This window comes from Photorhabdus sp. RM323S, from assembly GCF_042879375.1.
In the GTDB taxonomy this organism is placed as follows: domain Bacteria; phylum Pseudomonadota; class Gammaproteobacteria; order Enterobacterales; family Enterobacteriaceae; genus Photorhabdus; species Photorhabdus tasmaniensis.
The window spans coordinates 57672-161382 of record NZ_JBHFKZ010000005.1 but is presented as its reverse complement, the minus strand read 5'-3'; the positions used below and the strand labels follow the sequence as shown (position 1 = coordinate 161382).

The following is a 103711-nucleotide window of genomic DNA, read 5'->3' as shown; positions in this document are numbered from 1 at the left end:
AGGCGATGTCCCCAAAAGGTGCTCAATAGCTACTCAACTGAAAATTTCTGAAAATCTCACCAATCTGCCACGGATTATGACGAAAATCGTGAATGTCCAATTTCGACAAATTGCAAACATGCTCCAATCCCTTTAATAAATGACTACCACCGCGCACAATCGGCAGTTGAGTGATCAGCAGTACGGGCCGTTTCAGGGCCGAGGCCCAACCAAGTTCAATATGTGTGCCATCAGTACGCAATAATTCCTCACCACAATGAACCGGAAGAATGGGCATGAAAAAATCACACTGTTGCATCCATTGGAAATCCCGTTTTGATACCATCTCCGGCGTATAATTGGGGGTATCAATGCCAAATTTCTCGGTCAAATGTGCCGATAATACATTGCCATTCAGTGCCTTTACTGTCTTAACCGCTAACTGGATAGTCATTCTCAACTCTTCATGAAAACCACCATCATAAATCGCGGATTGAATAGGCCCACCAATGAAAACACTTTTGTTTGCCAATGGCATAACACTCCCCTTAATTTTCGTTACCCAACAAACTATGAACAGTCGTTTCAGAGCATTGAACTCAGCACGGCCAGAGAATAGGATGCTTCACAATTCGATAATTTATCGCTCACAACAATCCCGTTTGATCTAGCTATACCGTGGAAGAAGGTTATTTTGCTCAAGTTCATCCAGGCTATCCACAAACGCCAAATAAACTTTTTCCAGATGAGTGTTATCGTGTGCATCAGAGATAAACCAGCATCGCCACTCCCAGATGTAAACACCTCTCATCAGCAGGTTGTAGTAAAGCAAATCCATGTTGTCACGATGAATTAATCTAAAAAATGAGGAAAATGATCTTGCCTCAATGGGAACCCGGCGACTCAAGAACAGGCGATTCAAACGTAAAACAAACGATTCAGTACATTGCGTCAGTGCCTTGGTAAAAGATTCCCCTCTTCTTTTGATCTCCAGCAAAGTGGCTTTCGCGGCAGCCATAGACAGTGGATGTTGAAAATATGTTCCACCAAAGAATGTCGGTTCCGCTGCCGGGAAGCTGTCATCGTTGAAATTCCAGTTTCCACCGTCAATCGAATCAAGCATATTTCCCCTGCCGGTAATCACTCCCAACGGCATTCCTCCACCGATCGTTTTGCCATAGGTCACAATATCAGCCTCAATTCCAAATAACCCTTGGATACCTGCCGGGTGAGATCTGAAACCCGTCACGATTTCATCCAATATCAACAAAATACCCAAATCCTTGGTCATTTGACGCAGACGTCTTAAGTAATCTGGATTACAAAGACCAGGGTCACGCGTTGGTACAGGTTCTACGAGCACCGCCGCAATTCTGGTGCGATTGACTTTGAAAAACTCAATAGCTTCATTGGAACCAAATTCAAATACCGAAACATCAGCCACCATATTCTCGGGGATGCCCACCGAAACGGGTTTAGTGACACTGACTTCATCATATTCACTGGCTTTAGCCAGTACGGCATCCCAATGCCCGTGGTAACTACTGGAGAAAAGCACGATATGATTTCGACGAGTGAGCGCCCGTGCAGCCCGAACCGCATTCATTACCGCTTCGGTTCCACTATTCACAAAAGCAACACGATCCATGCCGGTAATTTCTTTTATCAGTTCAGCCACCTCCAAACCTATCGCATGCCGGGTTCCCAAACCAAAACTGTTGCTTATTTGCTGAGTGAGCTCTTTAATAACGAAAGATGGACTATGCCCAAACAAATGTGCACCGAAGCCCATCGTCATATCAATGTAATCATTACCATCGATATCCTGGATGATAGCCCCTTCAAACTTGGCGCATACAATCGGGTAAAGCAATTCTTTGATGGAGGGTTTAAATCCAATACCAGAACGGCTATCTGCAATACTGTTACGTACCGCTACCGAATGAGTTTTTGATTGAATTGTTCGCTCGTTATACCGGGAGATGAATGAAGCCAGATATTTTCTTCTCTCCTCAGATTCAATGGGTGACGCACTTCTCGACATCCATTGAAAAAAGCGTTCTTTCTTAACATGTGGAATATCTATCGCGTCTGGCTGATCAGAAATGCTCTCTTGCTCAGTCAAACCGGGTTGAGGGTGAATTGCCGAATCATTATCTTCCCCGGCCTTGCTTTTATCTGCCATCAACACATATTCACTGAGTTGACGAACCGTTTGTAATTCTGCAAAAAACTGCCGCACTGAAAGTTTTATACCAAATCGTTTCTGGATGGGATCCAACACTTCGAATAACAAGAGTGATTCCGCACCTAATTCAACCAACGGTATTTCCAGTTTTATCTCTTCTCTCGGTAAACCAAATGTTTCTGCAAAAATAGTGGTTATCTCTCTCTGAATAATTTCAATATTACTATTACTCATATCAACCTCACTTTCCTTAAATGAAGACGATCTCTACCATGTTTACAGCTCAGATTGCCGTTCTTTCAAATGGATAAGTTGGAAGCGCGAGCCGTTTACGATGCTCGTTCTGGTAAAAAATATCCCAACTGATATTTTCCCCGGCCTGCCAGGCAGAGGCAGACGAAATATAAATGTCTGGCAGTTCGCTAGATTCGTGAGCTACCACTCTGGCCTTATTTAATAAGCCCAATGTCAGTTCACGAATATCACGTGCGACAATCACCTTTCGTATTGATAAATGTCGTCGGCCCCGTTGCAAGGTAAATGCAATATCAGCGATATTCACCTCTGAATACTGCTCAAGATATTTCGCCAGATCCAAGATTTTGTGTGTTAATGCCGCCTCAGTACGTGCACTCAGCGGTATCAGATGTGCGGCTTCCAGGGAAGGCATATCAGGTTCTCTCGCTGGCGGCTCGGCAACCACAATATGAACATTTGTGCCACCTATCCCGAACGAACTAACACCTGCAATTCTAGAGGAATAACGGTTATCCCAAGCACTGGGTTCGGTTGGGACATAAAACGGAGATGCAGGATCCCGAAGTTCAGCGCATGGAGATTCACAATTAATTGAAGGAGGAATAATGCCTAAATTGACGGCATAGATAGTTTTTATCAGCCCGGCGATACCCGATGCACAATCAGCATGACCAAGATTGGATTTAATTGAGCCTAAAGCACAAGCTCTGGCAGAGACGCGTTCAAACACCCGCCCCAACGCACGTAACTCAATCCCATCACCGACTGGCGTTCCAGTACCGTGCGCTTCGATCAAACCAATCTGATCGGCCCGTACATCAGCAGCAGCAAGCGCACGACGGATCACCTGTTCCTGCCCTGAAACACCCGGAGCACTATAACCCGCCTTGACAGCCCCATCGTTGTTTATTGCCGTTCCTTTAATCACGGCCAAAATAGGTTCACCATTGAGCAGAGCATCCTCCAGACGGCGCAACGCCACGAATGCCGTCGCATCAGAGAAAATCGTACCGTCGGCTCTCTCATCAAACGCACAAACGCGTCCCGTCGGAGATAATATGCCGCCTTCATGGTAAACATAGCCAACATGAGCGGGATACCTAACGCAAACACCGCCAGCCAGAGCCATATCACTTTCACCTAACAGCAGGCTGTTACAAGCCATATGTACAGCGACAAGCGAGCCTGAACAAAACGTTCCTATGCTCACAGCCGGTCCTAAGCAGTTGAACTTGTACGCGATACGAGTTGCCAAGGCATCGATAGAACTTCCCCCAAACAGCAGCATCGCGTCAGCCGGAGAATTGTTCATCGCCGGCACATTTGCGTGCCAGGTACTTTGACGAGAACCCACAAAAACTGAACAGAGTCCCGCGTCTGCACCGTTTGAATAGCCGCTCAGTTCAAGCGCCTCATGGCAAACCTCCAGACAAATCCGTTGTTGGGGATCCATTTTCGACACTTCCCTTGGCATCAGTTGAAAATAGCCGTAATCAAACTTTTCCGGATCCTGTAGGTACGCACCACGCGGAACGTAATGCAATCCTCTTGCATCCGCATTAACGCCCCTATCATGAAGCTCTGCATTGGTATAACCAGAAATCAGTTCCCGTTTCCCTAAGATTGCTTGCCAAAGCTCTTGACTCGAATCCGCATTAGGAAAACGCCCAGCGATGCTGGTAATCGCGATATCTGTTGAATAGCGCATTTGTATTTTTGACTTCATTCTAATTCCCTTCCCCCGAACAAGTTGTTCTTGCCGACTCAAGCTACCGCACACCACCTTCAATTCGCTTTTTCTTTACCTGCATCGTAAGAGACACCACCGTGCTGGATTCGAAAAGATCAACCATAGATACAACAACATTAAAATGAGTATTAACCTGTCGCACCAATTCAGCACCCACTAATGAATCGCCCCCTAAATCGAAAAAGTTCGATTCATGATCAACAGGACAACGCAGTACATCACGCCAAATAGCCGTCATATCATCCATTATGGCTTCGTCTGATGCAGGAGGCGGTGCCACTATGGGCCTCTCTGCATCCCCTTGAAGTGGTGTCTGCACAATATCGTGCAACCGTTCATTTAAAGGTACGGTGGAAACCGCAAAACGAGGCTCTGCATGGCATGTGGCAAAAATAATATTCAATGCATTAACGATATCGGCATAACGTAAGGGACGAACACGATTTACGCTGTATTTGAAGCTATTTGACTCATCCCAGCCTTCCCATCCATCCCAATCAATTGAGAAATAGGGTTTATCCACATTGTGCATTGAAGAAAATGCTGCGCAGGCTTCGTTTGAAGCGGCATAAGGAGCAAGACCCAAACCTCCAGCGAAAACCGACAAAGACGAGATAAAACAACCAAATCTCAAAGAGCGATCAGCAAATATTTCATGCAAAACAGCCGCCCCTTTTCGTTTTGGCTGCATTAGCTTTTCCCAATCCTGCTGATCCGAATTTTGCAACCATTGGATCGTTGCCTGACCAGAAAGTCCGGCAGCATGGACAAAGCAATTCGCTTCACCCAAGATGGATTCCGCCCGGGAAAGTTCTGCAAGCACACAAGTTTTGTCTGTCACATCGGCGGTAATAACTTCAACGTCAGCGTTAATATTTCGCAACTCCGCTAATCGCTGACTCTGCAACGTATCAGACCTGGCGGAATCTATGGGTGTCTGAACGAGCAGGATGAGTTTCGCGTTAAACTTCGTGGCAAGATATTGTGCAATACCAAAACCAACCGTACCCAATCCCCCGGTCACCAAACAGATCATGCCGGGTGAAACTTCGCGGCTGACTGATGGGCTAACCACCTCAAAATAGCGTTCCCACCGCCAGCCTTGACGCACCCCAATCACTGGCTGGTCGTCGGTAGTGAAAAGTTCAGTCACGATATGTTGAGCATGATTAAAACGGCAAATTTCTTCGGCGGGTATGTCTATCACTTTCATCATCATGCCAGGCAATTCCTGGCTGATCGCAGAGATGGATGCCAGCATAGTGGCCCGTTCTATAATCGGTGGCTCACTGCCAGTGACGTCGATAAAGCCTTGTCCTATCAAGGTCAATGAAATGGCTTTATTGCCAACCTGGGAAAGCGCTTTTACCCTATTAAATAACGTAAATGGGAAACGATCTTCCCCTGCCAGCATGTCAAAATCGGGCAGGATATCACCAAAAATGAAGAGGATATGGTCAGGTGTATCTGCTTGCTGTTTCTTCAACATAAGCATCAAACGTTGAACACTTGCGGTATCGTCAAAGTTGACTATGAGCTCTGTTTCATGGAAAGACGTGACACGGTTCTCATGCACCTCAAACACTTTCTGCCCCAGATCACGCAGAATATCCGCGATCGGACAAACTTCTTGACAGCTTTTATCATAGACAATCAGCCAGTTACGCTTATCTGCTGATGATACAGGCAATAAACGCCGCGTTCGTTTCCAGCGTTCAACATAAACACCGACGGGGCCGTCAACAATTTCAGGGCTTGCCACAGGCTGATCAACATAAAGTTGTTGCTGGTGCTCTGTCTCTGCTGAACCTGTATACCAGCACCGCCGACGTTGCAAAGGTTGAACCGGAAGCGGAATACGTGAAACAACTTCCCCGCCTCTCAATACCGACCAATCGATAACCAAACCACGTTGCCATAACTTTCCAACCAGCGTGACTAACGCCTTGTCATCCTCTTCATAAAAGGCATCCAAACGAATAATATTTTCCGCGTTTGAAACTATTTCAGAGAAACGGTCAGACGAATGGCTAAAATCTAATATCACATCATTGGCTGATATAACCTCACTCTCTTGCCGTAAGCTCGGAATGGCTCCATCAATCAAGATGGCTTTCGCATTGTTACCATCAACCACTCCATGATGCTTGGACCAAAAACGGCCGGGCAAAGCGATACGATCCCTAGCTAAATCCTGTGGCACCTTTCCCTGTAACTTATCAACGACTTCCGGCAATGTCAGCATACCCAACGAGCAGGCAACGGCAAGGTCGTAACGATTATCGGATATGATGAGTACCGGCGTGGAGATCATTTTCCGCCAACAATTCATCGCGGCGATCATAGCCACGACATTGGCAATTCGCTCCCGATTTCCATTACGTTCTGTTATTTCAGTGATGTCAATTCTATTGATGTTATGGGAAAGATCCGCCGGTAATTCAGCGAGTAATCTATCCACTTCTTGCCAATAGCCAGGCATCTTCATAGATAAAGCGGAGCGAATACCCGGCCCAAGCGTAATCACCAGACGTTGCGGTTCAGAAATGTGTGCGGTGACGGTGAAATCCGTGCTTCTGATGCTCTCGATCAACATTTTCACATCTTTAGCATACACACAGGCTCGGTATGGTTGCGCTGCACGTCCTTCCGCATAGGTAAAAGCCACTTCATCAATATGCGTATCTGGTTTAGCCTCCAGCATTTCCGCCAAACTTGTCCTCAACGTGTCCAAAGCATTGACACTACGTCCCCCCAACGGAATAGCTCGCCAACCAAGTTTACTTTTACCTGACATTCGTACCGGTGCTTGCTGCAAAATCATATGAACATTGCTGCCACCCGCACCAAAAGAGCTGATTCCCGCCCGTCGTAGTCCTTTCACCGGCCAATTGATAGGCGTGGTGTTGATAATGAAAGGACTTTGCTCAAGGTTCATAGCAGAACTGGCTCTGCTGAAAGTCGGATGTGGCGTAATTATGCCTGTTTTCAGTGCCATAATCGTCTTTGCCAACCCCGCGAATCCTGCGGCAGCCGCCAAATGACCCATGTTAGCTTTGATCGATCCTAACGCACAAAATCCCTCACGATCAGTACCCTGACGGAAAGCCTGACAAAGCGCAGCATATTCGACCGAATCCCCAAGTGGCGTCGCGGTACCATGTGCCTCGATCATCCCTAATTCATCCGGCTCAACCCCTGCAATTGCCTGGGCATCCAAAATGAGTTTTCGTTGCCCATCAACACCCGGCGCGGCAAAGCCTGCCCGGGCAGAACCATCATTATTCGCCGCTGAACCAAGGATCACGGCATGAATGGTATCCCCATTTCTCATGGCCTCATCTAATGGCCGAAGAGCCACAAGTCCAGCACCATCACCAAAGAAAGTGCCCGATGCCTTCTCATCGAATGGTCTACAATATCCATCCTCTGAGAAGATCATATCGCGCTGATAAAAATAGCCCGGCCGGGGATGAGCATGTACGGAAACACCACCAGCGAAAGCAATCTCACATTCTCCAAGCAAGAGGCTTTGTATTGCGGTATGAACCGCCGTCAATGAGGTCGAACAGCCCGTCAGAACCGTCATACTCGGCCCGTCAAAACCGAGCTTGTATGAAATTCGTGCTGACAGATAATCCTTATCATTCGTCAGCATTAGCTCTGTTCCCATTAGCGAAGCCAGATCACATTCAGATCTAATGACATTAGGCAAATAGGTATTCATCGAACTTCCGGTAAAAACACCGATCCGGGGACGTCGGAAAGGATTACCATAACCGGTCACTTCTGCCAGTTCCCATGCGCACTCCAGAAGAATCCGGTGTTGAGGATCGAGTAATTCAGCCTCTCGCTGGCTTATTGAAAAAAAATCGGGATCGAACAGATCGATATCCGGCAAACATGAATCAACAGGAACATAATTTTTTGCAGTGACGATATGCCGGGCGACGCCAAAACGGGCAAGCTCTTCCTGGCTATATCTTTTTGCCAAGATTCGGCCCGCAACAAGATTTTCCCATAGTACATCCAAGCTATTAGCCAGAGGTAACCGACAAGTGGCTCCAATGATTGCGATCGCATTCTCAGACATCTTGTTCCCCCTTCAATGATCTTCTTGAACTCAGCGTTTTCTGACGCCGCGTTTGGGAGGGTTTATCTGCAACTTCTGCCAGCGTCATCAGTTGCAGAGGACGTAAAAGGTAATTAGCCAACATACGGATCGTCGGAAAGCGGAATAAATCGGAAGGGAGCAATGCACTGCATCCCGGTAATTGCACAATATGTGCATGGATCTGCATCAGTGCCAATGAATTACCACCAATATCAAAAAATGCGTCATCCAATCCGACTGCTGCTCTCCCCAACACCTCACACCAAATCTTCGAAATCTCGGCGAAAACTGAGTCAACAGGTAACTCAGGGACAGGTCCCAACGAACTGATATCCGTCAACCTCCCCGCTTTAATCAAATCATTTAACGCTCTTCTATCAACTTTGTTATGGGTATTACACGGTAATTCATCAGCCAGCATAATCCTGCCGGGCAACATGTAGATGGGGAGATAAGCTCTGAGATGATCACGAATAGCAGACTCTTCGGGCAAATTGCGCTGACTCGCAGGTACCAATATTGCAACTAAACGATCTGTGCCCTCGTGAGATTCAACGATAACGGCAGCATCCGCAATAGCATGATAGCGATTGAGACAATCCTCAATCTCTGCAATCTCAATTCGATAACCGGCAACTTTTACCTGATTATCCACGCGACCACAAAAATGAATTCGTTCCCCGTCCCAATACGCCAAATCACCGGTTTTATACATACGTCCATGATCAATATAGGGATCAGGAATGAAACATTGAGCAGTTAACTGTTCAAGACCGACATAACCCCGGGCGATCCCACGTCCACCAATGTAAATTTCGCCGACTTCACCCATCGGAGGTGTTTGCATTGAAGTGTTCAAAATATAGACCGTTGCGAAACCTAACGGTTTGCCAATGGGGATCACAGTGTAGTCAGTCAGTGCTTCTGTGACTTTCTCCACAGTGGTGTAAACAGTTGTCTCCGCTGGACCATACATATTCCATAATGTCCACTGGGTATTCAAATAAGGCTGAATAGTGGCACTGAGAAGGGCTTCACCACAAATGACCCAATGTTTTATCGCATAAGTTCTTGGCAGGCTCTGAAACTCAGATAGCAGGTTTTTCAAACTGGCAGGCGTCTGTGTGACAATAGTTACCTGCTCCGCTGCTATAAGGTCCAGAAGCTTGTCAGGTTGATTACGTATATCATCAGGCACAATGACTAAAATCCCACCAGAGCAGAGTGAACCCCAAATCTCCCACACAGATAAATCAAAGCTGGCAGCATGGAACCAAGTCCACACTTCTCCAGGTGCGGGGGCCAGATATTCATCCATTGCGTTCAGAAAAGAAATAACATTGCCGTGTTCAACATCAATACCTTTGGGCGTCCCCGTGGAACCCGAAGTGAAAACACTGTATGCAATCGAAGAAGGGGTACAATGATCCACAGGTTTTACAACAAACGGTGGTTCAGTAGCCGTGATCACCATCAGCTTAGTCGCAAACGCGTCGTCCAAGTCAACATCCGTGTTAACAACAATCAGCTTCATCTCTGATTGTTCGACAATTCTCTCCAGACGTTTCTGTGGCAGCCTGGGATCTAACGGTACATATCCCGCACCAATACGCATAATCCCAAGCATCGTCACCACGGCCTCCAGTGAAGGCAATAATGCAACCCCCACCCGATCACCAAGCACAACCCCATTTTGCATAAGCTGGGCAGCGACCTCCAGCGACCAACGCTGCAAATCCAGATAAGTTAATCTATCGTCACCACAACGAATCGCTACGGACGCCGCTTGTTGCACAACCCGTTGATCGAAAAGCGAAACGATGGTCTGATCCGCTATCTCAGGGAGCATATCCGAATTAAGCGGACCAGACGGAAGATTGTAATCCTCTGATTTTGGTGCCAACAAAGCACTTATTTCCCTATCAGGCTCCGTAATAAGGGTTTCAACCACCCTCCCGAAGCGCTCTGCAAATATCTGAAGACCTGAATGTGAGAAAAAATGTTTGTCCCCTTTGAGTTCACATCTTAATTGGCAATCAGCATCCAAAAATAACAGTTCAATATCAACCTGCCCTTCCTGCTGACAAATCCTGAATGGAGAAATAACCCTTCCCGCCCATAAAACCTGAACAGCATCCTCAGCCGTCGCCAACTCCAATTTCAGCCAACGCGACTGCCCTACGTGTCCCAGCATATTCACTGCGGTCTGAAACAACGGATTACGCCCTTCATGCCGCTCCACAGCAAGGTGATCAAGCATTTGACTGAGACAAAAATTTCGATTATCAAGCGCCGATAACGATCTTTCTTTTGCAGCCGATAACAAGTGATGAAATGTTTGATCAACGGACAAACGTATAGGTAATACATTAAACAGACAGCCGATAATATGCTGATGAACCGAGTCACGCATCGACACCGGCACACCCATCACAACATCTGACGTTTTTGTCTCCCTGGCTATGTAAGCCCCCCATGCCGCTAACATGACAGTAAAGACCGAGCCGCCTATTTGCGCAGCCAACTGCTTTATTTTTTTCGTGGTCTCTTCACCAAGGTTAAAAAGCACTGATGACCGGCCACTATGGCCTTTGCGCCAAAAATTGTTCCATTGCAGCATTGCCGGTTGCTTCTTTAAACACGCACTCCAATAAGCTTTCGATTCCGCCGCCACTTCACTCTGGTAATACTCTTGTTCCCGCGAGACGTAATCCTGGAAAACTTCGGCTGGCTGTAACCAGGAATCGGAATCTTCCCCCAGTTCAGCCAGATAAAAGTGTTCAAGCTGATCCCACATAAAACCAAGTGAAGTAAAATCCGACACAATATGATGAACACACATCAGTAAAACGTGCTCTTCGGCACTGACCACATAAATACCGAAACGCAGACATGACTCTTTTTCCAACTTAAAAGGAACAGCATGAAAATCCTGCACTGCATGTTCGAGAGTATCCGGGCTCCATTCCGTTGCATCGAAAACCGCCAGTGCCGGCGGTAAGTGTTCATTAATCACAAGCCTTGGTTCACCGTTCATGTTCACGAACGTGCTTCTCAATGTGGCATTTTTGGAAACCAGCCGATTAACCGCATAGCGAAAGGCATCAATTTGAAACGATCCGTGAATACGGAAAGCCTGGGCAATATTATATCTGCCATCATCCGGCGTATAATTGGCAATGAACCATAAAGCTCTCTGCTGCATGGACAGCAATTCTGCATCACCAGTCTGTGGGCAATTTATATACATAACGTGTCAAGCTCCATCAATACTAAACAGTATCCCCACCCTCTGGTCACGCCAACCTCGTTACGGAAAGGGCAAGGTTTGTGCTTGGTGTTACTGCATCAGCTAACGGCTCGTCAGAAATAACGCTTCAATTTTTCAACCACCTCAGCAATGCTACAGTCGTCAAACAAGACCGATATGGGGACTAATTTGCCAATGTTCCCCCGCAACCGCTGAACAATCGCAACCGCTGACATGGAGTCCATATCAATCTCACTCAACTTCGTATCGGCAGTGACTTCTCCCCCGGCAACAAGTTTTTTCAGCTCTTCTATCACGATTTCCGTCATTGCGCTGCGCTGCTCCTCATGCGAGGGTTGCCCAACAGCGACTATCGCATCATGACTTTGAGCAGAACCCAAAACAGTTTCTATACCATTTACCGGATCCCGAGAATCAATCAGCCTCTCCAGCGCAACACGGCTAAAGTTTCCGGCAATCAGCCCAGCATAGTGATGAATATTCTCTCTGGCGACGGTATCCATGACATCCTGGATATCAAGGAACAACAATCCCATGGCTTCAAGTCTGCTAAGGTGCAACGGATTGAGATGTGTGGTCATCCCACCCCGCCAGGGTGCCCACGCGATAGCCGTACCTGGAAGCCCAGTCGCTAGCCGATATCGCATCAAAGAATCCACGAATGAGTTCGCGGCAGCATCTGCCCCCTGCCCCGCAACGCCAATAATCCCGGCTAATGAAGAAAATGCAATGAACCAATCCAGACTTATCCCTTGAGTAACCAGATGCAAGTTCCAGCTCCCGGCCATTTTCGGACGGAAAATTTTGTTAACCGAACGGCTGTTTAACGTGGCAAGCATTTCATCTTCAACAACGCTTGCCAGATGATAGATTCCCCGTAAGGGATGACCCGTCCTATCAATACGCCGCAACACCGCCTTGACATCCTCAATATCGGCTATATCCCCCTGGAATAAGTAGAGATTGAAATTCTGTGCTTTCCATTGCTCAGATTCACTGATCAAATGAACCGGTGGAGCAGAACGCCCCATAAGCGTTACATGCCTTGCCCCTGCGGCAAAAAGATTCGCAGCCAACATGCGCCCGGTATCGCCAAATCCGCCGGTGATAAGATAGTTTGCATCCTGTTTGATCTCTGCCTTTTCATGGCTAATGGCTAAAGATTCAACCTGACGCTGCCAAATGCACTGATCATCAATGAGAAACTCTCTCTGCTCACCCTCATTTGCCATAATGGCAAGAACCAATGCGATCTCTTCGTCTCCAACCCGTCCAAGAGGCAAATCAACCAAACCGGTTTCAACAATGGGGTACTCTCTGGCAATAACCCGACCTAATCCCCATAAACCACTACCAGACAAACCTGTCGTATCAAATTGCTCGCCAAACATTTGCACCCCCTGGGTCAGGATCCAGAGTTGCGGTTTCGCCTCATGACGGCTTTGAGCAGCTTTGTTAGCAATAAGACGTAAACTTTCGAATTCGTGTAGCTCATGAGCCACAATATTTGAAGCGTTCAAGAGCTTCTCAGGGCTGGCTAAATAGAGCAATGTGTCCGTGGCTTCTATTGAGTCAAGTTGACCTGTCAGATCTGCATCAAGATCAATAGCGACAACATCAATTCCCCTAGCTGCAATCAATCCTCTCACCGTGTGAGCAAAATCGGTATTTCTGCTAATGACAGTACATTGAGTTAATAACGGAGCGTTGGGAGAGATAAGATGACATTTCACCCAATTCAGATTGAACAGTTGAACGTCACTCTCTTCCAAATCACAAAGCAAGGGATCACGCATAACTGGTTCGATCGGTGACACTTTACGCCCGTGAATTTCTTGACTCATCAATATTCCCCCTTATCAAACGTGCTAGCGACCAACACCAACTCTTCAAACAATCAGGCAATGCATCCATATCAAAATCCTCTCAATAACGATCAGATCCAGAGAACAGCCGTGCTACTGATGAAACTATAAAAGACGAAAAACGGTAGGGTATGCTATTGATAACCAGAGTAAAATGGCAGTTTAACGCCAGACTCTCCGATCGTATCCAACCAAAGAGCCATCAAGCGGGATGGTAAAAACCGGAGATTACAATCTGGCCTGGAAGAAATTGTGACATCCATAGCGCTGGCATATATCTCTATATCCATGCTCAACGGTACATCTTGCGCATCTTCATCTGGCTTCCCAATACGTATTTTTTCAGGTGCCAGTTCATAACCAATAATATTGGGAGAGCGTCGTTGATCACCAACGAAATTGAAAGAAATCGCAGGAAGCTCAGGCCAGCCAAATACAGAATCAGGCACAAAGTAGGTAGCAGCATAATCTGCCGCTTTTTCTATCGCGCCATTTAATTCTTGTGCCAGGTGTTGAAGGGTACTTTCCAGCGATAAAACCGGGTCAAGATTAAACCCAACCGTGATCGGAAATGAGACTGATCCGACAAGATGAGAAACGGAGGTTTCCCAATGACCGACAAAATGAGGGCTGACCCACAAGAGCATATCCAGTTTGCCTTTGCCAAAAACAGCCGCCAGCGCCTTTAACCAGCCACCAAGCAGCAAATCTGACACACTGACACGACGTTGCTGGGCTAACAGGCGTATCCTCTTTAAAGCCTCATCATCAAGCTGCCTGACTTCGGTGATGGCCTCAGCCAATCGGCTAATGGGAAGTGACTCAACACGCCGCTCACCGAGAATATTCAGGGGCGTATTTTCAATTGGTTGTTCAATATCAAGAATAGCCGCCTTTGCGATTTGCTGATGCCGTTCATGCAGCTCGGCGCAAAACTGCTCATAATGAGTGGCCTGCTCAAGCTCAAGCGGTTGTCCATTCACAGACATTCTGTATGCCTTTGAGAGATCTCGCCATAAAATCCGGCTGGAAATGCCATCACACACCAGATGATTGAATATCAATACCAGCCTTTGCTCACCGGCAAAATCGTCATCAAACAAGCAGTAACGCAACAAGGGAGGATTTGCCACATGCATCTTGGCTCTAATGTCAGCGATATAATTTGATATTAAACGCCGGCGATCATCTTGATTACCTGTTAGCTCTCTGACTTCAAAAACCTGGTGCAGCAATTCACGGCTGGGAGGTACAAAATCCATCTCCATATTCATTCCATTACCGATAAATCGTGCTCTCAGAACAGAATATTTATTCAACAAATATTCAATCGCCACCCTGAGATGTGCAGGTGCCAATCGCTCCAAAGGCATTAATACTTCACCGACACATAATTGATCAATGTTCAGCGAATATCGCAAGTCATATAATTGCCCTAACTGAACACGCATAACCTTCACCTTTCCATTGCAAGCCCTGTGGGCGGATTAGCGCCAGCGCTATTTGCTACCGTCATAAACAACATAGTGACGGTTTTAAAAGTAGCAATAAAAAAAGAAACCACCACGAATCAATCCAGATATTTGAACTGGACCAGAATAATTAAGATATTATTACTATCAAATAAGTACTCTTATTAATAAACACGGGTGATAAACCAGTCAGCTAATCAGCGTTGATATCGAAAAGACAAACCCCACATTTTTAACATGGGGTTTGTTAACAAGAGGAGTCACTTAGGAGGCGCGGCGAAAATTGAACCATACCAACGCAGCCATCACCATCAGAAACAGGGATGCGACCCCCATCACAGAAAAAACGGCATCGTCGAACGCTGACCTGGCAAGATTTGCGAGAGCCAAACCAGCATCAGGTGCCATTCCTTCAGCAGCTATCAAAGCGCCATCAATACCATCTCTGGCAGCATCATTCACTGGAGAATCAGCCGGCAGCGCAAGGGTATAACTGTAGACAGCCGACATAATGCTCCCCATTATCGCAATGCCCAATCCACCACCCAACTCATAGGAAACCTCTTCAACAGACGCGGCCATACCTGCCCGATTTGGCGGTGTAGCCTGCATGATAGTACTGGACGCGGCAGTCATTGTTGCCCCAAGGCATGTTCCCAGCACAAAAAAGCACATTACCTGCAAAGGCAGGGGGGCTGAAAAACTGGCCATGAGTGCAAGTATGGCAAAGGCATACATCAACAAAGAGGTAATGAGCAATCGAGCACTACCCAAACGGGGAAGAACCCAACCACTCACAGGACTCGCAACAATTGCACCCAATGAAAATGGCAGAAAATAGAGCCCCGATTGCAAAGGGGTTAATGACAATACAAGTTGCAAACGCTGGCTTAACACCAGATTAATTCCCATCAAACAGGCGGAAGCCACCAACCCAGCGATGACTGAAGACGAAAAAGCCGGACTTTTGAAAATGTCGAAATCAATCAATGGATGCGCACTTCGCTTCTGGCGTCGAATAAATAACACCAGAAAGCCTATCGTCAAAGCGAAGGTAACAAGTATCCCGATATAGGAAGGATCTCGCTTAGCGAACTCCTTGATGGAATAGGCAAAACTGATCAATACAACCATAATCTGCAATGAGCCAACCAGATCCCACGGATGAGACGAATCGGTCTTAGAGGTTGGGACAAACAACCACGACAGAATTAATGCCAAAATCACAATAGGAACATTAATGAGGAACACCGATCCCCACCAAAAATATTCAAGCAATAAGCCGCCTATCAGTGGCCCTATTGCCGCGCCTCCAGAGGCAACGGCGGCCCAGATCCCAATTGCAAATGATTTCTCGTCTTCATCATCGAATGTCAAGGCGATAATCGACAATGTGGCAGGCATCATCGTTGCCGCCCCGATCCCCAATAGTGCCCGGGAAACAATCAACATTTCCGATGAATAAGAGTAGGCTGCCAGCAAGGATGAGCAGCCAAATATCATGAGACCACAAACCAGCAATCGTTTATGCCCGATGCGATCTCCCAAAGTACCAGCACCCAACAACAGCCCAGAGACGACAAGAGGGTAGATATTCACTATCCATAACTTTTCCGTTGTACTCGCGCTCAAACTGTGAGTCAGGCTCGGAAGCGCGGTATACAACACTGTCATATCAACAGCAACCAGCAATAACGCAGCTGAAACAGTAGAGAGCACCCACCATTTCTTTATAATTTTCATTTCATTCATCCATTCTTACTTTTATGTCATCTCCGGGAAACCAGATTAATTCAGACAAAATTATTATCAGACTCTTGCAATAAATCATTAACATTGATGCCAAGAGTAATATCACGCTTTAGCTTTTTATTTAATTCAATTGCCGTTACCCCCTGAATAGCGCCTTGATTAACAAGCTTAGTCACTCGACTACGTGACAACGAAAGCTTTTTGGTCAGGATCGAAATAAGTCTGATAGGAATGGGATATTCAAGCTGTACCGTGATCTGTACCGCTGGCGTTTGAGCCATATCCTGAAGTTCTTTACCTTCGATGATAAAGTCAGGGGAATCGCCAAGTTCAGCTTTGTTTTTTGCCAACACCCGATAATCAAAGGCATATCGTCGAACTTCATCTTGATCATTGTGCAAAAATCGTTCATACAAGTCGCCATCCAATTTATTGACATTGACCCTCGAAAAAATATCAATATTCCAAGTGTAATCACATTTTTCACATTTATAGATGCTCCACACATCCAACACTTTTTTTTGCGCATTAACCCTGAATGTACCTGCTGGATAAAACTCCTTTTTCACCTCACAGCCAGGGCAACGTTTCAAAATGGCCTGATAGCCTACAGGCCTTACTAACCATGTAACATTTCTATTTGTCATGATAGATCCACGTTCAAATTGGTTAAGTTGGTTATGGCTACGTTGGTCAATTTAAAATCTAAATTTGATGATATTCTATAACATCAGATCTTGAAACTATTTATCAATTCGTTGCTTAAGTGACTTTAATGTTTTTATTTTAAGGCGCTGCGGATAAAACGGAGATCCCCTTTTTTCGGGAAGGGGATCACTCATCATGTTATCCTTTAGTAATCATCACTCGCGTTTTGGACAGTCAATCACGTCGAAATCTTTGCTGTAGCAAATGTAAAATTCATTTTGATTGATCTGAATGGTTTTACCTTTTAATGATGGGTTATTTTCCTGAAGGAACTCAATTAACTGCTTGTTAGATAGGCGACTATCTGGCAATACCAATCCATTAAACAGTTCTTGCTGTTTACTGAAAAACTGTTCTGGCGCAGCAAACGCGCAGACACCATGCTTTTCCCACTCGCCTTGCAGCAGATCGACACCTGGAGAAGTACACAAATAAGGCTTCATCACCTGATAATCCAGGGGTGGTAAATCCCCCTTACACAGACGTGGATGTTTACGGATATCAGACCAGTCACGACACTGATCCATTGATCTGCCATCACAGGTTTGTGCCCACAGGCCATGAATTATCCAGCCAAATTTATTTTCTGAAAAACATTGCAATGCAAACTTTTCATATTCACTCTGCGCTTTAACAATTTCGTCATTCTTTTTCAGGCGATTAATCTCATTCTCTTTGTTTTTACAAAATGCCGGAGAATAATTAATCGCCAGTTTGAAGTAATCTGTAGAGGCTTTCGCATTCTGACCATAACGATCATTTTTGGCGGTGTAGTCATAATTTGCCGGTGGATTAGCGGGCAATACACAGGAAATAGCGTCTTCCGCTTGTGGCTCTAAAAAATCCATCACGTTTGGTTGCTTCGCACAGCCAGCAACCAATAAAACAAATACTGCCGGTAATAAGTTAGAAAAGCGCATCATTGTTCCTCAATGGGAAACCATTTCCCTGTTGAATGGTAAACAAAAACCTGCCCAAACAAGGGCAGGCAACGATTAAAATTATTTTTTTTCAGTCAGATCAATTTGATATACCGCAAAACCGACATCATCGTTTTCCAAATATTTCACTGGATATTGAGAAAACTCTTTGATGAATTTAGCTGCTTTCTCACTTGGAGAGGTTTCGAAACGAATATCCAGTTGCTTGTCAGTTTTGATTGGCATAATCAACCAGTTATTATCGGCCTTGGTCGTGACCATACCTTTCTCTTGAGACGCTTTGACAATGTAAGAAGCCAGGATAGCGCGGTTCTCATCCGGTGATGCGAATGCAATGTTATCTTCGCCTGTACCAACAAATTTACCGCCATATGCACGATAATTATTGGTAGCAATGAGAAACTTGGCTTGAGGATCGATAGGCTTACCCTGATAAGTCACCTCCTTGATACGGTTCGCCCCTTGATTGATGACTTGACAATCAACGTCATATTTAGCGGGTTGAGTCAGATCAATCTTATAATTCACGCCACTAATCGTGTCGAAGTTATAAGTACGGAAACCGCTCCAGTTCAACAGATACTGAGGCTGAGTTGAATTTGGATCGATCTGGTTATATATGCCGGCAGAACACTCCAGCCATTCAATCACATCAGCACCGGTTACCTTCACAACAGCCAGTGTGTTTGAATATAGATAGAGATCCGCCGCGTTACGGAACGTCAAATCACCTTTTTCAACTTCAACGAAATCTTCGGGGGCATTCTTACGACCACCGACTTTGAAAGGTGCCGCCGCTGCCAGAACAGGAATATCCGCTAAATCCGGATCACCCTGAATAAAATGCCGCGTATAATCTGCCTGTGCATCATTCACGATCTGTACTGTTGGGTCGCTTTGGATCAGGGCAAGATAGCTGTACATATCGGCGGAAGCTTTACCAATCAATTTACCGACAAAACCCCGGGTTCCCTGATGGGCTTGCTCGATAATTTTCACTAACTCGCTATCACGCCCAACCAGTGCCTTTTTGCCTATTTTGTCATAAATCGGACGTGCTTCTGCTGTTGCCTCCGCCACCTGCCATACTCCGCCATCATTGTTGATAACCATATCAACAACACCCAAATGATCGCCCCATTGACCAGGCATGACGGCGGGAATACCATTAACCGTCCCTCTGACAACATCAACACCGTTAATACCTGCAAAATCTTTGCTTGGGAACACACCGTGCGCATGACCAAACATAATCGCATCAATACCTGCAACTTCACTCAAGTAATAAACCGAGTTTTCAGCCATTGCCTTATAGGGCTCTTTAGAAAAACCAGAATGAGGAATAGCGATAATCAAATCTGCGCCCTGTTTCTTCATTTGAGGAACAAATTTTTTCGCGGTTTCAGTAATATCGTTAACGACAACTTTCCCATCCAGATTGATCTTATCCCAGATAGCAATCTGTGGTGGTACAAAACCGATATAGCCAATTTTAATGGTGTGATCTTTACCCTCCCGATCTTTCACTGGCGTATCAACGATAATATAAGGTGTGAAATAGTTCTTACCGGTTTTAGCATCCATTATGTTGGCATTGATATAAGGAAATCTCGCACCGGCAATGACACTTTTCAGATAATCCAAACCAAAGTTAAACTCGTGGTTACCAAAGTTACCCACGGTATAACCCATTGTGTTCATTAATTGATGTGCTGGATGAGATTCCCCTTTTTTAAGTCCCCTTGCCGCCATATAATCTGCTAGCGGACTACCTTGGATCAGATCACCATTATCGACCAAAATAGCATTGGAGACTTCTGCTTTAGCCGCTTTAATTAAATTCGCGGTACGCACCAAACCAAATTGTTCTGTGGGTTTATCTTTGAAGTAATCAAAATCAATCAAATTACTGTGAACATCAGATGTTTCCATTACCCGCAAGTCAACCGTTGCAGCATTGACATTAAATGCGACCAATAAGGCTAATGTGGAGACTTTCAACACATTCCTAACCATTTCACACCCCTTTTTAGGCTAGTTAAGGAGAACTTCAGCTCTCCTTATCACTTTCAACTTAGAAGTACAGACGAGCTCCTGTTGCCAGAATAGTCTGTTTTTTATTCTCGTAAGCTGGGTTGTCGCTGTGTGCGCCATCCTATGCCACTTCAACGAACAAACGCCGGCTAGTGGACTTGCTCCCCCCACTCAGTCACCCGTGACTCAAGTGGGGGCTTCTTATGACCCCTATTAGCAACCGCTAATAGCTTTCGTTGCAATTACCTGCGCTGACAGGCGTTATTGCAAGGGAACTCTTTACATAACCACTATGCCCTAGCATATCAGCTAATCCTTGATGGCAAATATTGAGGGCGGCGTTAATTTCTCTGTCATGGTTTTGTCCACACATTGGACAGACCCAATTTCTCACTGATAAGGGCATTTTTTCCATTTTGTGACCACAGCCGCTACATAATTTAGAACTGGCAAAAAATCTCTCTACGCGGATAACGTTTTTACCGTTCCATTCACTTTTGCATTGCAATATTCGCAGAAAATTACCCCACGACACATCATTAATATGCCGAGATAATTTTCTATTTTTTGTCATGCCTTTGATTTTGGGAAACCGGGCTCTGTTGGCAAAAAAGTTTTTGAAGGCCGTATCCAGATTAGCCAATGCCGCAACTTCGTTAAATCCTGCGTTTGCTCTGAAAGCGGTTAGAAGACAGCGTCAATCGTTGAAATATCCCCCAATGGATGCCGACGAGTTTCTGAATATGCTCTTTAAACAAGGGCTACCTATGGCAGCTAAATAAATTGACACAAGAGACTAGGGCTTACCTCCGTGATTCGTTATCATGCGGACTTATGTTTGAGATGCTCACCGATTAAATGAGCAAAAATATGGGGTAACTTCAATGTTGTGGTTCAAAAATTTAATGATTTACCGTTTAAACCGGGAAATTTCACTTTCTGCGGATGAACTGGAAAAACAACTAAGTCCGTTAGCGTTCACCCCATGTGGCAGTCAGGATATGGCGAAAACAGGCTGGGTACCGCCAATGGGTTCTCACAGCGACCCTTTCACCCATGTTGCAAATAATCAAATCCTGATTTGCGCCCGTAAAGAAGAGAAGATGTTGCCTTCACCGGTTATCAAGCAAGCACTACAAGCAAAGATTGAAAAACTGGAAGGAGAGCAGCATCGCAAACTTAAAAAAACAGAGAAAGACTCTCTGAAAGATGAGATATTGCACACCTTGCTGCCACGAGCATTTAGCCGTTTCAGCCAAACTTATATCTGGATCGATATAGCCAATAATCTAATCATTGTTGACGCCGCCAGTGCTAAACGGGCCGAAGATAATTTGGCATTGTTGAGAAAAAGCCTCGGTTCTTTACCTGTTGTTCCTCTGACATTTAAAGATCCAATAGAATTAACTCTGACAAAATGGGTACGTTCCGGTGATCTACCGGCAGGCTTTGCTTTAATGGATGAAGCCGAACTGAAAGCAATTCTGGAAGAAGGTGGGGTAATTCGCTGTAAAAAACAGGATCTGGTTTCTGATGAAATCGCCACCCATATTGAAGCCGGAAAATGTGTTACTAAATTGGCTCTCGACTGGGAAGAGCGTATTCAGTTTATGTTGTCAGATGATGGTGCTTTCAAACGCATAAAATTCAGTGATACCCTGCGTGAACAAAATGATGATATCGATCGAGAAGATTTTGCCCAACGGTTTGATGCTGACTTTATTTTAATGGCTGGTGAATTAAGTGCGCTGATTAAAAACACGATTGAAGCATTGGGTGGCGAAGCGGAAAAATAACAGCAGTCCTTAGCTATCTGCCGCTTTGGATTTTCTTTCAGAGCGGCATTTCTAACTTTAATATCTTCATCAACAACAACAGGAGCTCAAATGAAAAAATAGCGCGTTTTCCAGTAAGTATAGTGCCAATATTTACAAATATAAATAATTGGATTCACTAACTAATAATAACCCAGATTCCCATATAATTTGCCAATTACTTGATACTGATTTATCCGTTTAACCACACTTATCCCTTTCAGGGAAGGCGCAATCATTGATGAGGGCGGCGTTCACGATTATGTCGCTGAATCCGTCGAAACCCTCTGTCCACGTGAAATGATAGAAGAAGGTGTTAAAGATTTCCAAAATCCTCACTGTACTTATGAATTTTACTGGGGAATCAATGAAGTACTCAATGCGCTGATATAAGCAGGATTACTAATTGAACGATTCAATGAATCGCCAATCTGTTGCTCAATCTCACCTTACTGGCGATAATACCGACGTCTTTCAAAACCCAATAACAGAATTAAAGCTATTTACCGTAATCCTATAAATCCAATTAAGGTGTTCAATGAATTCCGCTAAAAAAGATTATCAACCACCTTTCTCAATCACAGTTAACATGATCCAATTAGTCGCTGAAATCAGTGAGAATATCGGGCGGTTAAGTACAGAACAGGAGCAAATAAAAGCCCTGCGATTGAGGCGTATCAATCGGATACGAACAATTCACGGTTCACTGGCAATTGAAGGTAACTTACTTGACGCAAGCCAAATCACAGCAATTATTGAAGGAAAGCGAATCATTGCACCTATCAGTGAAATACAAGAAGCGCGTAATGCTATCCAGGCTTATGAAAAGCTCAACCACTGGCATTGCACATCAGAGCAAAACTTACTGGAAGCCCACTCTGTTCTGATGAAAGGATTAATAGATAATGCAGGTAATTATCGGCACAGTGGCGTTGGTGTCATGGATGGAGAAAAAGTCATTCATATGGCTCCACAGGCAAACCGGGTTCCAAAACTGATGGCCGATCTTTTTTACTGGCTGAACTCTACGGATATTCATCCACTTATTGCCAGTTGCATCTTCCATTATGAATTTGAATTTATTCACCCGTTTGCTGATGGTAACGGCAGGATGGGCAGATTGTGGCAGACATTAATCTTGAACCACTGGAACTCATTATTTGAATTCATCCCAGTTGAAAGTCTGGTTTATAAGTATCAGGCTAGTTACTATCAAGCAATTAATCTCAGCACCCAACAAACTGATTGTGCACCCTTTATTGAATTTATGTTGAGCATGATACGCGACGCAATTCTAACATCTACCCATCAAGTTACCCATCAAGTTACCCATCAAGTTACCCATCAAGTTAGACAATTAATTATGGCGTTGGAAGGGGAAATGAACCGTGAACAACTTCAATTAACGCTTGAATTAAAAGATCGTAGCTCATTCCGTCTACGCTATCTGCAACCTGCGCTAGAAGCCAAATTGATTGAAATGAGTCGCCCAGAAAAACCCAATAGTCCATTACAACGTTATCGCTTGACAGAAAAAGGGCTGAATTTAAAACAACAATAAATTAATTCACCATGAATAGTGAAAGTAACCAATCTCCACCTTTTGGTGATGATACCCTATTTTGACGGCATCATGATTCTTTGACACAGAACAAATCTATGATGCATGGTCTGATGCAGTTGCAAGCGCTGCTGATGAAACTAGGCTGGATGTTTTTCCTGAGTCCTGTATCTGGCATATGGAGCAGATTTTATCCCAGGATTTCTATCCAGAATAATCTTACAAGTTTACTGAAATACATTTTATTAACGCTGGCTAAAGCCAGCGTTCAGATTAATAATAAATCTCACATTTTACAGTGCGGATTATATATTTATTATCCCATTATTCAAATATCAAACTAATGATTGCTGAACTCTAATGAATAAAATGTTACCGTTGAAGGCGTTGCCCCTTTATCTACCAGCGTTAACTTATTATTAGATATAGACACATTAATTTGACTGGTCACTTCTGGTGGTAAAATTTGCTCCAACCCTCCGCCTTCTTGAATACGGTATGCTTTAACTTTAAATTTTTTATAACCTATGTGATTAATCACCACGGTAACGCCTTGGTCACTATTCGTATAATCACGACTTTTAGCTCTCAACATATTATCATCCGAAAGTTGCTTAACAGGACCATGTTGCACTACCGCATTATCAGGATGAATTGTTGTCGGATCAACACCACCAAACCATTTATTCTTGCTCCAGGTATCCGTTAATTTATTTAATGATCGGCTAGTATCCAAATAATATTGTTGATATAAATAATCAGGTGCCGAATAACCATCGGCAAAACTCTTATCAACTTTATAATTTGCAGCGAGGATATTAACTTTATTACCTTCTGCATTCTCGGTTACCAAAACGGTTAATCCTGTTGAAAAGTCATTATTACTACTTAAAATATAAGGTGTTTCAAACATTCGCGAAAATAGATAAAAGGACTGAGCCGAATACGTACAGAAATTCTTAACCCACGGATTTTTAGCATTAGATTGATTATTAAACAAACCAAAAGATAAGCCATCACCCCGATAATAATAAGCTCTATCCGCTTTGATATATTGCATATAAATCAACGTGGAAGCAATATATGCCGCATTTGTAGGGCTCTGCACTTTTGTATATGTATTTTTCGTCCCAATAGGGCAGGAATTCCACTCAGTACAAAAACTTTCTACATCGGTAAAACCATAAGTATTCAAACTTTGTTGAACTGCATTCCCAACGTCAATAATGTTTTGCGGATCTCCTGTTATAACGTATCCATGCCAAGAAAAGAAATCTAACGGTACATCATTATCTTTACAATATCGTAAGAATCCATCAACATAATCTTCCAGTTCACTATTAACAAACGCAATACCAGCACTACCTACTTTGACGGAAGGATCAACAGCTTTAATTATTCTTGCAATTTTTTCATATAATTCATAATATTTTTTAGGATCATCACTATTCCAGAAATAAGGTAAATCAGGTTCATTCAAAACCTGCCAGTAAGTTATTTTTCTCGGCAAACCGATTCTGGTATAATTTAAAGCATAGCGATTCACCAAGGTGCCCACTAATATTGCATAAATATCAAAATCTTGTGGTATTTCATAGCCCCCCTCACCGGAACGCCCAATACGAAACATTATTTGCCGCTGAATATTACAGGGATTCAACTCTGCTTTATTATCCATAATATCGCGCAGATAAGCGTCAGTCATTTTATAATTAGCCTCTTTTAATGCAAGGTTAATATCATGATTTCTCATCCCAGCAGCCGCATAGGGAAAAATGCTTCTGATATTTGAAATATCAGTAAGTAGCTTTTTCGCTACGGGTTTATTTTCTTCTGGAACATTAACAATCATTTGACTCTGATCACTTAGTCTATCCACCTGAAAATAATTATCCATATCGCCAATACCAAAACCATCATGCAGCCGGATATGAGTAATTCCCATCTGATTAAACTCATTATCTAAATCAGGGAAACCAGGTGCCAAAGATTTAGGTACACCATTCAAGCCATTAACCTCTTTAAGCAATGAATGATGCCCAGCCGATAAATCTCGATCATTCTTATTGAATGAAAAAATTTTAGTCATAAAAACCTCTATATTAATCAAGAAATTACATTCTATAAATCAACAAAATAATTGAATATAAAAACAACACAAAAACCACCAATAATAGGCATCGTATGGATTCTGAATTAAATATATTTATGACACCTATTCATTATTAAAAAAGGCTCATTCTAGAGCCTTATTAATTAAAACACACATCTTGCACATGATTATAATGATTTTATTTTCCACTTAATAATATAATAAAAAAGAAATAACTTACTATAATATTTTCATTTCATAAGAACTAATAATGACTTAGTTCTAATGAATATAGTGTCACCGTTGAAGGTTTTGCCATTTTATCCACTAATGTTAATTTATTATTAGATATAGACACAGTAATCTGGTTAGTTACTTCTGGTGGTCGTATTCGTTCCAAAGATCCTCCTTCTTGAATACGGTATGCTTTAACTTTCACTTCTTTACAACCAATATGATCAATCACCACAGTAACACCTTGGTCACTATCAGTATAATCGCGACTTTTAGGTCTCAAAAGAGTATCAAGCGGAATCTGTTGTACAGGGGCATTTTGTACTACTGCATTATTATGATGAATTGTAGTAGGATCAACACCACCAAACCATTTATTTTTACTATAGGTATCCGTTAATTGGTCCAATGATCGGCTGCTATCAAAATAGTATTGTCGATATAAATCCGCAGGAATTGGTGCTACATTACCATCTGAAAAACTCTTATCTACTTTATAATTTGCTGCAAGAATATTAATTTTATTACCTGATTCATTCTCGGTCGCCAAAACTGTTAAACCGGTTGAAAAATCTTTATGACCACTCAATATATAAGGTGTTTTTAACATTTTAGCAAAAAGACCAAAAGATTGAGCTGAATAGGTACAGAAATTTCTGATATTTGGATTTTTAGGGTTAGGTTGATTATTAAACAAGCCAAAAGATAGGCCATCCCCCCGGTAATAATGTGCCAGGTCAACTTTCGTATATTGCATATAAATAAGCGATGAAGCGATATATGCTGCATTTTTAGGGCTCTGCACTTTTGTAAATGTATTTCTCGACCCAAAAGGACTAGAATTCCACTCAGTACAAATACTTTCTGTCTTGGTAAAGCCATAAGTATGCAAACTTTTTTGAATCGTATTACCCATATCAATAATATTTTGCGGGTCTCCAGTGTCAACATACCCATGCCAAGAAAAGAAATCTAACGGTACATTATTGTTCTTACAATACCGGAAAAATCCATCAATATAATCACCTCCTGCATTATTACTAAACGAAATGCCAGCACCACCGACTTTAGCATCGGGATCAACAGACTTAATCACTCTCACTACTTTTTCATATAATGCATAATATTTTTGTGGATCATCACTATTCCAAAAAAACAGTAAATCAGGCTCGTTCCAAACCTCCCAATAAATTATTTTTTTCGGCATTCCAATATTGTCATAGTTTATAGCATAACGATTCACCAAAGCTTTAACTAATTTTGCATAAATATCAAAGTCTTCTGGTATTTCATAACCACCATCAAGAGAACGCCCAATACGAAACATGATTTGGCGCTGAATATTATCTGGATTCAGATCTGCTTGATTATTCAGAACATCGCACAAATAATCATCCGTCATTTCATAATTAGCATCTCTTAATGCAAGATTGACATCATGATTTCTCATCCCAATAGCAGCATTGGGAAAAATGCTTCTGACATTTGCAATATCAGCGACAAGTTTTTTAGCCGCTGGATGATTTTCCTCTGGAACATTGATAATCATTTGGTTTTGATTATTTTTTCTGTCCACCTGGAAATAGTTATCCATATCGCCAATACCAAAACCATCATGAAGTCGGAGATGTTTGATTCCCATCTGATTAAACTGATCATCTAAATCAGGGAAGCCAGGCACCAGAGATTTAGGCAGCCCATTCACACCATTAACTTCCTTAAGAAGCGAGTTATGCCCAGCTGATAAATCTCGACAATTCTTATTAAAAGAAAAAATTTTAGTCATAATAAATCTCTATATTAATTAATAGATTATATATTTATAAATCAAAAACAACATCAGAGAATAAATATATCTCTATGACAATTCAATAATAATAAATGAGGCGAATGCTTAGATAATGGTTAAATATCTATTTTAACTACGCATTAAAGTTATCAACTATTACTTTAAATTCATTTCATTAACCAATTAATGACATTGATATAATTATCAACAAAAATAAGAACGACACTGTAATTTCCTTTATAACATCAGCATTAAAATAATCACGAAAATAAAGTTACCAGCAAAAATTTGATATTAATAATAAAATAGCAAAAAGTAAAACCATATAGTCAGCAAATCTTATCAATGAATATATAATTGAAAGTCATTAATATGCACTATAAATATATTTAGTATGTTAATAATTTAGTAAAATCCTTTAAGATTTTAAATTATCCATTACCAAGCAATATTCATAATAATCGCGCTATTAATTTTATTATATATAAAAAAACCATCAGATAATAATAAAGCACTAAAAAGTTAATATATGTAAAATGTATTTTTGCATTTTATGCAAAGCACTTATACGTTAAATATACATTTACAAAATTAAAAAAAGAATGAAATATGAAGTTCACACATAATGAGGTAACAATAGTAATGACCAAGAAAAATGCTTTATTGACTGGTGCAACAGGTTTTATCGGTGCATATATGCTTGACGAATTGATGAAAAGCAAATCATATGCAAAGCTCTTTGTCGTAATTCGCAAGGTTGATCAGTTCAATAACCCAATCAAAAGGCTCGAAGAAGCATATAAAAAATTTTCAATAACGTATGAGTATAACCTGGAAGACTCCTCTAAGATAGAAATAATAGAGGGAGACATTACAAAACCCAGATTTGGCCTTACCCCTGAAGTATGGATATATTTGTCAAATGAGGTTGATGTTATCCATCATATTGCTGCAAGAGTAAATCATGTCAGGCCCTATGACGTCCTTAAAAGCGCCAATGTTGATAGTGTCAGGGATATGGTCGAATTATCTAAAGAAGGAAAAAATAAGATAATAAACTTTGTTTCTACTCTGGGATCAGCAGTAGCTCAGGATAATAGTGGAAAATATCTTGAAAACTTTCCAGATAGCAAGCCTCTGCTTACTGATATGGGATACCTCTTATCCAAATGGGAAGCAGAAAAGGTTTTACGCGAGCATCATGACAACGGTGGTAAAACAAATATCTTTCGCCTAGGCTATATTTCAGGCCACAGCAAAACAGGAATTTCTCTGTATAAAGATAATCAGTTCATGCTTTTTATCAAAAGCTGCATCCAAATGGGGCAGGCTCCAATTCTGGACCGAACTATTAATTTAACACCAATTAATAAAACTGTTGAATTCATGAACCTGCCAACCTTTACCAACGAAGGAGGATATGTTTTTAACCTATTCAATTATAAAGAATTGATCCACTGGAGCGAAATCATAAATTGGTTAAAAAGTTATGGTTATAAAATAGAGTTTCTGGAGTTCTATGAATGGCAAAAGAGATTACTGCAAGATAGTGAAAATAGCCCACTATACAGGTTTTTGTCTCTTTATGGTGTTCCTGGAGCTCATGAAAAAATCTTGCGCTTCGGCCGTGAAATCAAAAAATTTCACTATGAAAAAACAGAAATTATTTGTAGAAAAGAAGCTATCGACTTCCCAATAATCAAATATGATCTACTAAAAATTTATATTAATCATCTTATTGAAAAAGGGTTTATACCGCCACCAATAACTAAAATCCGTACAACAAAGTACTTAGCTAGCTAATTAACAGCCTATATTTCTATAGCTATAGTCATAAGACTATATAAATTGGAGAAAGTAATGATGATAGAAGCTTATATATACGATGCAGTAAGAACCCCATTTGGAAAATATGGTGGAGCGTTATCTCAAGTTCGTGCAGATGACTTGGCGGCACTAATTCTTCAAGGGCTTTTAGCAAGGCATCCTCAACTAGAAAGCGTATATATTAATGACGTCATTCTTGGGTGTGCAAATCAGTCGGGAGAAGACAATCGCAATATAGCACGAATGGCGTTATTGTTAGCTGGTTTTTCCGAGCAGGTATCTGGTACGACCATCAATAGGCTTTGCGGATCTGGGCTTGATGCTATCGCTATGGCAGCAAGAACCATCAAATCAGGTGAAGCAGACTTGATAATTGCTGGAGGGGTGGAAAATATGACACGGGCCCCTTATGTCATGGGAAAAGCACATAAAAATTTTGCCCGAAATATGAAAATTGAAGACACGACGATGGGATGGAGATTTATTAATCCTCGAATGGAAGCAATATATGGCATCCACACAATGCCAGAAACTGCCGAGAATCTTGCTGAACGTTACGCTATTTCAAGACAGGAACAAGACAAATTTGCTTTACAAAGTCAGCAACGAGCATTAAAGGCACAAATAAGTGGTTTTTTCAAAGATGAAATTATTCCAGTTACTCTATCTGGTAAAGCAGGCAATATCATAGCCTTCTCTCAGGACGAACATCCAAGACAAACATCGTTAGAAGCACTAGCTGCATTACAGCCAATCGTAAAAGAAAAAGGAACAATTACTGCGGGAAACTCTTCTGGAATCAATGATGGTGCCAGCGCCTTACTCATTGCCAGCAAAATGGCATGTGACAAACATCAGCTTAAACCTCTGGCAAAAATCCTTGGTACAGCAACAGCAGGGGTTCATCCTGAAATCATGGGTATAGGGCCAGTTCCAGCGGTTAAAAAAGCTTTAGCGATATCTGGAACAAGAATTGAAGACATGGATGTTATCGAAATTAATGAAGCTTTTGCTGCACAGACCCTGGCTGTAATGAAAGAGCTTAATATTCAATGGAATGCATCTCATGTCAACTGTAACGGCGGTGCTATCTCACTGGGGCATCCATTAGGTGCATCAGGGGGACGGATTTTAGCGAATGCCATCTATCAATTACACCGCCAACAAGGAAAACTGGCCTTATGTACTATGTGCATTGGCGTTGGACAAGGAATCGCAATGATCCTTGAGAAAGTTTGATCACTCTTCTAACGCTAAATCTCCCTGGCAAGCCACTCCTGCAATAGTGATATAAATACCGTTAATTTTGCTGGCGGGTGCGCAAGTGCCCGTAATAAATAGATACCATTCTTACGTTCATCAGGATCATTGAATAATGCAACAAGCCCTCCAGAACGAATATCCGACGAAACAACCCAGTTAGGAAGAAGCCCTACTCCAAACCCAGTGACGGCGGCCATTCTCAATGTGTCAAAGTCATCACTGCGAAAAATTCTGTTCTCATTGCTGAGATTGATAGCATCCTGATAGCGTGACCAGCAAATACCAGCAGGATCATGACGTTTATCAAGCAAATAATGGTTAGATAACTCAGAAAGTGTTGTCGGAGCCCCACACTTCTGGATATAACCTGGACTGGCACACACAACCCAAGTCTGTGTGGCGATCCATTTTGAGTAAAGCGAGCTATCTTTTAATTCACCAACCCGGATAACCGCATCGAGACGATCCCTGACGGGATCAGTCAAACGCTCTGTTTGATCAAGTTCAACCTGAATTTTGGGATATTGGGTGAATAGTTCTTCCAACATAGGAATTATATGGTGACGCCCAAATGTTGGCAGGCAGGCAACACGTAGTACCCCTTGCGGTTCTCCATTCAAAGCCGCTAACTCAGCCTGGATATCGACAAGATTATTGATAATATCTTGCGCTCTTGAAAACAAAATCTCTCCTGCGTCAGTCAGTGATAAACCACGGGTAGAACGCAAGAAAAGTTTTACCGCCAATATCTGCTCAAGGCTGTCTATCTGACGTGTAATAGATGAAGCTGCCATGCCCTGTAGACGAGCAGTAGCAGAAAAACTCTGTGAACGAGCAACATTAACGAATGTTGCCAAAATATCGGTACGTAGCAAATCTTTCATCATATATTTTACCTATATATACTTAAACGTATCTGATATTACAAGCAAGGTATGGAATTTGATAGCGCTATCAATTTTGCATTTCATGCAAAGCAATTTCGCTTGCCGTCTTTATTCCCGCAATCTTGAGATAGTGGCAGAATTCTTTTACGGTAATACAGATCAAATGCTGGAGGTTTTCGTGTCAAACACAGCAATCAAACAAGATCCCACTTCTTCTATTTCTCTCATGTTGTTACCTGCCGCTTGCGGTTTTGCTGTGGCTAATCTTTATTATAACCAGCCATTATTGCCAGCAATAGGCACAAGCTTTGGCATTGATGGAGCAACATCCGGTTGGATCGCCACATTGACGCAAATTGGTTACGCTGCGGGGCTTTTCTTTTTTGGCCCTCTTGGGGATACATTAAGTCGTCGCAAGCTTATTTTCTGCCTACTAACCGGCAATATAACCAGCCTTATCTTATGTGCCGCCGCACCGAATTTTATATGGTTTCTGACCAGTAGCCTGATATTAGGACTAACCTCTATTTCAGCACAAATTATCATTCCGGCAGTATCCGGGTGGGTAACGCCAGAAAAACGTGGTCGGGTTGTAGGAAATCTGATGAGTGGCCTTTTCTCGGGAGCACTACTTGCCAGAACACTGAGTGGTGCAGTCGGAGAGCATTTCGGCTGGCGTGAAATGTTTTTACTGGCAGCTTTAATAGATATGTTCCTGTTTTTTTTGGTTTGGTTTGTTCTTCCAGAAACGGCAGCACCACAAACTATGGCTTATGGTCAACTTCTTGCCTCACTCGGCAAACTAGTTAAACAACAGCCCCTTTTGCGTGAAGCCGCCTTATCCGGTTTTTTGTTGTTTGCTGCTTTTAATACGCTTTGGGGCTCTCTGGCCTTATTGCTTTCCCAACCGCCTTATCGCTGGGGTAGTGACATCGTGGGTCTCTTTGGCTTGACGGGCATTGCGGGAATGTTGGCTTCATCAACAATGGGTTCAATGACGGATCGTTTCGGGGGAAGAGCTGTTGTTACTACTGGCGCTTTATTGGTGACGTTGGCCTTATGCCTGATTGGTGGAACCCGTCACAGCATTCTGTTTTTATTCGCGGGTATTATTTTCCTGGATCTTGGCAGCAGAGCTGGTTTAGTGGCGAATCAAACGCGGCTGTATACTTTACTACCTAATGCCCGAAGCCGACTGAATACTGTTTTTATGACATGCTATTTCGCCGGTGGCGCAGCGGGTTCCTCTTTGGGAGCAATAGCAGCCTGGCATCTTTCATGGAGTGGTGTCGCTCTCAGCGGTGCCGGATGCGCACTATTAGCAACTATTTTGGTTCTGTTTGGCACGAAACGTCTAGTATAACTGCGCTTAGAAATAGCTTTATACACTACGTCCCAAGCTATCTTTTGCTATCATTTGAAAATCATGAAAATTTTTACTATTCAATAATCTTTTGGTTGCTTTCTCACGCAAAAAAGTCACAAACAGATCGTAAATTGCCATAGCCTCTTCATATTCTGCTTTACTGATAGCCAGCAGAAAAATAACGTTAGCCGTTTCTTTTTTCTCTTTATTCCATTCAATACCTTGCGGTGCCAATATGGTCACGACCACGGTTTTATTTGCCAATAATCCCAATGCATGAGGTAATGCAATCCCCCCTCCCAGTAGGGTTGATACGATAAATTCTCGTTCAATCAGCGAGAAATAGAAATTTTTAGTCACATAGCCATCCGTTTCCAGTTTTTTGCAAACACATTTAAATAGCGCTCTCTGCGTCATTTTTCTTTTAACGATCATAAAGTATTTTTCATCAAAGAAACGTTCAAGAATATAGGACTTAGTGCGGTCGATCATCGCTAATCGCCCAATTTGCTCTAATTGGTAAGGTGTTGGGAAAGGCGCAATTTTAACGATAGGTTTATTTTTTTCCGTCAATCTGACAGTGGTAATAATAAAGTCTTCATCAATCGATTCAAGTTGTTCATACTCACGCAAGGCAATTATATTCTGAAATTTAAGTTGAGGGAATTCACGCATAATATTGGCCTCAATCATACGAATGGTTGAGTTACCTGAATCCGTAACAATCAGGACGTCAGGATATCGGGTATAACCAACACGATAATTTCGCTCAAGCCCCACACCAATATGCACAGCCAGGTACTCCAATATTGAACAGAATATCTTGTTTGAAGCTATTGAGTGAACGTTCATTTTCCATTGTAAATTGTTGCCATAAAATATCAGTAATACAAGCTCTGACCGCTGATTCCACACCTGACAATTTCATGCCCTGACGGGGAATGGTTTCCAATATGATTTGATATTGACTTAACCTTTTTCTAACAGAAGATATATCGTGCTGCAATGTTTTACGGCTAACAAACCATTCTCCCGTAATGTCATCCAATTTAATCGGTTGTAACGCCATGAGGAATTTCAATAAAAACACATCTATTCGCTCTTTTGCTGTGCGAGGAATGTTTTTAACCTGGTATTTTTGTGCCAGTAATGTCGCAAAACTCAGCTCATCCTCTATTTTAAGCTGATAACCTACTCTCCTTTCATACACGATCTTCGCACCATAGCCGGCAAATAGATCATTTAATGCCGAAACATCAGCGCGAATAGTCCGTGTCGAAACATTAAAATGTTTGGCAATTTCATTCAGCGCAGGCGGATTATTCCCAATATGCACCATTAACGGTAAACCACTCTCTTTTTGCATCTCCTTTACGTAAATCAATGGCTTAATACCATTTTCACCTACCACGCTTTTACTCAAAAGAACAGATCATCAAGAGGAACAAAAACAAGTGGCAACATAGCAGTACATTACGTTGAAGCTAACGCGTTTCACTTATAAGGAAACGCGGAGCTTCACTAACAAGACATTGGGTTAATCGTTCCAATTTGGGCGATTGAACATGCCAATAATGCCAAAATAAATTTATATTGGTATAACGCCCAGGACAAATATCAATTAATTCACCTTTTTCAATTGCATCTTGATAGTGAAGTTGCGAAATCATTCCATAGCCAACCCCCATTTTTACCGCGATATAAAAAGCCTCCGTCGATGGAATATAATGGCAATGACATGCTTCCTGACTCATTGAAAAATGACGTTTCAGAAAATCTGACTGCAATTTATCTTTTCTGCCAAAGACCAATAATGGCGCTTTAAGTAATGTTTCTCTTTTCACACCTTGCGAAAACCATCTTCGGAAAAATAAAGGAGAACACAACATCTTGTATCTGATCGCCCCCAAGGGTTCCACCTTACAGCCTCGCATAGGTAAAACTACCGATGATATAGCCGCTATCGCAATACCTTCTTCCAACGCCTTCAACGTGAAATCCTGATCGTCCACAATAATATCGATAAGAACATTCTCTTTGATTATATATTCTGATATCGCCGGGAAAAGCCAGCTACTTAATGTGTCATTATTTATTGCAATAGTTATTCTCAAATGAGAATTCTGTTCACCAAAAAAGTCTGATTCAAATTCTTCCGCTAACAGTTTCTCGCGGCGCAGGTATTGCACTAAATTAAGTCCTTCTTTCGTTGAACAGCATGGTTTTCCCCTGATAACCAGCGGAACTCCCAGCGCCTCTTCAAGGGCACGTATCCTCTGTGAAATAGCGGAAGTGGTCAGGTTTAACTGCTTGGCGGCCAATTCGAAACTACCCGTTTCAATAACAGCCAGTAACGCCTCTGATTTACGAACGTCCAGCTTCATGGCACCTACCACATTAAGAAAAATTTAAGCAATGTGAATCTTTTTAACAAGCGTAGCAGAAAGAAATCCTAATGCTAATCTTCGAATTATTCCAGAACAGATAATGCTTTTATGGTCGATACAGAGCGAATTACCTGATGGGTATCGCTCCGTATGCCACCGGGAAAGTAATAAATTCATTCAATAAATTACTAAGAGGCTACATCATGAATATCAATGAGTTACGTGGTAAAACTGTAGCATTCGCGGCATCTGGCGGATTAGATAGTTGTACAATTACACATTGGTTAGCGGAACGGGGCGTCAAGGTCATTTGTCTGACCGCAGATTTAGGACAACCTGACGAAAATGACTTCGAAGAAATAAAACAAAGGATGCTGGCTTCTGGCGCCTCGGAGTCTATCAGTGTTGATCTGAGAAATGAAATAGCAGAAATAGGGCTTGAGGTTATACAAACAGGCGCAAAATATGAAGGAAATTATTGGAATCTAACCGGTGCGGCCAGACAAGTTATTGTCAAAGGGCTTATACCCAAACTCAAAGAATATAACATAACTATTTTCAGTCACGGTGCAACTGGCAGAGGAAATGACCAAGTTCGGTTTCAGGTCATTGCATCAATGTTGAACCCAAATATCTTTTTCTATGCCGCCTGGCGCGATCCTAATTTCCTCGAGCAATTTAAAGGGCGAAAGGAGATGATTGCCTACTGTCAGCAAAATAATATTCCCATTAAAGCGACTGCTGATAAACCTTATTCTACGGATGCCAATTTATTGGGATTGACTCACGAAGGTGGCGCGTTAGAAAACCTGGAAACAAAAATGCAGTTTGTTAAACCAGGGTTAGGAAAATGGCCGATTGATTCAGCGGATACCCCCAAAATATTGCAAATTACCTATGATCAAGGCCGACCGGTAAAAATAGGCGGGAAAGAGCAAACATTAGTCGAAGTTTTTGAAATGTTAAATACTATCGGTGGAGAGCATGGTATAGGAATTGCAGAGAATCTTGTCGAAAATAGATTCGTGGGAGTTAAATCACGAGGGGTTTATGAATCGCCGGCAATGGTTATTCTGGCTTACAGTTATCAACAAATTCTGCAACAACTTCTTGATAAACGCTCACTCACACTATATCAACATATTTCAGCCTATCTGGGTACGCAACTTTATCAAGGATATTGGATTGATCTTGGTTCAAGAATGGCCAGAAAAGCTATCTCAGAATTGACAAAATTAGTCAGTGGTGATGTGACAATTGAATTGTACAAAGGCAATCTAAATTATATTTCCACACAAAATATTAAATACAGCCTCTATAACAAAGAAGGCTCTATGGAGAATGAGGGATCTTTCGATCATGCTGATTCTGAAGGTCTGCTTAATATACTCACATTAAATGCCCGTACTGCCGCGCTTTCAGGGCATATTTCTTAATAACAGGGGAAATTGATGGAGAAATACAACGCCCATGTGCTCTTTATCGGTGATTGTTCATTTTGGTCCGAAAGAGCCTATGAATTTATTTTCACTCTTTTTAATAAGGTCAGCCCGGTTTTTTGGGAAACAGGCATGCCTAAGAATGAATCCGTTGACTCATGGAGAGGAGATTGGATAATTTCTTTTAAATCAGACTTAGTACTGACCAAAGAAATATTATCCAGAGCTAAACTAGGGGCAATAAACATTCATCCTTCTTCTACAAAATATCGGGGGATAGGCGGATACCATTATGCTATTGATAATAAAGATCCTTATTTTGGAGCAACATGCCATCATATAGATAATTATATCGATCATGGTGAGATCATTAAGACAATAAATTTTCCAATCATTCCCATTGAGAAACCTGATACATTACGTCAGCGTACTGCGGTGTATTGTCTTATTCTACTTTACGATATTTGCATAAATATTTTTCACGGAGAGAAATTGCCAACAACTCAAGAAAAATGGGAACCTAAGTTATTTACTAAAAAAGAGCTGGAAATCTATCTGGAAAATAAAGGTCTTAATAATGAACTAATGGTGTAAGGAGAGATTTTTATGGCTGAAAAACTTTGGGGTGGTCGCTTCTCGAAAGAAATTGATCGCAGTGTTCTTAAATACACCCTGACAACAGATATTGATTCCCGGCTTATTCGTTACGATATCTGGGGAAGTATGGCTCATCTGGCGATGCTCAACAATTGTGAAATCATCTCAGAAGAAGCGACTGGAAAAATATTCAGCGCTCTTCTCAAACTCTATGAATCAAATGAGCAGGGAACGCTGACTTTAGATCCTGAACTTGAAGATGTTCACTTAAACATTGAAAGCCTAGTTATCCGTGAGATTGGCTCAGAATACGGTGGTCGCCTTCACACTGCCCGTTCGCGAAATGATCAGGTCGTCACCGATACCCGTATGTATCTCAGGGCTGAACTGCTTGATATACAAAAAAGCCTTTATTCTTTTGTTAATACTCTGCTCAAACTTTCTGACGAATGTACACATAAGATCGCTATTGGCTATACACATCTTCAACCCGCACAACCTATTAGTTTAGCTTTCTGGTATTCATGTTACGCCAGCATGTTCCTGCGCGATTTAGAACGTTTAGAATCTGCTTTTAATGTAACAAACCTAAATGTACTGGGCGCCTGTGCCCTGGCAGGAACCTCATTCCCAATAGACAGGGAAATGACATCAAAACTATTAGGATTTGATCGTGAATTAATACATAGCCTGGATGCGACAAGTTCCCGTGACTTCGCGCTTCAAACTGCATCTACTTTTGCAATACTGATGAGTAACTTCTCCCGATTGGCGGAAGAAATCGTTATCTGGAATAGTCATGAATTTGGACTGTTAACCATTGATGATACTTTCGCCACCGGAAGTTCTATTATGCCCCAAAAAAAGAACCCTGTAGTTGCAGAACTCATTAAAGGAAGAGTAGGCCGAATATATGGCGTGTTAATGCAATTATTAACTATGGTTAAAGGAGTCACACTTGGCTACAATTGCGACTTGCAAGAAGACAAACCTATGTTATGGGATGCGATTGATATCATAAAAAATACCACCAGCATCTTGCATCAACATATTGAAAATTCTAAATACAAATCTGATCGCGCTGAAGAATTATGCTGGAAAAACTTTTCCACAGTCACAGAATTGGCAAATTATCTTGTAAGAGAAAAAAACCTGCCTTTCAGAGAAGCACATCGTCTTACCGGTTTACTCACCCAAAAATTATCCACTAAAACAATGGATATGAGGAATACCGCTTTTGTCCGCGAATTTCTTGCCCAACAATCAATTACACTCTCTGAAAAAGAAATCTATGATTGTGTTTCTCCTATTAAAGTTATGGAAAGACAATGCAGCGCAGGTTCTACAGGCCCGGATAGGGTAAAGGAAATGATTAAGAAATTGCAGCAAGAATTAAAGAGTTTTCAATCCAGGCTCGAATACAAATCACAAGTTCTTCACGATGCCGAGAATGCAACGCTCAAAATTGCCAAAGATATGCAATTAAAAACGATAACAGGAGGATAATCTCAAAATCATACAATATCTAATACAACATAAATCCAAAGAGGCTTCATCAATGATACCAAGTAGTTACCTGCATATTTTCCGGTATAGCGCACCTGATTACCCGTTTATTGGTGCTCAAAACATTGCTTATGCAGAATTACCAATTAAATTCAAATTCGGGTCATATTAAACTATGGATCTCAATGTCGCCTCAAAAGCATTCTTCATAGGTCTGAGTCTTATTATTGCGATAGGTGCGCAAAATATTTATATCATCAAGACAGGACTACAGAAGAAAAATGTACTTCTTTCTGCTATCACAGCCGCCACCTGTGACAGCCTATTAATCATCATGGGAACATTCTTTATGTCCACACTGATGATGACAATTCCCAATTTCGTGTTTATTGCACGATGGGCTGGTATCCTCTTTTTGTTATATTACGGTACGCTTTCTTTCATCAACGCAATATCCAGCGCACCTAAAGGATGGGAGAATGCAGTTGCAGATGTCAATAAGAAATCATCAGCTATTCATAAGGCAAAAAATTCCAACGTCTTTTTGACTACGCTGGCCTTTTCGCTTCTCAATCCTCATGTTTATCTTGATACTTTTCTGATCCTTGGAAATATAGGATCACGTTTACCCTTAGAAGCAAGATTCAGTTTTATACTCGGCGCTTCTGCGGCCTCTTTTTTCTGGTTCATTCTGACCGGCCTTGGCGCTAAATTTGCGTCGCGCTTTTTTCAGAATATAAAAGTAGCCAGAATTTTTGATTTCATCGTCGCTTTGGCTATGTTTCTGATTGCCTACGGTTTATATGAAAATTCTGCAATTTTATAAAGCGGGCTATCAACATCAGTGTGATTAGCTCAATTTGAGATGCATTAAAGAAACTATTGAAATAATGTTGGGTTGACAAAATCAGAAAGTTGCACCAAGATCAAGATTGACAAATCTGAATTTTTGCACTCTTAGAGAAAACAGCAAATGCCAAACATCCGCTACCCTTGGGAATTCCATCCACAGTTAAGTGAAGAACGTTTAAGTATTATTGCAAAAGAATTACTCAATGTGCTTGATCATACTTATGAGCAGCTTTCTACACCATTAGATGATAATTATACCCGAGGAACCTGTACATTCGGCCGCCAAAGACAATGCCTTATCCAACTCTGTATGAAAGGTACTTATCATTGGCTGAAACTAACTAATCCTTGTATGGATACAACTATCGAAATAGAAGCAATCCCACTTCGTTTTTTTAGTGATGATCCAGAAAATCCTAAAAAATCAGGCTTCTTTCGCCGTAATAGTGTAGACCAGCTCTGGGCACCAGAAATCACGATACCAACAATATGGCGCTTTATTGTAGAAAAACCCTCGTTTGAAAGCGAAGGTGCACAAGTTCATTTTGCCGGCTACAACGAGCATGAAGAAATGTTGTCTCAATGGACTTACGATAACAGTAAAATATCCGTGCTGCATTCTACAGACAACACACCGCCATCTGCGGTAACAATCGAATTGGATCCTATCAGTGCTGCTGTGACTGATAAATCCAGGGAAAACAAGCGTAACAACAAGTAGTAGGTGAAAAGTGTTCAATGGTTCCAATTTGCGGTTAGCTCGTCTGTATCACGAGCTATCTCTTGAGCAAGTGGCTGAGCAGGTTAATAAAACCCGCCAATATATTCAGCGGCTGGAATCCGGCTTTGCTGTGCCAACTAATGAACTTTCTAATGAATTAGCGACTGTATTGCAGGTCACTCCTACGTTTTTTGAAACCCAAGAGCAATCTCCTGTGAACGAGGAGATCGTTCATTTCCGTAAACGCAGTGCAATTAGAGTAGCAACAAAATTAGCAGCACTTGCAAAGGCTGAGTTATATAGACGATTAATCGTCGTTTTCGAAGAAAACCTCAATTTACCCCCAGTGTTATTTCCCGAATTAAAAGCAAACTCCCCGGAAGAAGTTGAACGAGCAGCAGAAAGATGTCGGATTGATTGGGGATTAGGGTTTGGGCCAATTGAAAATGTGACACGCCTGGCTGAAAAGCTAGGTGCATTTGTTACCTCATTTGACTCAGTATCTGATGATGTTGACACGTTATCCGTTCCATTAGATCGGCCTTTCATTGTCAGAAATACAGCCAAAAAGTCACCATGCCGACAACGGTTTGATATTGCACATGAGATTGGACATCTCGTGCTACACGGAGGAATATCTACTGGTGATAGAATAACCGAATCTCAAGCCAACCAATTTGCTTCTGCCCTACTTTTACCACGAAGTGCGATGGCTAAATATTTCCCCGCCCCGATAGGCGGGAGAATTAACTGGCGAGGTCTAAGTGAGTTCAAATTAACCTGGAAGGTAAGTAAAGCAGCGATTATTTATCGGGCACATCAGCTTTCTCTTTTAACCGATACTCAATACAAAACGGCTTTTTTGGGGCTTAAACGCAAGGGCGAAGCTATCGAGGAGAAAGAGGATTATCTTATTCCCCATGAGAAACCTGAATTATTTCATCGAGCAATAAAAGTGCTTATTAATGATGTTTGTATCGATATTGAAGCACTAGCCAAACGTTTGAAAATTACAGTGCCAATGCTGCTTGAACTGGCTAACGATAGTTCACTCTATGAGCTCAAGAATCAGACCGATTCTGTGAACGTCATTTCAATATTTTCATATCGATCCAAAATAGCGTGATTATTCCCTACCCTGATCAAATCAGGCTCTCATTACACGAACCCATTATCACTTTAATCTCAACCGCGCTTTCCAGCGCGGTTATTTAGTGGAAGGATCCGTGATAACTAACCCGGTGAAACCGCTTCCATTCCCACCAATCCCACTTTCAGATAGCCCGATTTACGCAGAGCATCCATCACACTCATCAGTGTTTCATAATCCACGGTTTTATCCGCCTGAAAGAAAATGGTTGTCTCTTTATTGGATTGGGTTGTCTGATCCAACACCGCCGCCAGAGTATCGTGATCGACCTGTTGATCTCCGACGTAAAGCTGACGATCAGCCTTAACCGTCAGGAATACCGGTTTTTCAGGACGGGGTTGCGGTTTTACCGACGACGCGGGTAAGTCCACTTTAATATCAACGGTTGCCAGTGGTGCCGCTACCATGAAGATAATCAGCAGCACTAACATCACGTCAATAAATGGTGTGACGTTGATTTCGTGCAATTCGCCGCTATCGTCCAAATCTTCATTAAGACGCATTGCCATAAATCACCTTGTCTTGCTATTTGCCAAATCCAGATCACGGCCAAGCAGTAATAATGCCTGTGCCGCCATATCACCAACCTGACCACGGTAAGATGCGATCATACGGGCAAAGATGTTGTAAATCACAACGGCCGGAATCGCCGCTACCAAGCCAAGCGCTGTCGCTAACAATGCTTCCGCAATACCCGGCGCCACAACAGCGAGGTTAGTTGTCTGTGAATGTGCGATACCGATAAAGCTGTTCATGATCCCCCACACCGTACCAAACAGACCAACGAAAGGAGAAATCGCACCAATCGTAGCCAAATAGCCGTTACCACGCCCCATATGACGGCTGATAGCCGCAACTGAGCGTTCCAGACGGAAAGAAACACGTTCTTTTGTGCTATTCAGATCAATACTCTCAGAAGATAACTGGCGTTCTGCCTGTGCTTCACTCAGCAGTAAACGGCTGATACTGAGTTTGCTGAAACCTTCTGCAATTTCCGCAGCCTGATCAAGGCTCTTAACTTCCGCCAAAGCCAGTTGCTCTTTACGTAAACGACGACCAGCAACCCACAATTCAACACCTTTTGAAAAGAACAACGCCCAGGTAATAACAGAAGCAATCACCAAGCCAATCATCACGGTCTTAACAACAACGTCAGCGTTCTTATACATGCCCCAGATAGACAAATCGGTAGCAAAACCACTGGAAGGATTGGTTTCATCGGCTGAAACGTTAGGGGCCGCAATATCAGTGGCAACCGGAGTCACTTGGGTAGCGTCTGTTGCGGGTGCAGTTTGTGGCGCAACCTGATTTGCCGGTGGTGCCGTTGTACCCGAAGTGGTTGAGGTAGCCGCAGCAGGTGCTGCAATCTGTGCGGTTTTGGTCGTGGTGCTGTTATCTGTTGCAGATGCGGGTGTTGTATCAGCCAACGCTGAACCTGCCAGCCCGAACGCCAAGATAATTGAAGCAGTCAAATTACGCATCAGTTGGCCTTTACTCCCTTTCTTATAAACCTTGTTATTTAGCAGTGAATTACCTTTCGTCATCTCACTAACCTTATTTACGCTGAGTCTTAACTCATCTTCACCAAATTGAATGAAAATGAAGGCTGATGATATCAAACATTAAGTGATTTGATAGTAATTATCATTATTGTTTAATAAAAAAGTGTCACCCTTTCACAAAATCAAGTCAAAGAAACCTCACACACCGGTAATCAGATGAATTTTCGTCAAGTTGGCTTAATCCTTTTGTACAAAAAGGACTAAATCTTTTAACGTGTTAACTCTCTTTTTTTACACCATTTCAAATTTTGAAATTAAGATGGCAATGGATCATGACAGAAAAAAAACTGGAAACTTCACTGGTCAATGCGGGCAGAAACCGTAAATTTACGCAAGGTGCCGTCAATCCGATTATTCAGCGAACATCATCTGTGATTTTCGATTCTGTCGCATCCAAAAGACAGGCGACACACAACCGCGCCAATGGCGAACTGTTTTATGGCCGGCGTGGCACGCAGACCCATTTCTCTTTTCAGGAAGCCATGGCTGAACTGGAAGGGGGCGCAGGCTGTACGCTGTATCCTTCTGGTGCCGCCGCGATCAGCAACGCCATTCTCTCTTTTGCCGCCGCCGGCGATCATATTCTGTTGACTGGTTCAGCTTACGACCCGACACAAGGCTTTTGTGACAAGATATTGTCACGAATGAATATAACTACCGATTATTTCGATCCGATGATTGGTGAGGAGATTGCTGAACTGATTAAGCCCAATACCAAAGTGGTGTTTCTTGAATCTCCAGGCTCAATAACCATGGAAGTACAGGATATTCCGGCGATTGTCCGCGCGGTACGGCAAGTCAATCCAGATATTGTCATCATGATCGATAATACCTGGGCGGCGGGTGTGCTGTTTAAAGCACTGGAGTTCGGCATTGATATTTCAATTCAATCCGGTACCAAATATATTATTGGTCACTCGGATGCTATGTTAGGTATTGCTGTCGCTAACGAGCGTTGTTGGGTGCAGTTGCGAGAAAATTCCTATTTGATGGGACAGATAGCCGATGCTGATACTGTTTATATGGCAAATCGCGGGTTGCGGACTTTAGCAATTCGCCTGAAACAGCATGAAAAAAGCAGTATCGAGATAGCACAGTGGCTGCAACAAAGATCCGAGGTTGCAGTAGTCTATCATCCGGCCCTCCCCTCCTGCCCCGGCCATGACAATTTCATCCGCGATTTCAGCGGCAGTAGTGGCCTGTTCTCTTTTCAATTGAAAGAAAGATTAACACACCAGCAATTCTCAAATTATCTGGATAATTTTCACCATTTTAAAATGGCATTTTCATGGGGTGGTTTCGAATCGCTGATCCTGGGTTATCAACCCGAAGAGATAAAAACGATACGCCAGTACAATTCCCCACAAAAAACAGGCACCCTGTTCCGACTGCATGTCGGGCTGGAGAATATTCAGGATTTGATTGATGATTTAGCAGAGGGGTTTAGTCGAATTTTTGCTGATTAATCTTATCGTTATCTAATAGTAATAAACTGAAAATCTCAACACTTAAAGGCAATATAAATCAATTGTCATTACAATGCATTTGCATTACACCTTGTTAGAAAGATCATTAAATCAACATAATAAGGTCAAGATATGCACTTACCCCCAAGTGTTGAGTTCTTCCGGTGATGAACTTGTATCATAGTAATTATGGTGGTTAGCTTATTATGTGAATCCACCTGTTTTTATTAACTGGGTAACACGACGCAGGGTTTAAATATAATCTAAATGCCATCAATAAAATAGCTAACGTGAAAATAAAATTATATAACATTCCATTTCTGAATGATGCAGATAAAATAAAGAATGCAAAAACAGAACATAAGCAATTTAACTCAAATAGGCAGAATCCAATTACAGCAAAAGAAATAATCAAAAACAGCATAGATGAGAAATAATAGAATAGCCAATCCAGAAACACTTAATTCCCTTTTAAACCAAGATCAGGAAAATTTATTCAGCATAAATTTTCCTCTCAAAAAACTAAAAATTTCAGCTTTCAGGCTATTCCTTCAACTTACTGTTTCTTAACCTGTTGCCACATTTGTTCCATTTCTTCCAATGTCGCCGCTTCCAGCGTCTGGCCTTTGCTCAGGATCAGCTTTTCTACGCCTTTAAACCGACGCTCAAACTTATTACATGCTTTTTGTAAGGCAATTTCAGGTTTGTACCCCAAATGACGCGACAAGTTCACAGCAGCAAACAGTAAATCACCAATCTCTTCTTCCAGGTGCTGTTCATCAACAACTGCCTGATGAGCTTCATCCATCACTTCGTCTATCTCTTCATAAACTTTGCCCAGCACCGGCCCCAAGGTATCCCAGTCAAAACCAACGCCAGCACAGCGTTCCTGGATTTTATAAGCTTTCATTAACGCCGGCAGGCTTGCCGGAATGTCATCTAAAACAGAATGAAGATCTTTTTGTGCTCTTTCCTGTGCCTTATGTTTTTCCCAGCCACTGATCGCCACATCACTGCTGATAGTCTGCTGCTGACCGAAAATATGTGGATGCCGGCGCTCCAGCTTATCGCTAATGGCATTACTGATGTCATCAAAATCAAACAACTGCTGCTCTTTGCCCATTTCAGCATAGAAAACCACCTGAAATAATAGATCGCCCAATTCTTCTTTCAGATCGGAAAAATCACCACGCTCAATGGCATCAATGACTTCATAAGTCTCTTCTAATGTATAAGGTGCAATCGTTTCGAATGTCTGTTCTTTATCCCAAGGACATCCTTGTTGAGGATGGCGCAACTGCGCCATGATCCCCAGTAACCGTTCTATAGCGGGTGTTTTCATCTTTTATCCCAATTTTCCTGCGGTCAGTTGCCATGAAGGCGTTTGGCTTCAATGACATCCGGTAACTGATTGGTTTTCGCCAATATCCGTCCCAGTACTTGCAGGTTATAAATCTCAATTTTCATATCAATGGTGGCAATCTGCTGCTTTACATCACTGCGGCTGCTCACCCCAAGCACATTCACTTTTTCATTCGCCAAGATCGTGGTGATATCACGCAGTAATCCACTGCGATCATTCGCCACCACACGCACAATCAGTGAGTAACCACTGGAATAGCTTTCTCCCCAAACCGCATCCACCACCCTTTCAGGTGCACTGGCCTGCAAATCCGCCAGCTGTTCACAATCAGCCCAGTGGATAGATATTCCCCGGCCACGGGTGATAAAGCCGACAATCTCATCCCCCGGAATGGGTTGGCAGCAACGGGCAATGTGATGCATCAAGTTACCCACACCTTCTACCACAATCCGTCCGTTATCTTTAACAGAACTACGCTGTACATGGGGTTTGCTTTCCAAATTGCGAAGCGCTTCCCGATCTGCATCTTCCGCCGTGGTTTTATTGAATTTGCTTTGCAGAAAGTTAGTCAACTGGTTGATACGAATGTCACCAACGCCAACGCCCGCCAGCACTTCATCAAGGGTATGGACGTTATAACGCGCAATTAGCAGTTTTTCCGCTTCTTTCAGGCTGATATCCAAGTGGGCCAGTTCGTTATCCAACATCTGACGACCTGCAATGATGTTCTTATCCCGATCCTGTTTACGAAACCAGTTATGAATTTTCGCCCGACCACGGCTGGTAGTGACGTATCCCAGGTTTGGATTCAACCAATCACGGCTTGGGTTCGGCTGTTTCTGCGTGATGATGTCAATCTGATCACCCATCTGCAATTGGTAGCTGAATGGCACAATTCGACCGCTGATTTTCGCTCCAATACAACGATGTCCTACATCGCTGTGAATGTGGTAGGCAAAATCCAGTGGCGTAGAACCAGCAGGCAGATCAATAACATCCCCTTTCGGCGTAAATACATATACCCGATCATCAAACACCTGGCTGCGAACCTCATCCAGCATCTCGCCAGAATCGGCCATCTCTTCCTGCCATGCGATCAGTTTACGCAACCATGCAATACGTCCTTCATACCCCGCTCGGCCAACCGCCGTCGCACCCTCTTTATATTTCCAATGGGCTGCTATTCCCAATTCCGCATCTTCATGCATCTGACGGGTCCGGATCTGAATTTCTAATGTTTTACCACTCGGCCCAAGCACTACGGTATGAATGGATTGGTAGCCATTAGGCTTCGGGTTAGCAACATAATCATCGAATTCATCCGGCAAATGGCGATAGTGAGTATGTACTATCCCCAGCGCCGCATAGCAATCCTGCAAACGCTCAACCACAATCCGTACAGCGCGGACATCAAACAACTCATCAAATGCCAGTGATTTTTTCTGCATTTTGCGCCAGATGCTGTAGATATGTTTAGGTCGGCCATATATTTCAGTTGTTACGCTCTCTTTGAGCATATATTTACGCAATGTGCTTACAAAGTGATCAATATACTGTTCACGATCAATCCGCCGCTCATGCAGTAAGTTAGCAATTTTTTTATATTCATCAGGATGGAGATAACGGAAACAATAATCCTCAAGTTCCCATTTGAGTTGACCAATCCCCAGGCGGTTAGCGAGTGGCGCATAAATATTGGAACACTCTTTAGCAACCAGTACTCGCTCATCTTCAGTCGCCTCTTTCACTATCCGCAGATGGGCAATACGTTCCGCCAACTTGATAACAACGCAGCGAAAATCTTCTACCATTGCCAGTAGCATCCGGCGGACATTATCAACCTGCACGGAACAGGTTGAATCATTATGCGTGGCTTTTAACTGACGAATAGCGTCCATATCCATGACGCCTTTCACCAGATTGATGATCGCACTGCCAAACGCCTCGGTGACGGTTTCACTGTCGAGCAATTTGGCGTCAACCAGCGGAAACAGTAGCGCAGCGCGCATACTGTCATTATCCATACTCAGCGTGGAAAGGATCTCAACCATTTCTACGCCACGCCATAACAGAAGTTCTGAATCAGGATGATTTTGCGCTTTTTCGTGACAATAACGCCAGGTTTCGGCTAATTTCTCACCCAATTGAAGATTCGCTATATTTAAACTGGCGATCCACTTATTTACTGCAAACTCTCCCGCAGGGGTTACATGAGCACTTCTTACCGCAACCATAATCTCTCCCGACTCCTTCACAGCCTCTACCCAACCACAATCTAGCGGCTAAATAGCGCCATTGACTCCAGATGACCAGTATGCGGAAACATGTCCAGCATCCGCACACTGATAATATGATAGCCCGCCTCAAGCAGAATCTTACTGTCCCGCGCCAATGTTGTTGGATTACAAGAGACATAGACCACTTTTTCAGGGGCCAGCTCGACGATGTGTGACATGACTCCTGCCGCACCCGCACGCGCCGGATCTAATAAGACCTTGTTAAACCCCAGTTTAGCCCAAGGTTGACGATGTATATCCGCCTCCAGGTTTTCACGGAAGAAAGATATGTTATCCAAATTATTTAATCTGGCATTATATTGCCCATTCGCTACCAGCGTGGCAACCCCTTCCACTCCAACCACCGTCTGCACTATCCGGCCAATCGGCAGGGTAAAATTCCCCATACCACAGAACAGATCGAGTACTCTGTCATTCGGTTGTAAATCAAGCCACGCTATCGCCTGAGCAACCATTTGTTGATTTACCGAATCATTAACCTGAATAAAGTCTCTTGGACTGAAAACCAGTTTCAGACCATCCACCTGATACCAGGGTTCCAGCGGTTCATGCAGTGACTCAATCGAAGTTTCATCTGCCGCCAGATAGACAGCCACATTGTGTTGCACAGAAAATGTGCATAATTTTTCTTTATCTTCCCCTTTCAGGGGATCAAGGTGGCGCAATATCATCAATGGGCCGTTATCTGCCAGCACCAATTCCACATGCCCCAACCGTTTAGCCGCTTTCAGATCATTCAGACACTGAGATAGCGGCTGCAATAACCGTTCCAATTCAGGTTGTAAAACAGGGCATGTTTTTATCGCAACTAATTCATTGGATTGATTCTGACGAAATCCCATCATCAGTTGACGTTGTTTTATCTGATAATGTAAACCTAACCTTGCCCGGCGCCGATAACCATATTCGGGGCTGAGGATCACCGGCCTGGCCGAGACAGTTATGCCAGTTTCCCGTTTGATAAGATGTTCCAAAACACTGGCTTTACTCTCTCGCTGTAAATCAGATGCAACATGTTGTTGCTGACAACCGCCACATATTCCAAAATGTGGGCAGCGGGGATTGACACGATATGGACTGTCAGATAAACGCTTAACCAACTTTGCTTTGGCAAATTGGCGTTTCTCTTCCGTTAGTTGTACCTGTGCCTGTTCACCGGGCAATAATCCGGCGACAAAAATGGTTTTACCCTGATAACGAGCTACACCCTGTCCTTGGGCATCCAGATTATCAGCAGTGACTGTAATGATATGCCGGTTTACTATTCGGCGATTGGGGGAATAAAATTGCACCATGATTCTTACGGACTATGAATTATTAAGTTCTTATTTTCCCATAATGGACGCTTATGACCAAATATAGCTTACGCACCCGAATGATGAGCCTGATTCTGGTGCCGATTTTACTGGTTGGCATGTTTTTCAGTATATCGTTTCTCTGTTATCACTATCGTGAACTGAAAAACCAAATCGTTCGATCCGGGGTCAGTATCATTGAACCCCTTTCGATTGCCAGTGAAATCGGCATAAACCTGCATAACCGTGAACGCGTCAACTCATTGATAACCCGGCTTCATCGCAGAAATTCTGAGATAGTCCGGGCGATTGCCATTTTTAATGATGATAATCAGCTATTTGATATATCAAATTATAAATACAATTCTGCTCAACTCCAGATTGCACCAGGTATGCCACTGCCAACAGTCCTGACAAAAATGGAGGTCAAAAACAGTATTATTTTACGAATGCCGATTATCTCAGAGCACTATTTATCTCAAAATCAGCAGAACGCTGATACCCCATCTCTACATCCAATCGGTTATATCGCCATTGATCTTGATTTACGGTCAGCTCACTTACAGCAATATAAAGAAATCGTTATCTTTATATTGCTGTTATTGATTTGCCTTGGCTGGGCCTCACTGTTTGCCTACCATTTGGTGCGCAAAATCACAAAACCTATCAGCGATATGGTCAGTACGGTCGATAAAATTCGCCAAGGGCAGTTAAACAGCCGTGTCAGCGGGAAATATTTTGGTGAATTGGATACGCTGAAAAATGGTATTAATGCTATGGCAAAATCGCTCTCCAGCTATAAAGAAGAGATGCAGAACGATATTGATCAGGCAACCTCAGATCTACGGGCAACGATGGAGCAGTTTGAAATTCAGAACGTTGAACTGGCAATAGCGAAGAAACGCGCTCAGGAAGCCGCCAGAATAAAAACAGAATTTCTGGCAAATATGTCCCATGAATTGCGCACACCGCTTAATGGCGTCATTGGTTTTACCCGCCAAACACTGAAAACTTCGCTGACAAAACAGCAAACTGAATATCTGTATATTATTGAACGTTCTGCCAATCATCTACTGAATATTATCAATGATATATTGGATTTTTCCCGGCTTGAGGCTGATAAGCTGATACTGGAAAACATTCCATTTCTTCTACAGGATACCATTGATGAGGTGATAGTTTTATTGACACCCAGCGCCCAAAATAAGGGCATCCAGCTAACGCACAGCGTTAACCCCCAAATACCGAATCTGGTCATAGGCGACCCTATGCGCCTCCAGCAAATACTCACCAATATTATCGGTAACGCAATTAAATTCACTGAACAAGGGTTTGTGAAAATAAAAATCAATCTGATACAACAGCAATCCCATAAAATCAATTTAGAGATTACTGTCAGCGATACAGGTATCGGTATCAGCCCTGAACAGCAACCTCATCTGTTTCAGGCTTTTCATCAGGCAGATGCCAGTATTTCCCGCCGTTATGGTGGAACCGGCCTTGGTCTGGTGATTACCCGGAAACTGATCCGCGAAATGGGCGGTAATATCAGTTTTACCAGCGAGACGGAAAAAGGTTCCGTTTTTCGTTTTAATTTGTGGCTAGGAAAAGACGATTTCATTCTAACCGGCTCGGTTGTACCACAAAAAACCATTATTCAATCCCCGCGCTTACCCATGACGGTCATGGCCGTTGATGATAATTCAGCCAATCTCAAATTAATCGGCTCATTACTGAAAGACGTCGTAGAAAAAACAGTGATATGCAGTAATGGAGAAGACGCTTTACAATCGGCAAAATCTCACCATTTTGATGTCATTCTGATGGATATCCATATGCCGGGTATGGATGGCATCTGTACTGCTGAACGCATCCACCAGCTACCACAACACCGTAATACCCCGATTATCGCCGTCACAGCCTATACCTGCCGGCCAAAGGGCGATGCAGATCAATCGCCATTTGAAGATTTTCTGACCAAACCTCTGGACGAAGATGGCCTGAGAACAGTGCTAAACCGTCACATTAAAACACCAGAATCACAACATGTTAACTGGCAATTAGCGCTGCAACAGGCAGCAGGAAAAGGACAGATAGCGAAGGAAATGATAACAATGCTGGTGGATTCTCTGCCGGATATGAAAGCAATCACAGAAAGGGTTTTATCCGGGGACATTGTTGACGATTATCAGCAGCAGATCCATAAGCTGCACGGTAGCTGCTGTTACAGCGGCGTGCCACAACTTAAAGCACTTTGCCAATTAATTGAACAGCAATTACAAAAAAACGTTCCATTAACCGATATAAAACCTGAATTACTGGAGTTGATAGATGAAATTGATAATGTACTTGCCGCTGCCCAAACGCTATTGAGTAACGGCCCAACTATCAGTTACACACAATAAACTTCCGATACTCTTCATAAGCATAATTATCTGTCATGCCACTGATGTAATCTTGAATAAGACGAGCACGGTAGTAGAATTCCAACAGGTCTTTTTCTGATTCATCAGTGGCGATGATCCCTTCTACCGCTTCGTTATAAGCCAAGCGATGTTTGGTGGAAAGTTTGTGCAGCAACCGGGTTTCAATAAAATAATCTTTATGGAAATTGTTCTGGTTTAATTGCATAAAACTCTGGCGGGACATCTTCAATAGCGGCCAGTAAAAATCCAATAACCCATTGATAACTCTATATCCCTGCAACTCTAATTCTTCAATTTCCGGATGATTAAACACTCTTTTACAGGCTATGTTCTTTAGCGTTTTAAGCAACCGATGCTCCTCGCTCTTATCTTCAAGTAATGCTTGATTAAATGAACCCTCAAAAACAGCAGGCAGATGATCAATAAAACGACGAGCAGTGTAAGGTACCAGCCTGCCGGTAATATAAACCCGCAAATACATAAAAAATTGGTCCTGCTGACTTCGACGTAATTCGTTGCCACTCGTTCTTTTATACGCTTTTCTGATCGTTGCGTCGAACAGATCCCTGGACCGATGACCGCCGTTTTCTTCCCACTCCTGTTCTAAATATTCCATCAGCGTATCTACGCCAAAAATATCTTTTTCAACAGCATCATCCAGATCAGCAATGCAATAAGAGATATCATCTGCGGCTTCCATAATATAAGTCAGTGGAAAACGACAGAATTCCCCCATTTTAAGCTCGCGGCGTAATTCGCGGACAAAATTCTTTTCCGACCAATAAAAACCCGGTTTTTTCATCAGGTAATTAAATTGATCCAGCTCTTTTTCAAGACGAAAAGCAGGACGGGTATATTTTAGAATGCAACCAATTTGCGCATAAGTCAGATTGAGTTTTAACAGGCTGTGTACCATACGGATAGCCTGAGCATTCCCTTCAAACTGACATAAATCTTGACGTAACTGGCGACGGAAAAGATCTTTTTTCACATCGCCGCACAAACGCAATGCCAGTATTTCACATTGATCTTTTCGCTCAATATCTTCCAGGGCAAAATTAAGATCAAGCTTTCTGGTAAACCAGTCTTTAATTGCCGCTTCACCAAAATGACCAAAAGGTGGATTACCAATATCGTGCATTAAACACGCCATTTCAATCAGGCTCTCAAATGGCAACAGCCGTTTATCCAGCCGATATTGAGCCAATAAGTTACGCGTTTTCAGTTCATTGATAATCGTTTTCGAAATATAGCGGCCAATCTGTTGCACTTCCAATGAATGCGTCAGACGACTGCGGACAGCGGCATTATTTTCCAGAGGAAAAACCTGTGTTTTCTGCTGTAAACGACGAATAGCCGCTGAATTCATAATCCGCCCGCGATCACTTTCAAACTGACGAATAACTTGTTCTTCATCATTAGGATCAACATCATAATGGCTGTATTTACGTTGATAATTAAGCTTCTGACTAAAGTCTGTCCCGGACATTTATCCCCCGACTTGTGAGATAGCACTGTTTTACACCACAGATTATCTGATTGTTCTGCATTAAATGTTAAACTCAGGAACTGAATGATTTTATATGATTAATTAATCAACAGCGAGTATGACACAATGAAAGTAGGCGTGATAGGTGCTATGGAGCAAGAAGTGACTTTACTGCGCGATCAAATTGAAGATCGCCAGACACTGTCACGGGGTGGCTGCGAAATCTATACCGGTAAGCTCAACGGCGTGGAGATCGCACTGTTAAAATCCGGTATTGGTAAAGTTTCTGCTGCAATTGGTACGACTTTACTGCTTGAATATTGTCAGCCTGATGTGATTATCAACACGGGCTCCGCAGGTGGCCTTGATCCGCAATTGCAAATCGGTGATATCGTGGTATCCAGCGAAGTTCGCTATCATGATGCGGATGTTACTGCTTTTGGTTATGAACCAGGTCAAATGGCGCAATGCCCCCCTGCGTTCCTGGCGGATAACCAGTTGATCGCACTGGCAGAAAAATGTATTCGCTCACTGGATTTAAATGCGATACGTGGGCTGATTTGCAGCGGTGATGCATTTATTAACGGTGCTGAACCCCTGGCCCGTATCCGAGCGACTTTCCCACAAGTTACCGCAGTAGAAATGGAAGCGGCAGCAATAGGGCATGTTTGCCACCAATACAACACACCGTTTGTTGTTGTACGCGCTATCTCTGATGTGGCAGATAAGGAATCTCATCTCAGTTTTGATGAATTTCTTGCCGTGGCGGCCCGCCAATCCACATTAATGGTCAGCGCAATGCTGGCAACACTGAGTCACGATAAATAATATTTTATTGACAGAATCACGCCCTGATTAATACTTTCAGAAGATATCAAGGGCGTGTCTGCTCTGCCGGCAACATGCAGAATATTTATATCTTCAAGGGCATACTTTCATGAGATGGATAAAAAGCGCAGGTTCAGTTTGGTTATCGCTTTTACTGTTTCTCAGTGGTTTCAGTCATTATTTGTATGCCACGCCTTTACGGGTCATCAGCTTATCCCCGTCAACCACAGAATTAGCCTATGCTGCCGGGTTAGGTGACCATCTGATCGCCGCCAGTGCTTATTCTGATTATCCCCCTCAAGCCAGTAAACTTGAGCAAGTGGCTAACTGGCAAGGCATTAATCTGGAACGGATTATCACGCTGAAACCCGATATGATTCTGGCATGGCGAGGCGGTAATCCCCAACGCCCACTGGAACAACTCGCCTCTTTTGGTATTAAGATCTTTTACTCCGATCCTAAAACTATTGAGCAGATAGCTCAGAATTTAGAGCAACTGGCTGAATACAGCCCCCATCCTGAGCAGGCAAAAAAATCTGCGGCTGAACTGCGCCAACGATTTGCCGCTTTGAAACAAAAATATGCCGCTACCACACCAAAACCTGTCTTTTTACAATTTGGCACTCAGTCTCTGTTTACTGCCTCAGGACAGACACTGCAAAGTGAAGTGCTTTCAATCTGTGGTGGCAGAAATATTTTTGCTGACAGTTCCGTTCCCTGGCCTCAGGTAAGCCGTGAGCAAGTACTGACTCGGAAACCTGAGACGATTGTTATCAGCGGTGGACCGGAACAAGCCAAATTAATTGAGAATTTCTGGCATCCTCAATTGAAGGCCAAAGTGATTACACTGCATGAAGATTGGTTTCATCGGGCGGGGCCTCGCATCATTCTGGCAGCGGAACAGTTATGCCAGCAACTAAACGACAATGGCACCTAATAAACGTGGGATGACAAGAGTATCCGAAAATGGGTCATATTATTCGCAGACCCATTCCGAGAGATTGCCGGGCATTAGATACTGAAAGAAGAACCACAACCGCAGGTGGTCTTCGCATTAGGGTTCGTAACGATAAAACGTGAACCTTCCAGACCTTCGGTATAATCAACACAACCACCAACCAAATATTGCAGGCTCATCGGGTCAACAACCAACTCGACACCCTGCTTCTCAATGGTCATATCCCCTTCATTGATCTGATCATCAAAGGTAAAGCCATACTGGAAACCACTGCACCCCCCCCCTGTGATATAAACCCGTAAACGCAGGTTTGGGTTTTCTTCATCCGAAACCAGGATTTTCACTTTGCTGGCGGCAGCATCTGTAAACTGCAAAGGTAACGCTATATCATCGCCCATCATTTTTTACTCCAAACCGGAACCCGGCAAAAATATTTAGAAGACCACAAAATTTGCCGATTATTAATAGTTCGAATTATCCAATACCTGATTGATTCGTTCAAGTTTTGTCATTTTGGTAACACACAAACCAGTAAAGAATTATCACACATTTGGCTACCATCAATGATGTTATTTTAGCAACAAACGCTAGCTTCAATCAGGGTAGTCAGCCGTCATATAGCGTTAAACCGTTAGTCACTCAATTAACAAAAAGAAGGAAAAAATATTGATTTATCAATATTATTGGTTACTTTGTTAAATATTTATCAAAGTCACTATGCGGAGTTCTTATGCAAAAAATATTGCCACTTATGCTAGTCATCACCCTGGTTGGGTGTGTCGCTCATAGTAAGCCAGTCGATATTGACAATTATACCTCGAAGAAAATAAATGACATCATAGAAAACCAGGTAAAACCGGGAAATAGAGACAATCCTGGTGAAATGATAAAAAATATATCTTATCAGTTCCTGGGTACACCTTATGCCGCAAACAAACTGGTCGGCTCCCCAACTGAACCGGAAAAATTAATTATAGATTTTAGCGGTCTGGACTGTTTTACTTTTCTTGACTACGTAGAATCGCTAAGGAAATCAAATGACCAACAGGATTTTATCAAGAATCTCATCCAGACAAGGTATATCGACGGAAAAATCAGTTTCTTACAAAGAAAACATTTCTTCACCGACTGGTCAACCAGAGAAAAATTAAACGCCAAAGATGTGACGGAGGAAATAAGTCATTCTTATATAGAAATCACAAAAAGTCTGAATAGAAAAGCAGATGGCGGCGAATATATTCCCGGACTTAGTGTTATCAACCGAGATATTAAATATATTCCAGGTAATAAAGTGAATGATTCCGTGATTAAACGCTTAAAGACAGGAGATTATATAGGAATATATACACATCTTGCCGGGCTGGATGTCACGCATACCGGGATTTTTATTATGACAGATAATGGTCCAATGTTTAGAAATGCGTCTTCACTTGCCGCCAATAAAAAAGTGGTCGATTCGCCATTCCTTGATTACGTAAAGAATAAACCCGGAATTATCGTTTTAAGACCATTATAATCAACGGGACAAGCGATAAACCTACTCAAAGATACATTCAGGAGCCTTTTAATGAGCCAATCCGAAATCCTCTATTCTCAGGCCAAACAGCTTATTCCCGGCGGTGTTAACTCCCCGGTACGTGCATTTAATGGCGTTGGCGGTACGCCGCTGTTTATCAAACACGCTGACGGCGCCTATCTCTATGATGTTGATGGCAAAGCCTATATTGATTACGTCGGTTCTTGGGGCCCTATGGTACTGGGACATAACCACAGCGCTATCCGTAATGCAGTCATCAAAGCCGCCGAACAAGGGTTAAGTTTTGGCGCACCCACTGCCGCTGAAGTAGAAATGGCTCAATTAGTGACTGAGCTGGTGCCATCAATGGATATGGTGCGCATGGTCAACTCAGGCACAGAGGCGACCATGAGTGCTATCCGTCTGGCTCGTGGATATACCCACCGCGATAAGATCATCAAATTCGAAGGTTGTTATCACGGCCACGCTGATTGCCTGCTGGTAAAAGCCGGCTCTGGCGCGCTGACTATCGGCCAACCAAACTCTCCGGGGGTTCCGGTTGATTTCGTCAAACATACACTATCCTGTACCTATAACGATTTGAACTCAGTGCGGGAAGCATTTGAACAATATCCTGAAGAGATAGCCTGTATTATTGTCGAACCCGTTGCCGGTAATATGAACTGCGTGCCGCCACTGCCAGAATTTCTACCCGGCCTGCGCGCATTGTGTGATGAATTCGGTGCTCTGCTGATTATCGATGAAGTGATGACCGGTTTCCGCGTCGCCTTATCCGGTGCCCAAGCTTATTACGATGTCGAACCTGATCTGACTTGCCTTGGTAAAATCATCGGAGGTGGTATGCCCGTTGGCGCGTTCGGTGGTCGTCATGAAGTGATGGAAAAATTAGCACCAACCGGCCCGGTTTATCAGGCAGGAACCTTATCCGGCAATCCAATTGCCATGGCTGCGGGTCTTGCCTGTTTGCAAGAAGTCGCTCAACCTGGTGTACATCAGCGCTTGACTGAGCTGACAGATAACTTGGCTACGGGTCTGACTAAAGCAGCAACAGCGGCTGGCATTCCGCTGGTGATTAACCATGTCGGCGGTATGTTTGGCTTTTTCTTTACTGATGCTGAAACAGTCAGTTGCTATCAGGATGTGATGAATTGCGATATTGAACGTTTTAAACATTTCTTCCATCTGATGCTTGACGAAGGTATTTATCTGGCACCTTCCGCATTTGAAGCGGGTTTTATGTCTATCGCTCATACTGATGAAGATATTCAGCGTACAATTAATGCTGCTGCTCGCTGCTTTGCAAAACTGAAATAATTTCTTTTTTTAAATAATAGCGCCGTATTCCTACCTTCCTACGGCGCTCATTATTTCCATCCTTTGGATGGATCACGAGATTGTACTTGCTGGCACCGCTTGACTCCTCCCATTCATAAACAACTTAGCTACATGGCCCATAAAACCGCCTGATATTGATTGATATATATCAAGATATAGACCAAACATGATGCTATAAAGCTATCGATTTAACGGTAAGTTATAAATCCGTTGTCCTTCAAAAAAACGCCCTGTTTCACTTGACCAGTACGAAGGATACGAGTACATATTATTCATAAATTTCGTTTATTAATACCGTATTTTCAGACTCATATTCATTTATTACATGGATGTCCCGGCGTTATTAAGCAGTTGAGTTTTTTTCTATCTTTTGCCTCACATCACAATTTACTAAACCAGAAAATATGAAGGAGAGAGGATGAGCAGCGTTATCAAAGAAATAAGTGATGCTAATATTGCATATGCAGCAACTTTTGATGATGATAAAAAAAGCCTTGGTTTACCTGCTGTCAGACGATTTGCCATATTGACTTGTATGGATGCCAGGTTGGATCCGGCAAAATTTGCAGGTTTATCTGAAGGTGACGCCCATGTTATTCGTAACGCAGGCGGAAGAGCCAGTGATGATGCCATTCGCTCTCTTATCATTTCTTATAAACTTTTTGGAACAAAAGAGTGGTTTGTAATTCATCATACTCATTGTGGGATGGAGCTTTTTACAGACAATATCATGGGCGATCTACTGGAAAACAGTCTAGAAAGTGCAATATTGACGGATGAGGGATTTAAAGACATCGGCAACGGTACCGGATCATCTGAGGGAAAATATATCAGATGGCTTACCATTGACAATCAAGTTAATAGTGTAATTGAAGATATTCATCGTATTCGTACTCACCCCCTTGTACCCGCAAGTATCGCCAAAAATTTTCTGATAAGATTTTCCTAAGCTATTTATTAATGCTTTAATGTTGATCGCCATTATTTATATAACCTCTTATTCATATCTTACCGCTAGCATATAAACATGGATAACGGCTTATTAACCGCTATCCAATAAAAGTAGAAAAACACTCCAGCAAGGCGTTTATTCAAAACGTTCAAATATTAATGCATGTACCCTTAGATCAGCTAAATAGAGAAGACGAATTTCCATATTAGGATATTGCTCATTCAGCTTATGTGTATAAGAATCATATCCACCAACAATGCCAATGACAGGGATTTTTTCTGGGCCACCAGCAGAATCTGGTTCCCCCATAAGGGCTCTAACAATTGTTCTATCCATTGAGTGTAAAAATGGATAAGGCAATTCTCCATTATATTCTCCACTACCCTCATAAGCGTTAATAAGTGTAATTTGTACAGATTTTAGCTGCTTTGAAACATCATCAAAAACAAGCCTCATACCCGATTCAGGTTTGTAAAAAAATTCTTCATCTCCCTCAAACATATATTTAAATTTTCCCGCAGAAATAATTTTTTTTTCAACCAAAAAATCCGCCGTCAGTCCCAAGCTTTTTATCATCGCTATAATATCTATCATTATTCATACCACCCTTGTTCTTTGTTCAATCGGTGTAGCTCTTCCAATGCTTTGCTTAACTGCTCATCGGTATAACCCTCTTCCTTTAAAGCAGGTAGTTGCGCATTAAAATTACTATCTACTGCCGTTTTCAAGTCAGAGGCATCTTGAGACCGTCTAGTCAAAGAATTACGACCACCATAGGTTTCACTATATTTTTGATGTATTCGCTTATGAATAGCTATAGAAACCCCTTTTTTCAGGATATCTTCTAACTGATCCCCAGATAGTTTATGTCCATACTTGTCTGTCAAATACTTTCTCAATGCCGCCTGAGACGGAATATGATCAATATCCAACCCATCATTACGGCTACGTCCAGCCAGATCCTGATATTCTCCCACTTCCAACGGTTTCACCGCCGGTTTACTCAAATACACATACACCGGCGGCATATTAGGAATGGGGAGGATCAGAATATAATCACGAAAATCCTTCTCTTCCGGCATTGGCAACGATTCAATATCGCTGCCCACTTTATCCGGGATCGGCAACACAGTTATTTGCGACGGAATAAGCGGTTGTTCTTCATTCCCAGTATGGGCTGGAACTTTGAATTCCTGTTCGTTCGGTGTCCATAAAATCGTCGGCCGGTTTTCTCCCGGTTCCCAGAACTCGTAATTACCAGTGGTCCGATTCAGTTCCATCATATGAACCGGTACTTTATCCAAACCGCCTTCCGGACTGACGTAATATCCCTGAACCATCATCCTGCCGCTTTTTTCATCTCTGATCCAGCGAAAACGTACACGGGTAGAAGCTTTACCGTACTGTTCCGCTATCTGTCTCAAACGATACGGGGTTAAGTAATCCTCCTCACCTTCATTCAACTTCGGTGAATAAAACAGCCCCATTAATCCAACCGTTACCGGATTCGGTGCCGCCAGCCAACGCCCCGCACTGATGGCACCACCACCAATGTAACGCATCACCAGAGTTTCCCCTTCCGCTACCGCGCTGCGGGCAGTGGCAGCCACAGCAGTTGCGGCTGCTTCAGCTTTATCTTTACCACCACGGAACCACCGCTTATACCACGGTAATCTTTTATCCTGCTGTTTATCCAGTTCAGGCGGGTGTTTCTTACCTTGCGGAGGGGGTTCTGGTTTTGGTGGCGTCACCGAGGTGGGAGATGATGGCACCTGATATATCGCCATTCTGCCGAAGTTATCCGCGGGTTCGGCTTCGGTTCCGGCATCCGTACAACCTTTACCCCGCAAGCAGGATTTCGCAAACACCGGTATCAGAGGTGCCTTAGTCACAGGAGGTTCGGGCTGAACATCTCCCGCTTCCTTCACCCGCGACGAGAAATTCTGGGTCGCCATATTAGCAGGCGCTGTAGCCTGATGATTGGGCTGCTCCTGCTTCTCATAGCTGTCCATCTCCGAATTGATAAACCGGGCCCGACAGGGGCAAGTACTCACACTGTCCAATGTGCCAGCCAACTTATGTCCCATGTCAAACACATCAGATACACCACCGACAATTGTGTAAGTACCGGGATGTTTGCCACAGGTAACCTTATCCCCTTCACGAGCCGTTGCCCGCCCATTAAATGTCATGGTGTGGTCACCGGTGATAATCTGTCCGCCACAGGTTGTCTTATCACCAACGAGCAAGAAATATCCTATTGCCATCTATTCAATTCTCCATTGATTTACAGTATGGAGAGTGGATCTCATTGAAATTATCGTCATATCATTATCACCATGAGTTAATACGTATGATCAATAATTCATCAGATTTCACCTAAAAAACATATAGGAATATTCCGAAAGTTGCTGATTTTATTGTCTATGATGGGCGTGATAACTTATTAATTATAACAATTTAGATACAATCACATAACAAATATAAGACCAAAAAGATAATAACGCGGTATGTTTGGAAAATCGGTAAAAAGGGAGTGAACAGCTCTGTGGGATAAACAGCGCTCTACTTTACTCAGAAAACCAAAACGCTGACCAAAAGATCAGCGCCTTGCCATTCATCTCATCAAATATTCATTATTGGTCGAACATCTCGCGCAACCAGCCCGGTGCTTGCTCTTGTTGCTGAACAGGTTCCGGCGTTACTGTTTGCTGGCACAGGCTCTGTGGATCATAGGTCCAGACAGGTAATGTTCTCCAACCACTGCCACTACAGTTAAAACTACCATCTTCATTAACAGCCATATCGACAATCCCTTCTGGTGGAATATTATTCAATACCAGTGGAGTCTGATTTTCCAGATAACGGCGATAAACATTTAACGCGCCAGTAGCACCAGTCAGATTAGTCGGATCGTTGTTATCCCGGCCAACCCATGAAATCACCACTTCTTTACCATCAACCCCCGCAAACCAGCTATCACGCAGATCATTGGTTGTACCGGTTTTACCTGCCAGATTATAACGGCCAAATTTAGCTGTCAGAGAACGAGAAGTACCTCTTGCCACAACCTGCTGCATTCCATACAGCGTCAGATAAGCCGCCTGAGCCGGTATAGCCCGTTCAGCCTGCGGGTAGCTCTGATATATCACCGTACCCTCTTCTGTAATGACAGAACGTAATGCAGAAAGCGTTGCGCGGTTGCCGCCACTGGTCATCGTCTGATATTCCTGAGCGACTTCCAACGGCGTCAAGCTGAGAGAACCCAGTAACATTGCTGGAACCTGCTGGATAACGTCTGCCGGAACGCCAAGCCGGATCAGTGTGTTGCTTACATGATCAAGGCCAACAGCCAATCCAAGATTCACCGTCGGAATATTCAGTGAACTCGCCAACCCATCTATCAACATGACACGCCCACGGAAACGGCGGTCATAATTTCTCGGTTCCCAAACCTTGCTGTTCGGCTGTTTTACCGCAAGAGGTTCATCCGCCAGCCAGGTATTCAACCGATATTGATCAGGTTCACTCAATGCCGCCAGGTAAGTAGAGGGTTTTGCCAGCGAACCAATTGAACGACGCGCCATCATCGCCCGGTTAAATCCGGCATATTGAGGCTGAGAACCGCCGACCATCGCCCTGATTTCACCACTAATGCGATCAACCACCACCATTGCCCCTTCAAGATCAGCAATTTTGCGGGTTTTTCTCAGGTTAGCAATTCCCTCTTCCACCGCGTTTTCAGCCGCGTCCTGGGATACTGGGTCCAGAGTCGTAAAGATTTTCACGCCAGATAAATCATTCACTTTATCGCCCAGTTTGTCCTGCAATTCTTTACGAACCAGTTGCATAAATGCAGGCTGTGGCGTGATGACACCACTTTTCGGTTTTACCCCCAATGGGCGGGCACTCAGTAGTTTATACAGATCTTCGTCAATAATTTGCTGATTTTGCAAAAGTTTAAGCACCACGTTACGACGCTCAAGAGCCAGTTTCGGATTACGCCACGGGTTATAGAGTGAAGCGCCTTTCACCATGCCAACCAGCAACGCTTGCTGATCCAAACTCAGTTCATCCACCGGGCGGCCAAAATAATAAAGACTCGCCAACGGGAACCCTCGGATCTGTTCATCACCGCTTTGCCCCAAATAAACTTCGTTCAGATACAGTTCGAGGATACGATCTTTGCTGTAACGGTAATCCATCAGAATCGCCATGTAGGCTTCATTGGCTTTACGCACCAACGTACGTTCATTGGTCAAAAATAGGTTTTTGACCAATTGTTGCGTCAGGGTACTTCCCCCCTGAACGGTACGCCCTGCCGTCAGGTTAGCCAGCACCGCACGCCCGATAGACAGGATACGGATACCATCATGTTGATAGAAATGGCGGTCTTCTGTCGCCAGCAAAGTATTGACCAGTAACTCAGGAAAACCAGAACGTGGCACAAACAACCGCTGTTCGCCATTGGGTGACTGCAACATGGTAATCAGCTTCGGATCAAGACGGAAGAAACCAAACTGACGTTGGTTTTCTATATTTTCGATCCCTGCCAGACGGTTATCACTGAAAGTCAAAAGAGCGTGGATCTGCCCTTCTTTGCTATCAGGGAAATCAAACGGACGGCGCAGCATTTCAATGGTTTCGCCTCTGACAGAAAACTCGCCAGGACGGGTAATCTTTGTCACCTGGCGATACTGCATCCCTTCCAGCAGATGTACCATCTCTTTTTTACTGTAGTTCATACCCGGTTCAAGGTTGACCATCCGGCCATAAACGGCCGCAGGCAGATCCCAGACTTTTCCGTCAATACGGTCACGGATTTTACCATCCAGATAAATACCATATCCCCCCAGCAATACAGCAAAAATAATAAATATTTTGAATAACAGCCAGAACCAACGCCACTTTTTCTTAGGTGGACGGGAATACATTCCTCTTTTTGTCATGGGTTGATCCTCTTCATCATCGTAGTCGTCATCTTCGTAGCCATCATTATAATCATCCAACAAATGCCGTCTTTTCGATGGCGATTCACGGCGGGATACCGGTTTCTTGCCTTTACGTCCGATTGGTTGATGATCTTCATCAGACATTCCAAAATTCTCCAAAGCCATTCAAATGCTGAATAATGGGTATTCATATCGTTTTTAATGAATTTATTCGCCTACAAGAAAGTTGTTAAATTCTACTGCGAATATTTTTTTACCCGCCGGGTTGGTGCTGTATTTGCCGGATCATCCGGCCATAGATGTTTTGGGTAACGCCCTTTCATTTCTTTTTGCACTTCCCGGTATGCTCCCTGCCAAAAAGCAGCCAAATCTTGTGTGATCTGCAATGGCCGCTGGGCCGGCGATAATAATTCAAGCACCAATGCTACCCGCCCTTTTGCCAACGATGGACTTTGCTGCTCTCCATACATTTCCTGCATCCGCACGGATAATACAGGGGGTTTATCACTGAAATAATTGATTGCCATCCGGCTGCCGGTAGGAACAGTGTAGTAAATAGGCAGTTCATTATCCAGACATTGGCGCTGTTGCCAGTCCAGTAAACTTTCCAATGCCGGCAACAAATCAATCTGTTTCAAACCTTTCAAATCACACACACCAACAAGAAACGGCATTAACCAATGATCAAGAGAATCCATCAAAGAATCATTATCTACTGCTGGCCACTGTATTTCAGGCAACCATTTAACCGCACATTGAATACGGGTGCATAATTGCATAGCCTCAGGTGACCAATTCAGCGCTTGTAATCCTGCACTACGTAACCAGTTTAGCAGGGCCTGTTGTAATTGTTCAGCTGAAGGTTTTGCCAATAGTTGTGCTTTTACTACTAGACTCCCACATTGCAGCCGTTTCCATGCCCGCAATGTTCCTTTATTGTCATCCCATTCAACGACACTTTGTTCACTGAATAAATCCGGCTGCTGCTGTACCAATTGTTCAATATCCAATGGACAAGCCAGCAGAATGCGAGCATCGGGATCCCTGCTATTTTGCAATAGCGAAGGCGCCACCAGCCAGGATTCACCGGATAACTTTTCTTCATAATCAATCATCGCACCCAGACCATTAGCCAATTGAAAACGACTATGCTTATCCCGGTTTTTGGCTATTCTGTCAGGGAAACCGTAAACCAATAACATTGCAGCTGATCCACTGGCTGGCTCTCCAAAAGTCTCTCCCATATTTCTGGCTAGCTGTTTTGCCCGGCGTAACCACTGAGTCTGGCGCTGCTCAACCCAATAAGTGATATCCGGCTGACCATCACGAGGCGGTTCTTCCAGAATCGCTGTCAGTACAGCGGCGGTTGCCAACGCATCGGTTCCCTGTTCCAAACCGGCACATAATATCGCGGCAAGGCGCGGATCACTGCCAGACTCCGCCATTTTCCTGCCTCTGGACGTCAACTGATTGTGATGGCTTACCGCACCTAATTGTAATAAAAGCGATTTGGCTACCCCCAGCGACGCCACAGGAGGCATATCCAGCCAGTGTAATTGGGAAGTGTCACGACATCCCCATTGCAATAAGGAGAGCCATAAGCTACTGAGATCAGCATTCAAGATTTCAGGATCACTGTGCTCTGCTGCTCTTTCTGCCTGTTCCTGACTGAACAGATGCCAGCAAATTCCGGCTTCCAACCGCCCTGCGCGGCCAGCCCGTTGTGTCATAGAAGCCTGACTAATACGTTGAGTGATCAAGCGGGTTAGTCCATTTCTGGGTTCAAAACGTGTTGTACGCTCAAGGCCGCTATCAACCACCAACCGGATACCTTCAATCGTCAGGCTGGTTTCCGCAATGTTAGTCGCCAGAACGACTTTACGGCGTCCAAACGGTGAAGGTTCGATAGCTTTTTGCTGTTCAACCAACGACAAAGCACCATATAACGGACAAAGATCGGTATCGGCAGAAACTTTTCCTTTAAGCAGTCCAAATATCCGTTGAATTTCTCCACTCCCCGGCAGAAACAACAGCACAGAACCGTGCTCTTGCTGGAGTAACCGTAATACAACAGTGGCGACACTCTGTTCAAAAGGTTGGTGAGTAGGTAAGGGATGATAATTTCTGGTGACAGGAAAGCTGCGCCCTTCAGAAATAATCACCGGCGCATCAGGTAATAAAGAAGAGAGCCGCTGATTATCCAACGTAGCCGACATGATCAAAATCCGCAGATCATCCCGCAACCCTGCCTGTACATCCAGCAACAATGCCAGTGCTAAATCAGCCTGTAAGCTACGCTCATGGAATTCATCCAGAATCACCAGTGAAACACCTTCCAGCATCGGATCTTGCTGTAACATCCGGGTTAAAATACCTTCTGTTACCACTTCAAGACGGGTAGCCGTGCTCACTTTCGTTTCTGAGCGTATTCGATAACCCACGGTTTGGCCGGTATTTTCATTCAGTTGAACCGCAAGACGATTGGCAACGCTGCGAGCGGCAATCCGCCGTGGTTCTAACATAATGATACGCCCGGAAAAATCCGCTTTTTTCAGAATTTCCAGTGGTAAACCCGTAGATTTCCCGGCACCGGCTGGGGCATGAAGCAGCACCTGCGGTGAGCTTTTCAGCGCACTCAGGACAGATTCGACAACCTCGTATACAGGCAATAAAGACACAAACACTCCAATTAAAGAAAGTTAACTTTCAACGGCCAACATTGTAGCATTGCCTGTTTCAATCTTATGCCATCAGCCATTAAGGAGTTTTATGGAATTTCATCCCCCCTTACAATCTGCCACTCTCATTCGTCGCTATAAACGCTTCCTGGCTGATGTCATAACACCGAAAGGCGAAACGCTGACCATCCACTGCGCCAACACTGGCGCGATGACCGGCTGTGCGACACCAGGAGATACCATTTGGTATTCCACATCTGACAATCCAAAACGTAAATATCCCAACAGTTGGGAATTGACCGAAACACAGGATGGTCACTGGATTTGTGTCAATACGCTCAGAGCAAACGATTTAGTGGCCGAGGCGATTCAACAAAATGCCATTTCAGAATTTTCTGGATACAAAAAAATCAGCCGGGAAGTAAAATATGGCGAAGAGAACAGCCGGATAGATCTGTTGTTACAGGCAGAACAGCACGTTAACTGCTATATCGAAGTGAAATCAGTGACACTTCTCCAAGAGAATTGTGGCTATTTCCCCGATGCTGTCACTACCCGTGGGCAGAAACACTTACGGGAATTACAACTCATAGCAGAACAAGGGCAAAGGGCCGTTTTATTTTTTGCTGTCTTACATTCAGGCATCAAACAGGTCGCGGCGGCTGCACATATTGATCATAATTATTCATCTCTTTTGGAACAAGCGCGAAACTCTGGGGTCGAAGTTATCTGTTACCAGGCACGCATTACAGAAAAAGAGATGGTTTTAGGCGATAAGTTAACTTTTATACTAAGTAGTTAATTTATTGATTGACCTAACATTTACAGTCAAGTTGTGCAGGATGTAAAGTCATTCAATATGTTTGTCTTCACACCATTGTGAAACTAATGACAGGAACAATTGCCAACCCATGCTCCATCTGCTATTTATAGCGGCCTGTTTTTTTCCCCGCTAGGGGTTCGTTTGATAGTGCGTGTGTTAGGAGAAGTATTATGCAAGAAGGGCAAAAACGTAAAACCTCGTCCTTAAGCATTCTCGCCATCGCTGGGGTAGAACCTTACCAAGAAAAGCCAGGTGAAGAATACATGAACGATGCCCAGTTGGCGCATTTCAAGCTAATTCTTGAAGCATGGCGCAATCAACTCAGGGATGAAGTCGATCGTACTGTATCTCATATGCAAGATGAGGCAGCGAACTTCCCAGACCCAGTTGACCGTGCAGCGCAGGAAGAAGAGTTCAGTCTTGAATTACGTAACCGTGATCGTGAGCGTAAATTGATTAAGAAGATCGAGAAAACACTGAAAAAAGTCGAAGATGACGATTTCGGTTTTTGTGAATCCTGTGGCGTTGAGATAGGCATCCGTCGTTTGGAAGCTCGTCCAACCGCAGATTTGTGTATTGATTGTAAAACCCTGGCTGAAATCCGTGAAAAGCAGATGGCCGGCTAATTAATGGTGCTTTGATACGGTGCCTTAAAGGCACCGTACGAACAACCCCAGCTGATCCCTATATGATAAAACCTGAACGTCCCCGCGCTTATATTGGGCGTTTCGCCCCTTCACCTTCTGGTGATCTTCACTTTGGTTCATTAATCACCGCAATTGGCAGCTATTTGCAAGCCCGAGCTTGTCAGGGAAAGTGGCTGATACGCATTGACGATATTGATCCGCCCAGGGAGGTTCCCGGTGCTGCTAGCCGTATTCTCCACGCACTTGAGCATTATGGGTTACATTGGGATGATGAGATCCTCTATCAATCTCAGCGCCATGAAGCTTACCGCCATATCCTTAATCAGTTGCAACAACAGGGCTTAAGCTATTATTGCACCTGTACCCGTCAACGTATTCAGCAAGTTAATGGTTTTTATGACAAAAACTGTCGTGAATTAAACCTGCCTGTTAATCATGCAGCAATCCGACTAAAACAAAATCACCCGGTTTATGGTTTTCAAGATAAGTTGCAGGGATACCTAAACGCCGATCCTGTCATGGCTGAAGAAGATTTTATTATTCATCGTCGTGATGGTCTATTTGCCTATAATTTAGTGGCCGTTATTGATGATGATTACCAAGGTGTGACTGAGGTAGTCAGAGGCGCTGATTTAATTGAGCCGACTGTCCGCCAAATTGCACTTTATCAGCAATTAAATCTCGAAATACCTGATTACATTCACCTGCCACTGGCTCTGAATAAGGACGGCAACAAACTTTCCAAACAAAATTATGCTCAGCCAATCCCATTGGACGATCCCCGGCCGTTATTGATTGCAGCATTATCTTTCCTTAATCAGCCTGTCATAAAAAACTGGCAAGATCTGCCTCGCGATCAATTGTTGCAAAAAGCAATAGCATGTTGGGAGCTGGACCGAATTCCACGGCAAGGTAAAATATACAGGTAACGTGAATAAAGTTAAGGTTAGTCATAACAACCATTCTCAAAAAATACACAGTAGGCTATGATTAGCTGCTGTTTTTTATTCGTTTTATATGATTAGTTACTTATCGAGGTGTACCATTTTTAACCGAGTAGCAAATTTCTGCCGTAATCTATTGATCCGCGAGGGGAAAATTAACCGCGAACTACAGGCAGCCAGTGAAAGGCCAGTCACCGTATCTGACCATTCTACTCAGGAAGAGTATGTAACTCTTCACTCTAATCACCAAAACCCCCTTCAATCCTCATCCAACGTGAAAACACAAAGGAAGGTTGAACAGGAGGATCTTCATTTGGATTTACCAATAACGGTAATTCCACGGGAGCAGCACAATATTTCCCGCAAAGATATCAGTGAAAATGCCCTGAAAGTGCTTTACCGTTTAAATAAATCCGGCTTTGAAGCTTATCTGGTCGGCGGGGGTGTCCGTGACTTACTACTCGGTACACAACCGAAAGATTTTGATATTGCAACCAATGCAACACCAGAACAGGTTCGTAAGTTATTTCGCAACTGCCGTCTGGTTGGACGCCGCTTCCGTTTAGCCCATATTATGTTTGGCCCGGAAGTGATTGAAGTCGCAACATTCCGTGGACCACACGAACAGACTGATTCTGACGATAAAAATCAGTCACAACAGGCTCAGAGCGGTATGCTGCTGCGGGATAACATCTTCGGTTCAATTGAAGAAGATGCTATGCGCCGTGATTTCACCATTAACAGCCTCTATTACGGTATCAACGATTTCTCTCTGCGTGATTATGCCGGTGGTCTTAATGACCTGGAAACCGGTGTTATCCGCCTGATTGGCGATCCAGAAACCCGTTATCGGGAAGATCCGGTCAGAATGCTGCGTGCAGTTCGTTTCGCCAGCAAGCTGAATATGACCATCAGCGAAGATACCGCCGAGCCTATTTCTCGTCTGGCTTTTCTGCTGAGTAATATTCCGCCAGCCCGTCTGTTTGAAGAGTCGTTAAAACTGTTGCAAACAGGTCAAGGCTACAGCACTTATAAACTTCTGCGCGAATATCGCCTGTTTCAACCGCTATTCCCATTGGTTCAACGCTATTTCACCGAAAATAACGATTCGCCTATGGAACATATGCTCACTCAGGTTTTGAAGAATACCGACTATCGGTTACAAAATGATAAACGGGTTAACCCAGCGTTTCTGTTCGCGGCAATGCTTTGGTATCCATTGGTTGAACATGCGGAAAAGCTGTCTCAGGAAAGTGGTCTGACTTACTACGACTCCTTCGCCCTGGCAATGAATGATATTCTGGACGAACAGTGCCACTCTATCGCCATTCCCAAGCGCCTGACAACCATCATGCGTGATATCTGGCAATTGCAGTTACGTCTGCCACGCCGCCACGGCAGACGGGCAAACAAACTGATGGAACACCCTAAATTCCGTGCCGCCTATGACCTGCTGGAACTGCGTGCCAATGTCGAAAGCCGCAATGAGCTAAAAGAGCTTGCTCACTGGTGGGGAGAATTTCAGCAAGCCAACGCATCACAACAACGGAGTATGATTTCTGCGTTGGGCAGTGATATTGTCCGTCGTCGTACACGGCCACGCCGCCACTATAAATCAAAACTGAGCAGGGACAGCTGATCATCATGACCTGCGTTTATATCGCTGTTGGCAGCAACTTGGCAGAACCAGTGCAACAAGTAAAAAATGCCCTTGCTGCACTAAAAGATTTACCGGAAACAGAGTTTATTGCCAGCTCTTCGTTGTATCGAACCAAACCGATGGGGCCGCAAAATCAGCCTGATTTTCTGAATGTGGCGGTAGCACTGGAAACTACTCTGGCACCGGAAGAGCTGCTCAATCACACGCAGGCGATTGAATTGGCTCAGGGACGAGTAAGAAAAGATGAACGCTGGGGGCCAAGGACACTTGATCTGGATATCATGCTATTTGGCGATCAGGTGATTAATACCGAACGCTTAACGGTACCCCATTACGGACTGAAACAACGCGAATTCATGCTCTACCCGTTGACTGAAATCGCCCCTGACCTGGTATTTCCTGATGGGGAAGCGTTATCTGAAAGACTGAAACATATCCCGGAAAACGGCCTGGTACTCTGGCGGCTGTCACAGCCCTCAGATCCTCATCATTGCAGATAAGGATCTCAGTTCAGTCCGTGGCCGATTTCTGTACATAACAAGAAAAATTGCAGGAGGAAGATAGATAATGAAACCCATTACCATGGCTGATCTGAATCAGCTCAAAAAAGAAAAACGTAAATTCGCCACTATTACCGCTTATGACTCCAGCTTTGCCCATCTGTTTGCCGAACAAGGTATTAATGTCATGCTGGTTGGTGACTCACTGGGTATGGCATTACAAGGGGCTGATACCACCATTCCAGTGACAGTCGAAGATATTGTCTACCACACTCGTTGCGTCCGTGCGGGTGCACCCTATACTTTCCTTATCGCTGATATGCCTTTCATGAGTTACGCCACACCAGAGCAGAGTTGTGAAAACGCCGCCAAACTGATGCGTGCCGGAGCTAACATGGTGAAAATTGAGGGCGGCAGCTGGCTAAACGATACCATTAAAATGCTTACCGAGCGTTCCGTACCGGTTTGCGCTCATTTAGGGCTAACGCCTCAGTCTGTTCATGTTCTTGGGGGTTATAAAGTCCAGGGCCGTGATGAAAAATCGGCTAATCAGTTGATAAAAGATGCGATTACACTGGAACAAGCAGGCATACAATTGCTGGTGCTGGAGTGTGTCCCTGCTGAATTAGCTAAACGTATTACCGATGAACTACACATCCCGGTGATTGGTATTGGTGCCGGTAATGTGACTGACGGACAAGTTTTGGTGATGCATGACGCTCTGGGAATTACCGCCAGACCCCCTAAATTTGCGAAAAACTTCCTTGCAGAAGCAGGGAATATGCGTGATGCCATCCGCCTGTATAAAGAGCAGGTAGAAAGTGGATCCTACCCGGGTAAAGAACACTCATTTAATTAATAAATTACCTTTGTTAGCTCGAAGACTTTGAACACATTAAGGAGTATTAAGCAATGCTGATTGTCGAAACAGTACCGATTCTACGCCGTGAAATCCGCCGCTGGCGTCAGGAAGGGAAACGCATTGCACTAGTGCCAACAATGGGTAACCTGCATGACGGCCATATGACATTAGTTGATGAGGCCAAAGGGCAGGCAGATATTGTCATCGTCAGTATCTTCGTTAACCCGATGCAGTTTAATCGTCAGGATGATCTGGCAAAGTATCCGCGTACCTTACAAAAAGATTGCGAGAAACTTCACCAACATGGTGTCGATCTCATCTTTGCCCCTTCCGATAAAGAAATATACCCTAATGGTATGGAACATCAGACGTATGTTGAAGTCCCTGAACTTTCTACCATACTGGAAGGTGCCAGCCGTCCTAGTCATTTCCGTGGTGTTTCAACCGTGGTGAGCAAACTGTTCAACCTAGTGCAACCGGATTTAACCTATTTTGGCGAGAAAGATTTTCAACAATTACAACTTATCCGCAAGATGATTGCTGATCTGGCTTATGATATTACTTTGATTTCAGTGCCGACAGTACGCGATAAAAATGGCCTGGCGCTGAGTTCGCGTAATAGCAATTTAACAGCCGATGAACATAGAATTGCGCCAGAACTTAGCAAGATCATGAAATCTATCGCTGAAAAAATGGCGCAGGGTGAACGCCACACGGAACCATTGCTCACTCAAGCTTCCGAACAGTTACGTGAAGCGGGCTTTATGCCTGATGAGTTGTTTATCCGTGATGCCGAAACCCTGGCACCGTTGAATACCGAAAGCAAAAAAGCGGTTATTCTAATGGCCGCTTGGTTAGGGCAAACCCGATTGATCGATAATCAGCAGGTCGATTTAACTCAATAATAGTCTGTTCTGTCAGGCGTTATTGGTGCAGAAAAATAAAACAACAGGTTCTAAGTTGTCATTGAATCAGGAGAAAACCATGTTGCGCACTATGCTACAAGGGAAATTGCACCGGGTGAAAGTCACTCAGGCAGATCTGCATTATGAAGGTTCCTGTGCAATTGATCAGAACTTTATGGATGCAGCCGGTATTCTGGAATATGAAGCCATTGATATCTATAACGTGGATAACGGCGAACGTTTTTCCACTTATGCTATCGCCGCTGAACGTGGTTCTAGAATCATTTCAGTCAACGGAGCAGCGGCTCACCGTGCTGAGGTCGGTCATAAGTTAATTATCTGCTCATATATACAAATTTCTGACGAAGATGCCCGTCATCATAAGCCTAATATGGCTTACTTTGACGGTGACAATATTATGAGCCGTATTGCTAAAGCCGTTCCGGTTCAAGTGGCCTGAGTACAAACCACATGATCAATAATGGGTAGGTTGTGAAGACACTATAAATAAACTTCCCCTACCCATCACCACCACTTAATCACAAAATAATCTACAAATTAAGTCCTCAATCCCCGCCCTGTTTCAATCAAATACCAGGCGACAAGATAAAAAACCATAATAAACGCAGTCAAAACACCCAACGTTATTGTTAAAGAAACATCGGTAATTCCCAGAAAACCATAACGGAAACCACTAATCATATAAACTATCGGGTTCAGTTTGGAAACAGCTTGCCAAAATGGTGGTAATAATGTCAGCGAATAAAACACCCCGCCAAGATAAGTCAGAGGCGTTAATACGAAGGTAGGAATAATACTGATATCATCAAATGTCTTAGCGAAAATCGAATTCAGCAATCCCCCCAGCGAGAACAGAATTGATGTCATCAGCAAAGTGACAACAATCATCCACCACGCATGAATATGAAGCGGAACAAAAAACAGAGAAACCAGTGTCACCAGAATACCGACGCAGACACCACGGGCAACACCGCCACCCACAAAACCGGCAATAACGATGTGTGTCGGAACCGGTGCTACCAGTAGTTCCTCAATACTGCGCTGGAATTTCGCCCCAAAGAAAGAAGAAGAAACATTGGCATAAGAGTTAGTAATCACCGCCATCATAATCAGGCCAGGGACAATAAACTGCATATAATCCACACCGCCCATTTTGCCAATCCGCGAACCGATTAAACTACCGAAAATAACAAAATAGAGTGACATGGTGATAACCGGTGGTAATAAAGTCTGTACCCAGATACGACCAAAACGGGTAATTTCTTTAATCCAGAGTGTTTTTAGTGCCACCCAGTACAACTGAATCATTTACGGTCTCCTTGCTTGTTGTTCACCAAACTGACAAACAACTCTTCCAGACGGTTCGCTTTATTACGCATACTCGGGATCTGAATACCCTGAGCATTTAACTGGGTAAACACACCATTTAACCCCTGTTCACGCTGAACATCGACTTCCAGAGTCGATGTGTCTATCACCCGGTAATTATATCCGGCAAGTTCCGGTGCTGGACTTTTCGTTGCCAAATCGAAGAAAAACGTTTCAGATTCCACCTGACTGAGTAAACTTTTCATACTGGTGTTTTCCACCAGTTCACCATGCTGAATAATACCAATATTGCGGCACAGCATTTCGGCTTCTTCCAGATAATGCGTAGTCAGAATGATCGTTGTTCCCTGCACATTCAATTGTTTCAAAAAACTCCACATAGAGCGGCGAAGTTCAATATCAACCCCGGCTGTCGGCTCATCAAGGATTAATAATTTAGGCTGATGCATCAAAGCTCGTACAATCATCAGGCGCCGTTTCATACCACCAGACAAACGAATCGCCCGTTGATCGCGTTTTTCCCACAGATCTAATTGTGAAAGATACGTTTTTGCTCTGGCTTGAGCCACTTTTCGCGGTACACCGTAGTAACCGGCCTGATTGAGAACAATCTGCAACACCGTCTCAAACGGGTTAAAGTTAAACTCCTGCGGAACAAGGCCTAACTGGCGTTTGGCGTTCACAATATCCGTATCAATATCGTAGCCAAACACCTTAACCTTACCGCTGCTTTTGTTTACCAGAGAACTGATAATGCCGATTGTGGTGGACTTCCCTGCACCGTTCGGACCCAATAACGCGTAGAAATCTCCTACTTCCACATTTAGGTCAATCCCACACAGCGCCTTAACATCACCCGCATAGGTCTTGGTGAGCTGCGTCAACTCCAATGCATAAGTCATAAATTAAAAAACACCTTATTATCTGGCCGCCTTTGCGTGCAATATGAAAATATAATGCCTCTTTCCTACCTGGTTTTCTTTGCAAAAACAGTAGAAAGATGAAAAACAAACAGCAACAAAATATTAAAATTTCAATTGATGTTGTATATGATTCTATCTTAAATAAACACTATCAGGCTATTCACCATGATGAAAAAAATAGAAGATTTGCTTGCCAATAACAAGCAGTGGTCAGAATCGGTTAACGAAGAAAATCCAAAATTTTTCAAAGAATTAGCAAAAACACAGAAACCCCATTTCTTGTGGATTGGTTGTTCAGACAGCAGAGTACCCGCAGAAAAACTGATTGATGCCGCTCCCGGTGACTTGTTTGTTCACCGAAATGTGGCAAACCTGGTTATTCATACTGACTTAAATTGTCTTTCTGTCATTCAATACGCAGTAGACGTACTGGAAGTTGAACATATTATTATCTGCGGCCATTACGGTTGTGGTGGTATCGAAGCCGCAATTGACGGCACTGAGCTGGGATTGATTAACAACTGGCTGCTGCATATCCGCGATCTCTGGTATAAACATAGCTCTATGCTGGGTGAATTACCGCCCAATGAGCGTCTGAACCGTCTGTGTGAAATCAATGTTGTCGAGCAAGTCTATAACCTTGGTCACTCAACTATTATGCAAGCAGCATGGAAACGGGGACAGAAAGTGATGATCCACGGCTGGGTTTACGGTATCCATAATGGTCAATTGCAAGATCTGGAAGTCACCGCCGACAGTCGGGAAAAACTGGAACTTGCCTATCGCCAGACCGTGTCCAAGCTGACGAATAAGAAGTAAGTTTTCAGGTAACTAACAAAATACGCTGTAGAAGTAGAAAAGGTTATATTTAACCTCTGCTACAGCGTAATTAAGAGAAGATTAATACAGATTTTCATTTCAAAAAATAAAAACAGCAACCCGAAAGTTACCGTTTTCAAATTCCGTAAAAATCACTCTTCCAACAAAATCACATGGCCGATATAAGGCAGATGGCGATAATGTTGCGCATAATCGATACCGTAACCCACAACAAATTTATCTTCAATTGAGTAACCAATCCATTCAACCGGCACATCAACTTCACGGCGAGAAGGTTTATCAAGCAGAGTACAAATCGCCAGTGATTTTGGCTCACGCAGTGCCAAAATTTCACGCACTTTATTCAGCGTGTTACCTGAATCAATAATATCTTCCACAAGCAGGACATGCTTACCGCGAATATCTTCATCCAAATCTTTCAGAATTTTCACATCGCGGGTGGAATTCATACCGCTGCCATAACTGGAAGCTGTCATAAAATCCACTTCATGAGGAACCTGAATTTCACGGCACAAATCAGCCATAAAAATAAATGAACCTCTCAGTAACCCGACCAGAACCAGCTCATTGCCGCTGTCACGATAGTGTTCAGTGATCTGTTTTCCCAACTCAGCAATGCGTTGCTTAACCTCCTGTTCGGAGAGCATAACTTCTACAGTGTGTTTCATTATAAATATAACCAATTGTTTTTAAAAATAATAATCATGATAAAGCGCGGTGAAAATCATGATTATTAGTATGCCGATTGATACTCCGTTCTTTTGAACGGATAAGATACAGCTAACCAACAAATCGTTCTAGTGACTCTAATATCTTGCGTTTCTGTCCACGTTTCATCGTCGGGGAACATTTAACCGCCTTATAAACTTCACTCATACAATAATCAGCGACTTTACCCTTAACAATATTATGATAATCAGTGCTGATCCTTCCCTTAATATCGTTAATATCAAATGCCGCATGAGCATCTATACAATTAATAAACGAATCCCATTGCAAAAACTTATGATCTTTCTGAGGCAGATCGACTTGACATCGAAGAAGCTCCTGCCGTAATTGGATAAATTCGCTAATTTTAGAATTAATTATCAGAACAAGCAGCGGCTCACAGCAGCAAACCAACAGATATTTTAACTTTGGCGGCGTTGTAAAAGGGCAGTGAAGATAAAGAACATCTCCTATAGCCAAACTCTGTCGGACTAAAAAATCTGCCCTAAAAGATGCAGGAAATCTGTCACCAAGATTAGTCATCAGCTACTCAGCAGAAGTCAGATAAGCAACTAATTTGTCACCATCTTTGCAACTGGCCGCGATCACTTCCAATGGAATCTCACCATTCTGGTCAGCAGCCATCCAAACGCTATCATGACTGATATCACGTATTTCTTTAAAAGAAAGATTTCCATACTTCTCAATTGCTTCATTTATACAATCAATATCTGAATCACTGAATACATCCTCAACGAAATTACGTAAAGCACGTACTTGATGATTTCCATTACTGCCTTCTACTGACAGAGATGACCGAATAACATCAACGTCACACCCATTCGGGATAAAACGTCCATCACCTCTAGCTATCTTTATAATATCGTAAACATTTTCTGCGACAGGACCATCTTTCATCGCAAGATAATTGTCACCAGTAATAAGCCGGCCATAACGCTCTAAATGGAGTCTGTCAGCAAAATACAAAATTTTACCCACATGATAAATGTCAGAGATTGGCGCTGTAGAGGCAACGTACAGAATAGCCTCTATAGCCTTTTCTGAATCAAACCTTACACTAAGCATCTCGGCACCTTCATTTAAACAGGACAAATAACATACAAAAATCTGCGTCTATTTTAGTGCCTATAGCAATCACTGTACAACGCTTTGTGGTGTTCTATTGGTGCTTATCGAATATCAATTAGATACAGAAATATCATTTTTTTCTGATATATACCCGTAATCATTGAAGATGCTTGATTTTATACGAAATGGAGATCATTATTCTCGCTATGAAAATATTTATCACGTCAGAACAAAAAATCAAACTTGAACGTCTTCACGACACCACTCGTGATGGGCAAAGCCCCATTGCCACCTGATAACCCGTCTTACCATGTGTATGTGGATGAAACCAGCAAGTTGCTTCCGGTTGTTCAAGGGTAAAAATCACCGTTATGACCCCAAGTTTTAGTCACCGATCCCGCCCGCAAACGGGATTGTCCCGCTTTGATTTCAATCGCAATTTTACCTGCCGCATCAGGCTCTAGTTGTGGAGGGATCGGTAGTGCAGGATAGGATTCAGCCAAGGAGAAACGGCTCCATACAGGCAACATGCCGGATACACCAATCACAGCGCTTAATTTAATAAAATCACGTCGTTGCATATTCATTTCCTGATTAAACAATAAAAAAACCACACATAGCAGCAACGTAAAGGTTACCCTTACAGGAAGGTCAAGTGATGGGAATGTGATTTAAATCGATCTTTACAATAATTCACAAAAATAAATTTTACCGGACAAAGATATTAATATGTTAACGTAACCTGACATGGATTCATTATTATAATACAAATGCGAAAATTAGCCTTATTGACTTACCTATTAGTTCTTTTCGGTTTTTCCCACCCCGCAAAAGCACTGACAGAAAATGAAGCCGAAGATCTGGCAGATCTGACGGCGGTGTTTATCTATCTGAAATATGACTGTGGTTACAGCCAAATCCCTGACCGGGAAATTAAGCGGGCCATTATCTATTTCGCTCAACGTAATAAGTGGGATTTGACCAATTACAACAGCCAATTGATGGATAGACTCAATGAAGAAAGCTACCAGGATCTGAAAGGTATTTATCTATCCAATGCGATAAAGTGCCATGCTCTCGCCAGAGATTCGTTGAGCTTATTTGCTTACGTTAAATAGTCCGGCTCCTGATACCTCTTAAAGGGTAAATTTCACCGTGCAACTGTGAGAATTGTTGGCTATTATGTGAACCCAATTTTCACGGCCGCCACAGTGGAGGAAAGCCGGGTCATGTCACAAAAAGAAACTTGGTACGAAACCCTGCACGCCAATTTTGGTCAGTATTTTTCGGTCGATAAAGTGCTTTATCACGATAAAACTGAGCATCAGGATTTGATCATCTTTGAAAATGCGGAGTTTGGCCGCATCATGGCGCTGGATGGCACAGTACAAACGACTGAACGTGATGAATTTATCTACCACGAAATGATGGCTCATGTTCCTCTATTCGCCCACGGGAACGCCAAACGAGTGCTGATTATCGGCGGTGGTGATGGCGGTATGCTACGCGAAGTCTGTCGTCATCAATACCTTGAAAGCATTACGATGGTTGAAATTGATGCTGGCGTAGTTGAATTCTGCTGCCAATATCTGCCTAACCATCATGCCGGCGCTTATGATGATCCGCGCTTCAACCTAGTCATTGACGATGGTGTTAATTTCGTTAGCACAACCGATCAGAAATTCGATGTCATTATCTCTGACTGCACTGATCCAATCGGACCTGGTGAAGGATTATTCACATCGGAATTCTATCAAGGTTGCCGGCGCTGTCTGAATGACAATGGCGTTTTTGTTGCCCAAAATGGTGTCTGTTTCCTGCAACAAGATGAAGCTGTCACCAGCCATAAAAAACTAAGCAACTATTTCGCTGACAGCAGTTTCTATCAGGCTGCTATTCCAACCTATTACGGCGGAATAATGACCTTTGCCTGGGCAAGTCAGAACCGGGTATTACGTCATGTGGATCTGGCAACACTGCAACAGCGCTTTGATACCGCAGGCTTCACCTGCCGCTACTACAACCCAGCCGTTCACGCAGGTAGCTTTGCCTTACCGCAATATCTGCTGGATGCACTATCCGTAAACCCATAATCACCTATTAGCCAGGAGGTGGAATAAATTGCACAAGCTGAAATTGCACGGCTTTAATAACCTGACAAAAAGCCTGAGTTTTTGTATTTACGATATCTGTTACGCAAAAAGCCAAGCCGATCGGGATAGTTATATCGCTTACATTGACGAACAATATAACGCCAACCGTTTAACGGAAATTCTCAGCGAAACCTGTTCGATCATTGGTGCAAATATTCTGAATATTGCTCGCCAGGACTATGAACCTCAAGGGGCAAGCGTCACTATTCTCGTCAGCGAAGAGCCAATGGACCCAAAAGATGTGGACAATACTGAAAATCCCGGCCCGTTACCCGATTCCGTTGTCGCCCATTTGGATAAAAGCCACATCTGCGTTCACACTTATCCAGAGAGCCATCCGGACGGTGACATATGCACTTTCCGGGCTGATATTGAAGTATCAACCTGCGGTGTTATTTCACCTCTCAAAGCGCTGAACTATCTGATCCACGAATTGGAATCGGATATTGTCACGATGGATTATCGCGTGCGTGGTTTCACAAGAGATGTGAATGGCGTGAAGCACTATATCGATCACGAAATCAGTTCTATTCAGAATTATATGACCGAAGAGGTACAATCTCAGTATTACATGATGGATGTCAATATTTATCAGGAAAATTTATTTCATACAAAAATGATGCAAAAAAGATTTGACCTGAATGATTATCTATTTAATGCCACACCAGAGCAACTGAGTGAAACTGAGAAGCAGGAAATTACCCATCTCTTGAAAAAAGAGATACAAGAAATTTATTACGGACGTAATTTACCAGACATTTAAATTTCACTCATTTATATATATTTATATTTAGCTGGCAGATGCCCATATTTTCAGATATCTGCCAGATCAATTTTTAGCGGTTATATTTTCTCTTCCACAACAGCTAAATTAATTATATTAATAGATTATCCTCATTACACACCTAATGCCGCACTCGTTGTAATTTCAGCACCGTAAATGGCTTTAAGATAATCAAGAGCTGCCTCCTGATCGACACCGGGCAAGACACACACAGCATCTGACAAGACCTTGATTCGATAACCGCGTATAAACGCGCCATAGGCGGTATGCCTGACACAACAATGAGTATGTTGGCCCGTTAATACAACCTCCGTTACGCCATATTCTTTAAAAATATCTTCCAGATCGGTGCCATCGAAAGCCCCATAAAATCGCTTGGGTGAAACAATTTCACGATCTGCCCCAATTGGAGCCAGTGCCTCAATAACATTAGCGCCCGGTGTTCCGGCTATTGCATGCCTGCCCCAAATATCCATTTCCCGATCACTCGCTCTATGAGCATCATTCGCATAAACCACCAGCCACCCCGGTTGGTGCCGGGCATGATCAATCAACCGTTTGATTACCGGTACGATCTTCATCGCATCCGCCTCATTAGCCAGCGCTCCTGTGACAAAATCGCTCAGCATGTCGACTACGATCAACGCTTTCATTAGTTTTGCCCTTTAAATGAATTCTTAAAAAACAATTACTGTGACTTACTCCCACCACTCAGTTACAGACAATTTTGACAAGATTTTCTTATGATTAATAATAGTTCATGAAACCAAGCTGGTCAGTTTTTTAGCTATTCCATTAGCTAACAACAATGTCAGTAACCTCTACTATACTTGACACATAACATTGTAGGGTTATTATAACCCTATCAAGATAAAACAAGAAAACCGGAGGATGGATAGCAGAAACGCGATAGCAATGATAGAAGCTGACGGATGGTATTTGGTGAGGGTTAAAGGTAGTCATCATCAATTCAAACATCCAACCAAGAAAGGATTGGTAACGGTAAAACACCTACAAAAGGACATACCTTTACCAACATTGAAAAGTATCAAGAAACAATCGGGACTTTGAGTCCACTTTTCGGAGGTGTAAATGTTATATCCAGTTGCTATTGATAAAGGTCATTCATCCTTCGGCGTCCGTGTCCCTGATATCCCAGGTTGCTTTTCTGGTGGGGACAATTTCACAGATGCAATAGAAAGCGTCCGAGAAGCAATTGAAGCGCATATCGAATTGCTAATTGATGATAATGAAGCAGTACCAGAAGCGACAAACGTAGAAAACTACCTAACAGATCCTGAATATACGGGAGCAATATGGGCATTAGTTGATGTGGATATTACTCAGTTAATGGGAAAATCAGAGAAAATCAACGTAACTCTTCCATCATTACTGATCCGCCGTATTGATCAATTCGTCACAAGCCATCCAGAATACAAGAGTCGCTCTGGCTTTCTATCACATATAGCGGCAGAAAAAGTTATTGGCAGAGTCAAAATATAATATCTCTGAGGTGTCAAGTTATTAATAATAAGCTAGCTTTTTTCTAATAAAACACCATCACAATAGTTTCTTCAAATCATCACTGCCCCGAATAAAATAGTTTATTCAGGGCAGTTTAATAACACGGTGATTATTTCGATGGGGTCAGAGAAAAGGTCAATGTCTCTAACGGCTGAAGGGTAAGCAGCACCGTTTTATTGATAAACTTCGGCACCAAGTTGTTTTCGCCATAGTCTATCTTAACGTCATATACCGAAGGCTGATCATGAGGCAATTCGAGATCGCTTTGCAGATCCAGATAATATTGTTTCACTTCATTAGCAGGATTGCGCAAAGTAATAATTGATTTTTCCGGACTCCAGGCTCCCCAACCATACACCTCTAGCTCGGTGGGATCTTTACCAATCCAATGGGTATCAAACAGCACATCTTTATTTTTCTCTGACCATTTCGCCGCGTTTGCCAGCGTATCCCAATCCTCTGTGGTCAACAATTCAGGCGTAACATACATCTCCTGTAACTGAGTACCGCTACCAAAATAGCTCCAAACCTGATCGGCAAAATCTTTAGGTGACTGTTTATCCAAATGCTTAGCCTGTTTAGCATAAACAATGCCATGCAGCATCAACGAATTCAGTGGGAATAACGGCCCCTTTCTTACGACATTACGATAAGTTTCCACATCACGATAGGTAAGCCACTGCTGCACTTTGGAACCTGTACCGTGAAACCCCACATCATAGCCACCACGCCAAATAGAATCGGCGAAAAATAGCCAGGAAGGCGTGGCTTTGGTGCCTGTGGTCAAGTTGATAAACAGATCATTTCCGGTACTGCGCATATCTTCAATAAGATGGATAGCGGCATCAAAATCACTGGTGAATGCACTTCCTTTAATCACACGATCAGCATTGCCGGTGCCATCTAGCTTAAACATGGACACATTTTGTTGTTGAATCAGATTGAGCACCCGGTTATGAAAATTGGCGTAGTAATTAGGGCCTGAAAGCGCAAATCTGCCATCTATCACTTCATAGCCAAACTCCTCCGCATGAGAAACACGTTGCTCACCGGGCTTACCATAACCGCCCCAAGGAGAAAGCCAAATACCTAAACGAGCACGATATTGATCTGCTTCCTGTTTAAGATTTTTGAACTCATGGGGAAATGCCTGACTAAAACCCCAATCTCCTTTGAGGTTATCCCAGCCATCATCAAACAGATAACCACCCAACTTCACACCGCGCTTAGTCACCAACTCCTGCCCAAACTGTTTGATACGAGTCAACGACTCTTGTTCGGTATAAGGCGTGAAGTAACCAATATCGTACCAAGAGTTGTAATGTAGGTAAGGACTATATTTACGCGAACGAGTATTGTTCAAAAACTCATTGACGTTGCGCCGCAATTGTCCTTCCTGATAAACACCAACATACGTCTTATAACTTAACGTTTTCCCCGGCTCTAACGGGATAGAGAGCGCAATTTTTTGCGAAGCGCTCCCTTTATAAGCCTCAGTGGTAATCAATGGATTACCGGGAACAATAAAGAAGCTATCGCTGATAATCGGTGAACTGGCGATAGACCCGTGAACAAAAGGGATTTTAGTACGAAATGGCATCAACGAGACAGCGCTGAGTTCCAACGCATTTTCCTGCGGTGTAATAGTGATTTCAAACGAGCCGTACTTATCTTTATCCTCCGCAGTAATGATATTTCTTACCTGAATGTCGCCATGTTTCAGGGAGACAACAATACGATTGTTTTTTTTGCTGATATCAGTAATCTGAAAATCTTTAGCCGCGAGCTTCTCTCCTGATTTCAACGTGATTTCAAACAGATTGTCAGTAATGATTTGATCGTGGTTTTTCGGATTTTCAAATTTTAGTTGCGTCACTTTACCGTGTTCGTCGCTAACAGTTACACGGTAATTGTCACCCTCCAATCGCCAGTTATCTGCCCAGACTGGAGCACTATACAACACGGAACTAGCTAATAAACTTAACGTAATTTTATTTAACGTTCTTATTTTCACAGCAGTTTCCTTATAGTCAGAATGAAAAAACAGAACCGTCACGAATACAGCTTACCTGCACTGCCACAAATCCGGATCTTCTCTTCTACTACTGCCTGCATAGCCTGTTTTCCCGGCACGATATATTTACGTGGATCATTCGCATCTGGATGCTGGATGAAATAACGCTTTACCGCATCAGCAAAAGCAATTTTCAGATCAGTCGCCACATTGACTTTACATACACCAAGACCAATCGCCTGCTGTATCATCACTTCAGGAATACCCGATGCGCCATGCAGCACCAACGGAATATCCACCTGTTCACAGATTGCTGCTAACCGATCAAAATCCAGATGCGGTTCACCATGATACAAACCATGCGCAGAACCAATCGCTACCGCCAGAGAATCAATACCGGTACGGGCAACAAAGGCTTTCGCTGCCAGCGGATCGGTAAAGAAACTATCGGCACTGGAGACCTGTAAATCATCTTCCTGCCCCCCTAACCGCCCCAATTCCGCCTCAACGCTAACATCGTAACGATGGCAAAATCGTACCACCTCTGCCACCTTACGAATATTCTCCTCAAAGGGTAAATGCGAGCCATCAATCATCACTGAACGTACACCTGAGGTCACTTTATGGCTGATATCCTCTAACTCCTCATGATGATCGAGATGCAACGCCAGCGGCAAATTGTGGCGGCGAGCGGCATCCTGACAAATTGACACTAGATAGTCAGTCCCCGCATAACTGAAAGTACTCGGCGTACCTGCCAAAATAACCGGTGATGCCAAGCGAGCAGCGGTTTCCGCTACCACCTGGATAGTTTCCAGATTATGGACGTTAAAAGCAGGAACCGCATAACCTTCACGCAGAGCCTTTTTCAGCATTTGACGACTGGAAATCAGGTACATATAAGCTCCTTAAATGCCATCCAGATTCAGGCTGTCATATCGCCGTTTCTGTTGTTCATGCCACAGGCTGGTCAATCCCCGCCGCCCACATTCCAGCGCCATATCACGAAAGGTTTCCAGCGCCATACCTTCACGGTCCAGCATCATTTCTACCACCAACTGCATATTAGTCCCGGTGATAACTTCATAACGTGGATTGGCTATCGCCAATTGTGCCGCCTGCCGAAACGGTGATCCCCCCAGCAAATCACTGAGAATAATCACACCATCACCACTATCACAGGCGGAGCAAGCCGCCTCCAGCAACACCAATAATTTCTCAGTGCTGATCCCCTCAGGAAAATCGACAGCACAACACTGGGGCTGCTGCCCTACGACCTGTTCCACCGCCTGCAACAAACCACTGGCGAAATGCCCATGACCGGTGATTACAATACCTAACATGCCATCTCCTCAGTGCGCTTGTTAAAGAAAACCAACAAATTTACCCACAATGCCGATCACCACCGTCAAACCAATCAACTTGACCGGCGAAAACCCTTTTTTCATCAGCCAAAACACCAGCAGGGTAAAACATAACGGCAATAAATTAGGCATCAGTTTATCCAGTACATCCTTTTGCAACGCCACACTGGCTTTACCGGCGTTGACCACCACCGGTGTTGAGAGATGAACATAGGAAGCCACTAATGCCCCGATCACCGTCATTCCCACGATTGATGCCGCGTGGGAGATCTTTTTGGTATGTTTTTTTAACAATACCAACGCACTGGTTCCGGTACGATAACCATAATGTGCCAGACCAAAACGCAAGCCAAAATGTACGATATTAAACAGCAACAGAAATACGAGGGGGCCAAACAAACTGCCCTGTAGCGCCAGAGATGCCCCAATCCCAGCGCAGATGGGTAACAGCGTCAGCCAGAACAACGCATCACCAATCCCGCCCAGCGGCCCCATCAACGCGACTTTCACGGCACGGATAGTAGAAATTTTCTCTTTATTCCGTTCCATTGCCAGCACCAACCCGGACAGGAAGGTGACATCAAACGGATGCACATTGATAAATTCCATGTGCATCTTCATAGAATTCGCCAGATCTTGCGGATCTTTATGGATCTTACGCAGCCCAGGGATCAAGGTGTACAACCAGCCTCCTGCCTGCATACGCTCATAGTTAAATGATGCCTGTAACAACAGGGAGCGCCACGCCATACGATTCAGATCGCGGTTAGTCAGATCTTCACCTGGCGTACTGTCCTGATAGTCATCCTGCTCAACCTGACTGGTTGCCAGTGCCTGCGCCATCCTTTTCTCAGCTTTAGCTGCCATAGCAGCATCGGTGTCGTTAAATGCCATCTTCCATCTCCTGAGACTGGGTGGTAGGTGCGCCGCGTTCAGCTGTATCTTCTATACGGGAACGGTTAAAAAAATCGATTAATGCGATCGCCAATGCGCCAAGTGCTACAGCGATAATCGGCATATTAAGGAACGTGACCGAAATAAAGCCCAGAATGAAATAGGCTATATAGGTCTTTTTCATCATGATTTTCATCAGCATGGAAAAACCGATGGCAGGCATCATTCCGCCGGCAACAGCCAATCCATCCAACAACCACTGCGGCGCTTTCTGCACCATGACGCTGGCGGCATCGGCACCAAAATAGACGGGCAAAAACGCCACAATAAAGTAGAAGCAAAACAGAATGGTGATGCCCAGATAGTTCACACGTTCTACACCGCGCCAATTCAGCTTTTTCACCATCTGATCGCATTTATGCATCATGGGTGAGAACAGAGTAAACAGCAGAGTAATACAGCCTTGTACCGCAATGGAAAATGGCACCGCTATACCAATCGCCACTTTAGGATCAGCCTGAGTCAAAATAGCAAATGCGGTGCCAATCACCCCGCCAATCACCACATTTGGCGGTTGAGCGCCAGCTAGTGGCACCATTCCCATCCAGACCAGCTCCAGAGTCCCCCCCACCAACAAACCCGTCTGTACATCCCCTAAAATCAACCCGACCAGCGGGCCAATCACCACAGGGCGGTGAAAATGGGTCAATCCATCAAACAGATCCACTCCCGCCAACCCGGCCAGTAATCCAATCAATATCGCATCAATCAGCATAACTCACCTCTTTAGAACAACAGTTTATCGATAAGCTCTCCCGCTTCATCCGGTACCCGCCGTATCTCGCAGGTAACACCCAGTTGCTCTAGTTCACGAAACACCACTACGTCACTATCATCAACCGAAACAGTCTTATGGATCTGGCGCTTACCTTCAGCAAAATGCATATTGCCCACGTTAACAAATCGGATCGGCACTCCACCCTTTACCAACGTCAGTACATCTTGCGGTGTTTTACAGACGATAAAAATTTTCTGGCGTTCAGCCGCTTTATGAATCACATCAATGGTTTTTTGCAGAGTGAAATAACGGGTCTGAATCCCATCGGAAACCACCATATCCATCAGGTTTTGCTGCATCAAATCACCGGCAACTTGATCGTTAGCCACCAATACCAAATTGGCCCCCAGTGAATTGGTCCAGGTCACACCTACCTGACCATGCACCAACCGGTTATCAATTCGGGTCATTAAAATATTCGGTATCGACATAATCACTCCTGCTTACATGCTGTTCTTTGTGAATAAGATGGGAGATAAGGATAAATTTCCACTCCCTTCACTACACGGTTGACCTCCCCTGTTGGGCATGGATTGTCCGGCGCTATACCCAACGCCAGCGAGGTTTCAAACGCTAACATCTGCAAAAACATCAGATAGGGAAAAAGCAGCCAGATATCATCTTGTTCACTGTTAATCGCCGTAAATCCTTCCCCCGGCGTGCCACTCAGTGCAACAACCTGACGTGCCAGACCGTCGTGATTCAGCTCATGCCACAAATCGAGATCATAACAACGACGATACTTATCAGCGGAAAGCATCATGACCACCAGCGTATCGCGTTCGATCATAAACTTCGGCCCATGACGTACTCCCATCGACGAATCGTAACGGGTGGCGATGTACCCCGCAGTCAACTCCAGCATCTTGAGCGCCCCTTCTTCGGCTATACCAGTAAAACAACTGGAGCCCAGACACATCATGCGCTTAAAACCGCTGCGTGCCAGTCGCTTAGTCTGTACCTGCCACTGTCTCCACTCGCGCTCGCACAACGCAGCCATCGCCATCAGTGGCGCACTACTCTGTTCCAGCGTTAACGGCCCTAACAGCAACGCTGTCGCCAGAGTCATACAACTGAAACTGGAAGTCATGGCAAAACTCTGGTCATGAGAACCCTGCGGCATATTCAATGAACAGACATGAGCACGTCCTTCGGCATAAAGTGCCAATGCACCATCAGGATTGCAGGTCAACATCAGGTGATAACAGCGTGGCAGTATCTGATCCGCCAGTTTTATCGCTGCCACGCTCTCCGGACTATTGCCGGATCGCCCGTAGGAAATCAGCAACGTTGAACGTGTTGGATCGAGGTATTGCAAAGGAGAAGGCACAATATCCGTGGTGCTGTACGCGACCACATTCAGCCCACACTGCTCACGCAACCAAGGGGCCAGCGCTCGCCCGACAAACGCGGATGAACCTGCGCCACACAGCACTATCTGTAACGCCGGGTCAGACAACAAAGGCAGCAAAAAGGGCCGCCACAACGCTTCCTCACGTTGCAGGTTTTGATATAACTGACGCCAAAGCGCAGGCTGTTGGTGAATCTCTCTGGCAGTATGTAACGCGTGATGCTCACACAGCCAGGCTTCGGTATAGAAAAACAGCTCATTCATACGAAAGCTCCTTGTGCCTCAGACTCACAAGCCTGAGCATAGCTCAAGAGCACAGAACGAATCTTATCCAACACCCAAGCATGCGGATCATTTGCCAACCTTCCCGCGTTAACTGCCTGCGCCTGTTCTGGCAGGTACTGACTCAATAGTGAAAGGGCAACCGGATGACGGCGCAGATTATCCATCAAAATACTCACTGCCTGTTGTACCTGCGGGTGCGGCCAGTAGTAACGCACGCGATCGCTCAAACTGTATTGACGATCAATAAACTGCTGATGCGGTGTACCTTGGTAATAACGGTTCCAGTATTCCGGCTGTTCAAGCATGACCTGTTCCAGTGTGGCGCACAGATTCGCCGCGGTCTGTTCCCCATTCCATTCACCATCAATTTTATCGAGCGCGAAAAGCGCCTCACGCAGAGCAAAAGTCAAAGCAGGACCGACTTTCAGAATAGCGAAATGATCACGCACCAATTCCCGGTAAGCCTGTGCAGTTTGATAATCGGTAGAATGCGCTTCATAGACCAAGTAAGGCTGAGATTCGATATATTGACTCAGTGCCGCCGCACGTTCCGATTGATAATGTTCGACATTATGGTGATCAAACTCCACACCGGGCTGCACCACTAGCGCAATCACCCGCGGCCATACTTGTTCCAGCCCGGCCAATCGCCAGGCTTGTTGATGTACATTCAATGTTGTGGCCGCTGCCTGAGGTGTTGTGACCTGCATTCCTTCCAACGCTTCTCTAGCGCCGCCCGGTACCGGCACTTCGGTGCCGATCACATAAACCGGTGATTCTCCCCCCACCTGCTGCCAGCAACGTTCAGCCACCTGGCACAAACGAGCCGCACGTACCGCAATTTCATCATCACCAAGCGGTATTGGATCATCGGCGCAAGACATAGAGCAATCGAGGTGGATCTTACGAAATCCTGCGGCCACATAATCATGTATCAACGTTTCAGCCAATTTCATCGCCTCTGCTGCGGAGCGATCCTGCCAGGCGTTCGGCCCAAGATGATCGCCGCCCAGCCAAATACGATCACGCGCTAAACCGATCAGATCAGCTTGTCGCCAAACTGCATCACGGAACTGAGCGGGCTGCATACCGGTATAACCACCAAATTGATTAACCTGATTAGACGTTGCTTCAATCAATATCGGCGTCTTACGCTCTTTAGCGACGCGCAAAGCACTTTCCAATACCCAAGAGTGGGCGGAACAGACCGAATAGATCCCCACCGCTTCACCTGATTTATGGCGACGAATAAGTTGTAATAGTGACTGCATGGTGTCTCCCATGCGGGCAAGAACCCGTTTATCAACTCTTAGGCAAGTTCTAATCTCTGTAAGAGTTATTCGTCGGCAATAACCACATCTACGCCGAGTTCAGTTAATGCCCGCCTGTAGTTATCGGGGATCCGGCTGTCAGTAATCAGCCGATGAATCTGTCCAGCCTGACGGATCATACAAAAGCTTCTGCGCCCAAATTTACTGGCATCCGCCACGGCGATAATTTCATGCGCCACCTCACACATTACGCGATTAAGGTGAGCTTCGCCGGGATGGGGCGTGGTAATCCCTGCTTCCAGATCAAACCCATCGACACCAAGAAACAGAGTATTAAAGCGATACTGACGCAATTGCTGTTCCGCCGCCGGACCATAAAGCGAGTAGGAGTTCTGACGCACACTCCCGCCAAGCACCATCACCTCCATCTGATCAAATCCCGCCAGTTCATAGGCGATATTCAACGCGTTAGTCATTACCACCAAATCACGCCGCTCCTTAAGATATGGCACGATTTGCGTAGTCGTGGAGCCGGAATCAAGGATCAGGGCATCACCATCCTTAACAAACTGTGCCGCCCTGGCCGCAATGCGTGATTTCACATCACGATTCAGCCGGCCTTTATCTTGCAGGGGGCGATCAAAGGCGAATTGCTGATTCAACATGGCACCGCCATAAGAACGCAGCGCACAACCTTTTTGCTCCAGATAACGCAGGTCATTACGGATAGTGACGCTGGAAACCCCAAAACGGGAACTCAAATGCTCAACACGTACACTGCCCTCATGGCACAGCAGGTCAATAATCTGTTCACGTCTTTTTACAGTGTCCATTGCCATTCCGTTATGCTCCTCAGATTTCAGCAACAAGTTCACGTCGCCTGTGATGAATTGCTTTCCTTCTCTTTCGGTTAAATTACAACAAAAGCAATGAAATGAAATTGTGATCGGTGTTACAGTCTATTATATAGACAAAATAAGGTTAAAAAGGTTTCGATTGAAAACAAAACGAAAGAGAATATTAAGTTCTATCGTTACTTATGCTTACCCCAAAACAAGCTTTCATCCGCTTTGTTAGTAGAAATTGATATAAAGAAACGAAAGATCTTGGTTTTCAATCAACAACTACAAAGTTTTAGTTTGTCAGGTGATAGAGATCACAAATATTGTGATTGGATGTGAAAAGACTGATAAAATCCAGAACTGAATGCTCTCACAGTAATAAAAGGACACACCACATGACAAAACGATTTTCAGTGCTGACTGGCGGGCTCCTGCTCGCCGCTTCTTTCGGTGCTCAAGCTTCGAATACACCCGATCAGACCCATCTGACAAATACTGTTGATAAGACCATACACTCCCTGATGCAGGAATATGACATTCCGGGAATGGCGATTGCGGTAACTTTCCGCGGTCAGCATTTCTTCTATCAATACGGTGACGCGTCAAAAGAGAGCCACACGCCGGTCACCAAAGAGACGATCTTTGAATTAGGCTCGGTCAGCAAAACCTTTGCTGCCAGCCTGATTTCTTGGGCGCAAGTGACGGGAGCCATTTCCCTCTCCGATAAGGCCAGCCAGCATTTTCAACCGCTGACAGGCAGCGCCTTTGACAACATAAGCCTGCTGAATATTGCCACCTACACTGCGGGCGGCCTGCCATTACAATTCCCTGACGAGATCGACAACAATAGCAAAATGGTGAACTGGTATCAGCACTGGCAACCGAAGTATGCACCTGGAACCCACCGCCAGTACTCCAACCCCAGCATTGGCCTGGCGGGCTATATCGCAGCCCAACGCCTTGGAAAACCTTACCCAATACTGGTAGCAAACCAGGTTCTTTCACCGCTTGGTCTGCATCATACCTGGTTTAACGTGCCCGCGCAGGAGATGAAGAATTATGCCTGGGGTTACTCAAAAGAGAATAAACCGATTCGCGTAAACCCCGGCGTACTGGATGAGGAAGCCTATGGTCTGAAAGCTAGTGCGCAGGATATGATCGGCTTCGTTGATGCGAATATCGATCCTTCCCGCATCAGTGATAGCAAGCTGGCACAGGCCATTCGGGCAACCCATACCGGCTATTACCGGGTGGGGGAAATGACGCAAGGGCTGGGTTGGGAGCTTTATCACTGGCCCGTTACCCTTGAGCAGGTACTGAGCGGCAACTCGGCGCAGATCGCTTATCAAGCCAACAAAACCACGGAACTGTCGCCGCCGGAGCCGCCAACGGATGCGCTTTTTATCAATAAAACCGGCTCCACCAATGGTTTCGGCGCATATGTCGCGTTTGTGCCGCAAGAGCAAATGGGTATTGTACTGCTAGCCAACAAAAACTACCCCAACGAGGCGCGTATCAAAGCAGCCTGGCAAATCCTTGATACGCTGAAATAAACACGCAGCTGCGTTTGTTCCCCCGCCTCGCCTGCGAGCAAAGGCGGGGCTTTGTGCAATGGGTTTTTACGTGTGTTTCATTGCTCAACTCCTATGCTTTCTAACCATCCCCTCAGACTGACGACAGCACCCTTATCAGTATCCAGTGAGATAAGAAGTCAAATTATGAAGTCATTTGTTTTTACTGCCCTTCGCAATTCAATGAAAACTGCTCCAACCCTATTCTAGAGATGGCTAGCTATATTCCATTACAGAACTATTAATGCCTTTTTGTCATTTCATAACCTTACCACCGACTCCTATATTCATTCGAAACAGTTTCATTACTTATAAATATTTCACTGGATACAAAGGGCAATTGTGGATTACTTACCGATATTTGTTGAGTTAAAAGGGCGGCTTGTATTACTTGTCGGTGGTGGAGATGTGGCCGCACGTAAAGCGACGCTACTACTACGAGCAGGAGCATTATTACAGGTTGTAACGCCTGAATTATGCTCTGAATTACAACAGCGTTATCAAGCTGGTGAACTGGAATGGTATAAAAGAGAATTCCAGCCTGAATATCTTGATGGCATTTTTCTGGTGATTGCAGCGACTGATGATCACATTCTAAATCATCGGGTTTTTACCGAGGCGGATAAGCGCAGTATTTTGGTTAATGTCGTTGATGATCAATCTCATTGCTCATTTATTTTTCCATCAATTATCGATCGCTCTCCTGTTTTAGTGGCAATTTCATCGGCAGGAAAAGCGCCGGTATTGGCGCGTTTAATCCGGGAAAAGCTGGAAGCGTTGCTACCTTCCAGTCTTGGTGCAATGGCGAAAATTGCCGGGAATTGGCGTGAACGGGTGAAACAGCGATTAACTTCCATGCGCCAGCGTCGTTCTTTTTGGGAACAGGCTTTTAATGGTCGTTTCGCTATGTTGGTTGCAAATGGTCAGATCCAACAGGCGGAAGAGCAGCTTGAGCAACAACTGGAACAGCCTGGTTCACCGGGAGAATTGGCTCTGGTCGGTGCAGGCCCAGGTGATCCGGGATTACTGACATTGAGAGGATTACAGGTTATTCAGCAGGCTGATGTGGTGCTTTATGATCATCTGGTCAGCAGTGAAGTGTTGGATCTGGTCCGTCGAGATGCAGATAAAATTTGTGTTGGTAAAAGAGCCGGTAATCACTCTGTTTCTCAGGAAGAAACTAACCAATTGATAGTGAAATTTGCCAGACAAGGGAAAAAAGTGGTTCGCCTTAAAGGCGGTGATCCCTTTATTTTTGGTCGTGGTGGTGAAGAGTTGCAGGTTGCAGCATCAGAAAGTATTCCTTTTCAAGTCATACCGGGAATTACCGCCGCTATTGGAGCGACTGCTTACGCGGGAATTCCGCTGACTCACCGGGAGCACTCGCAGAGTATCACTTTTATTACAGGTCATTGCCGGGAAAATGGTAATGAACTGGATTGGCAGGCTTTGGCCAAAGGCAATCAGACTCTGGTGATTTATATGGGGACAGTGAAATCCGCCTTGATAAGTCATCAATTAATTTTACATGGGCGGGCAGAAGATACGCCCGTAGCTGTTATCGGTTGTGGTACTCGTCCAGAGCAGCAAGTGTTGACAGGCACTTTGCTGGAACTGGAACAGTTGGCACAGCTGGCACCGTCACCGGCGTTACTGGTAGTGGGGGAGGTAGCTCAACTCCACCATCAGATAGCCTGGTTTGGGCAACAACCTATTGCCAGGATAAGCCGTCCGGCAGTAGCCGATTTTGCATAAGGAGTGGTAATGGACGAGAAAAGATTGACACACTTGCAGCAACTTGAAGCTGAAAGTATCCATATTATACGGGAAGTGGCCGCAGAGTTTGAAAACCCAGTGATGCTTTACTCTATTGGTAAAGATTCTTCGGTCATGCTTCATCTTGCACGCAAGGCATTCTATCCGGGAACCTTACCATTTCCTTTGCTGCACGTGGATACGGGCTGGAAATTTCGCGAAATGTACGAGTTTCGTGATCGTACCGCCAATAATTACGGTTTTGAACTCCTGGTGTATCGCAACCCGCAAGGGGACGCGATAGGAATAAACCCATTTGTGCATGGTAGCGCCAAACATACCGACATCATGAAAACGGAAGGGTTAAAACAGGCGCTGGATAAATATGGTTTTGATGCGGCTTTCGGTGGTGCCCGGCGTGATGAAGAAAAATCACGGGCCAAAGAGCGTATTTATTCATTCCGTGATCGCTCACATCGTTGGGATCCTAAAAACCAGCGCCCTGAATTGTGGCGTAATTACAACGGTCAGATTAACAAAGGTGAAAGCATTCGCGTATTCCCGCTTTCCAACTGGACTGAACTGGATGTTTGGCAATACATCTACCTGGAACAAATTGATATCGTTCCTCTCTATTTTGCTAAACCACGTCCGGTAATAGAGCGTGATGGCACGCTGATTATGGTTGATGACAACCGAATCGATTTAAAACCTGGCGAAGTTATCAGTCAACGTAAAGTTCGTTTCCGTACTCTTGGCTGCTGGCCGCTGACGGGAGCCGTGAGATCTGATGCTGAAACATTGCCGGAAATTATTGAAGAGATGCTGATATCCACGACAAGTGAGCGGCAAGGGCGGCTGATTGACAGTGATCAATCTGCTTCTATGGAACTGAAAAAACGTCAGGGTTATTTTTAAGGAGAACAATCATGCCCGCACTTGCACAAAATGAAGCTATTGCTGATCAAATTAAACAACAGGGTGGTGTGGAAGCCTATCTGCGTGCTCAACAGGATAAGGGATTACTGCGTTTCCTGACTTGTGGCAGCGTGGATGATGGCAAAAGTACCCTGATTGGCCGTCTGTTACATGATACCCGTCAGATCTACGAAGATCAGCTTTCAACATTGCAAAATGACAGTAAACGAATCGGTACTCAGGGTGAAAAATTGGATTTGGCTTTGCTGGTGGATGGTCTCGCCGCAGAGCGTGAACAAGGCATCACCATTGATGTCGCTTATCGCTATTTTTCCACAGAAAAACGCAAATTTATTATTGCCGACACGCCGGGACATGAACAGTACACGCGTAATATGGCGACAGGTGCATCGACCTGTGATCTTTCGATTCTGCTAATTGATGCCCGTAAAGGTGTTCAGGAGCAGACCCGTCGTCACAGTTTTATCAGTACCTTGCTGGGGATCCGCCACTTGGTGGTTGCTGTGAATAAAATGGATCTGATGGGATACAAGCAGGAGGTTTTTGACCTGATCAAACAAGATTATTTGAACTTTGCCGCTCAGTTGCCGACAGATTTAAAAATTTATTTTGTTCCGATCTCTGCACTTGATGGCGATAACATTGTCACCAGAAGTATCAATATGGTCTGGTATGAAGGACCAGCGTTGTTGGATATTCTTGAAACCGCAGATGTAAAGAAAGAAGCTTCGAAGCAGTTACTGCGCTTCCCGGTACAGTATGTCAGCCGGCCTGATCTCGATTTTCGTGGTTACAGCGGTACTCTTTCATCCGGGATTTTACGCAAAGGGCAGAAAATTAAAGTCATGCCATCTGGTGTAACCTCGCAAGTAGAGCGGATCGTGACTTTTGAGGGTGATTTGGATTTTGCTGTCCCCGGTGAAGCCATTACCGTGGTGCTGAAAGATGAAATTGATATCAGCCGGGGCGATCTCCTGGTTTCTGTTGCTGATGAGATGACGGTTACCCGGCATGCGTTGGTGGATGTCGTGTGGATGTCTGAACAGCCTTTAGTGCAGGGACAAAATCTTGATATCAAAGTGGCAGGTAAAAAGAGCCGTGGGAAAGTTGAGAATATCCAGTATCAGGTGGATATTACGAATCTGACACAACGGGTGGCGGTTGATTTACCATTGAATGCCATCGGATCAGTGGAGTTTTCTTTTGAAGAGCCATTAATGCTCGATAACTATCAGCAAAATAGCGACACTGGCGGCATCATCTTTATTGATCGGCTAACTAATGTCACGGTTGGTGCGGGTTTGGTGCGTGAAATTCAGACAGATGTTTATGAAGGGCCAAAAGAGTTCAGCGAATTTGAACTGGAGTTGAACCGGTTGATTCGCCGCCATTTCCCCCATTGGGGGGCCAGAGATTTACTGGGAGGTAAATAAATTGGCAGAAGGAATTGAAAATTTGGCACCAGAAAATGTTGTCTGGCATAGATATCAACTGACCAGAGAACGACGGGAAGCGGAAAATGGACATCCCGCATTGGTTATTTGGTTCACGGGTTTATCTGGTTCAGGTAAATCCACGGTGGCTGGGGCTTTAGAACAGGCCCTGTTTCAACGAGGAATAAAAACGTATCTGCTTGATGGTGATAACTTGCGTCATGGCCTTTGCAGTGATTTAGGTTTCTCAGAGCAGGACAGACAGGAGAATATCCGCCGTGTGGGTGAAGTCGCCAATCTAATGGTAGATGCGGGGTTAGTCGTACTGACCGCTTTTATTTCTCCTCATAAAGCAGAGAGGCAAAAGGTTCGTGAATTGCTGGAGCCGGGGCAATTTATTGAAGTTTTTGTCGATACACCATTGGAAATTTGCGAATCCCGTGATCCCAAGGGATTGTACAAAAAAGCCCGTGCGGGTGAAATCCGTCATTTCACGGGGATTGATTCAACCTATGAGATTCCCGATAACCCAGAAATTTATCTTTCAGGTCAACAACCTGTTGAAGCATCAGTGGAGCAGTTGCTGGCGGAATTGAAAAAGAACGGCATTATACGTTCAGGAATTAATGACCTATAACATCAACATAAGCACATTATTGAATCTTCAGTGATGTGCTTATGTCATGACTTTATCCTCAACTATTTTTCCCCCATCCTGTTTTGTGATAGTAGCGTCGCTCTTTGAGTTATGGGATGATTGACGGATATTTCAGGGGGCGGAAATGGGTAAGCTAACGCTACTATTAGTGGTTTTACTCGGATGGTTACAGTATTCACTGTGGCTTGGTAAAAATGGTGTTCATGATTATGTACGGGTTAAGAATGATGTTGCTATGGAAGAGAGCAAAAACCGCAAACTTAAACTGCGTAACGATCAGTTATCAGCGGAAATTGACGATCTTACTGGCGGACAAGAGGCCATTGAAGAGCGATCCCGCAATGAATTGGGCATGATCAAACCGGGTGAAACTTTCTATCGTTTAATCACTGATAAATCTAAAGAAAATACTTCACGTCCCTCGACTCCAAATAATACTCAATAATTAAAATGAACGATCTATTATTGCATTCCTGTGCTGATATTATTGCTTTGGTACCCGCAGCGGGCATTGGTAGCCGAATGAATTCGGATTGCCCAAAGCAATATCTGTCTATTGCCGGAAAAGCTGTTATTGAACACACTCTGGCTGCATTACTTGCTCATCCCCGTATTCAACGCGTTGTGGTTGTTTTAAATCCTGCTGATACACAGTTTCAATCTCTTGAGGTTGCATCAAATCCGCGCATTACGACGGTAATCGGTGGGAAGCAGCGGGCAGATTCTGTATTGGCTGGTTTAAATCATCTGGCTCATTTGGCCGGGAATGATAATCGCTGGGTTTTAGTGCATGATGCGGCCCGCCCTTGTTTACACCATGACGATCTTGAACGTTTGCTACAATTGGCAGAAACGGATGAACATGGAAATATGGCATGTGGTGGTATTCTAGCATCTCCGGTCAGCGATACGATGAAACGTGGAGGTGTTGGTCAGGTTATTGACCATACGGTAGAGCGCCAAGATCTCTGGCATGCGCTAACACCGCAGTTTTTTCCACTGATGTTACTGAGGGATAGCTTATCAAAAGCACTGTCACAACACGCTAATATCACTGACGAAGCTTCTGCACTGGAATATTGTGGCTATCAACCGGTATTGGTTCACGGGCGTTCGGACAATATAAAAGTCACGCGCCGCGAGGATTTGGCATTGGCAGAATTTTATCTGTCCAGAAAATGAAGGAACAGACATCATGAGAATCGGACACGGTTTCGATGTGCATAAATTTGGTGGTGAAGGGCCGATTATTATCGGTGGTGTCCGTATCCCTTATGAACAAGGGCTATTAGCTCACTCTGATGGTGATGTTGCTCTCCATGCAGCAACTGACGCTTTGTTAGGGGCGGCGGCATTGGGTGATATCGGGAAATTGTTCCCGGATACTGATCCGGCATTTAAAGGTGTGGATAGCCGTAAGTTATTGCGTGAAGCTTATCGTCGTATTAGAGAAAAGGGTTATCGGATCGGTAATTTGGATATTACGATTATTGCTCAGGCACCAAAAATGCTGCCGCATGTCCCGCAAATGAGAGTCAATCTGGCAGAAGATCTGCAATGCCACATTGATGATATCAATGTTAAAGCCACAACGACCGAAAAATTGGGATTTGTTGGACGTAAAGAAGGTATTGCTTGCGAAGCGGTGGCTTTGCTGGTTAAGGAATAATTGATGGTATTAGCTGAATTAAATTGGCTGTATGGGCAACCGGAAGCGACGGGGATATTAAAAGCTTCACCAGATGATTTTATTGTCCGCGAGGATTTAGGTTTTTCTCCTGACGGGGAAGGTGAGCACTTGATGGTGCATATCCGTAAAACGGGTTGTAATACTCAATTTGTTGCAGAGAACCTCGCCCGTTTCGCAGGTATACCGCCTAGATCGGTCAGTTATGCCGGTTTAAAAGACCGCAACGCAGTGACAGAACAATGGTTTTGCTTACACTTACCCGGTAAACAGGATCCTAATTTTGCATCGTTTCAGCTTGAAGGATGTGAGGTTCTGGCGACAGATCGTCAGAAACGTAAACTGCGCATTGGGGCACTGAAAGGAAATTCATTTACTCTGATTTTGCGGGAAATCAGCCATCACCAGTTTGTTGAAAACAGATTACAACTGATTCAACAAACTGGGGTTCCTAACTACTTTGGTGAACAACGTTTTGGACGGGATGGGCAGAATCTGGTTCAGGCGCAACGCTGGGCGGATAATGAAATCCGGGTAAAAGAGAGAAATAAACGCAGCTTTTATCTTTCAGCCAGTCGCAGTGCTATGTTTAATGTGGTGGCGAGCGCGCGGATTGCTCTTGAACAGCAACAGCAGGTGATTAATGGTGACGCCTTACAATTAACGGGACGTGGTAGTTGGTTTGTTGCTGACGAAGCAGAGTTACCTTTATTGCAGCAACGGGTCATCGACGGCGAGCTACAGATAACCGCGCCACTGCCTGGCAGTGGTGAATTGGGAACACAGCATCAATCTGCGGATTTTGAACAGCAATATTTGCAGCCTTATGAATCATTGTGGGAACTTATCAAACGGGAAAGAGTAGATTGTACCCGCAGGGCTATTCTGGTTCAGCCTCAGAATCTGCGTTGGGAATGGTCAGATAATAGCAGGGTAAAAATCAATTTCTGGTTGCCTGCCGGCAGTTTTGCTACCAGTGTGGTCAGGGAAATCATCAATCAGGATCAAAATAATGTTACGAATATTGCTGAGTAATGATGATGGTGTCACCGCACCAGGTATTCAGGTTTTGGCGACAACATTGCGGGAAAGCTATCATGTACAGATTGTTGCGCCTGATCGTAACCGGAGCGGCGCATCTAATGCATTGACACTTGATCGTTCATTAAGAATTCATACGCTGGAGAATGGGGATATCTCGGTGCTGGATGGCACACCAACAGATTGTGTTTATCTCGGTGTTAATCGCTTAGTTCTTCCACGCCCGGAAGTTGTTGTTTCTGGTATTAACCGTGGCCCCAACCTTGGGGATGATGTGATTTACTCAGGTACTGTTGCTGCCGCGATGGAAGGCCGTCACTTGGGATTACCGGCATTAGCTATTTCACTTGATGGCGAATCGTATTACGAAACGGCGGCAGAAATCACACGCCGTTTGCTGCAAATGTTACAAACAGCACCTTTAAGAGCGGGTAATATTCTGAATGTGAATGTACCTGATCTGCCACTTGATCAAATTAAAGGTTTTCGGGTAACGCGCTGTGGTAGTCGTCATGCCGCAGAAGAGGTCTACTCCATACAAGATCCGAAAGGAAACATGCTTTACTGGTTGGGGCCGCCGGGAGATAAACATGATGCGGGGCCTGAAACAGATTTTGCAGCTGTAGAACAGGGATATGTCTCTATTACACCATTGCAGGTCGATCTGACTGCGTATAAAGCGCAGGAGTTAGTCAGAGACTGGTTAGCTAAAGCTGAGGTTGATGGAGAATGCTAAGTCGGGCAATGAAAAATTTGCTGACACAATTACGCCAGCAGGGAATAGAAGATGAACGTTTACTGGCAGCCATTTCTGCTGTGCCCAGGGAGCGTTTTGTCGATGAAGCATTGGCGCATAAAGCGTATGAAAATACGGCGTTGCCTATTGGTTATGGGCAAACGATCTCTCAACCTTATATTGTCGCCCGAATGACTGAACTGCTTCAATTAACACCTGACGCGAAGGTACTGGAAATTGGTACAGGCTCTGGTTATCAGACGGCGATATTAGCTCATTTGGTCAAACATATTTTTTCGGTAGAACGGATAAAAGGTTTACAGTGGCAGGCTAAACGCAGATTGAAACAGCTTGACTTGCATAATGTCTCAACCCGTCATGGGGATGGCTGGCAAGGATGGCCGTCGCGTGGGTTATTTGATGCTATTATCGTAACCGCAGCTCCTCCGTATATCCCACAAGAACTGATGTTCCAGCTTGCTGATGGTGGTGTTATGGTTTTGCCCGTGGGTGAACATACACAAATGCTTAAATCTGTGAAACGTCATGGCAATGGTTTTCATAGTGAAGTGATTGAAGCTGTACGGTTTGTGCCTCTTGTGCAAGGGGAACTGGCTTAAATTCGTAGTCTATTGCAACTATTTTTCAATTAATGGTTATATTTGCTTTAATAAGCGAAATTATTTTTGTTTTGAAATTTTTGTGGTTATGTATAACCTTTAAGAGTTATTGATTTTTACGCTTATTATTTGCCGTTATGGGGGAAGAAAGTATGAATTCGGGAAGCCCAATGAAGAAAATACAGCGGATTGTAATTTGTTCATTGATGGGAATCTGGTTAGTTGGTTGTACAAATCCGCCAACTCGCCCAGCGCCTATCACCAGTATTAATCAGGAACAAAGCAGGGGTATCAATCGTCCGGTAATCTCTTCAGACCGCTCTGTTATCTCTACACCAATGCCATCTTCACGGTCATCAATGAGTACTACCGGGAGCAATTCACAAGGAAGAATTATTTATGACCGTGATTATGAAAGTATTCCTAAAGGTAGCTATAACGGCAACACTTATACCGTAAGGCACGGTGATACTCTGTTTTATATTGCTTGGATCACGGGGAGTGATTTTCGTGATCTTGCGAGCAAAAATAATATTTTAGAACCTTATAGCCTGACGGTGGGACAGACTTTGAGGACCGGCAGCGGCGGGATGTTAACCACTTATAGCCATAATCAAATGCAAACAACGCTGGTTGATTCTCAATCAACTAATGCGTATCCTGCAAATTCCGGAAAACAGAAAAGTGTAAAAATGTTGCCACAGGCAACTACGTCAACCGTAAACAATACGTATATAAAATCACCGACGACAACCGCGAGCAGTGGAAACAGTGCTGTCAGCAGTTGGATGTGGCCCGCTGAAGGCAAAGTGATTGAAAATTTCTCTGATACCCAAGGGGGTAACAAAGGGATTGATATTGCCGGCAGTAGTGGTCAGTCAGTATTCGCAACAGCAGGTGGCCGAGTTGTCTACGCCGGAAGCGCCTTACGTGGATATGGAAATCTGATAATTATAAAACATAACGATGACTACCTGAGTGCCTATGCTCATAACGATACAATGCTGGTTCGTGAGCAACAGGACATTAAGGCGGGGCAAAAAATTGCCACTATGGGTAGCACGGGTACCAGCTCTGTAAGATTACACTTTGAAATTCGTTACAAGGGAAAATCCGTAAACCCGCTGCGTTATCTTTCGCAGCGATAAACTGGGCAGAATGCTGAATTCTGCCTGCATTATCATGGGTAGGGGCAGCTTATGAGCCAAAATACGCTGAAAGTTAACGAGTTGTATGATGATGCGGATTTAGATGAAAGTAGTATTGAAGCTGACAACTTCGATGAGAAATTATTGAAAAATGGTGAGGATGACCTGGCTGATCTCGAGAATGATTTAGATGTATTGCAGGGTATGAACCAGCGAGTTCTTGATGCGACACAGCTTTATCTCGGCGAAATTGGTTTTTCTCCTTTGTTGACCGCGGAAGAAGAAGTTTTTTTCGCCAGGCGGGCATTACGTGGTGATGTTCTGGCCCGCCAGAGAATGATCGAGAGTAACCTGCGGTTGGTTGTTAAAATTTCTCGTCGTTACAGTAACAGAGGGTTAGCGCTTCTTGATTTGATTGAAGAAGGCAATCTTGGTCTTATCCGTGCTGTTGAAAAATTTGACCCGGAGCGCGGGTTCAGGTTTTCTACCTATGCAACATGGTGGATTCGGCAAACTATTGAACGGGCGATTATGAATCAAACCCGTACTATCCGGTTGCCAATCCATATTGTTAAAGAGCTCAACGTCTATTTGCGT

90 protein-coding genes and 1 pseudogene (1 of these 91 running past the window's edge) are annotated in these 103711 nt (G+C 43.9%); 46 read left to right on the top strand and 45 right to left on the bottom strand.

All coding sequences use genetic code 11. From position 1 onward, the window contains the following. Positions 1-22 precede the first annotated feature (22 nt). The 12 genes from ACGF7G_RS04370 to ACGF7G_RS04315 form a co-directional block, all read right to left on the bottom strand. Positions 23-517, bottom strand: a complete 495-nt coding sequence (locus ACGF7G_RS04370; protein ID WP_133813590.1) for a hypothetical protein — start codon at positions 515-517, stop codon at positions 23-25. A 129-nt stretch (positions 518-646) separates the two neighbouring features. Continuing rightward, complete coding sequence (locus ACGF7G_RS04365; RefSeq protein WP_387463773.1) at positions 647-2401, bottom strand: aminotransferase class III-fold pyridoxal phosphate-dependent enzyme; 1755 nt, start codon at positions 2399-2401, stop codon at positions 647-649. A gap of 49 nt (positions 2402-2450) precedes the next feature. Then, on the bottom strand, positions 2451-4151 hold the full coding sequence (locus ACGF7G_RS04360) for a beta-ketoacyl synthase N-terminal-like domain-containing protein (protein WP_387463771.1): 1701 nt from the start codon (positions 4149-4151) through the stop codon (positions 2451-2453). A gap of 43 nt (positions 4152-4194) precedes the next feature. Next, positions 4195-8268 (bottom strand): SDR family NAD(P)-dependent oxidoreductase, encoded by a 4074-nt coding sequence (locus ACGF7G_RS04355; protein WP_387463769.1) that lies wholly within the window; start codon positions 8266-8268, stop codon positions 4195-4197. Continuing rightward, on the bottom strand, positions 8261-11539 hold the full coding sequence (locus ACGF7G_RS04350; protein WP_387463767.1) for an amino acid adenylation domain-containing protein: 3279 nt from the start codon (positions 11537-11539) through the stop codon (positions 8261-8263). Before ACGF7G_RS04350 ends, ACGF7G_RS04355 begins: the two co-directional genes overlap by 8 nt. 113 nt (positions 11540-11652) lie before the next feature. Further along, positions 11653-13404, bottom strand: coding sequence for a beta-ketoacyl reductase (locus ACGF7G_RS04345; RefSeq protein ID WP_387463765.1), 1752 nt, complete (start codon positions 13402-13404; stop codon positions 11653-11655). A 155-nt stretch (positions 13405-13559) separates the two neighbouring features. Further along, on the bottom strand, positions 13560-14876 hold the full coding sequence (locus tag ACGF7G_RS04340; RefSeq protein WP_387463764.1) for a condensation domain-containing protein: 1317 nt from the start codon (positions 14874-14876) through the stop codon (positions 13560-13562). A gap of 285 nt (positions 14877-15161) precedes the next feature. Further along, positions 15162-16640, bottom strand: a complete 1479-nt coding sequence (locus ACGF7G_RS04335; protein ID WP_387463763.1) for an MFS transporter — start codon at positions 16638-16640, stop codon at positions 15162-15164. Between the two features lie 50 nt (positions 16641-16690). Then, entirely contained in the window at positions 16691-17296 is a 606-nt protein-coding gene (locus ACGF7G_RS04330; protein WP_387463762.1) for a DUF1062 domain-containing protein, read from the bottom strand. A gap of 216 nt (positions 17297-17512) precedes the next feature. After that, positions 17513-18280 (bottom strand): ribonuclease, encoded by a 768-nt coding sequence (locus ACGF7G_RS04325; RefSeq protein WP_387463760.1) that lies wholly within the window; start codon positions 18278-18280, stop codon positions 17513-17515. Between the two features lie 78 nt (positions 18281-18358). Next, positions 18359-20314: a bifunctional 2',3'-cyclic-nucleotide 2'-phosphodiesterase/3'-nucleotidase gene (locus ACGF7G_RS04320; protein ID WP_387463758.1), complete on the bottom strand. Its 1956-nt coding sequence runs from the start codon at positions 20312-20314 to the stop codon at positions 18359-18361. Positions 20315-20555: 241 nt separating this feature from the next. After that, complete coding sequence (locus tag ACGF7G_RS04315; protein WP_387463780.1) at positions 20556-20906, bottom strand: RNA-guided endonuclease InsQ/TnpB family protein; 351 nt, start codon at positions 20904-20906, stop codon at positions 20556-20558. Positions 20907-21216: 310 nt separating this feature from the next. Between ACGF7G_RS04315 and rdgC the strand changes: the two genes are divergently transcribed. From rdgC to ACGF7G_RS04300, 3 genes are all read left to right on the top strand, one after another. Next, positions 21217-22128, top strand: a complete 912-nt coding sequence (gene rdgC / locus ACGF7G_RS04310; protein ID WP_387463756.1) for a recombination-associated protein RdgC — start codon at positions 21217-21219, stop codon at positions 22126-22128. Between the two features lie 556 nt (positions 22129-22684). After that, a complete protein-coding gene (locus ACGF7G_RS04305; protein WP_133813549.1) occupies positions 22685-23707 on the top strand; it encodes a Fic family protein in 1023 nt (340 codons plus the stop codon). A gap of 94 nt (positions 23708-23801) precedes the next feature. After that, on the top strand, positions 23802-23924 hold the full coding sequence (locus tag ACGF7G_RS04300; protein WP_133814236.1) for a DUF29 family protein: 123 nt from the start codon (positions 23802-23804) through the stop codon (positions 23922-23924). Between the two features lie 123 nt (positions 23925-24047). Here the strand turns inward: ACGF7G_RS04300 and ACGF7G_RS04295 are convergent, their stop codons facing one another. After that, on the bottom strand, positions 24048-25796 hold the full coding sequence (locus ACGF7G_RS04295; protein WP_387463754.1) for a glycoside hydrolase family 39: 1749 nt from the start codon (positions 25794-25796) through the stop codon (positions 24048-24050). 268 nt (positions 25797-26064) lie between these two features. Continuing rightward, entirely contained in the window at positions 26065-27819 is a 1755-nt protein-coding gene (locus tag ACGF7G_RS04290) for a glycoside hydrolase family 39 (RefSeq protein WP_387463753.1), read from the bottom strand. A gap of 645 nt (positions 27820-28464) precedes the next feature. Between ACGF7G_RS04290 and ACGF7G_RS04285 the strand changes: the two genes are divergently transcribed. Together ACGF7G_RS04285 and pcaF are read left to right on the top strand one after the other, a co-directional pair. Next, positions 28465-29625: a thioester reductase domain-containing protein gene (locus ACGF7G_RS04285; RefSeq protein ID WP_387463752.1), complete on the top strand. Its 1161-nt coding sequence runs from the start codon at positions 28465-28467 to the stop codon at positions 29623-29625. Between the two features lie 60 nt (positions 29626-29685). Continuing rightward, entirely contained in the window at positions 29686-30888 is a 1203-nt protein-coding gene (gene pcaF / locus ACGF7G_RS04280; protein WP_387463778.1) for a 3-oxoadipyl-CoA thiolase, read from the top strand. Between the two features lie 14 nt (positions 30889-30902). Here the strand turns inward: pcaF and ACGF7G_RS04275 are convergent, their stop codons facing one another. Next, a complete protein-coding gene (locus ACGF7G_RS04275) occupies positions 30903-31799 on the bottom strand; it encodes a LysR family transcriptional regulator (RefSeq protein ID WP_387463750.1) in 897 nt (298 codons plus the stop codon). Positions 31800-31977: 178 nt separating this feature from the next. On the opposite strand from ACGF7G_RS04275, the gene ACGF7G_RS04270 reads away from it, so the two are divergent. Continuing rightward, positions 31978-33162, top strand: a complete 1185-nt coding sequence (locus tag ACGF7G_RS04270; protein ID WP_387463749.1) for an MFS transporter — start codon at positions 31978-31980, stop codon at positions 33160-33162. 18 nt (positions 33163-33180) lie between these two features. Here ACGF7G_RS04270 and ACGF7G_RS04265 read toward each other — a convergent pair whose 3' ends face one another. From ACGF7G_RS04265 to ACGF7G_RS04255, 3 genes are all read right to left on the bottom strand, one after another. After that, complete coding sequence (locus tag ACGF7G_RS04265) at positions 33181-33957, bottom strand: PTS sugar transporter subunit IIA (RefSeq protein ID WP_387463747.1); 777 nt, start codon at positions 33955-33957, stop codon at positions 33181-33183. Then, the gene (locus ACGF7G_RS04260; RefSeq protein ID WP_387463746.1) at positions 33935-34588 is read right to left on the bottom strand and encodes an HTH domain-containing protein; all 654 of its coding nucleotides are present in this window, start codon (positions 34586-34588) and stop codon (positions 33935-33937) included. Before ACGF7G_RS04260 ends, ACGF7G_RS04265 begins: the two co-directional genes overlap by 23 nt. Before the next feature lie 61 nt (positions 34589-34649). Continuing rightward, complete coding sequence (locus tag ACGF7G_RS04255; protein ID WP_387463744.1) at positions 34650-35549, bottom strand: LysR family transcriptional regulator ArgP; 900 nt, start codon at positions 35547-35549, stop codon at positions 34650-34652. Between the two features lie 206 nt (positions 35550-35755). On the opposite strand from ACGF7G_RS04255, the gene argG reads away from it, so the two are divergent. The 6 genes from argG to ACGF7G_RS04225 all read left to right on the top strand — a co-directional run bounded on the left by argG (position 35756) and on the right by ACGF7G_RS04225 (position 41793). Then, on the top strand, positions 35756-36988 hold the full coding sequence (gene argG / locus ACGF7G_RS04250; RefSeq protein ID WP_387463742.1) for an argininosuccinate synthase: 1233 nt from the start codon (positions 35756-35758) through the stop codon (positions 36986-36988). 15 nt (positions 36989-37003) lie between these two features. Beyond that, positions 37004-37585 (top strand): formyltransferase family protein, encoded by a 582-nt coding sequence (locus ACGF7G_RS04245; RefSeq protein ID WP_387463741.1) that lies wholly within the window; start codon positions 37004-37006, stop codon positions 37583-37585. Between the two features lie 12 nt (positions 37586-37597). After that, positions 37598-39094, top strand: coding sequence for an argininosuccinate lyase (argH, locus tag ACGF7G_RS04240; protein ID WP_387463740.1), 1497 nt, complete (start codon positions 37598-37600; stop codon positions 39092-39094). Between the two features lie 175 nt (positions 39095-39269). After that, positions 39270-39920 carry a LysE/ArgO family amino acid transporter gene (locus ACGF7G_RS04235; protein WP_387463738.1) on the top strand — a complete coding sequence of 217 codons (651 nt, stop codon included), beginning with the start codon at positions 39270-39272 and terminating at the stop codon, positions 39918-39920. A 147-nt stretch (positions 39921-40067) separates the two neighbouring features. Then, positions 40068-40667, top strand: coding sequence for a hypothetical protein (locus ACGF7G_RS04230; protein ID WP_387463736.1), 600 nt, complete (start codon positions 40068-40070; stop codon positions 40665-40667). Positions 40668-40677: 10 nt separating this feature from the next. Then, on the top strand, positions 40678-41793 hold the full coding sequence (locus tag ACGF7G_RS04225) for a helix-turn-helix domain-containing protein (RefSeq protein WP_387463735.1): 1116 nt from the start codon (positions 40678-40680) through the stop codon (positions 41791-41793). Positions 41794-41900: 107 nt separating this feature from the next. On the opposite strand, the gene exbD is transcribed toward ACGF7G_RS04225, so the two are convergent. Then, complete coding sequence (gene exbD / locus ACGF7G_RS04220; RefSeq protein ID WP_387463733.1) at positions 41901-42326, bottom strand: TonB system transport protein ExbD; 426 nt, start codon at positions 42324-42326, stop codon at positions 41901-41903. A 3-nt stretch (positions 42327-42329) separates the two neighbouring features. Then, positions 42330-43298: a tonB-system energizer ExbB gene (exbB, locus tag ACGF7G_RS04215; RefSeq protein ID WP_387463776.1), complete on the bottom strand. Its 969-nt coding sequence runs from the start codon at positions 43296-43298 to the stop codon at positions 42330-42332. A 353-nt stretch (positions 43299-43651) separates the two neighbouring features. On the opposite strand from exbB, the gene metC reads away from it, so the two are divergent. Next, positions 43652-44845 carry a cystathionine beta-lyase gene (gene metC / locus ACGF7G_RS04210; RefSeq protein ID WP_387463731.1) on the top strand — a complete coding sequence of 398 codons (1194 nt, stop codon included), beginning with the start codon at positions 43652-43654 and terminating at the stop codon, positions 44843-44845. 556 nt (positions 44846-45401) lie between these two features. On the opposite strand, the gene mazG is transcribed toward metC, so the two are convergent. The 3 genes from mazG to rlmD are packed head-to-tail and all read right to left on the bottom strand — an operon-like array spanning position 45402 to position 49800. Then, positions 45402-46187, bottom strand: coding sequence for a nucleoside triphosphate pyrophosphohydrolase (gene mazG / locus ACGF7G_RS04205; RefSeq protein WP_387463729.1), 786 nt, complete (start codon positions 46185-46187; stop codon positions 45402-45404). 23 nt (positions 46188-46210) lie between these two features. Then, on the bottom strand, positions 46211-48442 hold the full coding sequence (gene relA, locus ACGF7G_RS04200; protein WP_387463727.1) for a GTP diphosphokinase: 2232 nt from the start codon (positions 48440-48442) through the stop codon (positions 46211-46213). A gap of 41 nt (positions 48443-48483) precedes the next feature. After that, entirely contained in the window at positions 48484-49800 is a 1317-nt protein-coding gene (rlmD, locus tag ACGF7G_RS04195; RefSeq protein ID WP_387463726.1) for a 23S rRNA (uracil(1939)-C(5))-methyltransferase RlmD, read from the bottom strand. A 53-nt stretch (positions 49801-49853) separates the two neighbouring features. On the opposite strand from rlmD, the gene ACGF7G_RS04190 reads away from it, so the two are divergent. Further along, complete coding sequence (locus tag ACGF7G_RS04190; RefSeq protein ID WP_387463724.1) at positions 49854-52205, top strand: ATP-binding protein; 2352 nt, start codon at positions 49854-49856, stop codon at positions 52203-52205. On the opposite strand, the gene dgt is transcribed toward ACGF7G_RS04190, so the two are convergent. Then, complete coding sequence (dgt, locus tag ACGF7G_RS04185) at positions 52189-53715, bottom strand: dGTPase (protein ID WP_387463723.1); 1527 nt, start codon at positions 53713-53715, stop codon at positions 52189-52191. The genes ACGF7G_RS04190 and dgt overlap by 17 nt on opposite strands. A gap of 126 nt (positions 53716-53841) precedes the next feature. Here dgt and mtnN point away from each other — a divergent pair, with 126 nt between their 5' ends. Together mtnN and btuF are read left to right on the top strand one after the other, a co-directional pair. Continuing rightward, entirely contained in the window at positions 53842-54543 is a 702-nt protein-coding gene (gene mtnN, locus ACGF7G_RS04180) for a 5'-methylthioadenosine/S-adenosylhomocysteine nucleosidase (protein ID WP_133813501.1), read from the top strand. Between the two features lie 109 nt (positions 54544-54652). After that, the gene (btuF, locus tag ACGF7G_RS04175) at positions 54653-55480 is read left to right on the top strand and encodes a vitamin B12 ABC transporter substrate-binding protein BtuF (RefSeq protein ID WP_133813500.1); all 828 of its coding nucleotides are present in this window, start codon (positions 54653-54655) and stop codon (positions 55478-55480) included. Between the two features lie 74 nt (positions 55481-55554). On the opposite strand, the gene erpA is transcribed toward btuF, so the two are convergent. Next, the gene (gene erpA / locus ACGF7G_RS04170) at positions 55555-55899 is read right to left on the bottom strand and encodes an iron-sulfur cluster insertion protein ErpA (protein ID WP_133814231.1); all 345 of its coding nucleotides are present in this window, start codon (positions 55897-55899) and stop codon (positions 55555-55557) included. Positions 55900-56231: 332 nt separating this feature from the next. On the opposite strand from erpA, the gene ACGF7G_RS04165 reads away from it, so the two are divergent. From ACGF7G_RS04165 to ACGF7G_RS04155, 3 genes are all read left to right on the top strand, one after another. Then, positions 56232-57017, top strand: a complete 786-nt coding sequence (locus tag ACGF7G_RS04165) for a DUF1460 domain-containing protein (protein ID WP_387463720.1) — start codon at positions 56232-56234, stop codon at positions 57015-57017. Between the two features lie 51 nt (positions 57018-57068). Further along, positions 57069-58352 (top strand): glutamate-1-semialdehyde 2,1-aminomutase, encoded by a 1284-nt coding sequence (hemL, locus tag ACGF7G_RS04160; RefSeq protein ID WP_387463719.1) that lies wholly within the window; start codon positions 57069-57071, stop codon positions 58350-58352. A gap of 439 nt (positions 58353-58791) precedes the next feature. Next, a complete protein-coding gene (locus ACGF7G_RS04155; protein WP_387463718.1) occupies positions 58792-59322 on the top strand; it encodes a beta-class carbonic anhydrase in 531 nt (176 codons plus the stop codon). A 138-nt stretch (positions 59323-59460) separates the two neighbouring features. Here ACGF7G_RS04155 and ACGF7G_RS04150 read toward each other — a convergent pair whose 3' ends face one another. The 4 genes from ACGF7G_RS04150 to hrpB all read right to left on the bottom strand — a co-directional run bounded on the left by ACGF7G_RS04150 (position 59461) and on the right by hrpB (position 66955). Beyond that, positions 59461-59919, bottom strand: a complete 459-nt coding sequence (locus ACGF7G_RS04150) for a DUF6392 family protein (RefSeq protein ID WP_133813496.1) — start codon at positions 59917-59919, stop codon at positions 59461-59463. Continuing rightward, complete coding sequence (locus ACGF7G_RS04145) at positions 59919-61592, bottom strand: S-type pyocin domain-containing protein (RefSeq protein WP_387463716.1); 1674 nt, start codon at positions 61590-61592, stop codon at positions 59919-59921. Before ACGF7G_RS04145 ends, ACGF7G_RS04150 begins: the two co-directional genes overlap by 1 nt. A gap of 369 nt (positions 61593-61961) precedes the next feature. Then, entirely contained in the window at positions 61962-64421 is a 2460-nt protein-coding gene (gene mrcB, locus ACGF7G_RS04140) for a bifunctional glycosyl transferase/transpeptidase (protein WP_133813494.1), read from the bottom strand. Positions 64422-64513: 92 nt separating this feature from the next. Then, positions 64514-66955: an ATP-dependent helicase HrpB gene (gene hrpB, locus ACGF7G_RS04135; protein WP_387463715.1), complete on the bottom strand. Its 2442-nt coding sequence runs from the start codon at positions 66953-66955 to the stop codon at positions 64514-64516. 91 nt (positions 66956-67046) lie between these two features. Between hrpB and sfsA the strand changes: the two genes are divergently transcribed. The 8 genes from sfsA to panD all read left to right on the top strand — a co-directional run bounded on the left by sfsA (position 67047) and on the right by panD (position 73756). Continuing rightward, on the top strand, positions 67047-67757 hold the full coding sequence (gene sfsA, locus ACGF7G_RS04130; protein WP_387463713.1) for a DNA/RNA nuclease SfsA: 711 nt from the start codon (positions 67047-67049) through the stop codon (positions 67755-67757). Positions 67758-67948: 191 nt separating this feature from the next. Beyond that, positions 67949-68404 (top strand): RNA polymerase-binding protein DksA, encoded by a 456-nt coding sequence (dksA, locus tag ACGF7G_RS04125; RefSeq protein WP_036840254.1) that lies wholly within the window; start codon positions 67949-67951, stop codon positions 68402-68404. Between the two features lie 62 nt (positions 68405-68466). Next, positions 68467-69354 carry a tRNA glutamyl-Q(34) synthetase GluQRS gene (gene gluQRS / locus ACGF7G_RS04120; protein WP_133813491.1) on the top strand — a complete coding sequence of 296 codons (888 nt, stop codon included), beginning with the start codon at positions 68467-68469 and terminating at the stop codon, positions 69352-69354. A gap of 151 nt (positions 69355-69505) precedes the next feature. Continuing rightward, positions 69506-71008, top strand: a complete 1503-nt coding sequence (pcnB, locus tag ACGF7G_RS04115; RefSeq protein ID WP_387463712.1) for a polynucleotide adenylyltransferase PcnB — start codon at positions 69506-69508, stop codon at positions 71006-71008. 5 nt (positions 71009-71013) lie between these two features. Then, the gene (gene folK, locus ACGF7G_RS04110; protein WP_387463710.1) at positions 71014-71529 is read left to right on the top strand and encodes a 2-amino-4-hydroxy-6-hydroxymethyldihydropteridine diphosphokinase; all 516 of its coding nucleotides are present in this window, start codon (positions 71014-71016) and stop codon (positions 71527-71529) included. A 67-nt stretch (positions 71530-71596) separates the two neighbouring features. Next, positions 71597-72388 (top strand): 3-methyl-2-oxobutanoate hydroxymethyltransferase, encoded by a 792-nt coding sequence (gene panB, locus ACGF7G_RS04105; RefSeq protein WP_387463709.1) that lies wholly within the window; start codon positions 71597-71599, stop codon positions 72386-72388. A gap of 53 nt (positions 72389-72441) precedes the next feature. After that, complete coding sequence (panC, locus tag ACGF7G_RS04100; protein ID WP_387463707.1) at positions 72442-73296, top strand: pantoate--beta-alanine ligase; 855 nt, start codon at positions 72442-72444, stop codon at positions 73294-73296. A 79-nt stretch (positions 73297-73375) separates the two neighbouring features. Further along, a complete protein-coding gene (panD, locus tag ACGF7G_RS04095) occupies positions 73376-73756 on the top strand; it encodes an aspartate 1-decarboxylase (protein ID WP_133814230.1) in 381 nt (126 codons plus the stop codon). Positions 73757-73854: 98 nt separating this feature from the next. Here panD and ACGF7G_RS04090 read toward each other — a convergent pair whose 3' ends face one another. Both ACGF7G_RS04090 and ACGF7G_RS04085 read right to left on the bottom strand, forming a co-directional pair. After that, positions 73855-74625 (bottom strand): ABC transporter permease, encoded by a 771-nt coding sequence (locus ACGF7G_RS04090; protein WP_133813486.1) that lies wholly within the window; start codon positions 74623-74625, stop codon positions 73855-73857. Then, complete coding sequence (locus ACGF7G_RS04085; protein ID WP_387463705.1) at positions 74622-75548, bottom strand: ABC transporter ATP-binding protein; 927 nt, start codon at positions 75546-75548, stop codon at positions 74622-74624. Before ACGF7G_RS04085 ends, ACGF7G_RS04090 begins: the two co-directional genes overlap by 4 nt. A 186-nt stretch (positions 75549-75734) precedes the next feature. On the opposite strand from ACGF7G_RS04085, the gene can reads away from it, so the two are divergent. After that, on the top strand, positions 75735-76388 hold the full coding sequence (can, locus tag ACGF7G_RS04080; protein ID WP_133813484.1) for a carbonate dehydratase: 654 nt from the start codon (positions 75735-75737) through the stop codon (positions 76386-76388). Positions 76389-76540: 152 nt separating this feature from the next. Here can and hpt read toward each other — a convergent pair whose 3' ends face one another. From hpt to ACGF7G_RS04060, 4 genes and pseudogenes are all read right to left on the bottom strand, one after another. Continuing rightward, positions 76541-77077 carry a hypoxanthine phosphoribosyltransferase gene (gene hpt / locus ACGF7G_RS04075; protein WP_387463703.1) on the bottom strand — a complete coding sequence of 179 codons (537 nt, stop codon included), beginning with the start codon at positions 77075-77077 and terminating at the stop codon, positions 76541-76543. Positions 77078-77189: 112 nt separating this feature from the next. After that, entirely contained in the window at positions 77190-77660 is a 471-nt protein-coding gene (locus tag ACGF7G_RS04070; protein ID WP_387463701.1) for a hypothetical protein, read from the bottom strand. Between the two features lie 3 nt (positions 77661-77663). After that, positions 77664-78203: a Panacea domain-containing protein gene (locus tag ACGF7G_RS04065; protein WP_387463700.1), complete on the bottom strand. Its 540-nt coding sequence runs from the start codon at positions 78201-78203 to the stop codon at positions 77664-77666. 280 nt (positions 78204-78483) lie between these two features. Then, positions 78484-78787: pseudogene (locus ACGF7G_RS04060) on the bottom strand (multicopper oxidase); the annotation flags it as partial. A 189-nt stretch (positions 78788-78976) separates the two neighbouring features. Between ACGF7G_RS04060 and ACGF7G_RS04055 the strand changes: the two are divergent. The 3 genes from ACGF7G_RS04055 (at position 78977) to speD (ending at position 81122) form a co-directional block, all read left to right on the top strand. Then, positions 78977-79324 (top strand): YacC family pilotin-like protein, encoded by a 348-nt coding sequence (locus ACGF7G_RS04055; RefSeq protein WP_036849730.1) that lies wholly within the window; start codon positions 78977-78979, stop codon positions 79322-79324. A 111-nt stretch (positions 79325-79435) separates the two neighbouring features. Beyond that, complete coding sequence (speE, locus tag ACGF7G_RS04050) at positions 79436-80299, top strand: polyamine aminopropyltransferase (RefSeq protein ID WP_387463697.1); 864 nt, start codon at positions 79436-79438, stop codon at positions 80297-80299. Positions 80300-80327: 28 nt separating this feature from the next. Beyond that, complete coding sequence (gene speD / locus ACGF7G_RS04045) at positions 80328-81122, top strand: adenosylmethionine decarboxylase (protein WP_133813463.1); 795 nt, start codon at positions 80328-80330, stop codon at positions 81120-81122. A gap of 134 nt (positions 81123-81256) precedes the next feature. On the opposite strand, the gene ACGF7G_RS04040 is transcribed toward speD, so the two are convergent. Further along, positions 81257-81796 (bottom strand): cysteine hydrolase family protein, encoded by a 540-nt coding sequence (locus ACGF7G_RS04040; protein ID WP_387463695.1) that lies wholly within the window; start codon positions 81794-81796, stop codon positions 81257-81259. A gap of 238 nt (positions 81797-82034) precedes the next feature. Here ACGF7G_RS04040 and ACGF7G_RS04035 point away from each other — a divergent pair, with 238 nt between their 5' ends. Both ACGF7G_RS04035 and ACGF7G_RS04030 read left to right on the top strand, forming a co-directional pair. Next, positions 82035-82214 (top strand): type II toxin-antitoxin system HicA family toxin, encoded by a 180-nt coding sequence (locus tag ACGF7G_RS04035; RefSeq protein WP_166295889.1) that lies wholly within the window; start codon positions 82035-82037, stop codon positions 82212-82214. A 21-nt stretch (positions 82215-82235) separates the two neighbouring features. Next, a complete protein-coding gene (locus ACGF7G_RS04030) occupies positions 82236-82646 on the top strand; it encodes a type II toxin-antitoxin system HicB family antitoxin (protein ID WP_133813461.1) in 411 nt (136 codons plus the stop codon). Between the two features lie 130 nt (positions 82647-82776). Here the strand turns inward: ACGF7G_RS04030 and ACGF7G_RS04025 are convergent, their stop codons facing one another. From ACGF7G_RS04025 to agaR, 9 genes are all read right to left on the bottom strand, one after another. After that, positions 82777-84681 (bottom strand): enterotoxin, encoded by a 1905-nt coding sequence (locus ACGF7G_RS04025; RefSeq protein ID WP_387463692.1) that lies wholly within the window; start codon positions 84679-84681, stop codon positions 82777-82779. 38 nt (positions 84682-84719) lie between these two features. Further along, positions 84720-85580, bottom strand: coding sequence for a tagatose bisphosphate family class II aldolase (locus tag ACGF7G_RS04020; RefSeq protein WP_387463691.1), 861 nt, complete (start codon positions 85578-85580; stop codon positions 84720-84722). A 9-nt stretch (positions 85581-85589) separates the two neighbouring features. After that, positions 85590-86024, bottom strand: coding sequence for a PTS galactosamine/N-acetylgalactosamine transporter subunit IIA (gene agaF / locus ACGF7G_RS04015; RefSeq protein WP_387463689.1), 435 nt, complete (start codon positions 86022-86024; stop codon positions 85590-85592). A 21-nt stretch (positions 86025-86045) separates the two neighbouring features. Further along, complete coding sequence (locus ACGF7G_RS04010) at positions 86046-86939, bottom strand: PTS system mannose/fructose/sorbose family transporter subunit IID (protein WP_133813457.1); 894 nt, start codon at positions 86937-86939, stop codon at positions 86046-86048. Beyond that, on the bottom strand, positions 86929-87714 hold the full coding sequence (agaW, locus tag ACGF7G_RS04005; RefSeq protein ID WP_387463688.1) for a PTS N-acetylgalactosamine transporter subunit IIC: 786 nt from the start codon (positions 87712-87714) through the stop codon (positions 86929-86931). Before agaW ends, ACGF7G_RS04010 begins: the two co-directional genes overlap by 11 nt. An 11-nt stretch (positions 87715-87725) precedes the next feature. Next, on the bottom strand, positions 87726-88208 hold the full coding sequence (agaV, locus tag ACGF7G_RS04000) for a PTS N-acetylgalactosamine transporter subunit IIB (RefSeq protein WP_152963109.1): 483 nt from the start codon (positions 88206-88208) through the stop codon (positions 87726-87728). 2 nt (positions 88209-88210) lie between these two features. Beyond that, a complete protein-coding gene (locus tag ACGF7G_RS03995; RefSeq protein ID WP_387463687.1) occupies positions 88211-89392 on the bottom strand; it encodes an AgaS family sugar isomerase in 1182 nt (393 codons plus the stop codon). After that, positions 89389-90684: a D-tagatose-bisphosphate aldolase, class II, non-catalytic subunit gene (locus ACGF7G_RS03990; protein ID WP_387463686.1), complete on the bottom strand. Its 1296-nt coding sequence runs from the start codon at positions 90682-90684 to the stop codon at positions 89389-89391. The genes ACGF7G_RS03995 and ACGF7G_RS03990 overlap by 4 nt, the downstream gene beginning before the upstream one ends. A gap of 65 nt (positions 90685-90749) precedes the next feature. Then, entirely contained in the window at positions 90750-91523 is a 774-nt protein-coding gene (gene agaR, locus ACGF7G_RS03985; RefSeq protein WP_021323157.1) for a transcriptional repressor AgaR, read from the bottom strand. Between the two features lie 398 nt (positions 91524-91921). Here agaR and ampC point away from each other — a divergent pair, with 398 nt between their 5' ends. From ampC to rpoS, 13 genes are all read left to right on the top strand, one after another. Beyond that, entirely contained in the window at positions 91922-93079 is a 1158-nt protein-coding gene (gene ampC, locus ACGF7G_RS03980) for a class C beta-lactamase (protein ID WP_387463683.1), read from the top strand. Between the two features lie 360 nt (positions 93080-93439). Next, complete coding sequence (gene cysG, locus ACGF7G_RS03975) at positions 93440-94852, top strand: siroheme synthase CysG (protein WP_387463682.1); 1413 nt, start codon at positions 93440-93442, stop codon at positions 94850-94852. A 9-nt stretch (positions 94853-94861) separates the two neighbouring features. Then, a complete protein-coding gene (cysD, locus tag ACGF7G_RS03970) occupies positions 94862-95770 on the top strand; it encodes a sulfate adenylyltransferase subunit CysD (protein WP_387463681.1) in 909 nt (302 codons plus the stop codon). Positions 95771-95781: 11 nt separating this feature from the next. Further along, positions 95782-97224: a sulfate adenylyltransferase subunit CysN gene (gene cysN / locus ACGF7G_RS03965; RefSeq protein WP_387463679.1), complete on the top strand. Its 1443-nt coding sequence runs from the start codon at positions 95782-95784 to the stop codon at positions 97222-97224. Position 97225: 1 nt separating this feature from the next. Then, entirely contained in the window at positions 97226-97861 is a 636-nt protein-coding gene (cysC, locus tag ACGF7G_RS03960; protein ID WP_387463677.1) for an adenylyl-sulfate kinase, read from the top strand. Positions 97862-98006: 145 nt separating this feature from the next. Then, positions 98007-98327 (top strand): cell division protein FtsB, encoded by a 321-nt coding sequence (ftsB, locus tag ACGF7G_RS03955; RefSeq protein ID WP_387463676.1) that lies wholly within the window; start codon positions 98007-98009, stop codon positions 98325-98327. A gap of 5 nt (positions 98328-98332) precedes the next feature. Then, a complete protein-coding gene (gene ispD, locus ACGF7G_RS03950) occupies positions 98333-99064 on the top strand; it encodes a 2-C-methyl-D-erythritol 4-phosphate cytidylyltransferase (RefSeq protein ID WP_387463674.1) in 732 nt (243 codons plus the stop codon). A 13-nt stretch (positions 99065-99077) separates the two neighbouring features. Beyond that, complete coding sequence (gene ispF / locus ACGF7G_RS03945) at positions 99078-99551, top strand: 2-C-methyl-D-erythritol 2,4-cyclodiphosphate synthase (RefSeq protein WP_036841446.1); 474 nt, start codon at positions 99078-99080, stop codon at positions 99549-99551. Between the two features lie 3 nt (positions 99552-99554). Then, positions 99555-100604: a tRNA pseudouridine(13) synthase TruD gene (truD, locus tag ACGF7G_RS03940; RefSeq protein WP_387463671.1), complete on the top strand. Its 1050-nt coding sequence runs from the start codon at positions 99555-99557 to the stop codon at positions 100602-100604. Then, entirely contained in the window at positions 100582-101346 is a 765-nt protein-coding gene (gene surE / locus ACGF7G_RS03935) for a 5'/3'-nucleotidase SurE (RefSeq protein ID WP_387463669.1), read from the top strand. Before truD ends, surE begins: the two co-directional genes overlap by 23 nt. Continuing rightward, a complete protein-coding gene (locus tag ACGF7G_RS03930) occupies positions 101340-101966 on the top strand; it encodes a protein-L-isoaspartate(D-aspartate) O-methyltransferase (protein WP_387463668.1) in 627 nt (208 codons plus the stop codon). The genes surE and ACGF7G_RS03930 overlap by 7 nt, the downstream gene beginning before the upstream one ends. A gap of 170 nt (positions 101967-102136) precedes the next feature. Continuing rightward, the gene (gene nlpD, locus ACGF7G_RS03925; RefSeq protein WP_387463666.1) at positions 102137-103114 is read left to right on the top strand and encodes a murein hydrolase activator NlpD; all 978 of its coding nucleotides are present in this window, start codon (positions 102137-102139) and stop codon (positions 103112-103114) included. Between the two features lie 51 nt (positions 103115-103165). Continuing rightward, positions 103166-103711 carry the 5' portion of an RNA polymerase sigma factor RpoS gene (rpoS, locus tag ACGF7G_RS03920; protein WP_387463665.1) on the top strand. Its footprint extends 453 nt past the window's final position, so only the first 546 of its 999 coding nucleotides appear in the window; its start codon is at positions 103166-103168; its stop codon lies beyond the right edge, outside the window.

What these genes read in the sequence shown, in the direction of transcription:
- ACGF7G_RS04065 (WP_387463700.1), bottom strand. Translation starts at nt 78,203, where the DNA reads ATGCTTAGTGTAAGGTTTGATTCAGAAAAGGCTATAGAGGCTATTCTG.
- sfsA (WP_387463713.1), top strand. Translation starts at nt 67,047, where the DNA reads ATGGAATTTCATCCCCCCTTACAATCTGCCACTCTCATTCGTCGCTAT.
- ACGF7G_RS04330 (WP_387463762.1), bottom strand. Translation starts at nt 17,296, where the DNA reads ATGACAAATAGAAATGTTACATGGTTAGTAAGGCCTGTAGGCTATCAG.
- ACGF7G_RS04340 (WP_387463764.1), bottom strand. Translation starts at nt 14,876, where the DNA reads ATGCGTGTTCAGTTAGGGCAATTATATGACTTGCGATATTCGCTGAAC.
- ftsB (WP_387463676.1), top strand. Translation starts at nt 98,007, where the DNA reads ATGGGTAAGCTAACGCTACTATTAGTGGTTTTACTCGGATGGTTACAG.
- pcaF (WP_387463778.1), top strand. Translation starts at nt 29,686, where the DNA reads ATGATAGAAGCTTATATATACGATGCAGTAAGAACCCCATTTGGAAAA.
- panB (WP_387463709.1), top strand. Translation starts at nt 71,597, where the DNA reads ATGAAACCCATTACCATGGCTGATCTGAATCAGCTCAAAAAAGAAAAA.
- can (WP_133813484.1), top strand. Translation starts at nt 75,735, where the DNA reads ATGATGAAAAAAATAGAAGATTTGCTTGCCAATAACAAGCAGTGGTCA.
- ACGF7G_RS04150 (WP_133813496.1), bottom strand. Translation starts at nt 59,919, where the DNA reads ATGATAGATATTATAGCGATGATAAAAAGCTTGGGACTGACGGCGGAT.
- dksA (WP_036840254.1), top strand. Translation starts at nt 67,949, where the DNA reads ATGCAAGAAGGGCAAAAACGTAAAACCTCGTCCTTAAGCATTCTCGCC.
- ACGF7G_RS04315 (WP_387463780.1), bottom strand. Translation starts at nt 20,906, where the DNA reads ATGACAAAAAATAGAAAATTATCTCGGCATATTAATGATGTGTCGTGG.
- folK (WP_387463710.1), top strand. Translation starts at nt 71,014, where the DNA reads ATGACCTGCGTTTATATCGCTGTTGGCAGCAACTTGGCAGAACCAGTG.
- exbB (WP_387463776.1), bottom strand. Translation starts at nt 43,298, where the DNA reads ATGCGTAATTTGACTGCTTCAATTATCTTGGCGTTCGGGCTGGCAGGT.
- truD (WP_387463671.1), top strand. Translation starts at nt 99,555, where the DNA reads ATGGTATTAGCTGAATTAAATTGGCTGTATGGGCAACCGGAAGCGACG.
- ACGF7G_RS04155 (WP_387463718.1), top strand. Translation starts at nt 58,792, where the DNA reads ATGAGCAGCGTTATCAAAGAAATAAGTGATGCTAATATTGCATATGCA.
- ACGF7G_RS03930 (WP_387463668.1), top strand. Translation starts at nt 101,340, where the DNA reads ATGCTAAGTCGGGCAATGAAAAATTTGCTGACACAATTACGCCAGCAG.
- panD (WP_133814230.1), top strand. Translation starts at nt 73,376, where the DNA reads ATGTTGCGCACTATGCTACAAGGGAAATTGCACCGGGTGAAAGTCACT.
- ACGF7G_RS04090 (WP_133813486.1), bottom strand. Translation starts at nt 74,625, where the DNA reads ATGATTCAGTTGTACTGGGTGGCACTAAAAACACTCTGGATTAAAGAA.
- agaR (WP_021323157.1), bottom strand. Translation starts at nt 91,523, where the DNA reads ATGGCAATGGACACTGTAAAAAGACGTGAACAGATTATTGACCTGCTG.
- btuF (WP_133813500.1), top strand. Translation starts at nt 54,653, where the DNA reads ATGAGATGGATAAAAAGCGCAGGTTCAGTTTGGTTATCGCTTTTACTG.
- ACGF7G_RS04365 (WP_387463773.1), bottom strand. Translation starts at nt 2,401, where the DNA reads ATGAGTAATAGTAATATTGAAATTATTCAGAGAGAGATAACCACTATT.
- mrcB (WP_133813494.1), bottom strand. Translation starts at nt 64,421, where the DNA reads ATGTCTGATGAAGATCATCAACCAATCGGACGTAAAGGCAAGAAACCG.
- ACGF7G_RS04230 (WP_387463736.1), top strand. Translation starts at nt 40,068, where the DNA reads ATGCCAAACATCCGCTACCCTTGGGAATTCCATCCACAGTTAAGTGAA.
- ACGF7G_RS04335 (WP_387463763.1), bottom strand. Translation starts at nt 16,640, where the DNA reads ATGAAAATTATAAAGAAATGGTGGGTGCTCTCTACTGTTTCAGCTGCG.
- ACGF7G_RS03995 (WP_387463687.1), bottom strand. Translation starts at nt 89,392, where the DNA reads ATGAATGAGCTGTTTTTCTATACCGAAGCCTGGCTGTGTGAGCATCAC.
- panC (WP_387463707.1), top strand. Translation starts at nt 72,442, where the DNA reads ATGCTGATTGTCGAAACAGTACCGATTCTACGCCGTGAAATCCGCCGC.
- ACGF7G_RS04290 (WP_387463753.1), bottom strand. Translation starts at nt 27,819, where the DNA reads ATGACTAAAATTTTTTCTTTTAATAAGAATTGTCGAGATTTATCAGCT.
- ACGF7G_RS04305 (WP_133813549.1), top strand. Translation starts at nt 22,685, where the DNA reads ATGAATTCCGCTAAAAAAGATTATCAACCACCTTTCTCAATCACAGTT.
- ACGF7G_RS04325 (WP_387463760.1), bottom strand. Translation starts at nt 18,280, where the DNA reads ATGATGCGCTTTTCTAACTTATTACCGGCAGTATTTGTTTTATTGGTT.
- ACGF7G_RS04085 (WP_387463705.1), bottom strand. Translation starts at nt 75,548, where the DNA reads ATGACTTATGCATTGGAGTTGACGCAGCTCACCAAGACCTATGCGGGT.
- cysD (WP_387463681.1), top strand. Translation starts at nt 94,862, where the DNA reads ATGGACGAGAAAAGATTGACACACTTGCAGCAACTTGAAGCTGAAAGT.
- hpt (WP_387463703.1), bottom strand. Translation starts at nt 77,077, where the DNA reads ATGAAACACACTGTAGAAGTTATGCTCTCCGAACAGGAGGTTAAGCAA.
- mtnN (WP_133813501.1), top strand. Translation starts at nt 53,842, where the DNA reads ATGAAAGTAGGCGTGATAGGTGCTATGGAGCAAGAAGTGACTTTACTG.
- ACGF7G_RS04370 (WP_133813590.1), bottom strand. Translation starts at nt 517, where the DNA reads ATGCCATTGGCAAACAAAAGTGTTTTCATTGGTGGGCCTATTCAATCC.
- ACGF7G_RS04055 (WP_036849730.1), top strand. Translation starts at nt 78,977, where the DNA reads ATGCGAAAATTAGCCTTATTGACTTACCTATTAGTTCTTTTCGGTTTT.
- ACGF7G_RS04020 (WP_387463691.1), bottom strand. Translation starts at nt 85,580, where the DNA reads ATGTACCTGATTTCCAGTCGTCAAATGCTGAAAAAGGCTCTGCGTGAA.
- ACGF7G_RS04030 (WP_133813461.1), top strand. Translation starts at nt 82,236, where the DNA reads ATGTTATATCCAGTTGCTATTGATAAAGGTCATTCATCCTTCGGCGTC.
- ACGF7G_RS04165 (WP_387463720.1), top strand. Translation starts at nt 56,232, where the DNA reads ATGCAAAAAATATTGCCACTTATGCTAGTCATCACCCTGGTTGGGTGT.
- argG (WP_387463742.1), top strand. Translation starts at nt 35,756, where the DNA reads ATGAATATCAATGAGTTACGTGGTAAAACTGTAGCATTCGCGGCATCT.
- rlmD (WP_387463726.1), bottom strand. Translation starts at nt 49,800, where the DNA reads ATGGTGCAATTTTATTCCCCCAATCGCCGAATAGTAAACCGGCATATC.
- ampC (WP_387463683.1), top strand. Translation starts at nt 91,922, where the DNA reads ATGACAAAACGATTTTCAGTGCTGACTGGCGGGCTCCTGCTCGCCGCT.
- surE (WP_387463669.1), top strand. Translation starts at nt 100,582, where the DNA reads ATGTTACGAATATTGCTGAGTAATGATGATGGTGTCACCGCACCAGGT.
- ACGF7G_RS04275 (WP_387463750.1), bottom strand. Translation starts at nt 31,799, where the DNA reads ATGATGAAAGATTTGCTACGTACCGATATTTTGGCAACATTCGTTAAT.
- ACGF7G_RS04285 (WP_387463752.1), top strand. Translation starts at nt 28,465, where the DNA reads ATGACCAAGAAAAATGCTTTATTGACTGGTGCAACAGGTTTTATCGGT.
- agaF (WP_387463689.1), bottom strand. Translation starts at nt 86,024, where the DNA reads ATGTTAGGTATTGTAATCACCGGTCATGGGCATTTCGCCAGTGGTTTG.
- ACGF7G_RS04295 (WP_387463754.1), bottom strand. Translation starts at nt 25,796, where the DNA reads ATGACTAAAATTTTTTCATTCAATAAGAATGATCGAGATTTATCGGCT.
- ACGF7G_RS04350 (WP_387463767.1), bottom strand. Translation starts at nt 11,539, where the DNA reads ATGTATATAAATTGCCCACAGACTGGTGATGCAGAATTGCTGTCCATG.
- exbD (WP_387463733.1), bottom strand. Translation starts at nt 42,326, where the DNA reads ATGGCAATGCGTCTTAATGAAGATTTGGACGATAGCGGCGAATTGCAC.
- rdgC (WP_387463756.1), top strand. Translation starts at nt 21,217, where the DNA reads ATGTTGTGGTTCAAAAATTTAATGATTTACCGTTTAAACCGGGAAATT.
- ACGF7G_RS04070 (WP_387463701.1), bottom strand. Translation starts at nt 77,660, where the DNA reads ATGACTAATCTTGGTGACAGATTTCCTGCATCTTTTAGGGCAGATTTT.
- ACGF7G_RS04360 (WP_387463771.1), bottom strand. Translation starts at nt 4,151, where the DNA reads ATGAAGTCAAAAATACAAATGCGCTATTCAACAGATATCGCGATTACC.
- ACGF7G_RS04235 (WP_387463738.1), top strand. Translation starts at nt 39,270, where the DNA reads ATGGATCTCAATGTCGCCTCAAAAGCATTCTTCATAGGTCTGAGTCTT.
- ACGF7G_RS04245 (WP_387463741.1), top strand. Translation starts at nt 37,004, where the DNA reads ATGGAGAAATACAACGCCCATGTGCTCTTTATCGGTGATTGTTCATTT.
- ACGF7G_RS04040 (WP_387463695.1), bottom strand. Translation starts at nt 81,796, where the DNA reads ATGAAAGCGTTGATCGTAGTCGACATGCTGAGCGATTTTGTCACAGGA.
- nlpD (WP_387463666.1), top strand. Translation starts at nt 102,137, where the DNA reads ATGAAGAAAATACAGCGGATTGTAATTTGTTCATTGATGGGAATCTGG.
- relA (WP_387463727.1), bottom strand. Translation starts at nt 48,442, where the DNA reads ATGGTTGCGGTAAGAAGTGCTCATGTAACCCCTGCGGGAGAGTTTGCA.
- ACGF7G_RS04145 (WP_387463716.1), bottom strand. Translation starts at nt 61,592, where the DNA reads ATGGCAATAGGATATTTCTTGCTCGTTGGTGATAAGACAACCTGTGGC.
- ACGF7G_RS04035 (WP_166295889.1), top strand. Translation starts at nt 82,035, where the DNA reads ATGGATAGCAGAAACGCGATAGCAATGATAGAAGCTGACGGATGGTAT.
- agaW (WP_387463688.1), bottom strand. Translation starts at nt 87,714, where the DNA reads ATGCTGATTGATGCGATATTGATTGGATTACTGGCCGGGTTGGCGGGA.
- cysN (WP_387463679.1), top strand. Translation starts at nt 95,782, where the DNA reads ATGCCCGCACTTGCACAAAATGAAGCTATTGCTGATCAAATTAAACAA.
- ispD (WP_387463674.1), top strand. Translation starts at nt 98,333, where the DNA reads ATGAACGATCTATTATTGCATTCCTGTGCTGATATTATTGCTTTGGTA.
- erpA (WP_133814231.1), bottom strand. Translation starts at nt 55,899, where the DNA reads ATGGGCGATGATATAGCGTTACCTTTGCAGTTTACAGATGCTGCCGCC.
- ACGF7G_RS04255 (WP_387463744.1), bottom strand. Translation starts at nt 35,549, where the DNA reads ATGAAGCTGGACGTTCGTAAATCAGAGGCGTTACTGGCTGTTATTGAA.
- ispF (WP_036841446.1), top strand. Translation starts at nt 99,078, where the DNA reads ATGAGAATCGGACACGGTTTCGATGTGCATAAATTTGGTGGTGAAGGG.
- argH (WP_387463740.1), top strand. Translation starts at nt 37,598, where the DNA reads ATGGCTGAAAAACTTTGGGGTGGTCGCTTCTCGAAAGAAATTGATCGC.
- ACGF7G_RS04320 (WP_387463758.1), bottom strand. Translation starts at nt 20,314, where the DNA reads ATGGTTAGGAATGTGTTGAAAGTCTCCACATTAGCCTTATTGGTCGCA.
- ACGF7G_RS04355 (WP_387463769.1), bottom strand. Translation starts at nt 8,268, where the DNA reads ATGTCTGAGAATGCGATCGCAATCATTGGAGCCACTTGTCGGTTACCT.
- ACGF7G_RS04190 (WP_387463724.1), top strand. Translation starts at nt 49,854, where the DNA reads ATGACCAAATATAGCTTACGCACCCGAATGATGAGCCTGATTCTGGTG.
- metC (WP_387463731.1), top strand. Translation starts at nt 43,652, where the DNA reads ATGACAGAAAAAAAACTGGAAACTTCACTGGTCAATGCGGGCAGAAAC.
- ACGF7G_RS03990 (WP_387463686.1), bottom strand. Translation starts at nt 90,684, where the DNA reads ATGCAGTCACTATTACAACTTATTCGTCGCCATAAATCAGGTGAAGCG.
- ACGF7G_RS04345 (WP_387463765.1), bottom strand. Translation starts at nt 13,404, where the DNA reads ATGAGTCAAGAAATTCACGGGCGTAAAGTGTCACCGATCGAACCAGTT.
- hemL (WP_387463719.1), top strand. Translation starts at nt 57,069, where the DNA reads ATGAGCCAATCCGAAATCCTCTATTCTCAGGCCAAACAGCTTATTCCC.
- mazG (WP_387463729.1), bottom strand. Translation starts at nt 46,187, where the DNA reads ATGAAAACACCCGCTATAGAACGGTTACTGGGGATCATGGCGCAGTTG.
- gluQRS (WP_133813491.1), top strand. Translation starts at nt 68,467, where the DNA reads ATGATAAAACCTGAACGTCCCCGCGCTTATATTGGGCGTTTCGCCCCT.
- agaV (WP_152963109.1), bottom strand. Translation starts at nt 88,208, where the DNA reads ATGTCGATACCGAATATTTTAATGACCCGAATTGATAACCGGTTGGTG.
- dgt (WP_387463723.1), bottom strand. Translation starts at nt 53,715, where the DNA reads ATGTCCGGGACAGACTTTAGTCAGAAGCTTAATTATCAACGTAAATAC.
- ACGF7G_RS04010 (WP_133813457.1), bottom strand. Translation starts at nt 86,939, where the DNA reads ATGGCATTTAACGACACCGATGCTGCTATGGCAGCTAAAGCTGAGAAA.
- speE (WP_387463697.1), top strand. Translation starts at nt 79,436, where the DNA reads ATGTCACAAAAAGAAACTTGGTACGAAACCCTGCACGCCAATTTTGGT.